Raw genomic sequence first — 115,343 nt, forward strand, 5'->3', positions numbered from 1 at the left:
CGCCGGTCTTTTTCCTTGGCGCTGGTTAGGCGAGGACCACGATGGTCACGCGGCGGTTCTGCGAACGGCCTTCCGGCGTGTCGTTCGAGGCCACCGGCTGCTCCTGACCATAGGAGATGGTCGCCATCCGGTTCAGGGCGACGCCCTGACGGTTCAGGAAGCGACGGACGGCCTCCGCCCGTTGCTCGCCCAGCTGGTCGTTATGTTCGGGCGTGCCGGTGGCGTCCGTATAGCCCTGGATTTCCAGATAGACGTTCTTGTTCTCGCCCTGCAGACGCTGGGCGAACTGGGCCAGGCGCTGCTCGGCTTCGGGTGACAGGGCCGCCGCGTCGGTGGGGAATTTCACGGAGTCGTCCGACAGGACGACCTGATAGAGGAACTTGCCTTCCGCCAGCTTGTGCGCGTCGTTGGCGCGTTGGAGGGCCTGGCCCGCCGTGCCTTCAACGCCGGTCACACGCGTATCCACCACCTCGACCTGATCACGCACGAAACGATGGCTGGCGCAGCCGCTGGCCGCGAAGCCGAGGGCGATAAGGGCGCCGCCTAGGACCGCCGTCCTGAGTTTCGATCTGCTCAAGTTCATGTCTCCTTCTTGCTGGGGGCGCCACGCCCAGTTCCATGCGCCAGATGAAACTGCGGTAGGAGGGAAGGCGGAGTAATGACGAGCTTTGGGCGGTAAAATGTCAGCTTAGCCGTTATATGAGCACCTGTTTCGCACAAATATTGCGGCAGATCGGAACCAGAGCGCGAGCCAGGACGTTGGCCCGCCAGTAGGCTTCGCCGTATGGCGGACACCACATTCTATTTGTGATCTTGAGCAGCGGCCGGTTGTATTCGGACTCATGCCACGTTCCTGACGCGACCAGATGTTTTCAACAGGCGGTCGTGATTTTTTACAGGGGTTCGTCGCGGATGACCATGCGAACGGCGTCTCACACCACATCACGGATAGGCGATTGAGCGCCGCAGCGACGCGACGACGGGCGCTGGCGATCGCGCCGGTGCTGGTCGGACACGCGGCCCTGGTGCTGATGATGACCGCCGTCCAGCCTAAGACGCCGACCCTGCCGACGCCGGAACCGGCGATCGTGGTCGAACTTGCCGCGCCCCCTCCACCGCCTCCGCCAGCGCGTGTCCCCGCACCCGCCCCTTCGCCCACGCCGGACGCCCCGGCCGCAGCGGAAGAGAGCCCCGCTCCGGCCAAGCCTGCCCCGCGACGCGCGCCGCCCGCCGTCGCGGCGGCGCGGCCACGCCTGGTGGTGGACCGGCTTCCGCCCGACGTGGAGCCCCTGCCCGCCGCCCCCGCGCCGCCGGGACCGCCCCTGCCCTTGCTGGGCGCGGCCCAGCTGGCGGGCGCAATGACGGTCGGCGCGGGACCAGGCGGCGGCGGCGGAAACGGGGTTGGCGGAAGCGGCGGCACCGGAGGAACGGGATCAGGCCCCGGTTCGGGCGGCGGGTCCTGCGACATGGTGCGCTGGGTTCAGGACGCGGTGCGCGACGACGCCGCCGTTCGCCGCGCCGTCATCTCCGCCAGCCACGAGATGAACGCCTCGGGCCGGGCCATGCTGGTCTGGGACGGCGACTGGCTGCAAAGCCGCAACCAGTCAGGCAAAGGCCTTGCCGGCGTGCGCCAGGCCATCGCCTTGGAAGTCGCCTTCGCTCCGGCCGAGTGCAAGAACCAGCGGATGACCGGCCTCGCCGTGCTGAAGCTGGAGGATGGCGCCGAAGGGGCGCGGATCGCCCTGGGCAAGGGGAGCTGGCGCTGGTCGGATCTGCTGGGGGCGGGGTGAGGCGCTTCCTGCTTTCGTCATTCCGGGCGAAGGGCCGCTTCGCCCGAAGACCCGGAACCCAGCGGCGCCGAAGGCGAAATCTATCCGCCGCTAGGTGTTGGAAGATCAGAGTCCGCGACAGGTTCGCGCTCCCGCGCGCCGCTGGGTTCCGGGTCTCCGCTTCGCTTCGCCCGGAATGACGAAAGAAGGGCTGGTCAGGCGCGCGGGCCAAACAGGATAATCCCCGCCCCGACCAGACAGACCAGCCCGCCGATCAGGTCCCAGCGGTCGGGCGTCGTCTTCTCGACCACCGCCATCCAGACCAGAGAGGCGCAGATATAGACCCCGCCATAGGCGGCGAAGGCCCGGCCGGCCGCGTCGCTGGGGACCAGGGTCAGCAGTCCGGCGAAGGCGATTAGGCAGACTACGCCCGGCGCCAGCCAGAACGGCGACCGGTCCAGCTTCAGCCAGGCCCAGAAGGCGAAACAGCCGCCGATCTCCGCCAGCGCCGCCAACGGATAGATCAGCAGGGACTTCACTCGGGTGTGTCCGTCTTCGACTTCGCCGCCCGTTCGGCCGCCAGCTTGGCCAGCACGCGCCCCCGGCCCTTGGCCAGGGCGTGGATGGCGCCGCGCATGGTGGCGACCTCCTGTTCGGAGAAGGCGGCGCGGCCCAGCATGACCCGCAGGTTCTGGCTCATCGAACGCTTCTTCTCGGGCGGATAGAAGAAGCCGCCGAGCTCCAGCTCCGCCTCCAGATGTTCGTACATGCCCACCAGCAGATCGTTCGACGCCGGCGGCTCGCTGTCGCGGAAGCGAGGCGGCGGGGCGTCCAGGATCAGGGTGCGCCACTCATAGGCGTTGATCGCCACCGCCTGGGCCAGGTTCAGCGAGTGGTGTTTCGGATCGATGGGAATGGTGACGATGCCGGCGCACAGGGCGATGTCGGTCGTCTCCAGCCCCGCCCGCTCGCCGCCGAACAACAGGCCGGTCTTCAGGCCCGAGGCGGTGTCGTCGTACAGGATGCGGCCGGCCTCGCGCGGGGTGCGAACCGGCTGGCGCGTCTCGCGTGGACGGGCGGTGGTGGCGAAGACGGTGTTCAGGTCGGCGACCGCCTCGGCGACGCTGTCGAACACCCGCACCCCCTCCAGCACCCAGTCAGCGCCCGAGGCCGTGGCCCAGGCCCGTTCCTGGGGCCAGCCGTCGCGCGGCGTGACCAGACGCAGGTCGGTCAGGCCGAAATTGGCCATCACCCGCGCCACGGCGCCGATGTTCTCGGCCATCTGAGACTTGTCGAGGATAACGGCGGGGGGCGTGAGATCGGCGGCGGCGAAATCGGGAGAAGCGGACATGGCCGCCTCCCTACCCGTCCAGACCGTAGCGGGCCAGACCATAGCGGTTTAGAGCTGCGCGCAGATCGTCCAGGTGCGGCGCATAGTTCTTCCACCGCCCTGACGCGCGAGCGTACAGAGGCTCACGCACCTGCCAGACGCTGGCGGTGCGGACCGGCCCTTGCCGCTGATGGAAATCCATCACCGACGGCTCCCAAGCCAGGCCGCAAGCCTGGACCAGATCGCGCACGGCCGGCTCGCCCCGCGCCACCAGGTCGTCGTAGTCGACCTCGTGCACGTCGTCCGGCCAGACCGACTTCCAGTGCGCCGCCAGCCGTCGTTCCTGGGCCGTCCAATGAGCGGCGTGCTCCAGGTCCAGCGCATAGGCCATGTCGTAGGACAGGTGCAGGAAAAAGACCGACAAGGCGTTGTCGATCGGATTGCGCACGGTGTGGATGATCCGGGCCTTGGGGAACAGGGTCTTGGCCAGGCCGATATAGAGGATGTTGTCCGGCCGCTTGTCCGTAACGACGCCGACGCCGGGCACGCGCTCGCGCACGGCGTTCAGATAGACGTCGCGGATCTTGCGCCGGCTGGCGTCGTCGAACACGCCCAGGGCTTCGGGGAAGGGATTGAAGACATTGGCGGCCAGGGTCGGCAGCAGGTCCAACTCTCCACCGGCGCGCACGCCGCTGTGTCCGCCCAGGATGCGCTCGACCAGGGTCGAACCCGAACGGAACATGCCGCAGATGAAGATCGGCGCCGCAGCGGGATCGTCGTCCTCCAGGGCCGCCACCGGGGCCGGCGTCGCCGCGATCAGCCGATCGACGAGGGCCTCGGCCTTGGCGGGATCGTAGACGACGCCCTTGGCCCGAGCCAGGGCGGCGCTGGCCTGGTTGGCGGCGGCATAGGCGTGGAAGGCCGCGTCATAGTCGCCCGCCGCGTCCAGAATCCGCCCCAGGGCGAAACCCAGATCCGCCTGTTCCAGCCCTTCCGGCGTGGCGGCCAGGGCGGACCGCAGCCGACCGATCAGGGGATCGTCCGGCGTCGCCGTCGCCTGCACCCCCGCGAGCCGCGCCAGGGCCGTCCCATGGCTCGGTTCGGCGGCGAGAACGGCCTCATAGGCCTGCCGCGCCTCGTCCCGTCGCCCGGCGTCCTCGTATAGATTGCCGAGGTTGAGCCGGGCGGGCGCATAGGCGGGCGACAGCGCGAGCGCAGTCTTCAGCTCGGTTTCAGCCGCATCGGGCCGGTTCAGATCCTCGGCGAAGATCACGGCGCGGTTCAGGTGGATTTCCTGCGGGTCGCGCGCGCCTTGGGCCAGGGCCTGATCATAGGCGGCCAGGGCGTCGTCTAGGCGACGCATGCGCCGCAGAAGCCGGCCCAGATCGTACCAGACATCGCCCAGTTCCGGGCGCTCGGCGACGACGGATTGATAGAGGACCACGGCCTCGGGGATGCGCCCTTGGCGCTCGAGGGTCGCGCCTTGAGCGAGGCGGACTTGGTGTGCGTCAGACATTAGTCTTCACCGACCATGGCGATCCAGGGATCGACGGTTCCAGCCTCAACCTCGGCGACCTTGACGGCGGGCCAGCCGATGGAGGCGCTGCCCGAGGCGGTCCAGGCGGCGGTGATGAAGTCCCGCAGCTCGGCCGCGCCCGCCGCCAGACGTTCGTTGACGAAGGCGGCGCCGCGCGGATCGCTGTCGCGGAAGCCCCCAGCCTTCTCCAGCCGGTAGAAGGGAATGACTGTGCCCACAGTCGTGGTCAGGTAGGCGACGGTGCGGGCCTTGACGTCGAACCCGTCCAAATTGGCGGCCGGCATGGGGGCCTCGACCGCGTCCAGACGAGCGACGCGGTTGGTGAACTCGCCCTCGAACAGGGCGTGGGTCTGGCGCGAACTGGTGAAGCCTTCGGGGTTCGGGAAGTCGCCCCAGCCGTTGTAGTGGATCGTCGTGTGGTGCGGCTGAGACCCGTCGCCGACATAGTGGCCCATGACCCCGATGTCGCGCAGGATCAGGGCCTCGCGACGCAGGCGGTCGGCCCGGTACCAGGCCTGGCGCTCCATATTGGTCTCGCGCTTCTCAGCGGCGTTCAACACGCGCCAGTAGGCGAAGTCGCGGCCCAGATTCTGCCAGGCGTCGATCATGGCGTAGGGCAGATAGCCGGCGTCATCGACGTCCAGCCCCGCCTTGGTCAGGGCCGCATCATACTCGGACTTCAGGCGCGGCAGTTCGGCCAGGGTCATGCCGCGCGGGTCGAAGACGTGGCCGTTGTCATCCAGGTCAATGAAGTGGGCAGTGTCGCGTTCGCGGTCGTGCGGCTGGCCGGCGCCCTTCCAGCGGTCGGGTTCGCGCGCCAGCTCGCCGACGTCGGCGATCGCGCCAGGCGTCTTCAAGAAGGCGGGCAGTGCGTCAGGCAGGGCCCGCATCGCCGCCACGCCAATGAGCCTGTGCCCGGTATTGCCCCAGGCATCGACAGTCACGGCGGGCGCGACGACGGCGATGAGCGCCAGGGCGGCGATGGCGAGACGTTTCATGAGACGGACCCGGAAGGAAAGCACTGCGCCTCTAAAAGCATGATCGGGGCGGGGCTGAATAGGGGGGCGCGAACAGGCGCCCTCGACCTCAGTCGCCGACGGTTTCTCGCGCGACCGGCGCAGGCGGTCCCGCCTCGTCTTCGTTCAGCAGTTTGCCCTCGCGGCGCGGCTTGACGTAGGGGGCGGGCTGCGGCGTCGGCATATTGCCGCGCATCAGCTGGCGGCCGGCCTTGATGCCGCCGGTCAATTGCAGGTCGAGACGCGCCTCGTCGCGGCGGCGGACGTCGCCGATCGTCTCGGCCGCCTGCCCCTCGTCCATGCCCAGCTCGATCAGGGCGCGCTTGCCGAACTTCAACGCCGACTCGAAGGTCTCGCGGATCTGATAATCGACCCCGGCCTGGATCAGCCGCATCGAATGGCCCCGGTCGAAGGCGCGGGCCATGATCTTGGTCGTCGGGAACTCGGACTTGACCAGTTCGACGATGCGGTCGGCGACCTCGGGCTTGTCGACGCAGACCAGGACGATCTCGGCCTCGTCCGCGCCGGAAGCGCGCAGCGTGTGCAGCTGGGCGCCGTCGCCGTAATAGACCTTGAAGCCGAACTGGGAGGCGGCCTGGATCATCTCGACGTCGTTTTCGATGATCGAGACATCGACGTCGCGAGCCAGCAGGGGCTGGGACACCACCTGGGCGAAGCGGCCGAAGCCGATGATCAGAACCTGGCCGCGCAGATCCTTAGCGAAGTCCACGCCTTCGGCGTCCTCGGCAGACACCCTCGGCTTTGGCAGCAGGCGCCGGGTCATCAGGCTGGTCAGGGGCGTCAAGGCCATGGACAGGATGACGATGGCCGAGAGCATGGCCCCGACCTGAGCGTCGAACAGACCGGCCGTCACCGCCGCACCGTAAAGGACGAAGGCGAACTCGCCGCCCTGGGCGAACAGGGCCGCCCGTTCCACCGCCTCGTGGTGCGAAGCCTTGAACAGGCGAGCCACGCCATAGATGCCCAGCGCCTTGACCGCCATGAAAGCGACCACGCCGCCGACGACCAGACGCCAGTCGGCGACCACGACCGACAGGTCCAGCGACATGCCGACGCTGAGGAAGAACAGGCCCAGAAGGATGGCGCGGAACGGCTCCACATCGGCTTCCAACTGATGACGGAAGGTCGATTCAGACAGCAGCACCCCGGCCAGGAAGGCGCCCATGGCCATCGACAGCCCGCCCAGCGACATGGCCCAGGCGGCGCCGACCACCACCAGCAGGGCGGCGGCCGTCATCACCTCGCGCCCGCCATACCGCGCCAACAGGCGAAAGATCGGATTGACCAGATATTTGCCGGCCAACAGCACGCCGCCGACCGCAGCAACCGCGAAGCCGATGGTCTGCCACAGCGGCGGCGCCTGCTCGTTGGCCACGCCCAGCACCGAGGCCAGAATCGCGACAATGGCCAGAAGCGGCACGATGGCCAGGTCTTCCAGCAGCAGGATCGAGACGGACCGCTGTCCGGGCCCGCCCGCGATCTCGCCCCGCTCTTCCAGCATCTGCATGATGACGGCGGTGGACGACAGGACGAAGCCCATGGCGCCGACGAAGGCGACCGGCGCCGAAAAGCCTGCGAGCATGGCGGTCAGGGTCAGGATCAGGCCGCAGAACAGGACCTGGGCCGCGCCCAGACCGAAGATCTCCTTCCGAAGACCCCAAAGGCGTTTGGGCCGCATCTCCAGCCCGATGATGAACAGGAAAATGACCACGCCGAACTCGGCGACATGCAGGATGGTCTCAGGCTCCTGAAACAGCTTCAGGCCGAACGGCCCTATGGCCAGCCCGGCCGCCAGATAACCGAGCACGGACCCCAGCCCGACCCGCTTGAACACCGGCACGGCGATGACGCCCGCCGCCAGCAGGGCCGCAGCCGCGCCCAGATCCAGTCCCGTCGCCGCCTCGGCCATCATGTCCCCTGATATGCGAACCACAATATTGGGGAAGCGGACGCGATAATGCGAGCCCTATCCGCCCACACCAACGCCGCGATCAACCAAAGACGACGCCGATTTTCGTCAGGCCGTCTCCGGCAGGGGACATGACCGACCAATCGGCGGCCAGTCCATCCGCCAGGCTTTTCAACCGCTCCAGAATGGCGCGCATCGGATAGGGGCCGGTGCTGATCCGACAAGCGCCCGCCGCGAACAGCGCCGTCGCCGGCGGCGCGTCCGGCCCCGCCATCAGGCTGATCGGCCCGCCGACCCCATCGGCCAGACGCTTCACGACGGCGGGATCGGTCACACCCGGCAGGAAGACGACATCCGCCCCCGCCTCCAACCAGGCGCGACCCCGTTCGATCGCCATTCCGACCCGCTCGACCTCGCTGTCGCCCAACCCCAACAAGAAGACGTCCGTGCGAGCGTTGATGACGATTTCAGGCACGGCGTCGCGCATCGCGGCGATGCGGGCTTGCTGATGGGACACCGATGTAAGAGCGCCGGGCGCAGCATAGTCCGCGTCCTCAAAGTTTACGCCGACGGCGCCGGCCGCCCAGGCCTGGCGCGCGGTCTCGGCCGCATCGGCCGCGGTGGGGCCGTAACCGGCCTCGACATCGGCGTTCAGCGGCAGATCGAGGGCGCGGGCGATGGTCGCGATCTCCCGCATCATCTCGGCGCGCGTCAGAGCCTCGCCGTCGCGAGCGCCGCGCGCCCAGGCGACGCCTGCGCTGGTGGTGGCCACGGCGGCGAACCCTGAGGTTTGGAACACTCGCGCGCTGGCGGCGTCCCAGGCGTTCGGCAGGATCAGACCGCGCTGGCGATGCAGGTCGCGGAAGACTTGGGCGCGGCGTGTTTGGTCGGTCATGCTGATCTCCTGTCTGGATGCGCCATCTGACATCAAATCCAGGCCCAAGGGCTGGCGATTTTCGGACGCGGGCAAAATGACAGCGTAACGGCCTCAGCTCGCCGCACTGCGGCGGGTCACAGCGGAACCCCGCTGCTTTCGACGGGTTTTACCGTCAAGCCTTCACGAGGAAATCCGATGAAAATCCGCGACGTCATGACCAGGGATGTCCACCTGGCCCACCCCGGCGATACGATCCAGGAGGTTGCGGCGCGGATGGCGAAGGGCGACTTCGGCTTTGTGCCCGTGGCGGACGGCGACCAACTGATCGGCGCCATCACCGATCGCGACATCGTCGTGCGCGCCCTCGCCGCCAGCGCCGCCCCCACGGCGCCTGTCGTCGAATATATCACCCGTGATCCGCACACTGTCTTGGACACTGACGACCTGAAGTCCGTTCTCGACCTGATGGGGTCGCGCCAAATCCGACGCGCGCCCGTGGTGGACAAACACGGCCGGATCGTCGGGGTAATCTCGCTGGGAGACCTGTCCACGCGGGTCAAGGAGAAGTACGCCGGCGAGACGCTGGAGAGTATTTCGCGTTAACCCAACCCTCACACCGGACGCTAACGCCCGTCATGCATCCTCGCGGAAATCGCTGGAGGGTGGGATGGCGCGCGCGCAGTTCCAGAAGGGTCAAAAAGTCTGGGTCGAATGCGTCGGCGCCTGGGCCACGATCGAAAAGGTTCAGCCCGTCTGGGCCAAGGGTTTCGACGAGCCGGTGCGCGTCACTTACGACGTGGGCCTTGGGCGTGAATTCGCCGCCACCGAACTGATGATGGCTGCAGAAGACGCCGCCGGCGCCGAAGTCGGTGACTGGCGCCTGCTGCGGGCGCGCAACAAATGGCAGGCGGAGGAAGACTGCCTGCATCATCCCCAGCCTGGAACCTACCCCGTCGTCGTCACCGACACCGCCGATTGGGGCGGCTGGCGGGTGCCGGGGGCGGAATATGACCGGGACCCTGAGAAAATCGAATTCCAAGCCCGGCTGATCGCCACCGCGCCGCGCCTGATGCAACTGGCCGAGAGCTTGATCGATTTGGTGGCTGAGGCGCCCGACGACGCTCCGCCCGCGCTTCTGGCGTTGGCGCGACAGGCTCGCGACACCCTACGGCCGGTCACCGAGATACTTGAATCGCCGCCGGCGCGGATTCCATCCCCGGCGGCGGCCGCCTGAGGTTCAGAAACCGTTAACCAAGCCTCGACAGGAATCCGCGACGCAGCCTAGATTCCCCCTGAAGCTGATTTGGTCGGGAGATCGCCTTGCGGGGCATGGAGCGGAGGCAGGAAGGACGGGGTCGACGCGCCACCGACCGCGCCTCCGGCGCTCCGGCCTGGATGCGGATCGGCGCCCTGGTTCTAGCCTTGGGCGCCACCGGCTACGGCCTTCTGCTGTCACGCGAGGCCGGCCGCCCCGTCCGTGAGGCGCTGCGCCTCAGCGAAGAGAATTTGACCCTCAATGCGCAATTGACGGCCCGCCGGACCGCGGACCTGATGCGCACTGCGCGCGACGGTTTGGACGCCGGCGAAGCCGCCCTGAGTGAGGACGCCGAACCCATCGCCGTCGTGGAGGCCGCGCGTCAGGCGGCGCCGGACATTGGCTTCACCGTCATCGGCGCCGATGGCGCCGTCCTGGCCAGCCAGGGCGAGGGCGAGATCGCAATGCCTGGATCCGACCTCTGGGAACGACGGCTGGAAGCGCGGATCACGCCGCCCCTTGAGAAGGACGCCGGCATACGGATCGTTTCCGCCGCGGGGATCGTCCTGGCCTCCCCAAACGCCGACGAGCAAGGCAAACCGGCCCAGGCCGTGCTGGGCGTCGCGGCGGGCGACCTGGCTTCGCTGGATCAGCCGCGCGAGATCAAGACCGGCAGTGTCGAGCGCACGGTCGTGGCCGTGCCGGTCACGCCAGGCGGTCCCTATGTGGTGGCGTCGGGCGAACCGTCGGCGCACGGGCTGGCCGCGCTGATCGACGACTCCTGGGTTCTGGGCGCGCCCATCGTTCTGGGGCTGGGCGTCGTAGGCCTGTTCCTTTGGCAAGGCGTGCGCCGGGCCCGCGCCAGCCGCGAATGGGCCTCGTCCGAGCGCCGGTTCCGCGTCGCCGTGGAAGCCGCCCGTTGCGGGGTGTGGGAATGGGACCTGGAGGCCGAGGAAGTCACACTGTCCGACTACATGGCGACCCTGTTGGGCTTCGAACGGGGCGGCGTGACGTCCAGCGATGCGGTGATGGCCCGCATCCATCCTCGTTTCCGCGACGAAGTGCGGCACGCCCTTCGCCAGGCCTCGGCCTATGGCGCCTTCGAGGTGACCTTCCCCGTCCCCGGCGAGGGCGGGCGCACCCGCTGGATCGATGCGCGGGGGCAGGCGCGCGGCGAACGCGGCGAGGCCGGTTTTTCGGTCATTCTGGGGGTGGCGCTGGACATCACCGAGGCACGCCGCGCCAAGGCGGCCGCCCAGTCGGCCGAAAGCCGGCTGCGAGACGGGGTGGAGAGCATTTCCGACGCCTTCGTCCTGTTCGACCGGCACGGCCGTCTGATCCTGTCGAACCAGGCCTTCGAGGACGCCTTCGGATTCGAGCGAGGCGTCGTGCGACGCGGTGCGGCCAAGGATGAGCTGAACCGGATCGCCGCCCTGGCCATCAAGGCCGAACATGCCCCGGCGCATGGGCGCGCAGGGCTGCGTGAGGTCGAGTTGCATGACGGGCGCTGGCTTCAGCTGTCCGAACGCTTCACCTCCGAAGGCGGATCGGTCGTCACCGCCGCCGACATCACCGCCATCAAGCGCGAGGAGGCCGAGCGCCGCCGCGCCGTCGAAGATCTGAGCCGGACCGTGGCCCAGCTGGAATCCAGCCAGCAGATGCTGTCGCAACTGGCGCGGAAATACGAGGTCGCCATGACCCGGGCCGAAGCCGCCAACCAGGCCAAGTCCGAATTCCTGGCCAATATGAGCCACGAATTGCGCACCCCGCTGAACGCCATCAACGGCTTCTCGGAGATCATGGCCGCCGAACTGTTCGGCCCCATAGGCGACAAGTACAAGGGTTATGCCGGCGACATCCTGAAGTCGGGCCAGCACCTGCTCAGCCTGATCAACGACATCCTGGACATGGCCAAGATCGAGGCCGGCAAGATGACCCTGCACTACGAGCCCGTATCGCTGCACGAGGTGTGCGACGACGCGGTCCGTCTGATGCGCGGCAAGGCGGAGGACGCAGGCCTGACCCTGACCGTCGAGGCCGGCGACCTGCCCGATATCGAGGCCGACCAGAGGGGCGTGAAACAGATCCTGCTGAACCTGATTTCCAACGCCGTGAAGTTCACGCCCGAGGGCGGCGCCGTCACCCTGTCGCTGACGCCGTTCAGGGGACCGGCCGGCGAGGATCGTATTCGGGTCGCCTGCGCCGACACGGGCATCGGGATTGCGCCTGAGGATCTGCTGCGTTTGGCTCGCCCGTTCGAACAGGTCGAGGGCCAGCATTCGAAGACCACCCAAGGCACCGGCCTGGGCCTGGCCCTGACCAAGTCGCTGATCGAGTTGCACGGCGGCCAGCTGGCGATGCAGAGCGAACCCGGCGTCGGCACCGTAGTCAGCTTCGACCTGCCGACCCGGCGGCCGACGTCTTCGGTCACGCCGATGAAGACCGCCTTGGCCGCCTGAGCCGGGGCGCCGATTGATCGACGCCCAAACGAAAACGCCCCGGAGCCTAAGCTCCGGGGCGTTTCGCCTAAGGACGCCGCCGGAGGCGGATCCCCACAGATCGTCAGAAGGCGTAACGGACCGAGGCCTGGATCGTCCGCGGCGCGCCTTGCGACGCATAGGGACGGGTAGACGCGCTGTAGCCGGGCTCTCCGGGCGTGACCGTCACGATCGTTCCGAGCGAACCATAATAGTCCTCGTCGAACAGGTTGATGACGTTCAGTTGCACATAGGTGCCGGCCATGCCGAAATAGCCCAGGTCGAAGCGGGCGTCGGCGTTGACGGTCGTATAGGCGTCGACCTTCAGATCGTTGACGTCGGTGACCCAACGCTCGCCGACGTATTTGACCTGAACGCCCGTCTGAAGCGGACCGGCTTCGTACTGGGCGCGCAGACCGAAGGTCCAGTCCGGAACCTCGACCAGGGTTTTGCCGGCCGTATTGTAGGTCGTGGTCGTGTTATAGACCACGTCGTCCTTGATCTCGCTGTCGTTGTAAGAGGCCGACAGATAGATCGACAGGGGCTCGATCGGCGAGAAACCGAGCTGGGCGTCGAAGCCCTTCAGGTCTACGTCGCCGACGTTGCGGTCGGCGTAGATTTCGGTCTCTTGATCATAGGTCGAGAGGATGCGGTTTTCGAACTTGCTGTACCAGACGCTGGCCGAGGCGATCAGGGTTCCGCTCTGATAGCGATAGCCGATGTCGAAGGTCTTGCTCTTCTCCGGATCGACGATCGGGCTGACCAGGTCGCCATCATCGTTGTAGATCACCGTGTACAGATTGTCCGTTCGCGGCAGGGTCAGGCTTTCCGCATAGGAGCCGTACACGCTGTGGGCGGAGTTGAAGCGCCAGGTGGCGTTCACGTTCGGCAGGATGTCGTCGAACGTCTTCTCGCGGCTGTAAGGGGCGATGTAGTCGGTCGTCGACGTGCCGAAGCGGTAGTAGGTATAGTTGGCCGTCGAGTTCGGCGAAACCGTCGCCGTCTGTGTGGTGCACAGCACCGAACTCGTGCCCTTCGCCGAGTAGCAGTACTGGTTCATCTCGCGCTTGAAGAAGGGCGCGCGGACGCCCAGGCTCAGACGCAGGTGGTCGTCGATGAACTTGCCGCGATATTCGACGGCGAACTGGTTCAGTTCGGCATAGGACAGGCGGTCACGCGAACGCAGGGCGTAGCCGTCCAGGTTGACGACCCGGTTGTCCTCTTCCTTCAAGCCGCCCCAGGTGTCGGCGAAGACCGGCGCGGAAGCGTTCGTATAGTCGACATAGCCGTACTGCCCCGTCTGACGGTGACGCGCCCGATCATAGGTATAGGCGAGGCGGAACGAGTGGTTCTCGCTCGGCGACCACAGCAGCGACGTGTTGATGCCATAGCGCTGGGTGTGGGTATTCGACGGCGTCATAACGCGAACGCTGTCCAGCGTGTCGCCGTCGCCGTTCAGGTCCACGCCGCCCGAGGTGTGCGAACCGCGCAGCTGGGCATCGGTCTCGCTCAGGCGGGTATTCTGCGATCCGCCATTGGCCAGGACATATTGGAACGAAGGGTCGAACGTGAAGATCAGGCCCTCAGTCAAGGTGAAGCGCGACTGTCCGCGGATATTGCCTGTGTCCGAGGGGTTGATGCGGAGACCCCAATAGGTAGATGCACCGCTACCGTTCTGATCGACGTCGGCCGAGCCGTTGACAAACGTCGGGGCCGTATAGGTCGGGGTGAAATCCACATCCCAGCCATAGGGGCTAACCTCAACGTCGGAACGCGAGTCCGTAGCCGACTGGATCAGATACGGGCCGTTGTAGGCGTTGTTGCGATTGCGGTTCCAGTGCGCGGCCAGCGAGACAAAGTCGCCGTTGTCGCGGATCGGCTGGTAGATCTTGGCGTTGTACTGGATCTTGTTCAGATCGCCCTGCCCCTTGAACTTGTCATAGGACTGGTCGGAATAGGCGAACCAGGCGCGCGTGCCCCAAGGGCCGACAGCGCCGGTGTTCAGCAGCATGGCGAAGCGCTGATAGTTGAAGTCGCCGAGCGAGCCCTGCACCCAGCCGCCGAAGTCTTCGGTCGGATTGATCGATGAGATGTTGATCGTGCCGCCGGTGGCCGAGGCGGTCGGGCTGTCGGCGTCGGTGGTGCCGGTGTTGACCGTCGCCTTGTCGATCAGATCGCTGTCGAGTTGCTGGTTTGTATAGAGAGAGTAGTTGCCCGAATCGTTCAGCGGCATGCCATCAAAGGTCTGGGCGATGCGGGGGCCGTCGAAGCCGTGCAGGCGGATATTGCCGCCCGACGAACCGTACGGGTCGTTGTTGGTGAAGTTCATGCCCGGAACCAGGTTCAGGACTTCGTTGATCGACTGGCCCGAGACCTGGGTCGAAATCAGCTCCTGATTGATGGTCGAGCGGCTCTTGCCGACCTGCTCGGCGGTGATCACGCCGTCGATGGTGCGCGGACCGCGCTGACCCGTGACAACGATTTCGTTCAATTCGGCGGCTTCGGTGCCCGTTGATTGGGCGGAGGCGGTTCCGGCGAGAGAGAGAACGCCGGCCAGGGCGGTTGTCGCCCAGATCAGCTGTTTGCGGCTTGTCATTTAATCGATCCCCGATTGATGCGTACGGGCGGCCGTATCGGCTCTCCCATCGCTCGCCCGGTAATCGGTTCAGCAGAACAATTCTCGAAAAAAATGTGAAGTATAAATGACAATCACAGTCTTTCGCCCCAATATTTCAATATTGAAAGATTACAACAAACTATATTTTCCTTGATGACGTCGTCAGGACATTTAAGACATTCAATATTTCCGATCTGAAATGTAAGAGCGCCCATGGGCAGCGGTCGCAAACGCAATATCTGACCAGATTCGTCAGTCCAAGCAGGACTTCAGGCTGTGCGAACAATCCCTGCGGTCGCAACCACCGGCCAGGGCGTCAGCCGCCCGCCTGCGCACGGACCGCCCGCGCACTCGCCCGTCAGCGGTTCGAACACCGCGCCGTGCCAGCCGCACAGGATCAGCGAGCCATCAGGCGTCAGATAGCGGTCCAGCTCCATGGCAATGGGGAAGCCGGCGTGCGGGCAGCGATCAATCCAGCCGGCGACCGCCCCGTTCTTGCGCACCAAGAAACCGTGGAAGAAGGCGTCGCCGATCTGGAGAACGAAACCGCGCGAGCCGGGATCGGCGATGTCGGCCTCGGCGCACAAAGTCACGCCGGGCGGCGTCTTCCAGACTCGCTTGCGCGCGGTCGCTTCGTCGGACACGGGGGTCAGACCCGCTCGGCCTTCAAGGGGCGCGACAACAGGCCGTCGATCAGGCCGTCCACAGTGATTTCACCCGCCAGCAGGGCGGCGATGCCCTCGGCAATGGGGGTCTCCACACCCAGACGGGCGGCCAGTTCGCGCACGGCCGGCGCGCTCTCATAGCCCTCGGCCACCGAGCGCTTGCCCGCCAAGGCCTGTTCCACCGTCTGGCCTTGGCCCAGAGCCAGACCCAGGCTCATGTTGCGCGACTGGGGACTGGAACAGGTCAGAACCAGGTCGCCCAGACCGCACAGGCCCGCAACCGTCTCGGCTTGGCCGCCCATGGCGACGGCGAGGCGGGTCATCTCCGCAAAGCCGCGCGTGATCAGGGCGGCGTGGGCGCTACGGCCCAGTTGACGCCCCTCGGACACGCCGCAGGCGATGGCGAGGACATTCTTCAGCGCCCCGCCCGCCTCGGCCCCGATCAGGTCGGTGGCCAGATAGGGACGGAAGCCCGGCGCCGACAAGGTGTTCAGCAGGGCCTGGCCCAGCACGGGATCGGCGCAGGCCAGGGTGACGGCGGTCGGAAGACCGCGCGCCACTTCGCCGGCGAAACTGGGGCCGGACAGAACCGCCGCCGGGGCGTCCGGCAGGGTCTCGGCCAGCACCTCGGTCATCAGCTTCATCGTGCCCCGCTCCACGCCCTTGGAGCAAAGCACGACCGGCACGCCGGCGCGGTGATAGGGTGCAAAAGCGGTCAGGGCGCCGCGCATATGCTGGGCCGGGGGCACGGCCAGGATCAGGTCGCAGTCGCGCAGATCAGCCAGGTCGGCGGTGAATTTGAGATCCTCAGCCAGGGTGACGCCCGGCAAATAAAGATCATTGGCCCGCGTGGCCGCCAAAGTCTCGACCAACTGGGGCTCGCGCGCCTGAAGCGTCGTGTCCAGCCCGGCGCGGACGCAGACCTGGGCCAGGGCCGTGCCCCAGGCGCCGGCGCCGATGACACCTGCGGTGCGGAATTCCATGGGCCCTCCCGGGGCGGTCTCGTTGGTCATGCTTTCGCGCCCTTGCGACCCGGCTTGTGCGAAGGATCGGCCAGAGCGCGCGCTTCGTCCAGCGGCCATCGCGGCCGGGCGACCACGTCGATCTCGCTGGTCAGGCCCAGCGCCAGCCGTTCCGCGCCCGCCAGGGCGATCATTGCCGCATTGTCGGTGCAATAGGCCATGGGCGGCGCCAGGAAGTCGAAACCGTGTTTCGCCGCCGTCGCCTGCAAGGTGGCGCGAATGGTCTTGTTGGCCGCGACGCCGCCAGCCACAACGAATAGCCGGTGCTCATGGGTCTCGGCATAGGCAGCCAGGGCCCGCTCGGACCGATCCGACAATTGTCGAGCGATGGCGGTCTGGACCGCATCGGCCAGATCAGCCTTGTCCTGCTCGGTCTCGCACGTCTGGGCGATACGGAAGGCCGCCGTCTTCAGGCCCGAGAAGGAAAAGTCGCAATCCTTGCGCCCCAGCAGGGCGCGCGGCAGGTCGATCTTCGAGCCGTCGCCCTGGGCCGCCAGCCGCTCCAGCGCGGGCCCGCCGGGATAACCCAGGCCCAGCGCCTTGGCGATCTTGTCGAACGCCTCCCCCGCCGCATCATCGATGGTGGCGCCGATGCGACTCATGTCGCCGACGCCGCGCACCTCAAGCAGTTGGCAATGGCCGCCGGACACCAGCAGCAGGAGGAAGGGATAGGCGACTTCCTCGCCCAACCGGGCCGAGACCGCATGTCCCTCCAAATGATTGACCGCCACCAGGGGCAGTCCGCGCGCCAGGGCCGCAGCCTTGCCGAAGCTCAGGCCCACCATAACGCCCCCGACCAGACCCGGCCCCGCCGTCGCAGCGATCCCGTCCAGACCGTCATAGCCCAGGCCGGATTCGGCCATGGCGCGGCGCGTGACCTCGGCGATCATCTCGACATGGCTGCGAGCGGCGATTTCTGGGACGACGCCGCCATAGGCCGCGTGGTCGTCGATCTGGCTATGGACGACCGAGGACAGGACCTCGGCCCGGCCGCCCCGCTCGGACGGATACAGGCGCACCACCGAGGCGGCGGTTTCGTCGCAGCTGGTCTCGAGACCCAGCACCGTCAGGGCTTCACCAGAAACGGGGGGGACATCCCGTCCAGTTGCCGCTGCGGCGCCGCTGCTATAGTCGGCGGAACTCTCCATCGGGTCGAGGTAGCGATCCGGCGTCCGGTAAGCAACGATCATGACCCTTCCTCTCCGCATCGGCACCCGGCGGTCGAAACTGGCCCTGGCCCAATCCGGCATGATGCAACGGGCGATCGGTCGCGCGCTGGGCGTGCCCGAAGACGAAATCGAGGCCGCCGTACCCCTGGTCGAGATCGTCACCACCGGCGACCGGATCCAGGACCGCCGCCTGATGGAACTGGGCGGCAAGGCCCTGTTTACCAAGGAAATCGAGGAGGCCCTGCTGGACGGCCGGATCGACATCGCCATCCATTCCATGAAGGACGTCCCCGCAGAACAGCCCGAGGGCCTGTGTATCGCCGCAGTCCCGGAACGCGAGGACGCCCGCGACGCCTTCATCAGCCGCGACTTCGCCAGTTTCGACCAACTGCCGTTCGGCGCCCGGTTGGGCACGGCCAGCCTGCGTCGTCAGGCCCAGGCCCTGGCCCTGCGGCCGGACCTGAAGATCGAAATGCTGCGCGGGAACATCGACACCCGTCTGCGGCGAGCGGCCGACGGGGATTTCGACGCCATACTGCTGGCTGTCTCGGGCATGACCCGGCTGGGCGTGACTGAACATATTCGCGAGAAGCTGTCGTTGGACGCCTTCCTGCCGGCGCCGGGCCAGGGCGCTCTGGCCATCCAGACCCGCGCCGCCGACATCGACGCCCCCCTGAACGCCCGCTGGGTCGCGGCCCTTAACCACCCTGAAACCGCCGTCGCCGTCGCCGCCGAACGGGGGGCCATGACGGCGTTGGAGGGGTCGTGCCGGACGGCGGTCGGCGCCCACGCCCTGATCGAGGGCGACACCTTGCGTCTGACCACCGAAATGCTCAGCCCCAACGGATCGGCGCGCTGGCGCCGCGCCGGCGAGCTGTTCCAACCCAACGAGGCCGACGCCCGCGCCCTAGGCCAGCGGCTCGGCGGCGAGGTCCACGCCTTCGCAGGCGATCAGGAGGTCGATCCCTCGACCCTGGACGGGTGACCGCCCCCCGCCCCGACAAGCCGGCGAAACCGCGCGTCTGGGTCACTCGCGCCGAGCCGGGCGCGTCGCGCACCGCAGCACGCCTGCGCGACATGGGGCTCGAGCCGCTCGTCCATCCGCTGCTGGCGGTCGAACATCTGAAGCCTGCCCTTCCAGACCTGGACCGATTCGCCGCCCTGGCCTTCACCAGCGCCAATGGCGTCGCAGCCTTCGCAGCCCTGACACCGCGTCGCGACCGTCCAGTCTTCGCGGTCGGCGAGACCACGGCCCAGGCCGCACGTCAGGCCGGATTCGTCGCCGTCCGATCCGCTGACGGCGACCTGACCGCCCTGGCGCGGTTGATCGCTGCTGAATTGAACGACGCGGTCCTGCTGGCGCCGCTGGCCGAGACACCCGCCGGCGACCTATCCGCTGCTCTGGAGGCCGCAGGCGCTCGCAACATCACCGTCGAGATCCTGAGCGCGTATCGCACGACCCACACACCGCTCATACCGCCCGTTTGCGACGCGGTGCTGATCCATTCCCCGCGCGCCGGAGAGGCGCTGGCGTCCTGCATGACCCAGCCCGCCGCTGTCATTTGCGCCTGTATCTCGGACGCAGCCGCTACGCCCCTGGTCGCCCTTGGCCTCACCCCGGCCGTGTCTGAACGGCCCGACGAGGCGACATTGTTGGCGACCTTGAAAGCGGCGCTTGGCAAGCGCGATACGCCCGTATAAAGAGCGCCTCTCGCGCGGGCTGCTTCGCCTTCGCAACCGGGCCGCTTTAGCTCAGCCGGTAGAGCACCTCATTCGTAATGAGGGGGTCGCGTGTTCGAGTCACGCAAGCGGCACCACCTTCCGGCCTTCGTTTTCGCAGGTCTGAAGCAAACACCGAGCTTGCCTTGGATCGTTTCAGAATTGAAACATAAGGCGGTACACCTGAGACTTAATATTGTAGCCTCAACACCTTAACCTTGATAATCGCTTCATGGTTGAGAAGAATGATAGTCTGAGTACGTAGCATTCCTCTAAAGTGCAGCTACGGCTTGACGCCTTCGATGATTTGGGGCCTGACGACGGCATTATCGTCCCCCCCCCGAAGGCCAAGATGAGCGACACTGTAGATCCCATCGACATCGCCATCGGCGCGCGCATCCGCAGCCGTCGCGAAGAACTCCGCATAACCCAGGCCCAACTCGCCGCCGGCGCCGGCGTGACCTTCCAGCAGATCCAGAAGTACGAGCGCGGTGTGAACCGTGTATCGGCCGCTCGACTGCTGCAGATCGCCGCCGTTCTGAAATCGACCGGCGCCGCCTTGTTGGGCGAACTGGAGACGGCAGAGGGCGACGAACTGGTTCTCGCCTCCCCAGGGGTGGCGGAATTGCTTTCCGCCTTCCGCAACATACACGACGCCGAAAAGCGCGACGCCCTGTTGGTCGTTGCAAAGGGCCTGCGCGGCTGAGATCAGGGGCGGGTTCGCAGCAGCCGTTCCATGGCTGGCCCAGCCTCCCCGCCAACCGCGAGGTCCGCCAGCCACGATTGGACGGCCTCCAGGGCCCGCGCATCGAGGCTGTCGGAACGGCCTGAGTCGGCGATGTTCTGACGGACGATTTCCAACATGCAGGCAGCCTCGAGGGCGCTGGATGGGGCGTGGTTCAGCAGCCGCGCCTCGGCCTCGACCATGGGACCCAGATCCAACTCGGCGAGAAGCAGGTTATCGCCGCTTGACGCGAGGCTGGAGACGCCGAGCTTTTCTGCGATATGGGCAGTTTCGAACCATGATCGGAACAGCGGCATGAAGTTCGCGAGAGATTTAGCAGTCACAGTTAATACCCTTAGCGTTTAAGATTAGCGCGATGTGGCGCGAACTGGTTTTTGATTGGCGTAGAGGGGCGACGTTCGCGTTCCAAATGCCGAAGAGGTCGCGAGCCATGATTGCCACCAGGCCACCACGCGCGTGCTGACGATGGACCAGGTCCGCCCCATCAGGGAAGAAGCATGGGCGCCGAGCGCCAGAACCTGAGCGCCGGCGGCGCCAGCGACGACGACCGCTAATCTTCTCCCGACGCCACGACGTGGAGCCGGCAGAAACCAGCCGGTCCAAAACGCCGGGCCGTCGTCCGGCTGACGCCGGTGCAACTGGCCCATGCACGCGGCAATCTCCGCATCCTCAAGGCCCAGCCCTGCCAGACGAACGCACTCTATCTCTCTCGACGACAGGTTGTCAGGCATTCACGCACTCCCCCACCCTTGTCATAGAGGAATTTGCAATGACAACCAGATACGACGTGTGCCCAATCGCCAAAGACCGGAAGATCACTTGAACATATAAGCATGTCTTTATATGTTTGTTGGGCTGACACAGACAGGAGCCTCTATTGGCCGCTCGTTCCTCCTTCCTCTTCACCTCGGAAAGCGTGTCCGAGGGTCACCCCGACAAGGTCGCCGACCGCATCTCCGACACCGTCGTCGACGCCTTCCTGTCGAAAGATCCCGAAGCCCGCGTGGCGTGCGAGACCTTGGTCACCACCCAGCGGATCGTGCTCGCCGGCGAAGTACGCGCCACCCAGCCGGGCAACACGAAGGAACAGAACGAAGCTTTTACTCAAGCCATCATCGACAGCCTGGAACCGCTGGTTCGGGCGGCGGTCAAGGACATCGGCTATGAGCAGGACGGCTTCCACTGGGAAACGGCCGAATACGCCTGCTACCTGCATGCCCAATCCGCCGACATCGCCGTCGGCGTCGACTCGACCAATGAGAAGGACGAGGGCGCAGGCGACCAGGGCATCATGTTCGGCTATGCCTCGAACGAGACGCCGGAGCTGATGCCGGCCACCCTGCAGTACAGCCACAACATCCTGAAGCGCCTAGCCGAGGTGCGTCATGCCGGCGGTTCGCAGCTTGAGCCGGACGCCAAGAGCCAGGTCACGATCGAGTATGAGGACGGCAAGCCCAAACGCGCCGCCTCAATCGTCCTGTCGACCCAGCACGCCAAGGGCCTGAGCTCCGAGCAGGTCGCGGAGATCGTCAAACCCTATATCTTGGAGGTTCTGCCCGAGGGCTTTACCGACGAGGACACCGTCTGGCACATCAATCCGACCGGCATCTTTGAAATCGGCGGCCCGGACGGCGACGCCGGCCTCACCGGGCGCAAGATCATCGTCGACACCTACGGCGGCGCGGCGCCCCACGGCGGCGGCGCCTTCTCGGGCAAGGATCCGACCAAGGTGGACCGTTCGGCGGCCTACGCCTGCCGCTACCTGGCCAAGAACGTCGTCGCGGCCGGCCTCGCTGACCGCTGCACCATCCAGATCTCCTATGCCATCGGCGTGGCCAAACCCCAGTCGATCCACGTCGATCTGCACGGCACCGGCAAGATCTCCGAAACCCTGCTGGAAGAGAAGCTGCTGGGCCTGATCGGCGGCGCCACGCCGCGCGCCATTCGTAGCCATCTGGGGCTGAACAAGCCGATCTACGCCCGCACCACCGCCTATGGGCATTTCGGTCGCGCGCCGGACGCCGAGGGCGGCTTCAGCTGGGAGAAGACCGACCTGGTCGATCAATTGAAGGCCTTGGCTTAAGGGCTTAGGCGGCCTGGTCGTCCAGGACTAGGCCGCAGACGCCCGTCAGATTGGCGTCCGTAAGGTCCAGTTGACGGGTCTGGGCGCCGTGCAGGATCGCCCGCCCCAGGTCCGCGCCCGTCATGACGGCGCGGCGCAGGTCGGCGCCCGAAAGGTCGGCGCCCCGCAGCACCGCCCCGCTCAGATCAGCGGAAAGCAGACGATCCGCACCGATCAACAAGGGGCCCAGTTGCGCCCCGCGCATGTCCGCCCCGTTCAGCTTGGCGTTCTTCAATCGGGCGCCCCTCAGATCGGCGCGGTAAAGCTTGGCTGAGCGCAGGTCGGCGTTTTCGAGGTGCGCGCCCTGAAGCTGCACCCCCTCCATGTCCAACCCATAGAAGACCGCCCCCTTTGCCGACAGGGCGGTAAGGTTCAGGCCCGTGATCGATTTCAGCGGGCGCAGATCGACCCCATCGAAGACGGACGGCTGGCCCTCGGCCCCGCCTGTCTCGCACCAGCGTGCATGGACACGCAGCATCTCGGCCGCCGGCATTCGGTCAACGGACTCGCCGACCGTGCTCTTGTCCGTCAGTGCGCCTTCCATATTGGCGCCGTCGGCGCACCACATGGTCATCTTGCAGCCCACCAGAATGGCGTCGCGCATGTCGGCGCCGGACAGGTTGGCGCCCGACAGATCCGCACCGGCCAAGTCGGCGCCCCGGAAGTCGGCCTGTTTGAGATTGGCGCGGATCATCTTGCAATCCTTCATAACCGCGCCCGAAAAATCGGCCTTGATCGCGATGACGCCCGACATCTTGGAGCGTTGAAGATTGGCGCCGGCCAGGCAGGCGCCGGTGGCCTCGGTCTCCTGGCGATGGCGGGGCTCGATAACCTTGAAGCCCAGTTTCGCGTCTGCGGCGGCGATGGTGCCCTCGCGTAGGTCGGCCTCAAACAGATCAGCGCCGGACAGGTCCGCGCCCCGCAGACAGGCGCCACGAAGATCGGCGCGGCGCAGGCTGGACTCGGCCAAAACCGCATCCTGCATGTCCGCGCCAAAGAAGTTGGCGTTGTCCAGCTTGGCGCCGGTCAGGTCGCAACCTTCCAGACAGGCGGCGGCGAAATCGGCATCCGCCAGGTTGCGGCCGGTCAGTTTCAGGCCGGAGATATCCATCCAGGCGAAGACCGCGCGGGCGCCGCCGGGGCGGGCCTGGAACAGTCGGTCGTGACGGGCGCAGATCACGTCCACTTCCGCCTGGGTCAGGCGTTTGCGCACAATGGGTTCAGCTGCCTGGGCCATTGAACCAGATTAACGCAGATCGACTTAAGAAAGCCTTGCGCAACAGGCGGTTGTCACTCGGTCAGCAGACCCTGTTCACGAAGCGCCTCCGCCAGCTCTCCCGGCGAGGTCCACAGACGCGTATAGCCAGCTTCGCCGAGCCGCTTCAGCTCGGTCACCAGATCCGCCTTGGGCGAAGCGGCGAACCGCCCGTCAAAACCGGCGCCGTCCTTGCTGACCCGCACCATCGGCCGTCCGGTCTCCAATCGATGTAGGAAACCCTCGCAAAGGGCCGCGCCCTCTTCGCACATCAGCCCGGTCTCGACCGTGAGGCCTTTGGCGCGCAGGCGTTCGGTGCCGCGGCCGGCGGCGAAGGGCGAGGGGTCTAGACAGGCCACGACGACACGCCCAACCTGGGCCTCGGTCAGAAAGTGGGCGCAGGACTGCCGACCCGATGACCGAGCGCCGCACGGCTCCAAGGTTACATAGACGGTTGCGCCCGCAACCTCCGCGCCGGCGGCGGGAACAGCCTGTTCTTCGGCATGGGGACGCCCGCCCGGCGCCGTGGCGGCCTGGGCGATGACCCGACCGTCTTTGACGATGACGCAGCCGACGGCGGGATTTGGCCAGGTCTCGCCCATACGGCCGGTCGCCAACTCTATGGCCTGAGCCATGAAGGCGCGATCGGCGTCGGTCCAGCTCATGCGACGGCCGGCAGCTCTTCGGCGCGGGCGGCGTCGAGATAGCGGGCGGCGGTCGGCTTCAGGTCGGCGTCGAGGTCGATCTCCAGCGGATTGCCGGTCGGGATCTCCACGCCGACAATCTTGTCGTCGGGCACCGCGAACAACAGTTTGACGATGGCGCGCAGCGAATTGCCATGGGCCGCGATCAGGACGTCTTCGCCGGCCTTCAGGCGCGGCGCAATCTCGGCGTCCCAATAGGGCTCGACCCGCTCGAGGGTGGTCTTCAGGCTTTCGGTGTCGGGAATAGCCTTGCCCGCATAGCGGGGATCAGCGTTGAAATCGAACTCTCCGCCGGGCGCCAACGGCGGGGGCGGCACGTCATAGCTGCGGCGCCAGACCTTGACCTGGTCCTCGCCGTGTTTCTGGGCCGTCTCGGCCTTGTTGAGGCCGGTCAGCCCGCCGTAGTGACGCTCATTCAGGCGCCAGTCCTCGACGACCGGCACATCCGTCAGGCCCGCAGATTGCAGCGCCAGGGCGCCGGTGCGCTTGGCGCGGGTCAGGACCGAGGTGAACATGACGGCGGGCGTGAACCCGGCCTCGGCGATCAGTTCGCCGCCGTGACGCGCCTGGGCCTCGCCCTCCGCCGTCAAATCGACATCGACCCAGCCGGTGAAACGATTTTCTAGATTCCACTGGCTCTGGCCATGGCGGAGCAGGATCAGGCGCGGCATTCGATCGGTCCTCGGCAAAACAGTCTGTCCGGGTAAGCCGCCGTCATGAGCCGGTCAAGGCTTGCGCGCGCCGCCGTGTTGCAGCGCACAGCCAAGGCAGAGCGAGCATGGCTTGTGACCGCTGGGGGCGACCGCTAGGCTGCCGCCATGTCCGACCGTCTGTTCTTTCCCCTAGCCTTGGCCGCTGTCGCCGTCCTGATCGCCCTGGCGGTGGTCTGGCCCTGATTGTTCGTCAAGCCGGCCGGAAGGCAAGACGGCGCGAGTCCGCCCTGACCTTTCCAATCAGTACAGGATCTTGCGCAGGTTGATCCGGAACACCCGCCCCTGCGGGTCCAGATAGTCACGCTGATAGTTGACCGGCGTCGCCCCGTCGCTGCTGGTTACGGAAATCCGGTCGTCAAAGATGTTCTGCACGCCCAAACCGATACGGGCGCCCTTCAGGAAGGGGAAACGCTCGACCCAGGCGGTGCGCTGGGTCAAGTCGGCGAAGGCGAACAGGTTGATCGTTGTCCGGTCGGAGAAGTCCAGATTGGCTGAACCCGCAGTATCGCCTTCGACGGTCGTGCCCGATTTCCAGTTTGCGTTGACGAAGGCGCCGAAGCCGTTCTTGAACATTCCGGTCTGCACCTGAACCTCGTGACGCGACTGGCCGCCCGAGCCGGAGATGGAATCCCCGTCCAGAAGGTCCAGCGGCGCCAGGCCGTCGCGGATCACCACCTCGTCCTGAACGCGCCACGTGTGGGTCAGCGAGAAGTTGAACATGCCCTGACCGGGCTGCATGCTGGGGGCGGTGGAGCCGCGCAACCGTCCGCCGCCGGGACCGCCCGGGCCGCCTGGGCCCCCTGGGCCGCCGCCCATACGCATCGCGCCGCCCGGAGGCGGACCGCCCGCCCCCCCTGGTCCGCCCGGCCTCTGACCTGCCAGGGCTGGATTGGCCTTGCCGAAGGGTTTGGAGAAGTTGAAGCCCCATTGGACGTCCTGCTGCTCTCGGCTGGCGAAGTTCAGCGGGCGGGCGTCGATCGACGTCAGCGTGCCGTCGTCGGCGCGGGTGAACCGCTCCGGAAGCGCCGCCTCCAAGTCAGGCGTGATGGCGGGGAAGCTGGAAATCTCGTCTTCGGCCTCAGTGCGGGTATAGGCCAGGTTCAGGCGCAGGTCGGTGGCCGAAAGCGGTTGCCAGTTGACGCCCAGCTTAAGGATTCGACGATTCTCGGCCTTCAGGTTCGGGTCGCCGCCGGTGATCTGGGTGACCTGAACGGTCTGGCCGGTCGAATAGTCGAAGACGGCGGTGTTCGGCGTCGAGATGGTCGGATCGTTAAGTTGCTGAATCGTCGGCGCCTTGTCCTCGTCGGAATAGTTGGCCGAGAGGGACAGCCGGGCGACCGGCGACCAGTTCAGGCCGCCGCCCAGCGCCGACACGCCGCCGAAATCCGACAGCTCTTGATAAGCCAGATTCATATTCGCAGACAGATCACCGATCTTCGGCAGGACGCCGCGATCCACGCTGGAGATCGGCAGGTCGAAATTGGCCTGCAGGCTGCCGAGGTCGCGCGACTGCGACCGATCGGTGGCCACGCCCGACCGGAGACTTTCAGAATCCAACGACTGATGCTCGCCCCCGACCTTGAAGGTGGTGGTGACGCCGCCGGCAGGCAGCTCCCAGGCCGTGCCGTTCAGCACGACTTCGCCCTCGAGCGACTGCGAAACCGAGTTGGCGGTGTCGCGGGCGGCCGTGACGGCCGCCCCGCTCAGATCCTCGTAAGGATTCAAGGTCGTGTCGCCTGCGTCTATAGCCGCCTGCAGGGCGTCCTCATCGACGCCGCGCCCGGTGGTGGTGTCCGTCTCGGTGCGGCTGTATTCGCCCGTGGCGGTCCAGCGCCATTCGCCCAGATAGCCGTCGAACACCGTGCCCAGCTCCGCAGCCCGCGTGTTGGTCTGGCGTTGCAGCGCGTCGGGCAGGCCGATGTAGCGGTACAGATCGACAGCCGCGCCGTCAGGCGACCAGGGATTGCCTTCAGGCAGACTCAGGCTGACGCCCGGCAAGCCCAGATAGCTGCGGCTGCTGCTGTCCTCCAAGCTTCCGCTCAAGGTCATTCCGACTTGATCGTTCAGGTCGTGCTTGTAGGTTCCAGCCACCGAGGCCTCGGCCGTGCGCGGCTGCAGGGTGCGATAGGCGTTCAGGTCGGTGTCGCCCACGGAATCGAGCTGCGCGGTCCCGCTTCGATCGATGTTCCTTTCGGACTCGTACAAGGCGTTGCTGCTGCTGCCGTTGATGTCCAGCGACCAGCGGTCCGCCCCGGCGATGTTGAGGATATTGTTCTCGCTCGCCGTCGTCGTCCTGCCGCCCTGATCAGACCGGCTGACATTGACCGAGGCGGTAAGTGAACGGAACTGGGCCTTGAGGATGATGTTCACGACGCGCTGGTTGGCGCTGTAGCCGTAAGACAGGGCCGTTTCCTCGGGCAGGACCTCGAAGCGTTCAATCGCCTCGGGCGGCACGCCACGAATTTCGCGAAAGCCCGAAATGCGGCGGCCGTTTACAAGAAAGACTGGAGAGCCGCCCCTCGCGCTGCGGGTCTGGGCCTCCAGCAAGGTCACCAGTTCCCCGATATTGGTGGCGCCGAAGGCCTGGATCTGAGTGGAGTCATAGGAGACAATTGGCTCCTGCCCGCCCAGAGCCACGCCGCGCTTGGTCGCAGTCACCTCGATATCCGGCAGGACGGTGGTCGCTTCCTCCTGCTGGGGCGACTGGATTTCAGTCCCTGCGGTGGGAGCGAGTGCGAGCAGCATGAGCGCGGTCGGGATCATGAGAACCGTGTTCCAGAGAAAGAAATCAGCCCCCTTGGGACGGGACAATCATGGCCGGAAAGCGGCTAAATTCATGAAGTTTCAGAAAGCGTTGCATGCCTTCAACACTGACAAAACTTCAGCGACGGAAACCGCTCTTACCCACGTTAAACAGGGTTTGAACGGAGTCTCATTTTCAAAGAAGAAGGGGCGGAACAAGCGCCCCGCCCCTCCATATTCTGTCAGAATTCTTCCCAGCCGTCAGAACCCGACCCCACTGGGATATGGCCTCCGTTCGCGACCTTGACGACGCGTTGCTCAACCCTCGGCGCCGGGCGCGAAGGGGGACCCGCCGGCCCACCTTGGGCAGACGAAGCCTTCCGGCCCGGCTTTCCACCGGACACCTGGAAGAAGGACACCTGAGCCGACAGTTCGGCCGTCTCCTGGCGCAGCGAATTGCTCGCCGCCGTCGCCTGTTCGACCATCGCAGCATTTTGCTGAGTGACCTGATCCATCTGGTTCACGGCGATATTGATCTCGTGCAGGCCGGTGGCCTGTTCCTTGGCGGAGGCCGCGATCTCGACCACCAGGGCGCTGATGTCGTTGACCTGGGAGGCGATGGCCTGCAGGGCGGACCCGGCCTCGCTGACCAGGCGGACGCCGTTCTCGACCTCGGAGCCGGAGCTGCTGATCAGGGTCTTGATCTCTTTGGCGGCCTCGGCCGAGCGCTGGGCCAGGGCCCGCACTTCGGAGGCGACCACGGCAAAGCCGCGGCCGGACTCGCCGGCCCGCGCCGCCTCGACCCCGGCGTTCAGGGCCAGCAGGTTGGTCTGGAAGGCGATCTCGTCGATCACGCCGACGATCTGGCTGATCTGGCGGGAGCCGTCCTCGATCTTCTGCATGGCTTGGACGGCGTTCATGACGACCGCGCCGGAGGCCTCTGCGCTTTGGCGCGCGCCGTTGGTCACAGTGGCGGCCTTGGTGGCGCCCTCCGCGGTCATGCGGACCGTGGCGGTGATTTCGTCCAAGGCGGCGGCGGTTTCTTCCAGGCTGGCGGCCTGTTGTTCGGTGCGGCGCGACAGGTCGTCGGACGCCTGACTGATCTCGCCGGCGCCGGAGTCGATGCCGTGGACCGAGCCGAGCACGCCGGTGACGGTCTCTTCAAGGCGGGCGATCGAGCGGTTGAAGTCGGTCTTCAGAATCTCGCTGCGCTCCGGGAAGGAGGCGTCGATGCGATAGACCAGGTCACCCTCGGCCAGGGCGGACAGGCCCTTGCCCAGGCTTTCGATAACGACGGCGTTTTCGGCCGCTTCCTGCTTCGCGGCGGCCTCGCGGCGGCGACGTTCGGCTTCGGACTCGTCACGCATCGACTCCGCTTCCTGCTCCAGCGCCTTGGCGCGAAGACCATTGTCTCGGAAGACCTGCATGGCCTGGGCCATGGCCCCGACCTCGTCCTTGCGGTCCGTATCAGGAATGGCGACGTCCAGCTTTCCCTGCGCCATGACCGACATGGCGCCGGTCATACGGCGGACCGGGGCGACCATCAGGATCGAAAGCTGCACGCCCAGGAAGACGGCGGCTGCGACCAGGATCAGCCCGCCGACGGCCAAGGCGATGAAGGAGGCGGTGATCGCCGACGCCTGTTCGGCGTCGCGAAGATTCATTCGCTCAACTTCGATGTCGCGGACCTGGGTGATGGCCTTGGTGATGTGGGTCACCCGAACCTTGTCGCCGGAGTCGATCACGACGCGCCGCGCGGCTTCGATACGCGCTGAATCAAGCGCGGCCTCGGTCAGCGGCGTCCCGAACTCGGTGCGCCACGCCGCCGCGTCCTGCTGAGCCTTGTCGACCAGCGCCTTCTCGTCGGCGGTGAGATTGGACGCCAGCAGAGCGGCGACGGATGCTTCGAACTGCTCCCAGCCGGTTTTATACACATCGAGATAATCAGCATTGCCGGTAAGCAGCACGCCGCGCATCTGCGAGTTCAGGCGAATGAAGCCTTTCTCGGCAACGTGGGTATGGTCGATGATCGCCTTGCTCTCTGCGTTCAGCTCGGCGGCTGTCTTCATGGCGGACAGCTGGAAGAACACGGCGCCGATCATTGCGGCGGCCACGGTCAGCAAAAGGGCGAAGGCGATCGCCAACTTCCGCTGCATCGGAATGTTCTTCGGATTCATTTTATCGTCTCGTTACGGCTCAATACTGTCTTGCGCGTTAGTTATGAAGAAACCCGAAACGGCGGGCCGTTCCGGGTTTATGTTTAGACTTAAAATGCGGTCTGGACGCGGACGGTGGCAGTATTGCCGCTGTCATCTCCAGCGAAGGTCCCTGTCGGGCTATCGACTGACCAAACACTCCAGTTCGCGGAAATGCGCGTGTTGTTCGTCGGGTACCAGTTGACCCCCAGCAGCCAGGTTTCGGCCTCGCCGCCGGCGGGGTTGTCGCTGTAGTCGGCGGTGTCGTAGCGTCCCACGACTTCCACTGCGCCGTAACCGTCAGCGCCCAGGGGATTCAGAACCTTGGGACGGGACCATGTGCCGGTGCGGGGCGAAAGCGGCGGCTTCTCACCGGTAATGAAGAAGCCGGCGGAGATGCTGTAGGCGTCCTGGTCATAGTCGCGAGCGGCGGTCTCAAGGACACGCTTACCGCCCTCAGCCATCAGCCAACCCGAACGATGCACGCCGCCCAGTTCCAGCCCCAGACCCTTGCTGCCCTTGGGATCGGCGTAAGCTCCCGACGAGAGACGTAGATTGTCGTTGCCGCGTGAGGTGACGACCAGGCTGCGCGCCGCCACCGAGCCGTTCGGCGTCAGATCTTCAACAAAGCCCCAACCGCCCAGATGCAGGAAGCCATTGTCGGTTTTGAGCGGGGACCAGTGGGTGCGGCCCATCAGGGTGACGCTGTCGTTGGTCGTGCCGCCGCTGATCGCGTCGCCGGTCAGCGAAAGCGAGGCATGCCAGACACTTCCGGTAAGCTTGGACGAAACGCCCACGCCGTATGCGCCGCGCTCTGGGCCGATGGTCGAGACCATCAAGCTGCGCTCCAGGAACGGGGTCAGATCTTCAGCCGCACCGCCTTCGACGCCGCGGTCGTTCAGGCGTTGGCCCATCGACAATTCCAGATCGCGGCCGCCCAGCTTGGTATTGTAGGCCATGAAGGCGTTAGCGATGCTTACGGCGTTGTCCGCCAGATCGGCTTCGATCCAGTAGGTAAAGCCGCCGGCGATCTTGCCCTGGCCGCCGATACGCAGGCCGCGCAGTTCGGTCGTAGTCAGGTTGCGGCTGTCGAAGTCGGAACCGAAGGTATTCGACAGATCTGCAGTGATCCGCATACGCGGCTTGAAGGTGAAGCTGCCGTCCGGGCTGCGCAGTTCAGGCAGACCCGTCGACCAGTCGACCGGCGAAGGCGCGCTGGCGGCCTGGACGGCCGGACGCGGAGCGGCTGCGGCGACGGGCGAAGGCGTTCCCGCCGCTGCGGACGCCGTGGCTTGCGTTGTGGCGTGGGCTTGAGCTTGAGCTTGAGCCTGAGACTGAGCCTCGAGTTGCTCGAGACGGGCCGACAGGGCCTGGACCTGGGCTCGAAGGGTGGAGATCTCATCCGCCGATTGAGCGAAGGCTGACGAGCTTAGCGCGGCGAAGCCGACACCTGCCAGCAGGGCGCGTTGAATCATCATGGGGCTGTACTCGTCAGTGAATGATCGTTGGCGCCAGACGTAAAGCCTGACTGTTAACGAAGGGCCAAACCTAGATAAGCAGAACTGCGTATCGCCGGTTGAACAGGTTCCGAATGCAGTACAGGCGCCGCGCTTTCGCAACGGCGCCTGTTTTCCGGGGAGGAATTCAGTCGGCGGTGACCAGATCCTTGTCACCCGGCCCGGCGGCGGGATCGGGCTGAGCCGCGATCGGTTGGGCCGGGCCGTTGAGCGCCGCGTTAAGGGCGTCCCGGTCCAGTTCGCCCTCCCATCGGGCGACGACGATGGTGGCCACCGCATTGCCGATGAAGTTGGTCAGGGCCCGGCACTCGCTCATGAAGCGGTCGATGCCGAGGATCAAAGCCATGCCCGCGACCGGGACCGTGGGGACCACCGACAGGGTCGCCGCCAGGGTGATGAAGCCGGCGCCGGTGATGCCGGCCGCGCCCTTGGACGACAGCATGGCGACCAGCAGCAGGAGAATCTGCTGTTCCAGCGTCAGGTCGATGTTCAGCGCCTGGGCGATGAACAGAGCCGCCATGGTCATATAGATATTGGTGCCGTCCAGATTGAACGAATAGCCGGTCGGCACGACCAGGCCGACCACCGACTTCGACGCGCCGGCGCGTTCCATCTTGTTCAGCAGCGAAGGCAGCGCCGCTTCAGAGGACGAAGTGCCCAGGACCAGCAGCAGTTCTTCCTTCAAATAGCGGATAAGCTTCAGGATGTTGAAGCCGTTCGCCCAGGCCACCAGACCCAGGATGCCGACCACGAAGACGATGGCGGTGATGTAAAAAGTGGCGACCAGAGCGGCCAGATTGGCGATCGAGCCGATGCCGTACTTGCCGATGGTGAAGGCGAAGGCCCCGAAGGCGCCGATGGGCGCGGCCTTCATCAGAATGGCCACCAGTTTGAAGAAGGCGTGGCTGATCGATTCCAGGAAGTTCAACACCGGCTTGCCGACGTCGCCGACCAAGGCCAGAGCCAGGCCGAACAGGACCGAGACGAAGAGGACCTGTAGAATATTGCCCTCGGAGAAGGCCGAAACCATCGTGTCCGGAATGATGCCCATCAGGAAGCCGGTGATGGTCGTCTCGTGCGCCTGCTCGGAATATTTGGCGACCGCGCCCACATCCAGGGTGGCGGGGTCGATGTTCAACCCGCGTCCCGGCTGGACGATGTTGGCGATGATCAGCCCGACGATCAGGGCCAGGGTCGAGAAGGTCAGGAAATAGGCGAAGGCCTTAGCCGCCACGCGGCCCACACGGCCGATGTCGCTCATGCCGGCAATGCCGGTGACGATGGTCAGGAAGATGACCGGCGCGATGATCATCTTCACCAGCTTGATGAAGGCGTCGCCCAACGGCTTGAGGCTTTCCCCGAAGGCAGGCCAGAAATGCCCGATGACGGCGCCCGCAACGATGGCCGTCAGCACTTGGAAATAGAGATGCCGATAGAAGGGTCGGCGAACGGCCGGCTCAGCGGCGGAAGGAATCGCGATCACGGGAGTCTCCTGTCGTTGCGGGACCAATCCCGCGGTTTCCTCGGCGGCCCCCGCTGCTGACGTCGAGGTGCACGGTCAAATGTCCCGCACGGCTTGAAACCATCCAAGCTCATTCGACAGATACTCTAAACTGTTGTTTTATAAAGATACTCATTCTTTATGGTAGCCTTGGGCGCACAAGAGCGTGCGAGATGCCGCACAATAGGCTCGCGGATTTGTGTGAAATGTCGCACAAATCCGGAATGGAACCATCCGCGCCCCATAGAATACTCGAAGGAACCTCGAGTTTTATCAGAAATCCCTGGACGGTCTTGGCCGCCGCTTGGCTGGCGGCGAGTCTTTTTCTGGGCGGCGTCGCCGGCGAGGCCGCGAGACGTAACGCGCTCGAAGAACTGGAGCGACAGGCGACCGCCGGCGCCGCCATGCATGCGGCGGTGTTGCGCAGCGAGTTGGAAAAGCAGCGCGCGGCGCCTGTCATCCTGGCAGAGGATCCCGATGTGGCGAGGCTTCTGGCGGCACCGGACGCCCGTACCGTGGATCGCGTCGATCGCAAGCTTGAGCGTCTGGCGATCCAGATGCGCGCAGCCGTCATCTATGTCCTGGACGCCAAAGGCTTGACCCTGGCGTCCAGCAATTGGCGGGCGCCGACCAGCTTCGTCGGCATACGCTACGACTTCAGACCCTATTTCACCAACGCCATGCGCGACGCGAAGGGCGAATTCTACGCGCTCGGCACACGCAGCGGACGACCCGGCCTGTATCTTTCTCGCCGCGTGGACTCGAGCGACGGAACGCCTTTGGGCGTCGTGGTGCTGAAGCTGGAATTCGACGCATTGGAGTCCGAATGGCGCAGTTCGGGCGAACCCGCCTGGGTCGCCGATCCGGGCGGCGTGGTGCTGGTGACCAGCGTGCCGGAATGGCGTTTCCGCGCCACGGGACCGATGGACGAAACCCGGCGTCGTCTCAGCCAGACCGATCTGACCCTGCGCCCCGACGCCCTCGCCCCCCTGCCCTTCCGGACGCCGGACGGCGACCGTCCGCGGCTGGTGCGCACAGCCGTCGGCGAGGGGCGCCCCCAAACCTGGATGCACTCTCAGACCGGAACGGCCATGCCGGGATGGACTCTGCATCTGCTGACGCCCGAGCGAGGCATGGTCGGGACCGCCGTGGCGGGCGGGCGCGGACTCGCCTTGCTGATCACCAGCCTGCTCGCTCTCGCTGCAGCCCTGCTGTTGCGTCGGCGTCATCAGGCCATCGCCCGCGCACGGGCCGAAGAGGAAGGCCGTCTGGAGCTTGAACGCCGCATCCGAGAACGCACCCATGAATTGCACGAAGCCAATCTGGCCCTGAACCGACAGATTGAGGAGCGTCGGCGCGCCGAAGCCGCCCGGGAGTTGCTGCGCGACGAACTGGTTCAGGCCAGCAAGCTGGCGGCTCTGGGTCAGATCGTGGCCAGCGTGGCTCATGAGATCAACCAGCCCGTCGCCGCCATCTGGACTCATGCGGACACTGCGGTCCTGTTGCTGGAGCGGGATCAGACGGACAAGGCGCGCGACGCGCTTCGGAAGATCGGCGATCTGACCCGCCGGATCGGCGCCATCACCCAGGATCTACGTCTCTTCTCGCGCAAGGCCGCGCCCAGCATCGACGAAATCCGGCTGGAAGACGCCATCCAGGGCGGCCTTCAGCTGACCCGTGGAAGGCTCGAGGAAGGCGGGATAAGTCTGGAACGGATCGGCGACGGCGACGTCAACATCCTCGCCGATCAATTCCGGCTGGAACAGGTCGTCGTCAATCTGATCAAGAACGCCGCCGAAGCCATGGAGGGCCAGGACGACGCCCGGCTGGTCCTGACGGTGGAACGCCAAGGCGAGCGGGTGCGGCTGATCTTCGCTGACAACGGCCCCGGCGTCGCGCCCGAGGTGGCCAGCCAGTTGTTCACCCCCTTCGTCACCACCCGAGCCAACGGCCTGGGCCTAGGCCTGGTCATCTGCCGCGACATAATCGCCAGTTTCGGAGGCGAGCTGGACCTGCTTCCCACGGCCCGGGGCGCAACCTTCATCGCCTCGCTAAAAGCCGCCTGATGCAGCCGTTTTCTTCGCAAACCGTCGCCCTGGTCGAGGACGACGCCGATTTCCGACAGGCGCTGGTGGAGCGTATGACGCTGGAGGGGCTGGAGGTGAAAGCCTTCGCCGCCGCCGAGCCTGCGCTGAAGGCTGTGACCGCTGATTTTTCCGGCGTTGTCGTCACCGACCTTCGTATGCCCGGCTTGGACGGACGCCAGCTTTTGACCAGGCTTCAGGTGCTAGACCCGACCCTTCCAGTCATCATGATCACAGGGCACGGCGACATCGCCGACGCGGTGGCCGCCATGCACGACGGGGCCTATGACTTTGTGGCGAAACCGTTCCCCTTCGAGCGTCTTCAGGACAGCTTGAACCGAGCGCTGGAGAAGCGCAGCCTGGTGCTGGAAAACCGACGCCTGGCCGCCCTGGCCGCCGGAGACGGCGGCCATGAACTGCCGCTGACCGGCTCATCGCGCGCCATCACGGCGCTGCGGGCCACCATCGCCCAGATCGCCGACGCCCGGATGGATGTGCTGATCGAAGGCGAGACGGGCGTCGGCAAGGAGGCGGTGGCGCGGGCCCTGCACAACGGCGGTCGCCGCCGGCTGGCGCCGTTCGTCGCCGTCAACTGCGGCGCCCTGCCCGACGGCTTGATCGAGAGCGAATTGTTCGGCCACGAACTGGGCGCCTTCGCTGGCGCCATGCGACGGCGGGTCGGGCATGTGGAGCGGGCGCACAATGGTTCGCTGTTTCTCGACGAGGTCGAGAGCATGCCGCTGGCGGTTCAGGTCAAAATGCTCCGAGTGCTCGAGGAGCGCGAAATTCACCCGATCGGCGCCAATGAACCGAGGGTGCTGGACCTGCGGATCCTGGCCTCGGCCAAGATTGATCTGGGCGAGGCGGCGCGGCGGGGAGATTTCCGCGAGGACCTCTTTTACCGGCTGAATGTCGTGCGGCTGCGGGTGCCGCCGCTACGTGAGCGTCGCGAGGATATTCCCCTGTTGTTCGCCCAATTCCTGCGCCGCGCCGCAGACCGCCACGGCGTCGAACCGCCGAGCGTGACCGACGGCGTCCGCCGGCGTCTTCTGGAAGAGGACTGGCCCGGCAATATTCGCGAACTGGCCCATTTCGCGGAACGGGTCGTCCTGGGCCTTGAGGACCGATCCGGCGTCGAGGACTCTGGCCTCAGTCTGCCCGACCGGCTGCACCGGTTCGAGGGCGAGCTGTTGCGGGGCGCCCTTCAGGTCCACCGCGGCGACATCGTTGCAGTGCTCGAAGAAATGCGAATCCCGCGCAAGACCCTATACGACAAGCTCCAGCGCCACGGGTTGAAGCCCGCCGACTTCCGCGCCTGAACATCAGGCGGCCACAGGCCTCTTCATCCGTTCCGCCGAGGCCAGCGCCGCCGCCACGCCGTCCAGCAGCCCTAGCAGGGTGATCGGCTTGGACAAATGGCCGTCGGCGCCGGCGGCCCGTCCGGCCTCGACATGATCCGGCAGGGCGTTCGCCGTCAGCATGATGATCGGCGTGCGGTCCAGACCATTCTCGGCCTCAAGCGCGCGAATGGCGGCGGTGGCGGTCAGGCCGTCCATCACCGGCATCTGCATATCCATTAGGATCAGGTCGAAACCACCCCGGCTGGCCGCTTCCAAAGCCTGCCGCCCGTCCTCGACAAGGATCAGTTCGGTCGGCATGCCCGCCAGCATGATCTCGATGACTTTGCGGTTCGCCGGATGGTCGTCGGCCAGAAGAATGCGCGCGGGGAAGGCGACGTCGTCGAAATCACCCGTGTCGCACTGGCTTTGCACGACGGCTGCGGCCGTTTCGGTCTGCGGTTGAGCCAAGGGAAGTTCGAACCAGAACTCCGCCCCTTGCCCTGGCCGCCCTTGGCAATCCAGAACGCCGCCCATCAACTCGACCAGCTCTCTCGAAATGGCCAACCCCAGCCCGGTTCCGCCAAACCGGCGTGTAATCGAGCCGTCAGCCTGCTGAAAACGGTTGAATATGCGCGACTTCTGCTCGTCATCGAACCCACAGCCGGTGTCGCTGATGGTGAACCGCACACGATCATCCCCGGCGGGCACAGCCGTGACGGTGACGGCCCCTGCCTCAGTGAATTTCAGCGCATTGGAAATCAGGTTCGACAGCACTTGGCGCAGCCGGACCACGTCGCCCTCCACCGCCCGCTCGCCAAGAGGATCGACCTGGACGCTCAGCGCGACGCCCTTTTCATCAGCCCTCGGCCTGTACAGGGCTGCAGCCCCGCGCACGGTGTCGCCCAGATCGAAGATCGACCTTTCCAGCGCAATCTGCCCCGCCTCGATCTTGGCGGAATCCAGGATGTCGGAAAGCAGCCGTTCCAGCGTTACGCCAGAGGATTGGATCACCTCCACCATCTCTCGCTCGCGCGGCTCCAGACGGGCGCGCGTCAAGGCGTCCGCCATGGCCACCACGCCGTTCAGAGGGGTGCGGATCTCGTGGCTCATATTGGCCAGGAACTCGGACTTGGACCGGCTGGCGTCTTCCGCACGTCGACGCGCGACGCGTAGATCCTTGGCCTGGCTCCACATCCACAACAGGGCGGCGCCCGCTGACAGGACGAAGATGACGCAGAAGGCGAGCAATATCCCCTGCAGCCGCGTGTTGGCCCGCGCTGTCTCCAGTTGGGCGCGACGCTCCATCAACTGCTGTTGCATGTCGCCGGTGACCTGACGGATGCCGCCGCTGAACCGACGAGCGTCTGCGACACGTTCCTGACGGGCGTGATCGCGGAGCTTGACGAAGGCCTCGGACGCCCGACCCTCGGCAAACAATATCTCGGCCTCCACATGGGTGATTTCCGACTGCCCCTCCTCCCGGAAGCGATCTACGGCGGCGCGGCGGCGGATTTGCTCCAGATCCCGGCGCGCGCCGGCGACCTGGCCGACCTTGGCGCGGGCTATGGCGCGGACCGGCAAGAGCTGCGCCGCCAGAAAGGACGCCTCCTCCAAGCCTTCTCCATAGGGCGCCAAACACTGGAGCACATCTTGCGGCGCATCGGCGGCCTCGGCCGCCATGGCGCATAGCCGGGCGTCATAGACAGCAAGACTGGGAATGCCCGCGCGCAAGGTCAGCCGATGATGGGCCTGATACAGACGCTCTGCCTGCTCAGCATCGCCCAACTGGGCCGAAAGCCGCGAGAGATTGTAGATGGCGTCGAAGTCGGGTCGTGGATAGTCCGGATTGGCGAGGTCGATCTCGAACTGACCGAAGGCGGCCGTGGCCCCGTCGATGTCGTTCAACTTCATCAAGCCCATGCCCGTCATTTCCCAAAGACCGGCCCGAGCGACCCGTGCATACGGAGCCTTGTCTGGAATGAGGGAGTCGGCGTCCGCCAGCAGCTTCAATCCCTCGCCGATCTGGTCGCGGTCCATTAGGGCCAAGGCCCAGATGCGGATCGCGTGGACGCGGGCGAACCAGTCCGGCTCCATCGCTGCCAGCCGTCGCATTTCATCGGCGGCGGCGGTTTCGCCTTCATCATAGCGCAGCGTCAGGCCATTCAACTGGGCGATCCGGACGTAGCGTTGGTCCCGCTGATGGCGCGCGGCGGCCGCCAGTCGGTCGTTCCACATCTCCGCCCTGTCGAACTCGCCCTGGTTCAGGAAAATCCAGGCCACATGATAGAGCCGCTGCAGACCTTCGCGGTCGTTGCGCCTCATCGCGTCGTGCCCGAAGGCTTCCAGCGCTGCGAAATTAGTGGCGCCGGCCCGTCGCTCGACCGCCTGGGCCAGCTCAAGAGGCGAGCGCGCCCCGCTGTTCTGCTGGGCGGACGCGTCATCGACGACGACAAGGCCCCAAAGGAAGCAAACGAGGGTTACAAGAACGGGTAATCTGAACATGCGGCTTCCGATTTGAACGGATATTGGCCGACATTTCGTTGAATAAGCTTTATCGGCCTCGTCCAAACGACGCTTGAGGGTGCGGAAATCAGAGTCCGCGTTGACCGCCTCCGGGCTTTCGGCTATAGGCCCGCCCTCTTGAGATTTCCGCGCCGTGGACGTGTGCTCCGCGGCGTTTTCCGTTCGAAGGTTTGAAATGGCTAACAACCCCGGCGCCCGCAAGGCGATCCGCAAGATCGAAGCGCGGACCGAAGTGAACAAGGCGCGTCGTTCGCGCGTCCGCACCTATCTGCGCAAGTTCCAGGAAGCCCTGGCCGGCGGCGACGCCGCCGTCGCCAAGACCGCCTTCGTGGAAGCCCAGTCCGAGCTGATGCGCGCCGTCTCCAAGGGCGTCGTTCACAAGAACACCGGGTCGCGCAAGGTCTCGCGTCTGGCCGCCCAGCTGAAGAAGCTGTCGGCCGCCTAAATCCCTTCAGGGATTCCCAGCGTACGGAGCGGCTGTCGTCGTTCCGTTACGACATTAGTTCGCGTTTTCAACGGCGAAGGAGCATCTGCTCCTTCGCCGTTTTGCGTTTGGCTATTAACTCTCTTTACGCACGAATACGGACTCCACACGCCCGAAACAGGGAATTTCCCAAGCAGGATTAGCGTTTGACGGAGTCAAACAATTTAACTGCGAATCGACCAACGAATCAGCGTTGACCGGACCGGCGTGCGGCGTAAGTTTTGGCCTCTAACGCACTTCCATCCCAACACGGATGAAGACGGCGCGGGACGATAGTTTCGCGTTGGCGGGAGATGTCTGTCCAGGAGCTCGGCCCCGCCCGAAAAGCATCGCTTTTCGGGGCAGGAGAAGTCGTCCCTGAACCGTCGCCCTGAGGTGCTGAAGGTCGGAACAGTTTTTTGAATCGGGTGGCGGAATTATGGTTGGGGGTGCGACGGCGGCAGTGAGCGGCGTGAACGGATCGAACATGACCGACCCGGATCGCATTTGGAACGAGGCCTCTGTGCGTCTGCGGGCCGAAATCGGCGACGGCCCCTTCTCGTCCTATATCGCGCCCTCCGCCGTGCGGATGGATTCCGCCGGACAGCTGATCCTGGTGACCCCGACCGCCTATGCCCGTGACTGGGTGCGCAAGAACGCCCTGCGCCGCATGAACGAACTGTGGCTGGGGCTGGACGGCCTGAACCGTCGCCTGGACGTTCGCTGCCGCGCGGAAGTGGGATCAGCGCCCCCAGCGTCGGCCGTAATCACCGGCAATGTCCTTGACGCCACACCGCGTCTGGCGGCCCTCGCCACGCCGACCGTCGCCCCTATCGCCGACGGGGCCCGCGCCGTCCGCGCCGCCGGTCTCCAGGACCGCCTGACCTTCGACAGCTTCGTCGAAGGCCAAGGCAACGCCTTCGCCCTGGCCATCGCCAAACAGGTCGCCAGCTGGGCCGACGGTCATTTCAACCCGGTCTTCTTCTGCGGCCCCTACGGCTACGGCAAGACCCATCTGCTGAACGCCATCGCCTGGGAGGCCCAGCGCCTGCGGCCCGAGGCCAAGGTCGTCTATCTGACCGCCGAACGCTTCCTGTCCACCTTCGTCAAGGCGATGCAGGACCGTTCGACCGCCGCCTTCAAGGAAAGCCTGCGCTCGGCCGACATGCTGCTGCTGGACGACGTCCAGTTCGTTGGCGGCAAGACCTCGACCCAGGAAGAACTGCTGTCGACCCTGACCGCCCTGATCGAGGACGGCAAACGGATCGTCTTCTCGGCCGACCGCGCGCCCATGGCCCTGACCGAGGTCGAGCCGCGTCTGCGCAGCCATCTGGCCGCCGGCCTGACCTGCCCGGTCGAGGCGGGCGACCGCGAGCTGAAAATCGCCGTGGCTCAGAACCGTCTGAAGGCCCTGTCGGCGCTCGGCGTCGTCCAGGGCGAGGCCAATCCCGAGGTTCTGGCCCAACTGGTCGATCGTACCCCCGGTTCGATGCGTGAACTGGAAGGCGCCGTGAACACCCTGGCCGCCGCCGCCGGATCGCGCCTGTCCACCGTCTCGGTCGATGAGGCCTCCAGCCTGCTGGGCGCGGCCCTGCGCGGCGGACCGGAACGTCGCATCACGGTCGATGAAATCCAGAAGACGGTCGCCGACCACTTCAACCTGAAACAGGCCGACCTGCTCAGCGAGCGCCGCACTCGTTCGGTGGCCCGCCCGCGCCAGATGGCCATGTATCTGTGCAAGCAGCACACCACCCGCTCCTATCCCGACATCGGCCGCCGCTTCGGCGGGCGCGATCACACCACCGTCCTGCACGGCGTGCGCAAGATCGAGGAGCTGATGGGCCAGGACGACCAGATCGCCCGCGACGTCGAGGCACTGACCCGCAAGCTGCGAGGCTGATGAATCTCCCTCCCCTTCATGGGGAGGGATGATCGCGTAGCGATCCGGGTGGGGCCGAAAGGGTGCGAACCCGAGCGATTGCACACTTCCCCACCCCGGCTTCGCTTTGCTTCGCCGCCCCTCCCCATGAAGGGGAGGGAGAAACAGAAATCTGTGAACGGCTTCCGTCGCCTTCCTTGCTCCTTGCGCCCAATCCGCTAGTGTCCAAGGCCCTCAATCGCGACGCTCCAGCCTGAGTCGCCGCATCCGGGCGAGACGACATGCAACTGACCATCGAACGATCCGCGCTCCTTAAGGCCCTGGGCCATGTGCAGAGCGTGGTCGAACGTCGAAACACCATCCCGATCCTGTCCAACGTCCTGCTCAGTGCGGGCCGGGACCGGCTGGCCTTCGCCGCCACCGACCTGGACATGGAGATGGTGGACGAGGCCGAGGCGACGGTGAACGTCGAGGGCCAGATCACCGCCCCGGCCCACACCCTGTACGAAATCGTGCGCAAGCTGCCGGAAGGCGCCGAGGTGTCGCTGCTCTACTCAGGCGACGATCCCCGTCTGGTGGTTTCGGCCGGCCGGTCGCGCTTCAACCTGCCGGTTCTGCCGGCCGGCGACTTCCCCGTCATGTCCACCGACAGCGCCGGCGCCTCCTACGTCATGCCCAAGGAAGACCTGGCGCGCCTGATCGACAAGACCCGGTTCGCCGTCTCGACCGAAGAGACCCGCTATTATCTCAACGGCCTGTACCTGCACACGGTCGCCGAGGCCGGCGTGCCCCTGCTGCGCGCCGTGGCCACCGACGGCCACCGCCTGGCCCTGGCCGAGACCCCTGCGCCCGAGGGCGCGGCCGGCGGTCCCGGCGTCATCGTGCCGCGCAAGACCATTGATCAGGTCCGCCGTCTGCTGGACGACGCCGGCGGCCCGGTCGAGATCACCGTCTCGGCCCAGAAGATCCGCTTCCAGATGGGCGAGGCGTCCCTGACGTCCAAGGTCATCGACGGCGCCTTCCCCGACTATCTGCGCGTCATTCCCAAGGGCAATGACAAACAGGCCGACATCGACAACGCCCTGTTCGCCAAGGCCGTCGACCGCGTCGCCACCATCTCGGCTGAAAAGAGCCGTTCGGTGAAACTGGCCTTCGACAACGACCGGGTGAAGCTGACCGTGCGCAACATGGAAGCCGGTCAGGCCGAGGAAGAGGTCGAGATCGGCTATTCCGACGAACCGTTCGAGATCGGCTTCAACGCCCGATACCTGCTGGACGTCGCCGGCCAGATCACCGGCGAAAACGCCGCCTTCCGCTTCGCCGACCCGGCTTCGCCGACGCTCGTGCTCGATCCGGGCGATCCGGGCGTTCAGTACGTGCTGATGCCTCTGCGGGTGTAGGCAAGAGATTTCCGCTCATCCCGGCGAAAGCCGGGACCCAGTTCTTCGTTCGTACCGGAGGCTGGCCTTGGCGTTCTTCACCTACATCATCGCCAGCCGCCGAAACGGAACAGTTTACACTGGATCGACCGACGATCTGATCAAGCGAGTGGTCGAACACCGCGACAAGCTGCGTCCCGGCTTCACGCGCAGATATGGCGTCGCGCTCCTGGTCTGGTACGAGGTTCACGAGACGCGTCATACGGCCTTCGTGCGGGAACGGCAGATCAAGGAATGGAAGCGGGTCTGGAAGCTGGAACTGATCGAGCGCAAGAACCCGGCATGGGCGGATCTGTTTCCAACATTGCTCGGTTAGATCGTGCCGAGCGAAAGGACTGGGTCCCGGCTTTCGCCGGGATGAGCGGATAGATTGAGCCTGATTTCCCTCACCCTCACCGACTTCCGCTCCTACGCGAGCGCACGGCTGGAGCTCGCCTCCGGCCCCGTAGTGCTTCACGGCCCAAACGGGGCGGGAAAGACCAATCTGCTGGAGGCCGTCAGCCTTCTGACCCCCGGCAAGGGGCTGCGGAGCGCGACCGCCGCCGAGATGGGTCGGCGCGAGCCCGGCGAGGCGGTAGGCCGCGCCTGGGCCGTCATGGTCGAACTGGACGACGAGACGCGGCTGGGCACCGGCGTCCAGACGGCGGGCGCGGCGCGGCGCATCGTCCGCATCGACGGCGAGACGGCCCAGCCGGGTCGGCTGCTGGACTATCTACGGCCCGTCTGGGCGACGCCCGAGCAGGACCGGCTGTTCTCCGACGCCCGGGCCGAGCGGCTGAAATTCTTCGACCGTCTGGTCTTCGCCGCCGATCCCGATCACGCCGCCGCCGTCTCCGCCTATGAGAAGGCCCTGCGCGAGCGGCTGCGATTGCTAAACGACGCACAGGACGGACGCGAGGCCGACCCCGTCTGGCTGGACGCCCTGGAGGCCCGGCTGGGCGAAGCCGGCGCCCGCGCCGCCCTGGCCCGCGTCGCGGCCCTGCACGCGCTCCAGGCCGCCATCGACGCCCGCAGCGACCGCCCCTTCCCCCAGGCCGACCTGGGTCTGGACGGTCCCGCCGAACAGATGGCCGAGGACGGCGCGGAAGAAGACGAGATCGCCGCCGCGATCCGCGAAGGCCTGGCCAAGGCGCGCGCCCGCGACGGCGCCGCCGGCCGCTCCCTGTTCGGCCCGCACCGCACCGACCTGACCGCCCTTCACCGCGAGAAGAACCGCCCGGCCGCAGAGGGGTCGTCCGGCGAGCAGAAGGCCCTGGTCCTGAACCTGATCCTGGCCCAGATCAGCCGCCTGTCGCACCATGACGCCGCCGGGGCCGCCCGCCCCGTCCTGCTGCTGGACGAGGCCCCCGCCCACCTGGACGAAGCCCGTCGCGCCGCCCTGTTCGACGAGATCGTCGCCCTGAACCTCCAGGCCTTCATGACCGGCACCGAACGCGGCCTGTTCGCCGGCCTGGACGGCCGCGCCCAGTTCGTCCGCGTCGCCGGCGGGGCGCTGGAGAGCGACTAGGATTCCACATCGGAATTCCTCGCTTTTTCGCCGCAAATTCCTATATGTTGCGGGCTTCGGCCCGGTGCGATCCCGGCGTCGATTCGAGCGCCAGACGCGGCGTTCAATCCCCGTCCCGGTCGGGACTTCAGAGCCACAGATTTCATGACCGATCCGATTGCCGACCAGCCCGAATACGGCGCCGATTCCATTAAGGTTCTCAAAGGCCTGGACGCCGTGCGCAAGCGCCCCGGCATGTATATCGGCGATACGGACGACGGCTCCGGCCTGCACCACATGGTCTATGAGGTGGTGGACAACGCCATCGACGAGGCCCTGGCCGGCCATGCCGACTTGGTCCAGGTCATCCTCAACGTCGACGGATCAGTCACCGTGACCGACAATGGTCGCGGCATCCCCACCGGAATTCACGAAGGCGAAGGCGTTTCGGCGGCCGAGGTCATCATGACCCAGCTGCACGCCGGCGGTAAGTTCGACCAGAACTCCTATAAGGTCTCGGGCGGTCTGCACGGCGTGGGCGTGTCTGTGGTGAACGCTCTGTCCGACTGGCTGGAGCTGAAAATCTATCGCGACGGCAAGGCGCACCAGATGCGGTTCGAGCGCGGCGACACGGTCAAGTCTCTGGTCATCACCGGCGACGCCCCGATCCGAGAGGACACTGGCAAGCCGCTGAGCGGCACCGAGGTCACTTTCTATCCGTCGGTCACCACCTTCAGCCACATCGACTTCGACCTGAAGACGCTGGAACACCGACTGCGGGAACTGGCCTTCCTGAACTCGGGCGTGGTCATCAAGCTGGCCGACCAGCGCCATGCCGAGCCGGTCGAGATGATCCTGCACTACGAGGGCGGGGTCGAGGCCTTCGTGCGTCACCTGGACAAGTCCAAAACGCCGATCCTGAAGGACGTCATCGTCATTCGCGGCAAGAAGGAAGGGATCGAGCTGGATCTGGCCCTGTGGTGGAACGACTCCTACCACGAGACCATGTTGTGCTTCACCAACAACATCCCCCAGCGGGATGGCGGCACCCACTTATCGGCCTTCCGCGCCAGCCTGACCCGCGTCATGGGCGGCTATATCGAGAGCTCGGGCGCCGGCAAGAAGGAGAAGGTCTCCGTCACCGGCGAAGACGCCCGCGAAGGCCTGACCTGCGTCCTGTCGGTCAAGGTGCCCGATCCGAAATTCTCCAGCCAGACCAAGGACAAGCTGGTCTCGTCCGAGGTGCGTCCCGCCGTTGAGGCTTTGTGCTCCGAGGGCTTGTCGACCTGGTTCGAGGAACATCCGGTCGAGGCCAAGCAGATCGTCGCCAAGATCATCGAAGCGGCGTCCGCCCGTGAAGCCGCGCGCAAGGCCCGGGACCTGACCCGACGCAAGTCGGCGCTGGAAATCAGCAGCCTGCCCGGCAAGCTGGCCGACTGCCAAGAGCGCGATCCCGCCAAGTCCGAACTGTTCATCGTCGAGGGCGATTCCGCCGGCGGTTCGGCCAAACAAGCGCGCAACCGCGAGAACCAGGCCGTCCTGCCCCTGCGCGGCAAGATCCTGAACGTCGAGCGCGCGCGCTTCGACCGGATGCTGTCGTCAGACCTGATCGGCACCCTGATCCTGGCCCTGGGCACCGGCATCGGCCGCGACGACTTCAACGCCGACAAGCTGCGCTATCACAAGATCATCCTGATGGCGGACGCCGACGTCGACGGCGCCCACATCCGCACCCTGCTGCTGACCTTCTTCTATCGGCAGATGCCCGAGCTGATCACGCGCGGCCACGTCTATATCGCCCAGCCGCCCCTCTATAAGGTCTCCAAGGGCAAGCAGTCTCGCTACCTGAAAGACCAGGCCGACATGGACGCCTACCTGATCGAGGAAGGCTCGTCCGAGGCCGAGCTGGACCTGTCGACCGGCGAACGCCGCCTGGGTCTGGACCTGCAATCCCTGGTGCGCGAGGCCAAGGCCTTCAAGGCGGGCGTTGATCGCCTCAGCCAGCGCGCCCCCGCCTTCGCCATCGAACAGGCGGCTCTGGCCGGCCTGTTCGCCGAAAACTCGGACATGGCGGCGGCCTCTGCCGCGGCCGCCGTCCGCCTGAACCTGTACGCCGAAGAGGGCGACGGCGACTGGACCGGGGCCCCGGGCGAACAGGGCGCGGTGGTCTTCACCCGCACGCGTCGTGCGGTGCAGGAAACCATCGTACTGGAAGAAACCCTGATCCGTTCACTGGACGCTCGCCGCCTGGCTGAGCGCGCCGCTGCCTTCGACGGCGTCTTCGCCGCCCCCGCCGTCTATCGCCGCAAGGAAAAGTCCACCACCATCCGTGGTCCGCTGGACCTGCTGAGCGCAGTGCTGGACGCCGGCAAGAAGGGCCTGGCCATCCAGCGCTACAAGGGTCTGGGCGAAATGAACCCCGAGCAACTGTGGGAGACCACCCTGGATTCCAACGCCCGCACCCTGTTGCAGGTCTCGGTCGAGCACGAGGAAGACGCCAACGACCTGTTCGCCAAGCTGATGGGCGACGTGGTCGAGCCGCGCCGTGAGTTCATCCAGGAAAACGCTCTGGACGCGGCGGTCGACGTCTAGACCCGAGATGGACAGGCGGCGAGGTCGACTGGCCTTCCTGCCGCCTGACGTCAACGCTCGAGTATAGACGGCATGCTTGCGTCGTAGTCTGATGACGACAAGCGACGGGGCGTCGCGGGGGGCTCGACGAGGATGAAGACCGACGAAGCGGCAGACGCCTCTGGAGTAAAAAAGCAAGTCTTCACCCTCTGGCCCATGCTGGAGAGCGCCGAGCCGAAACCGGGCGATGTCATTCCGGCTTGGGCTTTTCGGCGTCAGGAGCGACGGCCGTTCAATCCGAACGCGGCTGACCTGGCATTGATCATCGCGCTCATTTTAGCGTGTATCGGCGGCGCCCTATCGGCCTCCGTTTCCGGATTTCTGCTCTGGCTCGCGACCGGCGCAACGGTCGGACTGGCGCTGGCCTACTCATTGTGGCGACGTCGCAAGGAGGATGTAGAGACGGCGTGGCGCGAAACCCTGTTCGAACGTCCCGGCATTTCCCTGTGGCGTGAGGACTGGTCGGCCGTGGGTGAGAGCATCCTGAAGCTTAAGGGCGAGGGCGTACACGATATTGAGGCCTATTTCGCGGCACGCCCCGACGAAGCCAGAGAGCTTCGGCGGCGCGTGATTGTGAAGGACGTCAACGCCTTTACAGTTCAGACCATGGGGGCCAAATCCAAGGCGGACCTGGTCGGCCCCCTGGATCGTATCCTCCCGGACAGCGACCAGACCTTCAACCAATGGCTGATCGCCTTTGGTCGGGGCGACGCCTTCTACCGTTCGGAAACCCATATTGTGCGGCCGGACGGCACCCACCTGGATTGCCTGTTCACGGCGGCTCTGCCCACATCGCTCAGCGGCTTTCGCAACATCCTGGTCGCGGCCTTGGACGTGACGGACTACAAGGCCCTGCAGGCGCGGCTGGTCGCTGCACAGACAGAGGCGGCGCGGGCTTCGCGAATCTCGACCGTTGGCGCCCTGACCGCATCAATCACCCATGAGATCAACACGCCCCTGGCGGCCATTCTCGCCAATATTCAGGCTGCGCGGCGCTGGATGCACCGGGAGGATCCCAATTACCCCGAGGCCGAACGCGCGATCGAACGCGCGGTGGCGGATGTCAGCCGCACCCAAGAGGTCGTCGGCCGAACACGCGACTTCCTCAGCGCGTCACCGCCGAAACTGGCCCCCCTAGACATCGCCGAGACCGCGCGGATCGCGACGGTGCTGATCGATCGCGAGCTTCGTCTTCACGACGCATCCGTGCACCTGGACGCGGCCACCGACCTGCCCAGGGTGATGGCGGACTCAATTCAGATGCAGCAGGTGTTGGTGAATCTTCTCATCAATGGCGTCCAGGCGATGAAGTCTCAGCCCGCGCCCCGAGATGTCAGGGTAATGGTTCGCGCTGTCGAGGGCGATGTTGTGATCAGCGTTTCTGATCACGGCCCCGGCGTCGCGGCGGGGGTGCGATCTCGACTCTTCGAGCCCTTCACATCAGACAAGAAGGGCGGAATGGGCATGGGCCTGGCGATCTGCAAGACCTCGATAGAGGCGATCGGCGGGCGCATCTGGCTTGATGAGGACGCCAAGCTTGGCGCCACATTCCACGTCCGAGTTCCAGCGGCGTCCTGACGTCAGACGGCGGCGTCTTCTCGCGACATCCCATCGAGACGGTCAGCCAGACGAACCCAGTCCGCCAGGGTCCGGGCCTTCATCTTCTGCATTGCAGACTTGCGGTGAATCTTGATCGTGGCCTCGCTGAGGGACAGTTCCGCGGCCGCCTGCTTGTTCAGCCTGCCCGCCGTGACGAGGGCCATCACCTGACGTTCGCGCGGCGACAGGGTGGCGTAGCGCCGCTCCAGCTCAATCAAGTCCTCTTGGTCGGCCAAGCGTTCATGGTCGCGGCTGGTCGCCGCGACCACCGCGTCGAATAGGTCCTGGTCCCGCACCGGCTTGGTCAGAAAATCGACGGCGCCCGCCTTCATGGCCCGTACGCTCATCGCGATGTCGCCGTAACCGGTCATTATGATCACCGGATGGTGCACCCCATGGGCTGACATGCGAGCCTGCAGATCCAGGCCGTTGCCGTCAGGCAGTCGGACATCGACCAGCACGCAGCCGGGACGCCTGGGCTTGTCGGCCTTCAGGAACGTCTCGATGGAGGCGTGCTCCATCGTCTCGTAGTCCATCGAGCGTAGGAGCCCCCTCAAGGCTTCCCGAAGTCGGCAGTCGTCGTCGACGATATGAATCAGGGGCGGCATGAACGCGTTCGATTATGTTAAGTGAGACAATATGCCTCGTACGCACGCAGCAGTCTTTTCAACGATTGCTGTTTTCGCCGAACCACTCGATTGATCTGTCTGTCAAAAGACGTTCATATACCATTGTTGGGGAAAAGGTATGGACGGCCACGGCACCGCCAAATTTCAGGACGCCAGCCTGCTTGCGACCTCGGCGGATCGCCCGTGGAGCCTGATCGCCGCCGAGATCCGCAGTCACGGGGCGGGCGCCATCGGCGCCTTCACCCCTCAGAACGCCGAGATCACCCAGATTTTACGCGATGAGAACGCAGCGGTGTCCACCCGCGCGTCCGGCGGCGTTCGCCAGGAGGTCGCCGCCACGCCCGGAACGACCTGGCTGTGCCCGGCCGGCATCCGAGAAGAGGCGACACGGCTTTCGGCGGACATTCCCCGCGTGCTGCACGTCTATATTCCTCAGCACAGTTTTCTGTCCGGAGAGGTCGCTGACCTCGGGTTTCGGGCGCAGGATCTCCGTTATCAGGCAGAGGTCGAAAGTCCGCGCATCATGACCCTGCTGCGGACCATTCAGCTTGAGCTCGGCTGCGAGGGATCGGCGGGCGGACTGCGCATGGATGCGCTCGCCCTGGACCTGATCTCCGCCCTCGCCCAGGATCATGCCGAGGGTGGACGCCAAGCTAGCCCTCCGCGAGGTCGGGGTACCTTGGACCGGCGTCGGCTCGACCGGGTGCTGTCCTTCATCAACCAGAACCTTGAGCAGGACATCTCGCTTTCAGACTTGGCCGAGATCGCCTGCGTCAGCGTGTTCCACTTTGGCCGCGTCTTCCAGCAGACGCTGGGCGTGACACCCCACGCCTATCTGAGCGAACGACGGCTGGACGCGGCGCGGCAAAAGCTGGCGTATGGACGCGACAGCCTGGCGCAGATCGCCCAAGCCTGCCGTTTCTCAAGCCAGGCGAACTTCACCCGGGCCTTTACACGCGCCGCCGGCATGAGCCCGGGCCGCTACCGCCAGGCCACGCTGAGCCTTTGATGGGCGACGGCTTTCATCCTTTAGGATGAATGGATCACCCTGGTCGGACGTGTCACCTTCCCGGCGGGAGGATTCATGTCGTCCGAGCCTGTGATCCATATCGTCGATGACGATCAGTCGGTGCGCGAGGCGGTAAAGTCCTTGATGGAATCCGTTGGGCTGTCGGCCTGCGCCTACAGGTCGACGCAGGATTTCCTGGACGCGCGCCGTTGGTCCGAACCGGGATGCGTGCTGCTGGACGTGCGTCTGCCCGGGGGTAGCGGACTGGAGTTTCACGCCCGGATGGCCAGCCTCGGCGTTTTCCTGCCGGTGATCTTCATGACGGGACACGGCGACATCCCCATGTCCGTGCAAGGAATGAAGGGCGGAGCCGTAGATTTTCTGACCAAGCCTTTCCGGGACCAGGATTTGCTGGACGCCGTGGCGACTGCGCTGGACCGCGACCGCGCGCGACGCGCGTCAGAAATCAGCGTCGGCGATCTGCGAAGGCGTTACGAGACCCTGTCACAGCGGGAGCGAGAAGTGATGCGCCTCGTGGCCACCGGCAAGATGAACAAGCAGGTGGCCGGCGACCTTGAGATCAGCGAGGTCACGGTCAAAATTCACCGCGGCTCCGCCATGCGAAAAATGGGCGCCCGCACCCTGCCGGACCTCGTCCGCATGGCCGATCTGCTGGCTGGATCAACGGACTAACACCAGAGTATGATTTCGCTCCATGCCCACTGCCGCCATGTTGACACGCCCGTCCTGGCGCTTGTGAAAGACCCTCAGCTTGCCCCTCAACTCTTCCGTCTCGGTCGTCGAGGACGACGACTCGTTGAGGATGGCCATCGTCGGTCTGCTCGACTCGCTGGGATATCGCGTGAAGGCCTATGCGTCCGCCGAGAGCTTCCTGAGCGATCCGTCTGGGCCAGATGCAGACTGTATCATCACCGACATCCAGATGCCCGGGCTCAGCGGCATAGAACTGAAACACCATCTGGACGGCCTCGGGGTTACGACGCCGGTGATCATGGTCACAGCCCGAACCGAGTTGTCCTTGCACGCGCGCGCCAAGGCCAGCGGCGCAGCCTGCGTCCTGCTGAAGCCGTTCCAGGAGGCGGATCTGGTTCGTTGCATCGAGGGTGTCCTGACCCTGTGAATGGCGGGTCATGACGGCGTCCCCCGACCTGTTCGCATTCGTCCCCGACAGCGTCGTCATCTGGGATGACCGGGGGCGTGTGAAGGCCTGGAATCCGGCGGCCGTCGCCCTTTATGGTTGGACGGTCGAACAGGCGGTCGGCGCCAAGGTCGAGGATCTGCTGGGACTCAATCCGGCACATCAGACGGAGGCCGTGATCGAAAGACGAAACGCGGACGGACGGCCGCTTTTGATCCAGGCCATCTGGGCGCGGGGGGCGGGCGAAACCCTGGAGATCGGCCGCGACGTCACGGCTCAACGCGCGGTCGAGGACCAGCTCAAACGCTCGGAACTCCGGTACAGCAGCCTGTTCCAGGCCATGGCCGCCGCCTTCTGGGAACTGGATTTCGCGCCAGTGGGTGAGATGTTGCGCAAGCTGAAGGACCAGGGTGTCGACGATTTTCCGCGCCATTTCGACGACCATCCGGAGTTCGTTAGGGAGATGATGCGACGGACGAAGGTCGTCGACGTCAATGATACGACGCTCTCCATGTTCGGCATCGGCGGTCGTGAGCATCTCGCGTCCTCGGTCGAGCCTTACTGGCCCGAGAACAGCAGCGCGGTCTACGCCGCTTCCGTGAAGGCGGCGATCAGCCGGCAAAGCCATTACATGGCCGAGACCCGCCTCAGGCGGCGCGACGGAACGGAATTCGACGCCCTGTTCACCGCCGCATTTCCCCATGAAGGTCTGGCTCAAGGCGCCCTTCTGGTCGGCGTCATCGATATCTCGGATCGACTCTCGGCCCAGGCTGATCTGCGCCGCCTCCGAGACGAGTTCGCCCATGCCGCGCGGGTGTCGATGCTGGGCGAACTCGCGGCGTCAATCGCGCACGAGGTCAATCAGCCTTTGGCCGCCATCGCCACGAACGCCGCCGCCTGTTTGAGGTGGCTCTCGCGCGAAGAGCCCGACTTGGCGCGGGCCATCGGCCTCACGTCACGGATCGGCATGGATTCGCAACGAGCAGCCAACGTCATCGCGCGCGTTCGTAACATGGCCTCCAAACAGAGCGCGGCCTACGGCCCCCTTTCCATCCGCGACCTCGTCGACGAGACGCTGTTGTTCCTTCGCGATGAGCTTCAGGGCCGCCAGGCGCAGGTCGTAAAGACGGTAGAGAGGCTGAACGTGCATGGCGATCGCGTCCAACTGCAGCAGGTGCTGGTCAACCTCATCATGAACGCCATCCAGGCCGCAGCGCCCGGACACGCGCCCCGTCTGCGACTATCGGCCACCGACTGCGGTGACGAAGTGGAGATCGTCGTTGCAGACGACGGCCCGGGTCTTACGGCGTCGCCCGACAGTCTGTTCACCAGCTTCTATTCGACCAAGCCCGAAGGCATGGGACTGGGCCTGCCGATCTGTCGCTCCATCGTGGAATCGCACGGCGGCCGCATCGACGCCGCCAATCTTCCCGGCGCCGGAGCGGCGTTTACGGTTCGCCTACCGGTTAGCGGGGCCATACCAAGGTCTGAGGCCATGGACCTGACGTAGAATGGCGCGTCAGGGCCACGCGGTCGCATCCTCTCCCTAGACGAACCGGCTCCCCCCACGGTTCGTCCCTGATGAGGAGAGGCGTCGTGACGACCAGCGCATCCAGCCCCCCGATGTACCGCCCCGATCGCGCGGCGCTTCTCTTCATCGATCCCTACAACGACTTCCTGTCGGAAGGCGGCAAGCTCTGGCCCCAGTTGGCCCCTGTCGCGGAGAAGTACGACGTCATCGCCAATCTGCAGGCCGTCAGCCGCGCCGCAAGAAACGCTGGGTTGCGCATCTTCATCGTGCCGCATCACCGGGCCGAGCCCGACGACTTCGCAGGCTGGGACCATCCGACGCCCTACCAACTGGCGTCGTCCGAGATGCAGATCTTCGCGCGCGGCCAATGGGGGGGCGAGTGGCGGCCCGAGTTCGCGCCCCAGCCGGGCGATGTCGTCGTCAAGGAGCATATGAGCTCCAGCGGCTTCGCCAACACGGACCTCGATCTACAGCTGCGGCAACACGGGATCACCCATCTGATCCTGATTGGCATGATCGCCAATACCTGCGTCGAGACCACGGCCAAGTTCGCGGTCGAGCTCGGCTATCACGTGACCCTAGTGCGCGATGCGACCGCAGCCCTGTCCCTCGAAGCCATGCACGCGGCCCACGACATCAATGGGCCGACCTATGCCCACGTCATCCTGACGTCGGCCGAACTGCTGCCCGTCCTGCAGCCCCTCCAGAGGATCCAATCATGACCAAGACCATCGTGCTCATCCACGGCGCCTGGCTGAACAGCCGCAGTTGGGAAGCCTTCAAGGCCCGCTATGAGGCCAAGGGTTTCACGGTTGTAACGCCGGACTGGCCCCACGACGACCGGTCGCCCGCCGAGCTACGTCACGCCCCGGATCCTCAGCTTGCCCGGACTGGCCAAAAGGCGATCATCGACCACTTCGAGCGGATCATCCGAGCGTTGCCGGAAGCGCCGATCCTGATCGGCCATTCGTTGGGCGGCGTCTTCACCCAGCACCTGCTGGACCGCGGTTGCGGCGTCGCCGGCGTGGCCATCAATCCCGCTCCGACGCCCGGCGTGCCTCTGGGCCCACATGCGATCGTCTCGGCCCTCCCCATCTTCACCGATCTGTTCAGCTGGAGGAAGGCCAAGGTCATGTCGCGGCGCTTCTTCGAGACCCGCTTTGCCCAAACCGCGCCCAAGGACCGGGCGACCGAACTCTACGACCGCTACATCGTCCCGACCGCCGGCCGCGTCTACTGGGACGGCGTCACGGGGGCGTCAGGCCGCATCCAGTGGAACAATCCAGACCGCGCGCCACTGCTGTTGATCGGGGGCGACCTGGACCTGATCGCCGACGCCGACATGACGCGCGCCATCTATCGCAAACAGACCCGCGCGCCGTCCAAGACCGATTTGAAGATCTTCGAAGGACGGTCCCACTGGACCTGCATGGATGCGGGGTGGGAGGCCGTCGCCGACTACGCCCTGGACTGGGCGGTGGCGAACGCTCGTCCAGCGCGGGCATGACGGCCGACGGTAGGAGCAGGGTCATGTCCGCCGATCCCGTCGTCTTCGTTCACGGCCTCTGGGTGACCGCCGCCTCTTGGAGCCCCTTCGCGGAGCCTTGGCGCCAGGCGGGCTATCAGGTCCACACGCCGGAATGGCCGGTCATCGACCAACTGTCCGTCGCCCAGCTACGCGGCGATCCCCCAGACGCTTTGGGGTCGCTGTCTATCAAGGCGGTGGTGGACCGGATGGAGGCCCACATCCGGATGCTGGATCGACCGCCGCTTCTGGTCGGCCATTCATTCGGCGGCCTGTTCGTCCAACTGTTGCTCGATCGGGGTCTAGGCCGCGCGGGCATCGCCCTGAACCCAGCGCCGATCAGCGGCGTGGTTCCCGGTTGGTTGACACTCAGCGCGGCGGCGCCGGCGATCCTACGGCCCGCAGGTTGGCGCCGCCCCTACGCCCTGTCGCGGCGACTGTGGGCCGAGCGCTACGCCAACGCCGCACCGCCTGCGCTGCAAGCAGAAACTTGGGACCGATATGTCGTCCCGACATCGGGCCGAATAATTCATCAGGCCGCCTTCTGGCGGGGCACCCGGATCGATCCGCGGCGCCGCCGCCAGCCTCTGCTGATCACCGCCGGCGACCGGGATCGGTTGGTGACCCCCTACCTGTCGCGCGCCGCCTACCGCATCCAGCGCCGGTCGGCGGCGCCGACCGACTTCCTCGACTTTCCCGGCCGCTCCCACCTGCTGATCGCCGAACCAGGCTGGGAGACGGTCGCCCAGGCCTGCATCGCCTGGGACGCATCACACCGATCACGCCTGTCGGACATCGGCTTTATCAACGCCCCAGAAGGAGACTTCCTGTGACTACAGCTTCACTCGCCGCCGCCCGCTCCCTGCTGACGCCGACCGATCATGCGCTGATCCTTATCGACCACCAGTCGCAGATGGCCTTCCCCTTGAACTCCATCGAAGTGGGTGCGCTTCGGGCCAATACCGCCACCGTGGCCCGCGCCGCTGCGGCCTTCGCGGTACCGACCGTCCTGACCAGCGTTGCGGCCACCAGCTTTTCCGGCCCGGTCTTCCCCGAGATTCAGAAGGCCTTCCCTGGCGCGCCGATCATCGATCGCACCACGATGAACTGCTGGGAAGACGCGGCCGTGATCGCCGAGGTCAACCGGTTGGCGACAGATCGGATCGTGCTCGCGGGCTTGTGGACCTCGGTCTGTATCGCGGGACCAGCCCTGTCCGCCATCGAGCAGGGCTTCGAGGTCTATGTCATCGCGGACGCCTCTGGCGATGTTTCCAATGAGGCGCACGACCGGGCGATCCAACGGATGATCCAGGCGGGGGTCCGCCCCCTGACCTCGCTGCAATATCTGCTTGAACTGCAACGCGACTGGGCGCGGGGCGAGACCTATGACGCCACCACCGGCATCGCCATCGATCACTCCGGCGCCTACGGAATCGGCCTCCTCTACGCCAAGGCCATGCTTGGGGAGCACGCTCGCGAGGGCTGACAAGGTCGGACGTCGAGTGACGGCGATTTTAGAGGCGGACCACGGCCATGGCGGTGGCTTCTCCACCGCCGATGCACAGCGCCGCCATGCCCTTGGTTTTGCCCCGCGCCTTCAGGGCGGACAGCAGAGTTGTCAAAACGCGCGCGCCCGAGGCGCCCAGCGGATGCCCCAGGGCACAGGCGCCGCCGTTGACGTTGACCTTGTCATGCGGGATGCCCAGCTCTTGCATGGCGATCATGGGTACGATGGCGAAGGCCTCGTTGATCTCCCACAGATCGACGTCGTCCGCAGTCCAGCCCGCCTTGGCCAGCGCCTTTTGCAAGGCGAAAACGGGCGCGGTCGTGAACAGGCTAGGCTCGTGGGCGTGCGCAGCTTGGCTGACGACACGAGCGATCGGCGTCAGGCCCAGAGCCTCGGCAGTTGATTGGCGCATCATGACCAGAGCCGCCGCGCCGTCCGAGATCGAGGCGGCCGAGGCGGCGGTAATCGTGCCGTCCTTGCCGAAGGCCGGCTTCAGATTGGGGATCTTGGACGGGTCGGACTTGGTCGGTTGCTCGTCGCGGTCCACGACCACCATGCCCTTGCGGGTCTTGAGCTCAACCGGCGTGATCTCGGCGTCGAAGGCGCCGCTGTCCTGGGCGCGCTTGGCCCGGCCGGCGCTTTCGACGGCGTAGGCGTCCTGCTGTTCGCGGGTGAACTGATAGGCCTTGGCGGTGTCCTCGGCGAACTGGCCCATCAGCTTGCCGGGCTCGTAGGCGTCTTCCAGCCCGTCCAGATACATGCTGTCGGAAATGACGTCGTGGCCGATCCGGGCGCCGCCCCGGTGTTTCTGCATCAGATACGGCGCATTGGTCATCGACTCCATGCCGCCCGCCACGATCACCTCTGCGGATCCGGCCAGCAGGGCGTCACGCGCCATCATCGCGGCCTGCATGCCCGAGCCGCACATCTTGTTGATCGTCGTCGCCTCGGTCGAGATCGGCAGACCGGCACCCATCCCCGCCTGACGCGCCGGGGCCTGGCCCAAGCCGGCGGGCAGAACGCAGCCCATGATGATCTGTTCGACCTTGTTCGGATCCAGGCCCGCCCGGTCGAGCGCCGCCTTCACCGCCGTGGCGCCCAGGTCGGTGGACTTGGCGTCCGACAGCGCGCCCTGGAAACCGCCCATCGGCGTGCGGGCGTAGGAGACGATGACGACGGGATCGGCGGACATGGGCGGGCTTCCTCTTGCTTTGGCGTCTGAGATAGCGATCCGACCACCCGATGTGAACCGGCGGCCCGCTGCGGTCAGGCGAAATGAAGTCGACGGTAACGGCCACGGAAATAGAGCAGCGGGTCGCGGCGCGGTTCGAACCGGGCGCGCGTGACCCGGCCGATGAAGACCAGATGGTCCCCTGCCTCGACCACCTGATGGGTCGCGCATTCGAAACTGGCCAGCGACCCCGACAAGATGGGGGCGCCCGTGTCCCAGGTCTCCCAGGCCACGCCGTCGAACCGTTCGGCCGACGACCGGGCGAAGGCGCCCGACATCGGCTGCTGGCCGATGTGCAGGACATTGATGGCGAAATGCTCCGCGCGCTTGAACCGCTCCAGGTTGGACGAGCTTCGGGCCAGGCAGAACAGGATCAGCGGCGGGTCAAGCGACACAGAAGAAAAGGAGTTGGCGGTCAACCCCACCGGCTGGCCCGCCTCGTCCAGGGTGGTGACCACCGTCACGCCGGTGGCGAAACAGCCCAGGGCGTCGCGCAGGGTGCGGGGATCGGAGCCGGCCTGGTAGTAGAGGGCGTCGCGGGGCGCCTGCTGCTCCAGGAAGGCCAGAATGACGGCGTCGGCTGTCTCCGCCGGATCGGACAGCGTGTCGGGGTCCAGCGTCAGGATCGGCAAGCCGTCCAGGGGCGCTGTCGCCTCGACCGACGCCTGGCCCACGACGATCAGGCAACTGGCCAGGGGCGGCCCGGTGACGACCAGCGCCGACGCAACGCGCGCCAAGGTGTCGGCCGAACACAGGATAGCGGGCCGCGACGAGATGTCGGTCAGCAAGCCGCGCAGCGCAGTCGCCTCTTCGCCAGCGTCCAACGCGGGGGCCAGCAGCACATGCCGTCCGGCCTCGACCAGAGCCCGCACCCACTGGCGCCAGTCGGGCGAGACATGTTCGGCCGGGCCGATCAGAAGGACGACGGGATCTTCCGGATCGCCCCAACCCTGGACATCCAGGCCTCCGATCCGGGGCGGCGATGCGATCATGAGGCGTGGCGGTCCAGTGCGAGCGGTGAAAGGCGTCTAATAGGGCAGGTCCGGCCGCAAACGCCACGATTTACGCCTGCGCCTACGGATCGGATCACCCGGCGTCCAGATCAGCCAGCCGCCCGCGCAGCATCTGCAGCATGGCCGAGAAGTCGCGACCGCCGTGACCCAGGCCGTCGAACAGGGCGTACATCGCCTCGGCCTGGGCGCCCAGGGGCGTGGAGGCGCCCGACTTGGCGGCGGCGTCCTGGGCCAGTTTCAGGTCCTTAAGCATCATGGCCGTCGCGAAGCCGCCCTGATAGTCACGGTTCGACGGCGCCGTCGGCACCGGGCCGGGCCAGGGGTAATAGCTGGTCACGCTCCAGCACTGGCCCGAGGACTTGGACGCGATCTCGAAGAAGCGTTCGGGATCCAGGCCCAGCTTCTCGGCCAGGGCGATCGCCTCGCACGTGCCCAGCATGGAGATGCCCAGCAGCATGTTGTTGCAGATCTTGGCCGCCTGACCGGCGCCGTGATCGCCGGCGCGGATGGTGATCCGGCTCATGGGCTCAAGCGCCGCTTCGACACGCGCAAAGTCGCCTTCGTCGCAGCCGACCATGAAGGCCAGGGTCCCGGCGTCCGCCGCCGCCGTGCCGCCCGACACCGGCGCGTCGGCGAAGGCGTATCCCGCCTCCTTGGCCAGGCCCGCCACCTTGCGCGCCGTCTCGACGTCGATGGTCGAGCAATCCAGCAGCAGGGCGCTGGACGGCGCCGCGCCGATGATCTGTTCGGCGTAGACCTTCAGCACATGGGGGCCGGCGGGCAGCATGGTGATCACCACCTCGGCGTCACGCACGGCCTCGGCCACAGAAGCCGCAGGCGCGCAGCCTGCCGCCGAGGCCCGCTCCAGCGCCGCCGTGCTCAGGTCGAAGGCGGCGACCGCGTGGCCGGCCTTCGCCTGATTGGCGGCCATGCCGCCCCCCATATTGCCCAGGCCGATGAAGGCGATCTTGGTCATGGTCTCTCTCCCTGTGTCGGCGCCTCTATCTGTCTAGGGGCGTCCATTTTTCGTTGTCCGGCAGCGGCGCGAACAGCGCGTCCAGCGTCGCCTCCGTAACGCCCGACAAGTCCGCCGGGGACCATCGGGGCGTATTGTCCTTGTCCACGATCACGGCCCGCACCCCTTCCTGGAAGTCGTGGGTCCGCACCACCCGACCGCCTAGGGCGTACTCCATCGCCATGTTCTCGGCGAAGCTGGCGAGCGTCGCCCCGGTCCGGAGCTGGCGCAGAGTCACCTTCAGCGATTGCGGCGACTTGGTCTTCAGCGTCGTTAGTTGCGCCAGCGCCCACTCCGACCCGTCCGCCTCCAACTCCGCGAAAATCTCCTCGACCGTGTCGAAGGCGAACAGTCGGTCGATGGCCTCGCGGTGGGCGTTCAGCGGCGCCTCTTCCGGCTCGGTGGCGCAAACCCAACGGTTCGCCTCGTCCAGCGGGTCCGCCGGGTTCGCCAGCAACGCGTCTTTGAAGCCTTCGATATCGATCGCCGGAACGAAGTGGGTGTGGATCCCCAACGCCACCGTATCCGCCGCCTTCAGCCGCGCCCCCGTCAGAGCCAGCCAAACGCCGGTCTGGCCCGGCAGACGCGGCAGGAACCAGCCGCCGCCGACATCAGGAAACAGGCCGATCCCCGTCTCCGGCATGGCGTAGGTCGTCCGCTCGGTGGCGATGCGGATGTCCGCCGGCTCCGAAATCCCGACGCCGCCGCCCATGACGATCCCGTCCACGATCGCCGTGATCGGCTTGGGATAGTCGAACATCAAATGGTTCAGCCGGTATTCGGCCAGGAAGAAGGCCTTGGCCTCGGACGCATCCCCCGCCCCGCTCTCGGCGATCATGCGGATGTCGCCCCCGGCGCAGAAGCCGCGTTCGCCGGCATGGTCGATCAGCACCGACTGCACCGCCTCATCGTCGCGCCAGATCAGCAGGGCCTCGGTCATCGCCTCGCACATCGGACGGTTCAGCGCATGTATCGCCTTGGGCCGGTTGAGGATTATCCGGCCGACGCCGTTCTCGATGCGGGCGATGATTTCGGCGTCGCTCATCGCGCCATCTCCCGTGCAATGATCACCCGCATGATCTCGTTCGTCCCTTCCAGGATGCGGTGAACCCGCAGGTCGCGCACGATCCGCTCCAGCGGATAGTCCTTCAGATAGCCGTAGCCGCCGTGCAGTTGCAGGGCCTCGTCGGCGATCTGGAAACAGGCGTCGGTGGCCAGACGCTTGGCCATGGCGCACCATTTCGTCTTTTCCGGATGATCGGTGTCGATGGCCCAGGCGCCGCGCAGCACCATCAGCCGCGCCGTCTCCAGATCGGTGGCCATATCGGCCAGACGGAACTGCAGCGCCTGAAACTCACCCAGCGGTTTGCCGAACTGTTTGCGGGTGGCGACGTAGGCCTGCGCCGTCTCCAGCGCCAACCGCGCCCCGCCCAGAGAGCAGGCGGCGATGTTCAGTCGACCGCCGTCCAGCCCGGCCATGGCATAGCGGAAGCCCGCTCCCTCCTCGCCCAGCAGATTGGCGACGGGCACGCGGCAGTCGTCGAACTGGACGATGGCGGTGGGCTGGGCGTTCCAGCCCATCTTCTTCTCCTGCCCCCCGAACGACAGGCCTGGCGTGCCGGCCTCGACCACGACGGCGCTCACGCCCTTCGCGCCCTCGCCCCCCGTTCTGACCATGACCACATAGAGGTCGCTGGTCCCTGCTCCCGAAATAAAAGCCTTGGACCCGTTCAGCACATAGTGGTCGCCGTCGCGCACGGCCGTGGTCCGCATCGCCGCTGCATCCGACCCCGATCCCGGCTCGGTCAAGCAGTAGGAAGCGATCTTCTCCATGCCGACCAGATCCGGCACGAACCGCGCGCGCAGATCGTCCGACCCGAACCGGTCTATCATCCAGGTCGCCATATTGTGGATCGAGATGAAGGCCGCCGTCGCCACGTCTCCGTGCGACAGCTCCTCAAAGATCAGCGCCGCCTCGACCCGGCCCAGGGCCATGCCGCCGTGTTCTTCGCCGGTGTAGATGCCGCAAAACCCCATCTCGGCCGCCTGCTTCATCACGTCGACAGGGAAGTGTTTCTCTTCGTCCCAGCGGGCCGAATGCGGCGCCAGTTCAGCCTCGGCGAAAGTGCGCGCCGCGTCCTGAATGGCGCGCTGGTCGTCGTTAAGGGCGAAATCCATGATCTCTCAACCTGCTCCGTCATCCTCGGACTTGATCCGAGGATCAGACGCGGGGGCGAATTGTGAGTCCCCGTCGTCGCATTAGCGGCGGACAATCCGGCCCTCGGGTCAAGCCTGAGGGTGACGGCGTTTTAGGGTCAGCGCATCGTCGGAATGACGAACGAACTGTCCGAATGCTCCAGCGCCGAGTCCGGCCAGCGGGCCGTCACGGTCTTGGTCTTGGTCCAGAAGCGGACGCCCTCCATGCCGTGCTGGTTGATGTCGCCGAAGGCCGACCGTTTCCAGCCGCCGAAGGTGTGATAAGCGACCGGCACCGGGATCGGCACGTTAATGCCGACCATGCCGACGTTGACGCGGGCGGCGAAGTCGCGGGCGGCGCGGCCGTTCTGGGTGAAGATCGCCACGCCGTTGCCGTACTGGTGCTGCGACGGCAGAGCTAGGGCTTCCTCGAAGCTCTCGGCGCGGACGATCTGTAGCACCGGGCCGAAGATCTCCTCCTGATAGGCCGACATTTCCGGCTTCACATGGTCGAACAGCGACGGGCCGATGAAATAGCCTTTCTCGTGCCCCTGAAGGCTGAAGTCGCGGCCGTCGACGACCAGTTCGGCGCCTTCTTGAACCCCCTTTTCGATCCAGCCCAGCACGCGGTCCTTGTGAACCTGGGTGACGACCGGGCCGTAGTGGGCCTCGGCGTCGGTGGATATCCCGACCTTCAGGCTGGGGATCTCGGCGACCAGACGTTCACGCAGTTCGTCGGCCGTCTTCTTGCCCACAGGCACGACCACCGGCAGCGCCATGCACCGCTCGCCCGCCGAACCGAAGGCGGCGCCGGTCAAGTCCTTGACCACCTGGGCCATGTCGGCGTCGGGCAGGACAATGCCGTGGTTCTTCGCCCCGCCCATGGCCTGGACCCGCTTATGATTGGCGGCGCCCATCTGATAGACATAATGGGCGATGTCGGACGAACCGACGAAGCTGACGGCGTGCACCAGCGGGTGGGTCAGGATAGCGTCGACCGCCGTCTTGTCGCCGTGCACCACGTTCAGCACGCCATTGGGCGCCCCTGCTTCCAGCATCAGTTCGGCCAGGCGCGCCGGCAGGGACGGATCCCGCTCGGACGGTTTCAGCACGAAGGTGTTGCCGACCGCGATGGCCACGCCGAACATCCACATCGGGATCATGCCGGGGAAGTTGAACGGGGTGATGCCCGCCACCACGCCCAGCGGTTGGCGCATCGAATAGACGTCGATGCCGGGGCCGGCGCCCTGAGTGTATTCGCCCTTCAGCGCGTGGGGGATGCCGCAGGCGAACTCGATCACCTCCAGCCCGCGCTGGATGTCGCCCTTCGAGTCGGCGAGGACCTTGCCGTGCTCGCTGGACAGCAGCTCGGCCAGTTCGTCCATCCGCGCCTCGACCAGGCGTTTGAAGTCGAACATGACGCGGGCGCGGCGTTGCGGGTTGGTGCTGGCCCAGCCGTCGAAGGCGTTCTGCGCCGCCTGGACCGCACGATCGACCTCACCGACGCTGGCCAGCTGGACGCGGGCCTGGACCTCGCCGGTGTTGGGATTGAAGACGTCGCCGAAACGGCCGGACGCGCCTTCGAAGGCCGCGCCGTCGATGAAATGGCGAATGTCGCGCACCATACCTGAGATTCCCTATGACGTTATTGCTGTTGGCGCCGTCATAGCAGGCAGGATCATCCTCTTGCAGCCCCACCAAACGTAAAACGTCCCCCATCCCGCAAAGGCCTGTCCGCGCGAGGCTCAGAGATAACGACAGCAGTTCTCAACCAGACGACATTGTTACAGGCACCAGAATAAGGTCATTTACGTAGAAGAAAGACAGATAATATCGCTAATGATTATCATGAGTTACAGCTGTTACATCGCTGAAATAACTGTTCCCACTCCCCTCCGAGTTGATATAGAACCACCCTATACAACCGGCGACTTTAACTCTCCCGTCTAGTGGGGAGGCGTCGTTTGGGGCTGGGTGGGAGACCAGGACGTGGAGTCTTTTGCAGAGAGCATCCTCATGGATGCCCCTATGGCTATCATCGCGATCAACGGGTCCGGCACGGTTCGCTGCGCCAATGCGACCGCCGAGCGGTTTTTCGGGCGACCCTTGATCACGCCGGCGACCGATATTCGCGAGTTGCTCGAGGATTTCGACGTCGCGACGCTGAGTTCGCCATCGGTCGTCGAAGACATCAACGCCGCAAGCCGCAGCGCCGGAAAAGACCTTCATAGAAAGGCGCGGCGTGTCGATGGTCGGCAAGCCTTCGTAGACGTGCAGGCTGCGCGGTTCTCAAGGGCGGGAGAAGACTTGGTCACCCTGTTCATCCAGGACATGACGGCCTCTGTCGCGGCCGAGGCGGCGCTTCAAGACGTCAAGCTTCAGATCATTCACAACTGGCGGCTGAACTCACTCGGGGAAGTGGCGTCAATGCTGGCCCATGAACTCAATCAACCGCTTGGCGCCGCCGTCAATTATCTCGCGGCTGCCGACTCTGCCTTCGTCCGGTGTGAGAATGCGACCGAGGTGGCGGACATGATGAGAGGGGCCCGAGGTCAGGTCGAGCGCGCAACCGACATTATACGGCGCCTCCGGTCGCTCCTGACCCACGACAAGGGGTTCCAGACTCGAGAGAATGTCGCCGAAGTGATCAACGAGATCCTGCCGATCCTTCACGTTCATGCACGCGAAACAAAGGCCGAGATCACCGCCCGGATCGATCCGGGCGACTTCACGCGTTGTGACCGCGTCCAACTACAGCAAGTCGTGCTGAATCTGGCCAGGAACGCCATGGACGCGCCTGCGACGGGAGCGCCGCGCAAGGTTGAGATTTCAGGCCGATTGACGCCCGGAGGATATCTCATGGTGGTCAGCGACAACGGTCCGGGCGTGCCGTCGGAAATGGCCGACAAGCTGTTCGAACCGCTCGTGAGCAGCAAGCCGGGGGGAATGGGGCTTGGCCTCACGATCTGCCGAACCATCGTCGAAGCCCACGGCGGCGGCATTGATCTCGCACCCAGCCCGCTCGGCGGCGCCGCTTTCGCCTTCACCCTCAACGCCAATGTGCATGATCTTCATCTTCCCAACGGCGCTTCTGAACGGGACGTCGATCAAGACGAGTACAGGCAAGGCGCTGCGAAGACCGCAGGAGGCCGTTCATAATCAGGGTTACAGTCGGCAAGTCTCTGTTTTCATCGCCGATTATCGACGCCAGGTAGGTACTTGCCACTATTGAAAGCTGCAGAGACTGAATTAGAAGCGGTCTATGGGATCACGTGGAATCATTGCCGCCGGACTCCTGCCTGCTGATGACAAGGCGGCTGCGACGCTGGTCGCTTTTGACACCCTTATCCAACAACTGGATCAGCTTCTGGATCATCTGTTCATTGATGGCAGCCTGAACGAGTCGACAGTCCAGGCCTTGAATATCGTTGAAAAGGCCGGCCGGCGCGGGCTCAGGCAGTGCGCGCTGGTCGACGCCATGGACCTGCCCGCGGCGACCATCTCGCGAATGGTCGACGGGCTCGTCAAGAATGACCTGATCACCCGCAGCGCCCATCCGACGGACCGGCGCGTCACAATGCTTTCCCTGACGGCGGTGGGCGAGCAACGTCTCGCGCGTCGTCGCGCCGACTATCGCGGCTTTGCTGCGGCTCTGCCTCCTGAGGCGGTCGAGGCCATGCGCACCATGTCGCCGATGTTGGACGACTTCATCCAATCCCTCGCGATGACCGCACGGGAAGAAGCCGCTTAGGACGAAGGTTGCACACCGCAACCTTTTCACATCTCAACTCAGATTAACCCTGACTTAGGCGTAACCGCTCATCTTTTCCGAAGCATCGGAAAGGGCGAGCATGTCTGCAGATATGGAACTTCAGAAACGGCTGGATTTTCTGAAGTTGGACGCTCGCGCCAAGACGGCGCTTTCCAAGGCGCGGCCTGATATCGAGGCCGCGCTTGGGCAGAGCCTGGACGCATTTTATGATCAGGTCCGCGCCACCCCTGAAGTGTCGCACTTCTTCAATTCCGAAAGCCATATTGCGGGGGCGAAAAGCGCTCAATCCAAGCACTGGTCCCTTATCGCCTCTGGGGATTTCACACCTGAGTATGTCGAGGGCGTCCGTCGAATCGGACAGACCCATGCCCGGATCGGGCTTGAGCCGCGCTGGTACATCGGTGGTTATGGACTGATCCTCAACGGTCTGATCAAGGCCATCGTCAAGGCGCACTCCGGCAAGCGCGGCCCGTTCGGCCGCAAGGACGACGGAGACGCCTTGGGCGAGGCCATCGCCAGCGTGGTCAAGGCCGCCATGCTGGACATGGACATCGTCATTTCCCTTTATCTTGAGGCGGCCGAAACCGCTCGTCGCGAGGCGGACGAGAAGCGCGCCCAGGCCGAGGCCGAACAGAGCCGGGTCGTCGCCGCCACGGCGGACGCCCTGACCGCGCTGGCCCAGGGCGATTTGACGGCGCGGATCCACACCGACTTCCCCGGCAGCTACGCGCGGCTGAAAGAGGATTTCAACGCCGCCATGGCCCAACTGGACGCCGCCATGGCGGAAATTTCGGGCAACACCCAGGCCATGCAGGCCGGGGCGAGCGAAATCAGCGAGGCCGCCGACGACCTGTCGCGGCGGACCGAACAGCAGGCCGCGACGCTCGAAGAAACGGCCGCCGCCCTCGACGAGATCACCGCCACGGTGAAGAAGACCGCCGAGGGGGCCAACCAGGCCGCGACAGTCGTGGAGACGTCGCGCGTGGCGGCGGAGAAGTCACGGGAGATCGTGCATCGCGCGGTCGACGCCATGGGCGCGATCGAGTCGTCAGCCGACAAGATCGGCCTGATCATCGGCGTCATCGACGAAATCGCCTTCCAGACCAATCTGCTCGCCCTGAACGCCGGGGTCGAGGCGGCCCGCGCGGGCGAGGCCGGGCGCGGTTTCGCCGTCGTGGCCTCCGAGGTCCGCGCCCTGGCTCAGCGGTCAGCCGAAGCGGCGCGAGAAATCAAGTCGCTGATCACGGCCTCATCCGTTCAGGTGAAGTCGGGGGTCAGTCTAGTCGGGGAGACGGGCGAGGCCCTGTCGGCCATCGTCGCGCGCGTGATGGAAATCGATCAGTTGATGTCCGAGATCACCGCCTCGACGCAGGAACAATCCACGGCGCTGCACGAGGTCAATACGGCGGTGAACCAGATGGATCAGGTGACGCAGCAAAACGCCGCCATGGTCGAGGAATCCACCGCCGCCAGCCACAATCTGACGCAGGAAGGCGCGCGTCTGGCGTCGCTCCTGGCGCGCTTCCAGGTCACGAACCAAAACAGTGCGGGACAGGCTGGCAGGGCCGCCGCCAAGCCGTCGAACAACGCCCCACCGCCGCGCTCCCCACGACCGGTCGCCACTCCGGTCCTACGGCAGACAGGATCCGCGGCGCTCGCCGCCGCGCCAGAAGCGAACGAATGGGAAGAATTCTAACCGGGCGCGTCACCAGTCTATGGGTTTGCCGTCCCAGGCGAAGAAGCGACCGCTGTCCGACGGCTGAAGCCCATCGATAACCCGCAGGAGCGCCTGAGCCGATTCAGCCGGAGACAATCGGCCGGCGACCGGCGAACGCGCGGGAAAGGGCGCGCTGAGGCGGGTTTCGACCGTTCCCGGATGTAGCGCCGCACAAACCCCCAGGGGGTGGGTCCGTCGGTGTTCGACGGCAAGCGTGGCGATGAACATGTTGAGCGCGGCCTTGGACGCCCTGTAGCCGTACCATCCCCCCAGTCGATTGTCCGAAATGCTGCCCACGCGCGCCGACAGGGCCGCAAAGACACCGGGCCGGTCGCGGGGCGTCAAAGGCAGGAAATGCTTCGCCACCAAGGCCGGACCGATGGCGTTGACGAGAAACAACTGCTGGAGCGCAGCGGCGTCCAGAGCCCGCATGGTCTTCTCTGGCGCCACGCCCTGGCCTTGAAGCAGACCGGTCGCGACGATCACGCGCGACGGCACTCCCTGGAGAGCGACGGCCTCTGCAGCGCGGGCGATCTGCGCCTCGTCGGTGATGTCCGTCTCGATGAAGCGCCAACCCGCGTCGTCAGGCCAGTCCGACGGCCTAGTCCGCCCTAGGCCGATCAGGCCGTCATAGCGGTTCTGCGCCGCCAGTCCTTGCAGCAGGGCGGCCCCAATGCCGCCTCCGGCTCCGACCACGACGGCGAGATTTCCCGTCTCCGTCATCCGTCCCTCATTCCTCTGAAAGGATGGCGTCGATCCGCCGTGCAAGAACCTTCAGTTCGAAAGGCTTGGTCAGAATATGCATCCCCGGATCGAGGTGGCCGCCGCTCAAGACAGACGTCTCGGCATAACCCGTGATGAACAGGACCTTCAGTCCAGGCCGGCCGACCCGCGCAGCGTCCGCCAACTGTCTGCCGTTCATTCCGCCCGGCAGTCCCACATCGGTGATGAGAAGATCGATGGTTCGCCCCGAGTTCAGGATGGCCATGCCCTCACGACCGTCCCCGGCTTCCAACAGCTCATAACCGGCATCCGCCAGGCCCTCAGACAGCAGCATGCGTATCGTGGCTTCGTCATCAACGATCAGCACAGTTCGCTGTCCCTGGGAGTGCGTAGCCGCCGGCGCGTCTTCGATGGCTCCATCAAGGTCTAGCGCACCGAAATATCGGGGCAGATAAAGGCAGATCGCGGCGCCCTCGCCTGGTCGGGAACAGATCTGAACCTGCCCGCCCGACTGCTGGACGAAGCCATAAATCATCGACAGCCCGAGGCCGGTGCCCTGGCCGAGGGGCTTGGTGGTGAAGAAGGGATCAAAGGCGCGCGCGATCACGTCGTCCGTCATGCCGACCCCCGTGTCCGTCACGCAGATCCGCACATACTCGCCCGCTTCCAGATGAAAAGCCGCGTCCACGGACTTGTCCATCCAGCCGTTGGACATTTCGAGCGTCAATTGTCCGCCGTCGGGCATGGCGTCGCGGGCGTTGATGCAGAGGTTGAGAAGGGCGTTCTCAAGCTGGCCCGGATCGACCAACACAGGCCAGAGACCGGCTTGATAGCGGGTTTCGAACTGGATGGCCGGTCCGATGGTCTGACGGATCAGGTCCTCCATGCTGCGGGCCAAGGTTTCGACGTCCGTCCCCTTCGGCTCAAGCGTCTGGCGACGTGAGAAGGCGAGCAGACGATGCGTCAACGCGGTCGCCCGCTGGGCCGCCGCCTGCGCCGCAGAAATGAAGCGGCCCGCCTCCGCCACCCGCCCCTCGGCGATCCGCTTGGCCAACAGCTCCAGACTGCCCGATATCCCGGTGAGCAGATTGTTGAAGTCATGGGCGATGCCTCCGGTCAGCTGACCTACGGCTTCCATCTTTTGGGACTGACGCAGGGCGGCTTCGCTGGCCAAGAGTTCGGCGGTCCGCTCCTCGACCGTCCGCTCGAGGGACGCCGCCAGCTTGGCAAGATGCCGTTCGGCCCGTCGGCGTTCACGCGCCGCCAGGGTGCGCTCGCCGACGTCGCGAAGGAATCGAAGCTCGTCCTCTTGCCAGGCGCGCGGCGAGCCGTGGTTCAGATAGACCAAGGCCACCATCCCAGCCTGGTCCCGCAGAGGCATGTTCACGACAGCGCGCGCGTTGATAGCCTCAAGGGTTGGGGCGGTCGCCACAGTCCGCGGGTCTTCGCGGGCATCGGAAAAGGCGACGGTCTCGCCCCGCTTCAGGTCTTCGATATAGGAGCCGTAGTCGCGGAAGTTGAGCACCCCGGCCAGGGTCTCTACGCCCGCGGCATTCCAGTCGCGTGCGATCGTGATGGTTTCCTCATCGCGATCCACGATGCCGAATCCAGCGCGGCTGACCTCAAGCGTGTGTCCCAGTATCTCCGCTGCAGCATAAGTGATCTCCTCCGGGTCTTCGAGATCGCGCAAAACATCCGAGAGCTCCACCATGGCCGTTCGGAGCCGTTCGGCCCGCACACGCTCGGTGATATCCGTGGTCACGCCCGCAATGCGACGAGGTCGATCATCGGCGTCGAGCACCAGGATGCCTCTCGCCTCCATCCAGCGCACATCCCCCAACGGCGTGATGACCCGGTGGATGATGTGATAGTCAGCCCCGTCCCGAATGGTCGCCTCGCTCTGCGCGAGCACCGCATTCCGGTCGTCGGGATGGATCATCTTCTGACGATCATCGTAGGTGAAGCCCGTGTCGACCGGCCAGCCCATCAGGGTTTTGTAGGCGTCGGAGGCGACAAGCGTGCGGGTCTGAACATCGACGCTCCACGCGCCCAAACCCCCAGCCCGCATCGCCAGATCCAGCTCACGATCCCGGTCGCGATCCGCCCGCAGCCTGGTCGTCAACTCGGCTTCAAGTGCGGCCTTGTCGGTCTGCAAGCCGGCGAGGCGAGCGCGTTCGATTGTGACATCGACCTGGCTGGCGAAGAAGTAGGTCAGGGCTCCGTTCGCATCAAACACTGGGGCCATCAAAAGACGGTTCCAGAAGCCTTGCCCGTCCTTGCGATGATTGCGGATGTCGATCTCGATAGGTCGGACGGCGTCCACGGCTTCCCGTATCAGGCGTACGGTCTCGGGGTCGGTCTCAGGCCCCTGGAGGAAGCGGCAGTTACGCCCGACGATCTCCTCACGGGCGTAGCCTGTGAGCCGACAGAAGGAGTCGTTGGCAAACACCACGGGATTGTCGGCTTGCCGCGGATTCGTGATGATCATCGGCATGCGCGTCGCGCGAACCACCGAAACGAAGGGATCCGTGCCGCCGTCCAGGCCCAGAACCTCCGCCGCGATCCGCTCGGCTTCCTGCCTGACGTGGTCTGCGCTTTTCGGATCGTAGGGGTCGGACTCAGTCAATCGCCTTCACCTCGGCTACGTTGGTCAAACGAGCGCACGGGCATCAAAACACACGAAAAGCTCTACGGTTCATCGCGTCCGGCGGATGTCTGGAGCGGACGTTTAGCGTATTTGAAGAGGCCAAACCCTCCTTTGAACGATTCCGTACACAAAATGCCCGCCCTGTTCAGCTTAAACTACCGGAACCATTAAAGAAATAACGCTCACGGCGGAACCGAGTCCGCCCCCGGCCATTTCGTTCTGCGGCCCGGCTTGGCGGGTCGGAGCACACATCATGAAGATCGCGCAGGTCACACCGCTTTATGAGGCCGTTCCTCCGAAGCTTTACGGCGGAACCGAGCGCGTCGTGGCGCATCTGACTGACGCCCTGGTGGACCTGGGGCACGATGTCACCCTGTTCGCCAGCGCCGACGCCCAAACCCGAGCACGGCTGGTTCCGGTTCGCGATCAGGCCATTCGCCTTGACCCAGCGCCTCTGAAGTCCGACCTCGCCGCCCACCTGTCGATGCTGGGCGAAGTGCTGGACCGCGTCGATGAGTTCGACGTGATCCACTTCCACACAGACATGATCCACTTCCCCTTGTTCAGACCTTATGCGGATAAGACCGTGACCACCCTGCACGGTCGCCTGGACATGAAGGACCTGCCGGGGGTCTATGCGCGCTGGGATGAGTTCGGGCTCATTTCCATCTCAGACGACCAGCGCAGGCCGTTGCCGCTCGCCAACTGGAAGGCCACTGTCCATCACGGCATGCCGGGCGAGCAATATCTATTCTCGGCCCAGTCGCAGGGCTATCTGGCATTTCTGGGTCGGATTTCTCCTGAGAAAAGACCTGACCGAGCCATCGAGATCGCCACCAAACTGGGCAAACGCCTGAAGATCGCGGCCAAGGTCGACGCCGCCGACAAGATCTACTGGGAAGAGACGATCCGCCCCCTGGTCGAAGGCAATCCGCTGATCGAGTTCGTCGGCGAGATCGGCGACCATCAAAAGTCGGCCTTCTTGGGCGGCGCCGACGCCCTGCTGTTCCCCATCGATTGGCCTGAACCCTTCGGTCTGGTCATGATCGAGGCCATGGCCTGCGGTACGCCTGTCGTCGCCTTCCGTTGCGGGTCGACCCCCGAGATCATCGAGGACGGAGCCACCGGCTTCCTGGTCGACACGATGGAGCAGGCCGTCGCCGCCGCCGGTCGCGTCCATCTGCTGGACCGCGAGGCCGTGCGGGCCCGGTTCGATCTGCGCTTCTCGGCGACCGCGATGGCGCGCCGTTATCTGGACGTCTATGGCGATCTGCTGGCGCGTCGTCCGTTCGCCGGAGCAGTTTTGAAGGCAGAGGAAGTCCTGGACGACGTGGTCACGCCCCTCCGTCCCCTGGCCGAAGAACGCAGCTTCGCCGCCAGCGCATAAGCGCCGCCTTACCGGTTTCATGAAGAAAAACAGGCGGCGGAGGTGAACCCTCCGCCGCCTTCGCCATTTGATCACTCAAGCGGCTCCTGAAGGCCGCATTCGGGTGGGATAGGCTCGGGACTGGCCTCAAACGAAAGAGAGAGACCGCATGGACGACGCCTACAGCACGCAACTGACCGCAGGCGAATCCATCGAGGCCTCGGGTCTCGAACAGCTGATGGCGCTCAAGGAAGGGGACACCTTCCTGGTGGCTGACGGCTGGGGCGACATGACGGGCGGCGCCGACGGCCTTTTCGCCGGCGATACCCGCGTGCTGTCGCGCTGGACCATGACGGTCGGGCTGCTGAAGCCGTCGCGGCTGTCGTCGGGCGTCAGCCAGGACAATGTCTTCTTCTCCTGCCACACCACAAACCGGCCCCTGCCGCCGATGGGCGGGCGTTCCGCGCCGGCGGGGGTGCTGCACATCGAGCGGCGTCGCTTCCTGTGGGGTCGGCGGATGTTCGAACGGATCCAGATGGTCAACCACGGGGTCGAGGACATACTGCTGCCCCTGGCCTTCGACTTCGGCGCCGACTTCCATGACATATTCCAGGTCCGAGGCACGCACCGAGCCAAGCGCGGGACAATCCACGCCCCCACCACCGACGGCCGCCGCGTCACCTTCCGCTACACCGGCCTGGACAAGGTGGATCGCTCCAGCTGTTTGGCGTTTTCCGAGCCCCCCGCCCGCCTGACCCATCAGCGCGCCGAGTTCATGTTCAGCCTTCCCAAGGGCAGGCAGGTTGATCTGTTTATCGAATGCGGCGTCGATTCCTGTGAAGCCCCGGACGCCCGACGCTGGCGTGAAAACGCCGTCCAGGCCCGCCTGGCCATGCGCGCCAAACGTCGTCGCGGGGCCTCGGTGCGTGGGCCGCGCAGCCCGCGATTCAATGACTGGCTGGACCAGTCGCGGGCGGACATGGCCCTGTTGACGACCGACTTGCCCACCGGCCCCTACCCCTATGCCGGCACGCCCTGGTTCTCGACCCCATTTGGTCGCGACGGCATCATCGCCGCCTGGCAGATGCTGTGGCTGGACCCGTCGCTGGCCAAGGGCGTCCTGACCTATCTGGCCTCGCGCCAAGCGACCGAAACCTCGCTGTTCCAAGACAGTCAGCCGGGCAAGATTATGCACGAGACCCGCGGCGGCGAGATGAGCGCCCTGCACGAGGTGCCGTTCGGCCTCTACTACGGCGGGGTCGACACGACCTGCCTGTTCATCGCCCTGGCCGGCGCCTACGCCAGCCGCACCGGCGATCTGGACCTGATCCGCTCGCTCTGGCCCAATCTGATCGCAGCCGCCGACTGGATGCGCGACTATGGCGACTCCAACGGCGACGGCCTGATCGACTATCAGCGCGGCGCCGACACAGGCCTGTCCAACCAGGGCTGGAAGGACTCCGAGGACTCGATCTTCCACGCCGACGGCCGCTTCCCCAAGGGGCCGATAGCCCTGCTGGAGGTCCAGGGCTACGCCTTCGCCGCCTGGCGCGCGCTTGGCGATCTGGGCAAACGCCTCAATGACGACCGCGCACCCGAATGGCGTATGCGCGCCGACCAGGTCCGCGCCCTGGTCGAGGACAAATTCTGGATGGAGGACGAGGGCTTCTACGCCGTCGCTCTGGACGGCGACGGCCAGCAGTGCCGCGCCATCGCCTCCAACGCCGGCCACCTGCTGTTCACCGGCCTGCCCTCGGTGGAGCGCGCCCGGCGCGTCACCAAACGGCTTCTGTCGGCCGAGTTCCGCACGGGGTGGGGCATCCGCACCCTGGAGCTGGGTCAGGCCCGATTCAATCCGATGAGCTATCACAACGGCTCGGTCTGGCCGCATGATACGGCCATGGCGGCCGCCGGCATGGCCAACTACGGCGAGCGTCAAGCCGTCGCCGACATCCTGGCGGAGATTTACGCCGCCGCCGCCCATTTCCATCTGCGCCTGCCCGAACTGTTCTGCGGCTTCCCGCGCGAACCGGGCGAGCCTCCCATCGCCTATCCGGTCGCCTGTCTGCCCCAGGCCTGGGCGGCGGGGTCGGTCTTCCTGATGCTTCAGGCGGCGCTCGGCCTCTCCATCGACGCCTGGACCGGAACCATCGACATGGCGGACCCCGTGCTGCCCGCCGGACTGGAAAGATTGAAGATCACTGGGTTGAAGGTCGGCGACGCCGTGGTCGATCTTTCGATCCGGCACGTCGATGGCCGCGCCGTCGTCATACCGGATCATCGTCAAGGCAGGCTCGCAGTTCGGACCCTGCGTTGACCGCCTGATGAGCCTCGCCGCCTTCATCGATCCGCGTCTCGAGCGCAACTACCTCCGGGACCTCGGACGGGCGTTCGCCGGCGCTCTGGTCTTCAGCATCCCCCTGCTGATGACGATGGAGATGTGGGAGGCGGGGGTGGCGATGGCGCCCTGGCGGCTGCTGCTGTTCGTGGGGTCGGGCCTCCCGCTGCTTTACGGCCTGGCCTACTATGCCGGCTTCTCCAATCGACGGGGTCTTTTCAATGACCTGCTGGACACGGCGGTCGCCCTTGCGGTCGGCTTCATCACCGCCTCCATCCTTCTGATCCTGTTCGGCGTGGTGGACTGGAACGCATCGCCTCGCGAAGCCCTGGGCATGGTGGCGATCCAGGCCGTTCCAGGCGCCCTTGGCGCCCTCCTGGCCCGCAAACAGTTGAGCGGCGGCGACAAGGGCGACACCGACGAGGATCAGGCCTCCTATATGGGCGAACTGTTCCTGATGTCGGCCGGCGCGCTGTTCTTCGCGCTCAATATCGCGCCGACCGAAGAGATGATCCTGATCGCGTACAAGACCACCGCCGTCCATGCTCTGGGCCTGATCGCCCTGTCCGTCCTGCTGTTGCACCTGATCGTCTTCAAAGCGGGCTTTGCCGGACAGGAGGAAGCGGATCGTCCGCTCGAGGCCTTCCTGTATTTCACCCTGCCCGGCTACGCGATCGCTCTGGGGATCAGTCTATTCGTCCTGTTCGTTTTCGGGCGAACGGACGGGCATTCGATCGACGGGGTTCTGCACACCATGATCGTCCTGGGCTTTCCCTCCGCCATCGGCGCGGCCGCAGCCCGATTGCTGGTCTGAGCCATGAACGCGAAAAAGACCCCCGAGAAGCGACCCGTGCTGCAGTGGGTCATGGCCGCCCTGGGCGGAACTGTGACTTTGGCGGCCATTGGCGTCATGGTCTGGGAGGGTCTGCAACCCAGCTCGCCGCCCATCCTCATGGCCCGCATCGTCAAGGTCGAGGTTACGGCCGCAGGCCATATCGCCACGATCCAGGTGAAGAACGACGGAGACGACACCGCTGCAGCGGTGAATATTGAAGCCGCGCTGGGTGATCAGACCGCCAAAGCGACGCTGGACTATGTGCCCGGCCATGGGGAAGCCGAAGCCTATCTCCGGTTCGAAGCGGACCCTCGCACGGCCGCCGTAAGGGTCGAGGGCTGGTCCGCTCCTTAAAGCGGCCGGTCGAGCCGGCTTGCGGAAACGCCAGGGGCTCTGCGGCGTTAGGCCAACAAAGGAGACGACCATGGCCGTACGCCCCACCTGGCAGGGACATCTGAAACTGTCGCTGGTGACCTGCCCGGTCGCCCTCTACACCGCGACCTCGTCCACCGCCCACGTCAGTTTCCATCTGATCAATCCCGACACCAACAACCGGATCCGGATGGTGCCGACGGACCCGGACACCGGGCCGATCGAGCGCACGGATCTGGTCAAGGGCTATGAGGTGTCGAAGGACGAGTACGTCCTGTTCGATGACGATGACTTCGAAAAGGTGAAGCTGGAGACCACCCGGACCATCTGTATCGACAGCTTTGTCGACGAAGACGAGATCGATCGGCTGTACTGGAACGACCCCTTCTACGTCGTGCCGGAAAAGGGCGTCGGGGCCGAGGCCTTCGCCGTCATCCGCGACGCCATGAAAGCCGCCGGCAAGATCGCCATCGGCACCCTGGTGCTGCGCGGCCGCGAGCGTCAGTTGGCGCTGGAAGTGCGGAGCAAGGGCTTGGTCGCCTATTCGCTGCGCGCGCACGACGAGGTGCGCGAAGCCGACGACTATTTCGACGAGATTCCGTCGGTGAAGGCCGACAAGGACATGGTCGATATCGCCGCCAGGATCATCGCCCAGAAGCAGACCGACTTCGACCCCACGACCTTCAAGGACCGCTACGACGACGCCTTGCGCGAGATGATCACGGCCAAGCAGAAGGGCGGCAAGGACGTGATCGAGGCGCCCGAACCCGACGACACCAATGTGATCGACCTGATGGAAGCCCTGCGCAACAGCCTGAAGGGCGCGGCGACCGGCGCCAAGCCCGCAGCGAAGAAGAAGCCCGCCAAGGCGCCCGCGAAGAAGAAGACCGCCCCGCGCAAGACAGCGGCCTGACCAGCGAGGAATTGCACTGCACGACCGAAATGGGTGCAATGTGCAAAAGAGTGCAATTTCGAACCCTTACCGCCCCTGCTCCTTCATCGACTCGCATCGACCAGTATAAGGGCGTTTCGGAGAGCGGGCGGTGACTGCGGCATTTTCTGCGTCCACCGATTGAAAACGTTGGGTTTTTCTTTCAGGATTATGCGCGGAGGGCGTTCTGTCGCTATAGTCCCATGGCCTTCAGCACGGGGCGCAGACTGACTTCCCCCGCGCGAAAACCCTTCCATGGGTCGGCCTTCTTCAGCAGGGCGGGCGCGTCGTGCAGGGTGAAGGCCTTGGGATCGAGCCCGGCCTTGACCTGCCCCCAGGACAGGGGAAAGGCGATCCCCGCACCCGGCCGAGCACGCACCGACCAAGGCGCCACCGCCGTGGCCATGCGGCCGTTGCGCAGATAGTCGATGAAGATCTTCCCGCCCCGCGCCTTCTTGGCCAGGGTGGTGGTGAACCGTTCGGGATCGGCGCGCCGCACCTCCTCGGAGATCGCCTTGGCGAAGGCCTTGCACTGGTCCCATTCGATACGGCTGCGGCCGTCGGAACGGATCGGGACGACGACATGAAGCCCCTTGCCCCCGGTCGTCTTGACGAAGGGATGCAGACCCCGTTTTTCCAGCTCAGCCTTCACCGTCTTGGCCGCCGCAATTACCGCCGCGAAATCCAGGCCTTCGTCCGGGTCGAGGTCGAAGGTTACCTGCTCGGGCGTCTCGGGATCGCCCGGCCGACAGCCCCAGGGGTGAAGCTCCAGTCCGCCCGACTGAGCGACGGCGACCAGGCCGCCGACATCCGTGACGGCCACATAGGGATGGCGTTGATGGACGTCGATCAGCTTCAGGCGGGGGTTGGACCCCGGCATGGCGTGGCGCTGGAAGAAGGTCTCGCCCTCGATGCCGTCCGGCGCTCGGATGATCGAGACCGGCCGGTCGGCGACGTGGGGCAGAATCCGCTCCGCCGCCGCCTCGTAATAGCGCGCCAGATCAGCCTTGGTGATCGCCGCCCGGCCGCCGGCGGCGGGCCACAGTATCTTGTCGGGCTTGGACAGGGTGACCCCAGCGACGACGACCTTGCCAGGTGAGGAGGTTGAAGCGGTCTTGGTCTTCCGGACGGCGGGCTTGGCGGCCACAGGCGCCTGCGGATCGTCGTTCACGTCCTGGGCCGGCTTGTCCTCGCGCAGCCCCTTGAAGGCCGCGTGCCGCAACGACCCGCCCTCGGTCAGGCCGCCGTGTTCCAGCTCGGCGACGAGCACTGGCTTGACCCAATGGATGTCCTTGCCGCCACGCGGCGCGCCCTTGCCCACGAAAGGAGAGGCCTCGGCTGCCGCCTCCTTCAAGGCCGGCAACAAGGTCTTCAACAGTGGCGCGGCATAGCCCGTGCCGACCCGGCCGAGGTAGCGCAGCCCGTCTTCACCGGCCACGCCGACAAGCAACGACCGAAACCGCGTCCCGCCTTCGGACGACCAGCCGCCGATCACCACCTCGTCGCGGCCCCGACATTTGGACTTGACCCAGGTCGAGGACCGACCCGCCCGATAAGGGGCGTCCAGCGTCTTGGAGATCACGCCTTCCAGATCCATGCGGCAGGCGCTGTCCAGCACCGCCTGCCCGGTCGAGGCGAAGTGATCCACATACCGCAGCCGTTTGCGCGCCTTGGCCGGAACGCGGTCGACATGGGCCTGAAGCCGCGCCTTGCGGTGCGACAGGGGCAGGTCCCGCAGATCGTCCTCACCCTCGCGCAGCAGGTCGAAGGCGAAATAGACCAGTTCGCTCGTCTTCCCATCCGCGATGGCCGCCTGCAGGGCCGAGAAGTCGGGCGTGTGATCCTCGCTCATCGCGCACAGCTCGCCGTCCACCACCCCGTCGGGCCAGGCCGCCGCATCCGCCGCCAGTTCAGGAAAGCGATCGGTCCAGTCGTGGCCGCGTCGGGTGTAGAGTCGCGCCTGCCCGCCTCCGGTCGCCACCTGGATGCGGTAGCCGTCGAACTTGATCTCATGCACCCAGCCTGCGCCGCCGGGGGGATGATCGGCGACCTTGCACAGCTGGATGGGGACGAAGGCGGGCGGCTTCGCCAGGGTCGCCTCGCCCGATTTCGCCTTGGGCTTGGCCGGCCCCTTGCGCGCGACGGGGCGAGACGTGGTCCATTGCGTGTTGCCCTCGGCGATCTCAGCCAAACTGCGACCCGAGGCCACGGAGGCGTCGATCTCCATATTGGCGTCGCCCTCGCCCGGCACGGCCGCCTCGTCCTTTTCCTTAATCAGCAGCCAGTTGTTGCGCTTGGATGGCTTGCCCCGGTCGGACTTGAGCCGGACCAAGGCCCAGCCGCCGCTGAGACGTTCGCCGTGCAGGGTCATCTTCAGCGAGCCGCGCTTCAGGGCCGCCTCGATGTCCGGCTCCTGGGGCTCCCATTCGCCGCGATCCCACAACTGGACTGTGCCGGCGCCATAGTTGCCGGAGGGGATGGTCCCCTCGAACCCGCCATAGTCGAGCGGGTGATCCTCGACCTCCACCGCCAGACGTTTGACGGCGGGATCGCGCGAGGGGGCCTTGGTCACCGCCCACGACTTCAATACCCCATCGTGCTCAATGCGGAAGTCGTAGTGAAGCCGCGTCGCGGCATGGCGCTGGATCAAATAGGTCAGCCGGCCCTTGCGGGCCGATTTGGCCTTGCCCGCCGGTTCCGGCGTGCGGGTGAAGTCCCGCTTGGCCTTGTAGGCCTCAAGTCCGTTCGCCATGCCGCCTCGTCCAAACGCCTACTGACGCGGCGCGATCCGCCACACCGTGTTGGACAAGTCGTCGGCCACCAGCAGAATGCGGCGCTGGGCGTCGAAGGTCACGCCGACCGGGCGACCGCGCGCCTCGCCGTCCTTGATGAAGCCGGTCAGGAAATCGACCGGCGGACCGGCGGGACGACCGCCCGCGAAGGGCACCCAGGCGACCTTGTAGCCCGACAGGTCCTGACGGTTCCAACTGCCGTGTTCGCCGATGAAGGCGCCCTGGCTGAAGCCGCCGCCGAAGCCGCCGGCCGTGGCGAAGCTGAGGCCCAGGGCGGCAACGTGCGAACCGAGGGCATAGTCCGGCTTGACGGCCGTCTGCACCAGGTCGGGCTTTTGCGGATGGACGCGCGGATCGGTGTTCTGGCCCCAGTAGGAATAGGGCCAGCCGTAGAAGGCCCCTTCCCGCACCGAGGTCAGATAATCGGGGACCAGTTGCGGGCCCAGTTCGTCGCGCTCGTTGACCACAGCCCACAGGGCGCTGGTCGTCGGCTCGATGGCCAAGGCGGTCGGGTTGCGAATGCCTGTGACGAAGGTGCGGTGGGCGCCGGTCTGGCGGTCGATGGCCCAGACCACCGCCCGGTCCTGTTCGACATCCATGCCGCGCTCGCCGATATTGCTGTTCGAGCCGATGCCGACATACAGGGTCTGGCCGTCGGCGCTGGCGGTCAGGGACTTAGTCCAGTGGTGGTTGATCGCCGACGGCAGCTTGGTCAGTTCCTGACGCGGCGCGGTGATGCGGGTCTGGCCCGGCTGATAGTCGAAGCGCACCAGGGCGCCCTGTTCGGCGACGTAAAGAGCGCCGTCCACAAAGGCCATGCCGTAGGGGGCGTCCAGATTATCGATGAAGGTGGTGCGAACCTCGGGCTGTCCATCGCCATTGGCGTCGCGCAGCAGGGTGATGCGGTTGCCGCCCTTAACGGACGTCTTGCCCTTGGCCTTGATGACGCCGGCGATGAAGTCCTTTGGCCGCAGCTTGGGCGCGTGACCGCCTGAACCCTCGGCGATCAGGATATCGCCATTGGGAAGGACAAGAATCTGACGCGGAATCTTCAGGTCGGTCGCCATGGCCGTGACGACAAAACCGTCGGGCACGGTGGGAAGCTCGCCGTTCCAGCCGACCGGATTGGCGATCTTCATCGGCGGGACCAGGGTCTCGTTGAGGCCGGGAAGATCGGGGTTGGCGCCGGTCTGGTTCAGGTTCGGATCGCTGCGACTACAACCCGCCAGAGCCAGGACCGCCACGGTGGTGCAAAGGAGTTTCTTGATCATCACGCGATCTCCCGCACGGTCGTGTTGGAATAGACGATCCACCCGGCGACCAGCACCAGAACCGTCGACAGGATGGACAGGGTCAGGCCGAAGGCGCCGACCGAGCTCCAGGCGTCCTGGCTGTGCTTGAAGGCGTTGATCAGACCGACAATCCAGGCCAGGGCCAGGGCGACCACATGGATCACAGCGGCCCGGCGCGCAGGCGTGCGCCATGACAGGGCCAGATCGATGATGGCCCACACGCCGGCCACACCGCCGAACACCAGGGCGCCGACGATCAGCCAGGCCGAGAAGTTCGACCACTGCATCTGCGCGGACTTCAGATAGGCGATGTCGCTGATGACCGCGCAACTGAACAGGGCGATGGGAAAGGCCATCAGAATCCCGCGTAGCGGATTCAGCCTCTCACGGAAGGCGACGACAGCGGGCATGAGAGGGTTTTCCTGCGGCGTCGCCACGATACGGCGACGTCGAACCCAACACGCGGCCCGGTATTTGGTTCATCCGGTCGAGCGCGACCGAAGACAGCAGAACAGGCCGCCGAGCGAGACGCCGGCGGCCTGCCACAGGCTTAGAAGCGCTTGGTCAGTTGAACGCCGTAGGTCCGGGGTTCGTTGACGAAGGCGGTCAGGTTGTTGAAGTCGATGGCGCCGATGACGTTCTCTTCGTCGGTCAGGTTGCGAACATAGGCGGCCGCTTCCAGCCCCTTGTTCAGATCCCGCCAGCCGGCGCGTAGGCCGCCTTCGAAGTTGGTGTCCACCATGAACTCGACCGATTCATACAGGAACAGGTTGAAGTCCTTCTGCATGGCCCAGTCCGTCGAGGCGAAGAACTCGGTGTCGTCGCCCAGCGGCAGGACGTAGTTCAGCGTCAGGTTGGCGGTGTATTCCGGCGCCTGCGGGAAGGGGTTGCCGTCGACATTGGCCCGACGGGTCGCGCCCACAGTCACGATGGGGTCGGTGACGGTGCAGTTCGAGCCGCAGATGGCGACCAGCAGGTCGCCGTCCTTGATCTCGGTATGGTTCCACGCCGCGCCGGCCGACAGGCTGAAGCCCGCGCCCAGGTCGATGTCGCCGTCCAGCTCCAGGCCGTAGCCCTCGCCCTTGTCGGCGTTGATCAGACGGTTGGAGTTGTCCGCGCCGCCGATGGCGGTGAACTGCATATCGCTGACTTCATAGGCGTAAGCCGTCCCGTTCAGGCGAGCACGACCGTCCCACAGACGCGCCTTGAAACCCGTCTCATAGGACATGACGGTCTCAGAGTCGGCCGTGGTCAGGACCGGCAGATTGCGGCCCTGGATCGACGGACCGCGATAGCCCTTGGCCACGCGGGCGAACAGGTTGAGGCTGTCGTTGACCTCATACAGGGCGCTGACGTCCCAGCTGACCTGTTCGTCGCCCACCGAAACAGCGCCCGTGCCGCCCGCGCCCGTGCCGGTGACGATACGGCCTTGATAGTCGCGGTTGTCGTCCGTGTAACGCAGACCGGCCGTCACCTTCAGGGCCTCGGTCACCCGATAGCTGCCCTGACCGAATACCGACCAGGAGTCGGACTTCTGGGTGATGTCGGTGACTCGGGTCGGCTGAAGCCCGCCGACGCCGTTGAAGGTGCCCGAGACCAGATTGATGCGCTCGTCCCAATAGAAGGCGCCGATCTGCCAGCCGAGGCGGGCGTCGTCGTTTGAGGCCAGTCGCAGTTCGTAGGTGTTCTGCAGCAGGTCGCTGGACAGGGTGCCGGTCTCGGAGTTGAACGGCGTCTTGTAGGAGGCGGTCGTCGCGGCGCTGGCCACGCCGCCGTCGATGTCGCCGTCGCCCTGAGACCAGCCCTGGTACGAGCCGACGATGCCGGTCAGGGTGGCGGGGCCGAAATCATAGGCGACGCGCAACGACTGCGAGGTCGTCTGCTGCTTCTGGAAGTTGTTGCGGCCGCCGTCGTAATAGACGGTGTCGCGGTCGAAATTGCCGTTCAGTTCGTTGGAGCCCTTGGTCAGGGCGTTGGCGCGGTTCATCGTGCCCGTGCCGTCATAGTCGCGCGCCTGCAAGGTCAGCAGGGTCGACAGGCGGTCGGTCGGCGTCCAGGCGACGTGGACGCGGGCGGCCAGGTCGTCAAAGCCGCCCAGGTCGTCATCATTGGCGTCGGCGAAGGACGGGTTATAGGCGTTGTTGACCCAGTCGTCGCGGTGGTTCCACAGGATGGCGCCGCGCACCTGAAGCGTGTCCGACGCCGGCAGGGTGACGGCCGCCTCGGTCCGGGTCGAACCCAGGTTGCCGTAGGTCAGCGAGCCGAAGCCGGTGAAGGCGTCCGACGGCTTGACGGTGTCGATCTTGACCACGCCGGCCGGGGTGTTGCGGCCGAACAGGGTGCCCTGCGGTCCACGCAGAACTTCCAGCTGCTGCACGTCGAACAGGGGGAAGCCCTTCAGATAGACGCTTTCCAGAACGACGTCGTCCAGCACCACCGAGACCGGCTGCGAGGCGGTGAAGTCAAAGTCCACATTGCCGAGGCCGCGGATGTAGAAGCGCGGCGCATAACGACCGTTCGAGCTTTCCAGTTGAAGGCTGGGCACGCGCCCCGACAGCGACAGGATGTCGGCGCCGCCCGCCGAAATCTCTTGCAGCGTCTGGGTGTTCAGGGCGGTGACGGCGAACGGCACCTCGCGGATGTTCTCGCTGCGGCGCTGGGCGGTGACGACGATGTCGTCGACGCCGGCCGACTCAACATCGGTCTGGGCGAGGGCGGCGCCGGCGCTCAGCAGGGCGACGCCGCTGACGGTGGCGGCAAGCAGGGCTTGACGAAGCATGGGATTGTTTCCTTGGCGACATGGGAAGCTGTCGCGCGAGCCCGTAAGACTTCCCGAGACGAGTCGCCAGCCGAGACCACGTCGGAAATTTGAACCTTTGGAGACGCGGACACAGGGGCGCGACAATCGAGCAGACATCAACAGGCGCGACGTCGCGCGATATTGTGCCGCTTGATTTCAGATGCGAAAATGGAAGCTTGCGTGGCCTGGTTCCGCATCCCTCCCGACATCTTCAGGTTCGCGCATGTCCTTCGTCACGCCATCTCGCCGCCGGCTGCTTCAACTCGCCGGAGCGGCGGTCCTGACGCCCGGTCTGACGGCGGCTCGGCCAAACCCAGTGATCGGCCGCGTGCTCGCGGTCTCGGACATGCACTCGGCCTACGAAAGGACCGGCCGGCTTCTGGCGGCGTTCGAGCGCGAGGTGAAGTCTCAGGCCGTCCCCCATGTGATCGCGATCAACGGCGACATCTTCGAACACGGCAACGCCGTGTCCGTCCGCTCAGGCGGCGCCGTGGACTGGGCCTTCCTCGCCGAGGCGGCCCAGCTCGCGCCGACCGTGGTCAACCTGGGCAATCACGACAATGATCTGACGCCGGACCTGGCCGAGGTCGTGGCCCGGATGCGAAGCCTGGGCGTGCTGGTCGTGAGCAACATCGTCGACACGAGGACCGGGGCGACCTACGCCGCGTCAAGCACGACCGCCCCGTTCGGATCGCGGAGGCTGCGGATCGTCGGCCTGGCGACCAATGCCTTGAGCACCTATCCGCAGGCGTCGCGCCCGCAACTGTCCATCCCGGCGCCGGGCGAATGGGCGAGCGCCCATCTGGCCGATCTGACGCAGGGCGCCGATCCGGTCCTGGTCCTAAGCCACGCAGGCGTTGTGGCCGATCGCACCATCCTGCCCCTGCTGCCGGACGGAGCCCTTATGATCGGCGGCCATGACCACCTGCTGTTCCAGCATAGCCAGGGACGCAGCGCCTATGCGCACACCGGCTCCTGGACCAACGCCTATACAGTGGCGGACTTCCATGAAGACGGGTCGGTGACGGCTCAATCTCGAGCGGTCATGGCCGACGCCCCGTCGTGGCCGCCGCTACAGGGCCTGATCGACGCAACACTCGCAGCCCATATGACGGATGAGGACCGCGTTGTGCTGGGACGCCGGGCCGAGCCCCTGTCGCTCGGCGACACCGGCCGTCGCGTCGCCGCCGGCTTCGCCCAGGCGGCCGGCGCCGACGCCGGCTTCATCGGCCACACCACTCTGGGAACAGGCGCGCCGTCGGGACCGATCACGCGACACATGTTCAATTCCATCGTGCGGTTCGACGGCAGGCTGATGGGGGCCGATGTATCGTTCGCCCAGTTGGAAGGTTTCATGGCCCGCGCCAATCAGGACCGGCCGATTCCGCTGGACCAGCGCAGCGGCGACTTCCTCTATGGCGCGGAAGCGCGCCCGGAGACCGGCCGCTCAGGACGGGCAGGCGTTGCGCGCATCGTCACGACCGACTGGTGCGCCACAAACCAGGGCGAGTATTTTGGAACCACGATGCTCCCGTTTGCCGAAATAACGGATCGCCGCGTGAAGGCGGTCGCCGCCGCGGCGCTGTTCAAGGCCTGAGCAAGCCTTGGAAAAGGAGGGTGCTGTGCGGCTGTCGCGGGGCCCTCAGATCCTCAACGACCCCGCGCGGCTCGGGCAGGTAGCGCTGCACATAGATCTGGTCCGCCTTCAAAGTCAGCCCCTGCTCCATAAAAGCCCTACAGGCCCAATCAAGACGCTCTAGCGGGCACGGCATTGAGTGGGCTCGACATGGCCAGAATCTCCCGCACGATCCTGGCCATGATTGGTCGCATCGCATCGCGCTGTGCCTCGGCGGCTGTGGGCGTGTCGCGAACCACCTCCACCCCAGCTGCGAGAGCGAGCAAAAGCCGGGCGCGCTCTGTTGCTCCCTCCCCGCCCAAAGCCCGGGCAAGCGTGGGAATGAGGCGACGCTCGAATATATTGCAGATCAGAGCCCTCGCCGTCGGGTCAGACGCCGACCGCACCGCGACCAGGATAAGGTCATCGATACGCTCTTGTGCGACGACGCCATGCTCATCCAGTACTTCCGCCCCGTCTTCACGACCGACAGGCTGATCGAAGATCTGACTGAAAAGGTCCGTCTTGGATTCAAAATGCCGGTAGACCAAGGCATGGTCGATGTCCGCTTCCACCGCGATCTCGCGCAGGCTGGCTCCGAAACCGCGCTGGATAAACAGTTTGCGCCCAGCGCAAAGTATAGCGTCGCGCGTGACCGGCTGACCGCGTCTATGCCGGACGGAGCGTCGTCCCTGTTTTGGGGATTTGGAGCCATCCCCTTCGATGGCGCCGGGGACGTTTGGGCGTGTCATGAGATGCTCACGGCACGGACGACATCCCCGGCGCAGATCACCGCAGCCCTCCGCCGAGCGTGCGATACAGCTCCACCAGATTGGTTTCGCGGCTGAGGCGGGTGTTCAGCAGTTGCTGCTCAGCGCCGTACGCGGTTCGTTGCGCGTCCAGCGCCGTCAAGAAGGACGAGACTCCGACGCGATAGCGGGCCTCGGAAATCGTCGCCGCCGCCCGCGCAGACTCGGCTCGAGCCGTCTGGGCCGAGACCTGTTCAGTGATCGTGCCACGCTGGGCCAGGGCGTTGGCGACTTCGCTGAAGGCCGTCTGTATGGCCTTTTCATACGTCGCCACCGCCGCTTGGGCGTTCGCCTCAGCCAGGCGGACATTACCCAGCCGGCGGCCCGCGTCGAAGATCGGCAGGCTGACGCCGGGCGTCACGCTGTAGGCGTAGCTGCCGTCCGAAAAGAGGTCGGACAAGGCCGAACTGGCGCTGCCGTAGGAGGCTGTCAGAGAGATGGTCGGGAACAGGGCTGCGCGAGCCGCGCCAATGTCGGCGTTTTCCCCCCGCAACTGATGCTCGGCTTGCAGCACGTCCGGGCGCGCCAGCAGAACCTCCGACGAAACACCTGTCGGCAATTCCGCCAAGGTCGCGCCTGTGTCGCTCAGACCTTCCGGCAGAAGATCGGCGGCGACCGGCGCTCCGACGAGCAGTTCCAACGCATTGCGATCCTTGGCGACCGTGGTTTCCAGCACAGCGACGTCATTGCGCGCCGATTGATACTGGACATCCGCCTGACGGGCCTCCAGCTCGGACGCGGTGCCCAGCCGGAATTGCGCCTGGGTCAGGGATAGGGTCTCCGCATAACTGTCGAGGGTCTGGCGCGACAGTCGAAGTTGGTCCTGGTCCGCTGCGAGCGTCAGCCAAGCGGTCGCGATTTCCGCGATCAGGCTGATCCGGGTCGAGCGTTGGCCCTCCTCGGTCGCGAGATACTGCTGAAGCGCGGACTCGCTCAGATTACGGACCCGACCGAACAGATCGATCTCGAAGGCCGAGACGCCGAGATCGGCCGAATAGGACTCCACGTCCGATCCCGGCGCAGCCCCGGCGGCCGCGACCTGGGACGCATTGTCCGTATAGGTCGCCGATCCGCTGACAGAGGCGGTCGGAATCCGGTCGGCGCGGGTCACGCGGTACTGGGCGCGCGCGGCCAGGACATTGGCCGCCGCGACCCTGAGATCGCGATTGTTGTCCAGGCCCTGGGCTATGACCTGACGAAGACGGGCGTCGGTGAAGAAGTCCCTCCACCCCAGGTCAGCGACGGGCGCGGGGTTGCCCGCCGCGTCTGGATAGACCCCGCCTTGCGGCAGCGACGCCGGAACGACGCCCATTGGCTGAACGAAGGCGGGGGCGAGATTGCATCCCGACAGCAGCGCCGCCCCGGCCAACAGGATTGAGATCGGTTTGATCATGGTTTGACGCTCTCGGCGGCTGCGCCGCTCTGAAAGGTGGGACTGGGGGGCGAGGCCGGCTTGCGTGACTTGAACAGGTTGGTGACGACGACGAAGAACATCGGCACGAAGAAGATGGCCAGGATGGTGGCGCTGAGCATGCCCCCGATCACCGACTGTCCGATGGCGTTCTGTCCCCCTGCGCCGGCGCCGGTCGAGATCGCCAGCGGCAGGACGCCGAAGATGAAGGCCAGACTGGTCATCAGGATCGGCCGCAGCCGGAGCCGCGCCGCCTCGACGGCCGCCTCCATGGCGCCCATGCCTCGACGCACCCGCTCCTCGGCGAACTCGACGATCAGGATGGCGTTCTTGGCCGCCAGACCGATCGTGGTGATGATGCCGACCTGGAAATAGATGTCGTTCTGAAGCCCCGTCAGTTGCGCCGCCAGAACCGCCCCCAGAACCCCCAGCGGCACGACCAGCAACACCGCCACAGGCACGGTCCAGCTCTCATAGAGGGCCGCGAGGCACAGGAAGACGATCAAAAGCGACAGGGCGTACAGAGCCGGCGCCTGGCCGCTCGACATCTGCTCCTCATAGGACAGGCCGGTCCATTCCAGCCCGGTCCCTGGAGGCGTTTTGGCATGGATCGCCTCCATAGCGGCCATAGCCGCTCCAGAACTGACGCCTGCGGCCGGCCCGCCCTGGATCTGCATCGCGGGCTCGCCGTTGTAGCGAGTCAGTTGGACCGGGGCCTGCGCCCACGACTGGGTGGAGAAGGCCGTGAAGGGCGCCAATTCTCCCGAAGCGCCGCGAACGTAGAAGTCGCTCAGGGACTCGGGCTTCTGACGATAAGGCTGATCAGCCTGGACGTAGACCTTCTTGACCCGGCCGCGGTCGATGAAGTCGTTGATATAGGTTCCGCCCCAAACCGTGGAGACGGTGCTGTTCACAGTCGCCAGATCAAGTCCCAAGGCGGCGAGCCGGTCCTGGTCGATGTTGATCTTGAGCTGGGCGGCGTCGTCCAGCGACAGCGGACGCACCTGGGACAGGCTCGGATCCTGGGCCGCCATGCCCAGCATCATGTTCCGCGTCTGCAGCAGGCCTTCGTGGCCTGCGCCCGTGCGGTCGACCAGCCACATGTCGAAGCCGGTGGCGTTGCCGAGCTCGGACACGGCCGGCGGCACCAGGGCGAAGATCATGGCGTCACGGTATTGGGAAAAGGCGCCCATGGCCCGACCGGCGATCGCCTGGGCCGTGTTGGCGGTCCCCTTGCGCTCTTCCCAGTCCTTCAGCCGCACGAAGGCGAGGCCTGCGTTCTGACCCTGGCCGGCGAAGGAGAAGCCGCTGATCGTGAAAACGCCCTCGACATTGGCGGCCTCGGTCTTCAACAGGTGGTCGCGGACCACGTCCAAGGCCTTGTCGGTCCGGCTGAGCGTGGCGCCGGAAGGCCCCTGAACCATGGCCATCATCATGCCCTGGTCCTCTTCAGGCAAGAAGCCGCCCGGCAGGCGCATGAAGGCGAACGCCATCACGCCGCAGATCAGGAGATAGACCAGCCCCGAACGTTTCCAGCCGTTGGCCGTCTTGCGGACCCCGCCTTCGTAGCTGACGGTGGCCCGGTCGAAACTGTCATTGAACCAGGCAAAGAAGCGGCCCAGCGGTCCGGTCCCATGGCTCTGGGACGGATCGTGCGGTTTCAGAATGGTGGCGCACAGGGCCGGCGTCAGGATCATGGCGACCAGCACCGACAGGATCATGGCCGTAACGATGGTGATCGAGAACTGGCGATAGATGACGCCCGTCGATCCCCCGAAGAAGGCCATGGGCAGGAAGACCGCCGACAGGACCAGGGCGATGCCGACCAGGGCGCTGGTGATTTCGTCCATCGACTTGCGGGCGGCTTCCTTGGGGGAGAGCCCCTCGGTCTGGATCAGTCGCTCGACGTTCTCGACCACGACGATGGCGTCATCGACCAGCAAGCCAATGGCCAGGACCATGCCGAACAGGGTCAAGGTGTTGATGGAGTAGCCGAACAGACTCATCACCGCGAACGTACCCAGCAGCACGACCGGTACAGCGATGGTCGGAATAAGGGTGGCCCGCCAGTTCTGCAGGAACAGGAACATGACGATGAAGACGAGGACCACGGCTTCGATCAGGGTGTGAACCACCTGTTCAACGGAGAGCCGCACGAAAGGCGTGGTGTCATAGGGATAGGTGACCTTGACCCCGGCCGGCAGGGTCTGGGCGATGCGCGCGACTTCAGCCTGAACGGCCTCGACCGTATCCAGAGCATTGGCGCCGGGCGCCAGCTTGATCCCGAAACCGCTCGCGGGCTTGCCGTTGTACTGGCTACGGAATCCATAGGATTCCGCGCCCATTTCGACGCGGGCGACATCGCGCAGACGCACAATCGCGCCGTTGGTGTTGGTCTTGACGCGGATGGCGCCGAATTCTTCCGGGGTCTGAAGGCGCGACTGAACCGAGACGGTCGCGTTCAGCATCTGGTCTTCAGGCGCAGGCAGGGCGCCGATCTGGCCTGCAGAAACCTGCGCGTTCTGAGCCTCGACCGCGCTGGTGACATCGGCGACAGTCACTCCGTACCCCGACATCTTCAGCGGATCGAGCCAGATCCGCATGGCGTATTGGGAACCGAATACCTGGATCTCCCCCACGCCGTTGACCCGACTGATCGGGTCCTGGAACTTGGAGACGACGAGATCGGACAGATCGACTTGGGTCTGGGAGCCGGTGTCGGCATAGAGTCCGGTGATCAGCAGGAAGTTGCTCGACGACTTGGCGACGGTGACGCCAAGGCGTTGCACCTCCGTAGGCAGTTGCGAGGTGGCGGCCTGCAGTTTGTTCTGGACCTGCACCTGGGCGATGTCGGGGTCCGTTCCCTGCTCAAAGGTCAGGGTGATGGTCGCATTCCCGGCAGAAGACGAGGACGACGAGAAGTAGCGGAGGTTATCGATGCCCTTCAGCTGCTGCTCGATCACCTGGGTCGTCGTGCGCTCCAGGGTTTCGGCGTCAGCGCCGGGATAGTTGGCCGTGATGGTCACGGCCGGCGGGGCGATGGTCGGAAACTGCGCGATAGGCAGGCTGCGGATCGCCAGCACGCCGGCCAGCATCAAGCCGATCGCAAGGACCCATGCAAAGATGGGCCGATCAATAAAGAAACGGGCCATGGGCTAGTGCGCCTGCGCCGAGGTTTGAGCAGGCTTGCCCGACGGCGCACCAACGGCCTGATAGGGCGAGGCCTTGACCGGCGTACCCGGCATCAGGTTCTGGGCGCCTTCGACCACCACACGGTCTCCGGGCTGCAGGCCGGAAGTCACCATCCAGTCTTGCCCCACGGTCCGGTTGGTCGTGATGGGGCGAGGTTGCAGCTTGCCGTCAGCTCCGACCACCATCACCGAGGCGCCGCCCTTGGCGTCACGGCTCACAGCGCGTTGCGGCGCGAGGATGGCGTTTGAGGTCGAACCCTCCACCAGCACCGCACGAGCGAACATGCCCGGAAGCAGCAGCCCATCCGGGTTGTTGAAGATGGCCCGAATGTTCTGGCTGCCGGTATCGGCGTCCACGGTGACGTCAGCAAACTGAAGCGTTCCGTCCTGACCGTAGGTCGAACCGTCTTCCAGCACCAACTTGACCCGGGCGCCATTTGCATCGCGGGACAGAGCGCCGGACGCAATCTGCTGACGAAGCTTCAACAGGTCTGCGCTGGACTGCGGGATATCGACATAAACACGGTCGATCCGCTGGATCGTCGCCAGGGGCGATGCCTGGGATGCGGTCACCAAGGCGCCGACGGTGAAGCTGGAACGTCCGATCCGGCCCGAGATCGGCGCGCGGACAGTCGTCCGGGCCAGATCGATCTGAGCCGTGCGAAGCGCCGCGACCTGGGCCTGAACATCGGCTTCGGCCTGCTGCGCGCTCGTTTGGGCGTCTTCCAGCTCTTGCTGCGAAACGCCGTTGATCTTGACCAATTCCTGATAGCGGCGCGCCAACCCGGCGGTGGAAGCCACAGCCGCTCGCGCCCGAGCCAGACTCGCCTGAGCGCTGGCCACTTGCGCCTCATAAGGGGCGGCGTCGATGCGATAGAGCGCCTGGCCGGCACGGACGTAGTCGCCTTCCTCGAACAGGCGCGCCGTGACGAGGCCGTTCACCTGCGGACGAACCTCCGAAGTTTCGGCCGCGCTGATCCGACCCGGCAACTCCGTCGTCAGGGTGATGGGGCTGATCTTGATTGTAACGACCGAGACCTGCGGCGGACCAGCGGTCGGCTGCTGAGGCTGTGACGAACAGCTCGCGAGGAGCAACGCCAGACCCATCGCCGGAGCGACAACTTTCATCCTTAACCTCTCGCAAACCATATGTGAACGAACGCTCACTCACTGTTGCACAGGTGTTAGTCGTGGGCTATGGGCCCTGTCAAGTGAGGATGAGTACCAGATGGCTTCGGCGGCGAAGGCGAGAGAGCAACGAGCGCGTGATCGGCGCCAGACGTTGATCGACGCAGCGCGCGCGCTGTTCGTGAAACAGGGTTTTCACCAGACCGGGATGGCTGAACTCGCTACAGCCTCAGGTATAAAAATGGGCCAGATCTATCGGGATTTCGACAGCAAGGACGATATTATCGCCGCCATATGCGAGCAAGACATCTCTCTATTGTTGTCGGATGTCCGCTTGTTCGACGACTCCAGGATCGGCGGGCCTGAGGCTTTGAGAACTTGGATCGAGGACTATGTCGCTCATCAACCCGGGCTGGACCAATGCAGGATGATGACGGAAATTTCGGCAGAAGCCGGCAGAAACCCACGTGTCGCACACATTCTGATGGATTTAGAATCCCGACTGCTGACGAAGCTTGATTCTACCCTGAACGCCCTGACCAATGGTCGGATCGAGCCCATCGTTCGCTTGCGCATCGTCAAAATCATGTTCGCCCTGAACTTGGGTCTGATGATCCAAAGAGCGGCTCAGCCCGACTATGACACCACAGGCGCCCTGCGTCCGGCGATGGACCTGATCCTCGGCAAACTCGAACGCCTGATGCTCCCCAAATAGATCAACGCAAGCCACGAACCAGCTTGTGCCCCAGATAGAAGACACCCGACCCGCCAGCGAAGACAGCCGCCCCCAAGAGAAACCACAGTGGGCTTCCATCACTCTGAACGCCGGGGAGAAAGCTTGCGACAAAGCCAGCGAGACAAAGTGCGGCGCCCATTCCGCCGAGATCGCTACTCCACTTCAGCATCGTCCCCGCACCGGGCATAGGCCGAAGGCGCGTGGCTAGCTTCGATTTTGGGTCGTCGTAATCTGGTGCGGACATGGTGGCTCTGCTCACTAGAAAGTCACATCTCCCCGGAAGGTCCGCAACGGGTCGAGACCAGGAATCGAAGCCCGTCCGGAATGCAGACTTTGGACCGCGGTGCCCGACAGCAGACCTTTCGAACTTCAGAGAGGGGTGGGAAACGAACGTGTGTTCGTGATAATTGGCGAACATGGGTATTCCTGGCGTCATACTGGCCGAGTTGCGCCGAATCATCGGTACGGGTGATGGCCAGCTTGAATGGCTGGACCTCATTAGATGGTCTCACGCCCAAAACATCAGCATCCCGGAATTTTATAACGATATAGCGGAAGCTGTTGCTCGATCGTACCAAGGCCGAGAGATTTCATACATCGAAGCAGACGGTATTGTGAACAAACTGTACCTTAACTGGGTGCTACATGAGCAATGCAAAACGCCCATACCTCCTTGGCCAGACTTGTTTTTGGATATCTATCTGGCGTTTGATGGCGGCGAATATCGTCGAACCGACGCGAAGGAACATGACCCGATTGTGGATTGTACCGATCCCGCTGTGGAAGCCATTCTTTCACGGTTGGATAGCTGATCGGCGATAGGCGACAAGTGCGGGTCCGCTAAGGGTCGGAGTACGACTTCGGTGTCAGGCCGAAAGACGGACTCACGTGTCCCCTACGACGGCGGAATAGCGCTCGGGATCATCCACAGCGGCGGGGCATCTACGACAGGTCTAACAGGAGCCCTCTATGGTGCGATCATCTACGACCAGACCTGGCTCAAAGTCACCGTCAGCAGAGACTTTCTGGACATTACCTCATCAGAACGATGTCTTTCGCTACTACCGGTCTGATTCCGCCTCGGCGTTGGCATCCGGAGCGGACATCCGCACCGCCCTCGTCCGTTTCGGGATCGACGCCAGCCACGGCTATGAACGAATCCATGAAAGCGCCTTGGCGGACCTGACGCGCCTCCTGATCGCCTATGCCGACAGCGACGTTGAAATCGGCCGTGGCGCAGATCGGCTATCACCCCCTAGGCTTTCATAATGATCAAGGGACCAGAGGGGGCACGTCACTGCAGAGAATGGGATCGGATCACCGGCGTCATCGTTGATCACGAAAACGGAATGAGTTGTCAGGCGTGTATCTCGCACTCTCTCGACACGCAGAAGGTGAAGGCCGCTCCACCCAAGTCACTGTACGTCACGTCAAGAGATCCCCCGTGGCGTTCCACAATTGTTCGCGTAACGGATAGACCGAGCCCCATCCCAGACGTCTTCGTTGTCATGAGCGGTCTGAAGATCGTCTCAATCTGGTCAGGCGCCACGCCGGGACCGTTGTCCGAGACGCTGAGTTCAAAGATCGTGTCGGAGATCGCTCTTCCCACCACCCGGATTATGCCGTCGGTACGGCCAGTTAAGGCTTCGGCGGCGTTCCGCACCAAGTTGACCACCGCCTGTTGGAACTGGATGCGTTCAGCGCGGACGTGATCATTGGTCTCATCGATGATGATCTCCAGAGCGACGCCGGCGTCGCTCTGGATTAAGGAGAGGATCCCATTCAGATCACCCACCATTTCTGAGACACGCTCGACCTGAAGGTCGCGGCTCTCATGGGAAAGCAATTGCCGCATGCGACGTATGATCGATCCTGCGCGCAAGAGCTGCGCCTTCGCAAGGTCGAGGGTTTGGCTCGCGCTTGCGCTGATGGGATCGGCTCTCTGAAGGACGCGTTGGCAGGCGTGGATGTAAGTGGTGGCGGCCCCTAACGGCTGGTTCAGCTCGTGCGAGAGGGTCGCCGCCATCTCTCCGAGGGAGTTCAAACGCCAAACCTGATTGAGCTGAGCCTTAAGCTCCCTAGATCGCGCCTCCGCACGCTCGATATTCCGGGCCTGGGCCCTGCGAGCGGAGATGTCTCTGATATTGGCATGTATTCGAGGCCCTCCGCATTCATGAGTCACCGACATCCAAAGTTCGATGTCGAGATCAGAGCCGTCTCGCCGCTTGGCCGGCAGTTCAATTCGACGCCCCAAGCGCGCCGCCCCGCTCTCCTGCCACCGCCGTATTCCCTGCCGATGCGCTTCCTGCTGCTCCGGAGGAACGATGATCGTCACGTTAGCGCCGAGGGCCTCCTTTGCGGGGAAACCAAACAGGCGTTCTGCGCCCACCGACCAACCCACGATCCGGCCTGCGACGTCGCAGTCAATGAGGGCGTCTGCAGAAGCGGCCAACGCCTGACGCATCGCTGCGGTGCGGTGACGTTCCGTGAGTTCGGCTTCGCACGCTTCCGCCAGGAGCTTCAATCTGGAGACCAGACGTGGGTCACAGACTCTCGGTCGGGGATCAAGCACGCTGAGCGTGCCCACCGTTTGGCCGTTTACCGTCAGCGGAACCCCGGCGTAGAAGCGGATGTAGGGCTCCCCCGTCACGTAACGACTGTTGCGAAACTGCGGGTCCGCCAACGCATCGGACACCCACGACACGCTTGCTGGGTTCAACACCGCGTGGCTGCAAAAGCTATCGGCGGGATCTATGAAATCACTGTCGAACCCCGCTCCGCCCACGACATAGATGCATGAGCGTTCGACGAGGCTGACTAACCCCACGGCGGATTCGGAGATGTTGGCGGCTAGCGCGGCAAGAACCTGCAGGCTTGGATCACGCTGGCCTGGGACGAGCCCGAGGGACTGAAGCATCGCCAGACGCTGGCTCTCCGCTGTCAAACTCTCAGCCTCCATCAGGTGATCGTGGCACGGTGAAGCCTGTTTGCACAGCCCAACCGCGCGAGCCCAGATCAACAGATCGCCCACCGTACTGCTGAGCCCGGCCTCGCCATACACGCCCGGTCATCGATAGCGGCGCGGCCTCGATGAATGTGGAGCCGAGGGAATATTAGCTCATCGCCAGATGAGGGATCACGAGGCGAGAGGCGTTGAAGACGGCCTTGGTGAAGCTTGATCGTGCTGAAAGGGATCAGACGGAAGCCCTGCCGCATCGGCTTGTGGTTTCCGCTGGGGGAGAGGCGCTCCGCCAGGCGCAGAGCCACGGCCCCAGGCCAGCCGCTTCAGGCGGAGCCTGTGGCCCTCGTGCCCGGCCGAAACCGTCGCCAATCTAGGTTTATTCGCCCTCTCCTGCATCCGAACAGCATGGCCGGCGCCTCCTGACTGAGGAGGCCTGATGATCACAACTGTCGTTTCCGAAACCGGCCGCCATCGTCTGGTTCTGACCCATTATGCGCCGGACGAGGAATGCCGGGCGCACCGGCATAGCGTGTCTCAGATCTCCGTTCTGCTCGTGGGCGCCTATGAGGAGGTCAGCGCCGAGGGGCGTCGAGCGGTCGCCGGCCCGAGCCTGAGTTGCAAGCCGCAGGGCTTTGAGCATGAGAACCGGTTCGGTGAACACGGGGCTCTGATGCTGTCGTTACAGGGCGAGGACCCAGCCGGCCCGGCGACATCCTATTTCGTGACGCAGTTGGAAAATCGGCGCGCTGGGACGAAGGTGCTCGATGGGGCGGCTGGGACAGGGCCGTGGGCGCATGGCCTGCACGGGGGCAGGTCGATGGGCTTAGCAGCGCCCCCGGCGATCAATCCTGGGTTACAGAAGGCTCGTCGCCGGTTGCTGGCCGAGCCGGATCTGTCCATCGCGGGGCTGGCCCGCTCCCTGGATTTGCACCCCGTCCATGTCGCGCGGCTCTTTCGAAGCACGTTCGGCCGATCACCGGCCGAAATGCGCCGCGAGGCGCGGGCGGCGCGCGCCGTCGACCGCATCATCCGCTCCCCCGACGCACTAGCCGATATCGCCGTTTCGGAAGGCTTCTCCGACCAAGCCCATATGACCCGGTCGGTCGGCGAGGTCAGCGGCTGGAGTCCCGGCGCTTTGCGCCGGCTTCTGGCGACGTGAGGCGATGTTTCCTCCGTTCAAGACGGCTGGGGCGTTCCCGATGCACATCAAAACGGTCGTTCACTCAAAGGCCGTTGTCGTGACAGTCCTTCATACCCTCGCCGCCGGCCTCATGTCGGCCAGCCTGCTCATCGCCTCAACGGCCCAGGCCGATCCTTCGCGCGCCTCCGAAGCCGCCGACATAGACGCCTTCATTCACAAGGCGATGACCGTAGTTGAGGCCGTGCCCGGGCTGGCGATTGCGGTCGTCGATGGCGACGGCGTCGTCCTGACCGCCGGTTACGGCGTCGCCAATGTCGAGACGGAGACGCCCGTCGACGCCGACACCGAATTCTACATCGCCTCCGCGACCAAATCCTTCACCGCCTTGGCCATTGCAGCCATGGCCAGGCGCGGCGAGGTGTCTCTGGATGAACCGCTCTCCGCGTGGATCGGGAAGACGAGCTTGTCGCCCAGCCTGGCCGAATCCGTCTCTCTCGCCGACCTGCTCAGCCACAGGTCCGGTCTCGACAACACTCCCATGGCTTTCCGCGCCGCCTATTCCGGCGATCATTCGCCCGTCGTCATGCAGGCCCTGGCTGCGGCGACCGTCCAGCGAGACGACACGCCGCACGGCGTGTTCCGATATTCGAACGCCGGCTACAACTTGGCGACCACCCTGCTGGAAGCGCGCACGGGACGGGACTGGCGCGCCATGGTCCGAGACGAAGTGCTGGCGCCCGCCGGCATGGACCACACGACGGCCTGGATTTCGCAGGCGAGCGTCGATCATGTCCTGGCGGCGGGCCATTTCGGCGACGGCCTGACCCCGAGGGTCAGCCCCTTGCAAAAGGTCGACGCCACCATGCAGTCGGCGGGAGGCCTGGTCTCAACGGCTCACGATATGGCGCGCTGGCTCGAGTTGCAGATCAACGACGGCGCCATCGACGGACGCCAGGTCTTCCCCGTCGGACTGATCGCCTCGACCCATCGCCCCCTGGTGACGCAAGACACCGAATTCGGCGCCTATCACCGAAACGGCTACGCCCTTGGATGGCAGACGGGTCAGTACGGCCCCGATCGGCTCCTCCATCATTTCGGAAACTTCTCCGGATCGCGCGCCCACGTGTCCTTCATGCCCGACCGGCGTCTCGGCGTCGTGGTCCTGGTCAACGAGGACCTGGTCGCCGGTGAACTCGCCGATGTCGTGGCCAACTATGTCTATGATCGTTTCGCGGAAAGGCCGGAGCTGGACGCAGTCTATGCTGCGGAACTGGCGACCCTGGCCTCGCGTCGGGACCGCAGACGCGCCGGGTTGGCGGCGGCACGGGCGGACCGCGCCAAACGACCGTCCTCGCTATCCCGGCCCGTCAGCAGCTATGTCGGAACCTATGTGAGCCCGACCATGGGGACGCTGCACATCGACGAGGCCGGCGAACAACTGGTCATTCACATCGGCGTACTGTCCGCCGCAGCCGAACCCTACACCGATCCCGAGAGTGTCCGCATCGAACTGGTTCCTTTCCAAGGGGAGGTGCTGACCTTCGACGGACCGGACCGTCTGACGTTCGAGGGCGAGACCTTCTTGCGGACAGACAAGGGGTCCGTCGGCCATAAGGCGCCTCGCAGGCGGCTGGGCTTGGGGGCTGTGGAGCCGCCCATCGTCTGAAAAGACGCGGTGGAGCGCAGATCGTCGCGGCGTCGAAATTTACCTCTCATCTCGTCCCAATATCGCCTCGCCAAGCTCCGCCATATTGTATTCCGCATGTTGTCAGCCACCCGAATGCCCACCTGTCGCCAGCGAAGGCGCCCACCTCACGCCAACGAACTTGCACACTGTCAGAGGGAGCGAGGGCCACGGCGGCGCAGCTTTCATATCGCGCAGCCGTCGTGGCCCTCGCGGGCACACGACGGCTTTGAGAGAAGGACTATTGCTCTATCGACCGACGCCAGGCCATTTGCCGGCGGCGAGTCTCTTCGGCGTCGCCACACGCGCTTTGGTCGTTGACCCCATCGCCGGCCAAGAAAGCGACGCACCGCTCAACAGCCTGCCACTGCGCATCAGAGACTGCCTGGACCGGAACATTGATGATGTTCACGCGAGACGGCGATCCGTTGAAGGCGGCGGTATACTGGGTGATGGGCATAAAGCGGCGGTTTGATCGCGCCTGTTGACGCCAGCGGCTCGCGGCGGCGGCATCGAGCCTGCGACCGCCCAGGCCATAGGTTGAGACGATCACCATGGCGAACTGCGCTTGACCATCGCCGCTGTGGGCTTGCGCCTCGAGGACGTCAGGCGCTGCGGACAGAGCAAGGTCCAGCGGCGCGAGTTGCTGGGACAACGGAACCGTCGTCACCAGGCTCTGGCAGGCGGCGAGCCCGGCCGCCGCCAGAGCCAGCCCCGCGCCGGCCGCCAGCCTAGTTGAGCGTCGAGATGTCGGGAGCTTCATAGACCTTCACCACGCGTTGACCGTCGGGCGTCGCCGTATGGAAGCTGAACGGCTTGCCGCCGAAGACGGAGTTGGACAGATCGGCCAGGATCTCGTCCTGACCGCCGAAGGGGGCGACCAGTTCGATCAGCCAGGGCCGATCCCCACCCTGCCATTCGTCGGCCCGCAGCTTGTGAGCACCGTCCTTCAGCCGGGCTTCCGTCTCTTCGGAGACCATGGCCCACAGGGCCACGGCCGCCGGGCTGTTGGGCCCATAGAAGATGCGGAACTGCTCGACCAGGATGGCCGGCATGGCGAACCATTCCAGATCTCCGATGAACAGCTGCTTGTGGATCGGCGATTGGGTCATCAGCCAGGTGATCTCGCCCAGCATCTGGGCGACGGTCTTCGGGGCGGGATTGGTGTCGGTCATGCGGTCACTCGAACAAAAGCCTAGGCGTGGATACGCGACGCTCCGGCGAACCGCCAGCGGCCGGCCTCAGAAGACGCCCCTGCCAGTTGGCCGTCTTCGATCTCGCCCGATCGTTTCCAGATAGCCGAGCTTCCGCTGCCCGCCTTCGGCCCGAACGCCGCAAGGGCTTGCACCAGCTGCTGGTGCTGGGACGCAACTGCGCCCTGGGCGTTGGCTTCAATCGCGCTCGACAGATCGAACGTCCCGACCGGCGCCGCGACCGACAGATCATCGGGCGAGAGAACCTCGGACCGCCACCATTGCCGACCCACGCCGCTGGAGGCGCGGCTGAACTCAGCCGGCGCCCAGACATCGCTTTCGTCCGTAACGGCGCTCAACAGGCTAGCGGCCTGATCGATCTCAGGCATCGGGGAGGAGCCGTCCGCACGGAGACCCAAATCGCTCTCGAGAACGCGTTCCGGCCGCCCGATCTGACTATCGACCAAGGAAAGCGGCGCGCGGCCGGCGGAATCGGACAACTCCGTCCCCATGGCAGCGTCCGAGACGCCATCGTCGATGTCAGGACGACCGAAGGCATGACCGAAGGCGCCGCGCATGCCGTCCCCGTCGAACAGACTGCCCAGAACCCCCTCGTCGGTACGGACATAGTCATCCCCGCGTAGAGCCGCCTCAAGCTTCTCGCGCAGCCGCTGTTCGTCCTCGGTGTAGGTGTTGTCGTGGTCCGAGAAATCGAACTGAGCGTTCGCCAGGATCGTCTCAAGGGTGATCAGGGAAGACGCGTCGGGGACGACGACATCGAGGTCGATATCTTCGAGCATGGGTTCGGCGGACAGGATGTCGGCTCTCGTCATCCCTTTCTGCACGAGAGCCGAAGGCCGGCGCAGCGTCGTTTCGCCGAGCGTCGCCGCCAACAGGGCTTGGGCCGCCGGATCGTTGAGCAGACGACCGAGTTCGCCGTCCGCGCCCAGGGCTCCCCAGGCCGCGACGACCTGCTCGCGTGTCAGCCCCTTCTCCTGAAGCAGCTTGCGCGCCAGGTTCACGTCATAGGCCGTGCCCTGGCGTCCGTCGGACCAGGTGAAACTCAGGGTGTTGTGCACGAAGTTGTCGCGGGTCATGGCGGCGGTCATGCCTGTGCCCTGGCCGGTCAGGTCGATGGCCGTGATTCCCGCCTGTTCCAGGCTGCGCAGCTCGCCATCGGTCGAGCGGCCGTTCTGGTTCCGATCAACCCAGACCTTCAGCTTCGACCAGCCTTCGTCCAGGATCGTGATCTTGCCGTCGCCGTTCGTATCCCAGGCGCGCAGACCTTCGAGATCGGTCTTGGCGCCTTCCTTGTCCTGGGTGAACGAGATTTCCGAAAGGTGATTGATCTGACCGTCGCCGTCGCGATCCACGGCCAGCATGCCGTCGGTCGCGCCGACCCACCCGGTCCGCGCCACCTGGCCGCTTTCAAGACGAGACACGATCTGGGACTGATCAACACCGACCAGATCCAGCCCGTCATCTCCCAGATCGAGGACGATCGGCGCCCAGCCGCCGCCGTAGTAATCTTGGTTGAGCCAGTTGATATCCAGCTTGCGGATATCGATCCAGGTTCCCCCGGCGTTGATGAACTCGACGGTGTTCCAGGTTGTCACACCCGTGCTGATGTCGTTCAGGCGCGTGCCTCCCCCGGACACGGTGACATAGTCTCCGTTGCCGCCGTAGAAGATGCGCAGGTCGCCGTTGACGACTTCGGTGCGCACCGAATCCGCCGTCACAGTCGCGCCGAACACCAGGGTGTCGTCGCCGCCAGTGTCGTAGATGACGTCCTGGCCGTCGCCGACGTCGAAGGCGTACTGATCGTCACCCGTTGAGGCGTTGAACTGATCATTGCCGGACCCGCCGATGAAGACGTTGCCCTGCGACTCCCAGCCGTTGCTCGGCGCGCCGTAGAGGATGTCGTTGCCGCCATAGCCGGCGATCAGGTCGGACTGTCCATTGGGTTCGCCATAGACGACGTCATTACCGTTCCCGCCGACCTTCATCCGCGTCAGCTGCGACACGTCCAGCTGCCCGGCGCCGTTGAAGTCGATCACCTTCAGCTTGTTGTTGCCGACGGCGACGACATTGCCGTTGATCTGGATGTGGTCGCTGGTGCCTTGGATGTAGATGTCGAACACGCCCGTGGAGTGGCTTTGCCAGCCGAAGCCCAGGTCGCCGACCTTGACGTCCCCCGAGAAGGACAGGGTGTTGGAGCCGGAGTTGTCCTCGACCAGTTGGTCGAAGCCGTCTCCGCGATTGAAGTAATAGGTGTCCGATCCGCCGCCGCCCGCCAAGGTGTCGTTGCCCTTGCCGCCGGTGATGTAGTCGTCGCTGCCCGTCATGCCGATGTAGTCGTCGCCAGACGTGCCGATGACGTGCTCGACCCCGATCAGACTATGCGTGCCGGCCGTCCCATCGACCGCCCGCCAGTCGGCGATCCCGCCATTGACCTGCAGGCCGGCGCGGTAGCCGGTCTGAGTCTCGTAATGACCTTCGCCCGTGGAGATCCAGACGTCCTGTTGGAGCCACTGATCGTATTCCCAGTAACCGCCCTCTACCCAAACTTGGTAGTTCGCGTTGCCTGACGCGAAGCCGGTCGAATAATCGACCGTGTCGAGGCCGTCGCCGCCTTCGTAGACATCGGACCCGACCGTCGCGACGATCCAGTCATCGCCGTCCAGACCCTTAATCCGGTTCGAGCCCACATCGCCCTTCAACTCGTCGGCGAAGCGGGAGCCAGTCAGATGGTCCATGGCGTGCCAACGGTCGCCGGTCGCATGGCCGCCGAACGCCTCACCCGTAGTCATGTCGATGAAGACGCCAGCGCTCGAACCTTCGTAGGACAGCGTGCCCTCGCCAGGTCCGACCATATAGTCCGCGCCAGCGCCGCCCTCCAGAATGTCGTTGCCGAGATGGCCGTCGAGGAAGTCGTCGCCGTCGCCGCCCTTGAGGATGTTGTCGCCCGCGTCGCCCCACAAATAGTCATTGAACCGGCTCCCGGTGACGTTCTCGACGCCCTTGATCCAGTCCCCCATGATGTACTTGGCATCGGCCCAATAGGCGTCCCCGTTGGTCCAACTGGTCGGGTGGTTCCACAAAGCCACCCGAACACCATTGATGCCGCCGGCGGGCATGAGGGTCGCATTGCCCGCATGAGGCCAGAAGTTCGCATCCAGAGGCGCGGTGATCGGCACGGTGAACCGCTCGTACGAGACAGTGTCCGAGCCTGCACCGGCGTCGACATAGTCCATGATGTTGCCATCATAATTTCCGGACGCCTCCAGTCCCAGAGTATAGCCATCCTGCTCCATCAGGAAGACGTCGTCGCCATTCTCGCCGAAACCGCCGTCGGTGCCGCCGTTGAAGACGATGGTGTCGTTCCCTTCTCCCCCGAACATGCCTGCGCTGACGCCATTCCAGGGATTGTCGTCGCCGGCCCCGCTGACGAGATAGTCGTCTCCCGCTCCACCGACGAGGCGATCCCTTCCCTGGCCGCCCAACAGCACGTCATTGCCATCGCCGCCCTCGATGGTGTCGTCGCCGTCGCCGCCGTCCAGCCAATCCCATCCCGCCGCGCCCGCCAGATAGTCGCCGTAACGGCTGCCGACCACGATGTCGTCGCCGCCGGTATGGGTGACCGTGACCTCTTGCTGATATTCGTAGCCGTATTGGTCGGAGTAGGTTTCGTACTCTGTCGTCTGGCTCCAATCGCTCCAGCCGACCGCCGCAGTGCGTTGCGCGAAGTCAAGGTAGTCCTTGCCCGACGTATTGCCCTCGGTCAGCTTGACGTAGCCGATCTTGGCCAGGTCATCGATGCGGATGGCGTTGCCGTCCGCCTCCCAGTCGATGGCGGGCGATCCCGCCCTCTTAATGGTTGGCTGCGTGAAGAACGCGTACGGATCGGCTTCGCCGGTGGCGAGGATCCTGAGCACCATTCGAGCATGAGTGGCTCCAGCCGGAACAGTCATCGTGTCCGCCAGGAGGTTGAAATTGGCTAGATCGCCGTGCCATCCGCCGTAATCGCGAGGAGATCCGGCGACAGAACCCACGGCTACCTGAAGACCATTGGCGTCGAGGAACTCGACGTACATGCCGCCAACCCCGCGGTGCTGAGCAGCCATGACGCTGAATTGATAAGCGACTCCAGCATCGACCGCCACCAGTTCCGATCGGACATCCGCGATAGCCCCGCTGACGGGCGTTCCAGTCATACGCGCCCAGAAGACGTCATTCCCACTGCCAGACCAATCAGCATTCAAATTGACGCCGTATTCGGCGGCAGAGGTTTGCCAAGTCGCCATCCACCAACCGGCCGCGCCCTGCGAAAAGTGCGGGTTCAGCAGATCATTGCCCAGCGGCTTGTCCAGCGCCTGGGGCAGGATGGAGAAGACGCCGTCCTGGACTGTCGGGCCCTTCACCGACAGGGTCATGCCGCCCAGAAGGTCCGTGACCCGCACGTTCTCCATATAGGCGCCGTAGCTTTCCAGACCCATGCTGGTCAGGAAGCCCTGAAGACCGCCGAAGAAGTCTGTGCTGTTCCACTGGTCCAGCTTCAGTTCGTTGATGCGCTGGAGGGTGATGATCCAGGGGTTGGCGATGGCCTGGTCTTCCAGGGCCGAGATGATCTTGTCGATCGTCGCCTTATTGCCGTTGTAGAAGGCAAGCTCATTCCCATCCAGAGCGCTGACGCCCTGGGTGTGCGCCTTGTCGATCGTGGCCTTGTGGGCGGCGTAATAGTCCTTCTCGCCCTGGTTCAGGCTGTTGTAGGCGCCGGTGATGTAGCCGTTGATGAGCTCGCGGTTCTCCGCATAGAAGCGGTAGTCGGACGCGATCTGCAGGTCGCCCAGCAGGGCCGTCAGATCCGTCGCGACCGAGTTGGCCAGCGCCCGCTTGGCGAAGATGTCGCCGCCGATGATCTGGGTCTGTTTGATCGACCACATCACCCCCTTGGACACGGCGTCATCGGCCGAGGCCACGTTCTGCTGCGTCGCATTGGGGTTGCCCAGCTTCACCCACAGCTGACCGCCGGTGTGGCCGTAGAAGCTCTGAAGACCGGCGTCCGAGGCGATGTATTTGCCGTTCCGCCACAGACCGTTGCCCCAGCTCGTCGCTTCATAGGGCATGTCGCCGGCGAGGACGGTCAAGAAACCGTTCAGCGTATCCCGAGCAGTCTCCGCCATGTTGCGGACGAGCTGGAGATTGCCGCCGTTCGACGCAGAGGACGCGCCAAGCTGGAACTGGTCGCTGGTGTAGTCGAGATAGACTTCGGCGTTGGCAGTCGGGGTCTTCGGCTTCTTGCGGCCGAACAGATTGCCGATCAGAGCGCCGAGGACGAAGCCGACGAAGGCACCTATGCCGGGAACAACCAAGTTCCCTAGCATAGTCAGTTTATATGCACCGCCGACTACAGCCATCTTCACGGCAACAAAGGCTCCAGCCGCACTCCCAACAGACGAGAGCACGTTTCCGGCTTGAGTCTGGGGGGCAACGACCATGGCTCCTAGCTTGGCGCCAAGGAAAGATCCTACAGCATTTAATGCTAAAGCTCCGGCACCGCCGGTAGAGAATCCGCCTTCTCCAAATCCATTTCCAATATTTTCTAAGTTGAAACCTGTAAATGGACCTGACGAAGATGTCAGAACATTACTGAATGCTTTACTGATAACAGATGAACCGACCGTGTTAAACAACTCCGCACCAAACCCCTTTAGCCCCAGAGCTTCGCCTAGCTCCATAGCCAAAAGAGAGCTTACTGTCCCGATCGCAGCTTGCTGCATCCTAGAAGCGACATCGGATGAAAAGCCACGCTCAGAAGCGGTTGCTGAAACCGCCTGACCGGTCGTTTGGTCGATATTTATTTCTAAGGTAGCCTTCAGATTTCCATTTGCGATAGCGACGGCTAATCTTTCACCTATTTCCCCCAAGAAGGAGGAATAAACGATGCCCTTAATCATGTTTCGGCCAGCGAGAGCGCTTCCTAACGAGGAGCCAATCACACTTCCGAATTCACCGGCAGTAACAGTTCCCGGAGCCATAACATCGAAAGAGTCGGTGTACTGTCGTTTGAATCCTGAAATCACTAGGTCGCTCGGCGCTGACGAGCTAATCTTTTCGGCCCATTTCATGGCCTTTATAACAATCTGAGCCGCCCTATCAGAATAAGCTTCCCAGCTCAGATTAGAGCTAACCTCATAAGCGCTGCCGCCGGGCTCCCCGCCCGACTTCATATATGCATCGAATATAGACTGCCCGGTTAGCCACGAATCTCGAATGGCTTGATAGTAAGTCTTATCCGCCAGAACCATAGCCGTTGTGAGGGTACTAGCGGGCGCCAATCTAAGGCTGGCATGCCCGCCAGCCCTCCTCACATAGTCACCAGAAACAACATTTGAATGTTCCCAGGGCGAATTAAACTCGTGGGATATTCTGTTAATTAGATTAGCCAATACACTCGATGCATCACCATTAAATAGTGATGGACCAAAAAATATTTGGCCTTCTGGAGTAAGGGGGCTGGGAATTATTGTGAACGCACCAAAAACCGGATTTGGGTCGTCAATAAAATCCTGAACACTCATGCGCCAATTGGCACCGGCGGAACCACCGCCGTCAGTCCTGTAATTTAATCTCATATCCCACCCATTCTGGGCGTACATATCGAGATCCATAACGACGTTTACGCGCGATGATGGGGTGTCGTGCCAGTATAAGACTTCCAATGCATTGACTATGCTCCTCACATCGGCAGTCGAAAAGGACGTCGAAAATGTAAGTTTTGGAAGATTAATGCCGGCGTTAGCTGCCGTCGGCGGGACGACAATCGTTCGGACACCATTGACCGTAGCCACCTCGAAAACTGGGCGCTGCGCTCGCTTCGGAGAATTGGGCATAGACATATTCCCTTTATGATCGACAGGCTAAAGCAGCTAAGGTTGACCCTTGGTCGCGCGCCTCGCGACAAAGTTGAAGGAACTCGCTTCGGTCGCGCCTGCAACCGGCCAGACCGTCGCGATGGCAAATAGATAACCAATATTTGGCTTCCGGCAGTCCAGTTCGGCACCCAAAGAATTCTCTACCTTCCGCCGGAACGCCACTGCAAACCGACTGGCGCGCAGCTATAGAAAGCCAATAAATTGCCTCTTTGTTTCGATCTATTACGTCAAGCGAAAGATCATCTAATGATGATATTTCTGATATTGACAGAGCTATGAGATAAGATGAGAAACCGCTTCCTTTTTTTGACCAACACTTCAGCGCCTCTACTGAGTACATATCAATAGTCGCGTTTGGGTCTAGTGAGCGAAGTTCCCCATCAAACGACTGACCAATGTCCTCATTCGCCTTTTCGTTCAGGTCGTTTGCTCTTTCGTTTTCCCAGTAATATTCCTCTGGAGACTCCCCAGTACAGTCAATATTCTCATTGAATGTTCGATTTTCTATTAGAGCGGTCGATTTGCATGACTGCAAAGTGAAAGAAGCGATCATGATCGCAGCAATGACCGCTAAGGATAAAGATGTCCGACACGGAATTATGACAAGTTTTCTTGATTTTCGACTGCTCATCGCTCCCTCCCCGCCGTCCCAACCGCCCGCGCAATGGGCGAGAGCACATAGTCGATCACCCGCCGACGCCCGGTGACGATCTCCACGGTCGCGGCCATGCCCGGCTGCATCACGGCTTGTTCCCCCGTCCCGGTGCGCAGTTGCGACGCAACCAGTCGTATGCGTGCAGGGAACACCAGTCCGCGCGTTTCGTCTACCGTGGCGTCGGGCGACACATGCTCGACCACGCCCGTCAGACTGCCGTGGCGGGTGAAGGGATAGGCCTCCAGCTTGACGATGGTGCGCATGCCCGGCCGCACGAAGCCGACGTCGCGGTTCAGGATCAGGGCCTCGACGATCAGGGCCTCGCCATCCGGCACCAGGGTGACCAGGGCCTGGCCCGCCTCGGCCACCTCACCCAGGGTTGTCACCGAGACCTCGTTGATCGTGCCGGACACCGGCGCCTTCAGCCGCTGTAGGGATTGCCGCTGGTCGGCCTTGGTCAGGCTTTCGGTGCGGGTGGCGACGACAGCTTCGGCCTCGGCCTTTTCCTGCGCCGCCTGACCGCGGAACTGCTCCAGGGCCTGGGCGCGTTCGCGGTCGATCATCCGGGCCTGGGCGCGGGCCTCGGCTTCGCGGTGGCGTTCGGCCGCGAGTTCGCGGCTGACGGAGATATAGCGTTCCTCCTGCTCCAGCACCCGCAACCGGGCGCCGTAGCCTCTGCGCTCCAGATCCTGGCGGGCGGTCAGTTGCTGGCGCGCCAGGGGCTGAACCTCCTCGTAGCGGGCGATGTTCTCGGCCGAAGTCATGGCCGCCGAGACCGCGCCTGAGCGACGCGCAGTCAGGGCCGCCAGATTGGCCTGGTGCTCGCGGATGCGGGCCTCGACCACCTGGCGCTCGGCGGCGACGGCGGCAGGCTCGGCCCCTTGCGGCGCGACGAACTGGATGCGGCCTGTGGCCAGATAGCCCAGGATGGCGTCGGCGCGAGCGCGGGTGAGGCGGGCCGAGGCCAGTTCCGCCCGCGCCGTGTCCACATCGGCGTCGGCCAGGGTGGGGTCCAGTTCGATCAGGGGCTGACCCGCCGTGACGTGCTGGCCTTCGCGCACGTCGATGGCGCGGATGACACCGGCCTCAGCCGCTTCGACGCTGCGCAATCGTCCGGTGGGGACCAGCCGGCCTTCGCCCACCGCCACCACGTCCACGAAGCTGAAGATGGACCACAGCAGGGCGGCGACGGCGGCGGCGATGATGGTCCAAAGGATGGCCCGGCCGATCGGCGACGGCGGCGTCTCCGAGATCTCCAGCGCAGCGGGCAGGAACTCCTTCTCGCGCCAGTCCTTCACCCCGGCACGGCGGCGCGCGTTCTCTTCCTTCCAGGCGTCCTTGAGGACCGATAGGTGGCGTCTCAGGCTCATGCCCCGGCCTCCACGACGTCGCCGTGCATCTGGGTGCGCCACAGCTGAGCGTAGCGACCGCCGGCGGCCATCAGACTGTCGTGCGTGCCCATCTCGGTGATGGCGCCGTTCTCCATGGTGATGATCCGGTCGGCCATGCGGATCGCCGACAGCCGGTGGGCGATGATCATCACCGTGCGGCCCTTGGCTATGGCGCGCATGTTTCGGTGGATGATGGCCTCAGATTCGGCGTCCAGGGCGGAGGTCGCCTCGTCCAGGATCAGGATGCGGGGATTGGTGACCAGGGCGCGGGCGATGGCGACCCGCTGGCGCTGACCGCCGGACAGGTTGGAGCCGCGCTCCTCGATCTGGGTGTCATAGGCCTCGGGCAGTTCGAGGATGAACTCATGAGCGCCGGCCAGGGTGGCGGCGGCGATCACCCGCTCGGTCGCCATGCCGGGGTCGGCCAGGGCGATGTTGTCGCGGACCGAGCGGTTGAACAGCAGGTTCTCTTGCAGCACCACCCCGACCTGACGCCGCAGCCAGGCCGGATCGACCAGGGACAGATCCGTGCCGTCCACCATGACCCGCCCGCTCTCGGGCACATAGAGGCGCTGGACCAGCTTGGTCAGGGTCGACTTACCCGAACCGGACGGGCCGACGATGCCGAGCACCTCGCCCGGCTTCACATCCAGCGACACGCGCCGCAGCACCTCGCGTCCGCCCGGACGATAGCGGAAGGTGACGTCGTCGAAGGCCACCGCCCCCTTCACCGGCGGCAGGGCGGCGCGCGAGGCGGAGAACTGGGATTCCGTCGGGGCGTTCAGCACGTCGCCCAGACGATCCACGCCGACGCGGGCCTCCTGGAACTGCTGCCACAGGCCCGCCAGGCGCAGCACCGGTTCGGCGACCCGTCCGGCCAGCATGTTGAACGCCACCAGTTCGCCGACGGACAGGTTGCCGCCTATGACCAGGCGCGCCCCGACATAAAGAATCAGGGCGGTGGAGACCTTGTTGACCAGCTGGATGGCCTGACCGCCCCAGATGTTCAGCTGGGCGGCCTTGAAGCCGGCCTTGACGTAGGCGGCCAGCAGCTTCTCCCAGCGGCTCTGCATCTGCGGTTCGACCGCCGCAGCCTTCAGGGTCTGAACGCCGGTGACGCTCTCGACCAGAAAGGCCTGGCTCTCGGCGCCGCGCTGGAACCGCTCCTCGATCCGGCGACGCAGCGGCGGCGTGATGACGAAACAGATGATGGCGTAGAGGACGATGGTCCCCACCACGATCGCCAGCAGGAAGGGCGAATAGAACCACATCACCACCAGGAAGATGACGGTGAACAGCAGGTCCACGAACAGGGTCACGGACGAGGAGGTCAGGAACTCCCGGATCGTCTCCAACTCACGCACCCGGGCGATGGTGTCGCCGACCCGCCTGGATTCGAAATAGGCCAGCGGCAGGTTGAGCAGGTGGCGATAGAGCTTGGCGCCCAGCTCGACATCGACCCGGCTGGTGGTGTGTGAAAACACATAGGCGCGCAGTCCGCCCAGGAAGCTCTCGAACACCACGACCGTGATCAGGCCGATGGCCAGGACATCCAGCGTGGTCAGCCCCTGGTGGACCAGCACCTTGTCGATGACGACCTGGAAGATCATCGGCGTGGCCAGGGCGAATAACTGCAACGCCAGCGAGGCCGCCAGCACGTCGCCCAGCATCCAGCGATATTTGACCAGGGCCGGAATGAACCAGGTCACGTCGAACTTGGCCGACGCCGCGCCGGCGACGCGCGTCGTGATGAAGACGGCCCTGCCGGACCACAGCTGCTGGAACGCTTCCAAGGTCAGGGCGGCCGGCGCCTCGGCCGGTCGCTGGATCAGGACCTGTCCCTCTCGGAAGGCGCCGACGAGGAGATACAGACCCTGCCGATCTCGAACGATCGCCGGCAGGGGCGAATTCTCAAGGGCCGCCACATCCAAGGTGGCGGTCTTGGCCTTGGCCCCGACGCGTTTGGCAAGACGGACGAGATCGGCGTCATCGGCCGGCGCGGCGTGCCCGAGGTCATGCCGCAGCTGGCTCTGATCCGCCGGAATCTGGTGGAACCCGAGCAACAGGGTCAGGCAGGACAGACCCGTATCCTGCGCGACCGGCGCTTCAGCCCCCAACTCACCCAACGCCACTCAAAGCCCCCGCTTCACTCGCGCGAGAGGTGTATTGCGGCCATGAAACAAACGAAAGCGAATTTATCGCGACGTGGCGTGCGCCTTTTGTCGATCCGCGATGCGCATGAACACCAGAGCCAGAACCATCAGGCCAAAGCTCAAGATGGATGGCGCCACCTCGGCCTGGCCCGACCACCCTTGGCTCACGATTAGGCCGTAGCTGCCGCCGAAACCGCAAAGAAGCGACGCTCGCCGCCATCGACCTTCGCGATGAAACGGGGGAGGCGCGAAGTCGTCAGCCAGGACGTCGTTCAACAATGCCCGTGCCTGTTCGCGCACATCGACAAGATCCGGCCTAACCGGCCTCTCTTTTGTTTTAAAAGGCAGGCGAATGAGGTTGTCGTCCTTCATCATCAAGCGGCCAGCCCCAGCGCTTGATTGACGAACTCGTCGTCAGACCCGCCCTGCGCGGCGAAGTGTCGATAGATCAGCAGGATCAAATCCGCCTTCTTGGTTGGCGTCAGCGTCTTGCGGGACTTGGCGAGCTTCGCCTCCACCTCTTCGATTGCGATCCTCATCAGGGCTAGATCCAGCCCGTTACGCCGGAACTCCGGGGCCTCTTCTTGGCCGTCCAGGACCCAGACGGGATCGGCATCGAACAGGCGATGAAGATCACGAACAGAGGATGCGGCGATCTCTCGCTCACCCCGCTCGTAGTTTTGATAGGTACGCGGCGCGACATTCAAAGCCTGAGCCATCTCGATCTGGGTCTTGCCCAGACGCGTGCGAAGGGACGCGAGGCGCTGACCGAGGCGCCGGTTGTCTAGGCGGGTTGCCAATGTCACCATTCTTGCTAACCTGAGACTCATTATTGCTAGTTCCGGATATAGCCATGATGATCGCCGAACGGCAACACCAACGTATCAAGGGGGCGCTGAAACTGCGGGGATCCTCGCTCTCTGCGGTCGCACGATCGCTGGACGTGGCTCCGACGACCGTGACGATCGTCAGCAAGGGCATTCGGCGCTCTCGACCTATCGAGGCTGCGATCGCCAGCGCGCTCGGCATGACGCCGGATGCACTTTGGCCGGATCGCTACAACGATTCCAAATCCGTGGAGGTGCGATGATCTGATCCGCAGAAACCATGCATCCAAGGAAAAGGGGCCCGCGTCGCCAAACGCAGAGCCCCTGAGATCAATGTCGTTTCTACCCGACCACTGATCTTCCCTTCGGACAGGCAAAAAGTCAACGCGCTCCTAGAGGCGCGCGATGAATCACGCCTGCGTCGGGCTCCGGCCGATGCCTTCGAACTCCATACCGCCGCAGTCGCGGCCATACGCATCCAAGGCCTTTCAAATGATTGATCTCGTGCGCGACCTGTCGCGCCTCATCCTCACGACCGAGTTCGGCAACCGCCAGATCTCCCGCATTCTCAAATGCGCACCCAACACAGTTCGCCGTTATCGACACCGGCTCGAAGAACTCCAGATGTCGTGGGACCAAGTCCAAATCATTAGTGACGCGGCGCTTTTGTCCCTGATCAACGACGGCCGGACAGGCCTCGCCAAGCCGTTCGTGATTCCGGATTGGTCTTTGGTTGAGCGAGAGCTCCGCCGTCCCGGCGTCACCGTCACACTGCTGTTTCAGGAATACCGTTCGACCTTGCCGCCGGAGGGGCAAGTCATGCTGTCCGAACGCGAGTTCGGGCGTCGCCTTCACGCGTTTCGAAACACCCTCTCCGCCTCCATGCGACAGGCCCACAAGGCGGGGGAGAAGCTCTTTGTGGACTTCAGCGGAAAGAGGATCGGCTACCGAACCGATGAGGGACGGAAAGTCCTCTGCGAAGTCTTCGTCGCCACACTGGGCGCCTCCGGCTACACCTATGTCGAAGCCGTGCGCAGTCAGACCCTGCCGGATTGGACCATGGCCCATGTCCGAGCGCTGGAGTTCTTCGGCGGCGCCCCGAAGATTTTCGTTCCCGACTGCCTGAAGTCCGGAGTCACGAGTTGGCGGCGGGGCGAGGTCGAGATCAATCCGACCTATGCCGAGGTGGCGGCGCATTACGGCGCCGTCGTCATTCCGGCACGACCGCGCAAACCCAAGGATAAAGCCCAGGTCGAACGCGCCGTTCTACTGGCTCAACGCTGGATTCTGGCGGCGCTGCGCAATCGCACCTTCTATTCGGTGGACGAGGTGAACGCCGCCATTCGACCGTTGCTTCAGGCCTACAATGATCGCCGCTTCACGCGTCGTAAGGATCAGAGCCGGCGTCTGCTGTTCGACAGCGTCGAACGTGCGGAACTGCGCTCCCTGCCTCTAAATCGGTTTGAGTTCGGCGCTTGGTCGAGCATGAAGACGCCGCGCGACTACCATGTCCTGGCCGATGGCCGGGCCTATTCCGTCCCTCACACTCTGATCGGGAAGTCCGTCAGAATCAGGCTCGGCGACCGGCTGGTTCGGATCTATCATCAGGGGCAGGAGGTCGCTGTTCATCCCCGCCGGACAGAAGGTTACGAGCCCACGACCCTGGCGACCCATCGTCCTCCCAACCATCGCGCCTGGGCGGAGCGTGATCCCGACGACGCCATTGTCTGGGCGACCGGCGTCGGACCGGGCGTAAAATCCATGGTCGAATCCTATCTCGAAGAGAACGCTAATCCCCTGATCCGGCAGCAGAAGCTGGGCGCGCTCAGAGCCCTTGCGCGTGAACATGGGCCTGAGCGGCTGGACAAGGCTTGCCGACGCGGGCTGCTGATCGGGGCACGGGCCGTCAGTTCGATCCGATCCATGCTCAAGACCCATATGGAGGACGCACCGATACATGAAGCCCCGCCGCAGCCCTCTGCCGTCAGTCCACATCGGAATGTGCGCGGCGCCGTCTATTTCGGCGGTGAAGCATGACCAGCCAGAACACCGACCGCCTGCACCAACTGGGTCTGAGCGGCATGGCCACCGCCTTGGACCGGCAGCGTGGGCTTCCCGCCTTCATGGGCTTGGGGTTCGACGAGCGTCTGGCGACTTTGATCGACGCCGAAAGCTCAGCCCGCGAGGATCGTCGCCTAAAACGCATCCTCAAACTGGCGAAACTCAAGACCCAGGCCATGCCGGAGGACATCGACTTCCGCAACGGTCGGGGTCTGGACCGTGCAATGGTGGCGGACCTATTGACCTGCGACTGGATCGAGCGCGGTCGCAACGGCATCATCACCGGTCCCTGCGGCGCCGGAAAGACCTGGCTCACTTGCGCCCTCGGGATGCAGGCGGCGCGTAATGGCTTCCCGGTCCTCTACCATCGCGTCAGTCTGTTGCTCGAAGCCATGGCGTTGGCGCATCAGGACGGGTCGATCTCCAAACTCCGCGCGACCTTGGCCAAGGCCAGATTGCTCATCCTGGACGACTTCGGGCTGGCCCGGTTCTCACCCCGAGGCAAGCAGGATCTCCTCGAGATCCTCGACGCCCGTGTCGGCGCCCAGTCCACCATCATCGCCGGCCAACTGCCGTTCCAGGACTGGCATGATCACATCGACGAACCTGCCCTCGCCGACGCCATACTGGATCGTATCATGCACACCTCCTTCCGGCTGGAACTGACCGGGGAGAGCATGCGCCGGCTGAAGTCGGGCGACTGAACAGTTGGGCCGGTCGAGCCGCGCTCACCGGCCCAATCTTCCATCAAAAGTGGGCATGGCTCTGGCACGGGGTGGTCATCTCGGCCGGCAGCCCCTGGGCAGCGATCTTGACGCCAGGTGGGCAAGTTCGTGGCTGACTACATTCCGCAGCCTGAGTAGGGGCTGAAGCGTCTCCGAGGACAGCCATGACGTTCCGGTTTATCCGCCACCCTGCCGGCTTGGCTGCGGCCGTACTGTCGCTGCTGTCCGGAAGCAGCGCAGCCGCACAGTCGCGGCTGGATCCCAAATCGGCCTCGATGGCGTTCGACCACGCCGGGTCCTTATGCGAAGCGGACCAAGGCCGCGCGTGGGGCGTCAGCCTGTGTGGCCCGATGCTTGTCGCCGACCCCGCGACGCGAGATTTCATCGCCGATATGGACGGTGCGGACACGACGCTTGAACGGGACGGAGAGGTCTTCAAGGGACATCTTCCCGATAGCGTGCCCATCGCCAATACGGCCGTGCGTTGGAACTGTCGCGTCTGGACCATGTTGCTCTCTCCCCTGCCGCTATGCCCGCTTCCCCGAGGCGCAGGCCGCTGAGGACGCCATGGAGCGGCACGAGGGGCTCGCCGAATACACCGGACGGATTCTGTCGCGTGACGACGAGATGATCCGCCATCTGACGGCTCTTCTGTCAGCCGACTGGTCGAGGCTGTCCGTCGAACACACCCGCGCGGTTCACACAGAAGACGGCTTTAAAGGCAGGGGGTGGACGCTTAAGCTTACGCCCGGCTGGGCGCTGACGCCGGGGCCGCGTGGTGGCGACTGGACCATTGAGCGACGACCTTGAGATCGACGGCCCGGTCTGAAATCTACAGATCGAGGTCAAGCTCCGGGCAGGCCCTCAGGAACGCAGGAAACGCGTGGGCGAAGGCCGTGGGGCAGGCGACGCGCGCTCAACATCGCGCCTGGATCGAGTTTTCGTCCGCGACCCTGTGCATTCGGAACGCGCAGCGGAATGAAATCCTGAAATGCTCGCCCCGCCAATCCGCGGGGAGGACGGACTCAAGCCGCCGAGCGTCCATGAAGGCCCTCCGCCTGATTATCGCGGAACGCGAATCTGCAGTTCGCCGCGCGGAAAATCGAGCGCATAAGCCTCTAGGCCATTCAGCAAATCGGCGCCGAGGATCAAATTCGGGCCGCCGTCAGCGCCCGCCTCGGCCGTCTCGTCTGCGGCGAAAATCAAGGGCACGTCGCGGAAGTTGACCGGGCCCAGTTTGATGCGGCCAACAGTCCCTCTCAGAACAGTCGTTCCGTGCTGAGTCGCACCGCGAATCTGTCCGGCCGGCGTGAGACGCGGATCGGTTTGCGCCCACCCCAAGGCGCTAAGAGCTCCTCCAGAAGCCACGGAGACGGCGGCGCCGGTATCGACCAGGGCCGTGAAGGCCACGCCGTCGATTTCAACCGGCACGGTCAGAAGTCCCTGATCATCCAGCCGTCCGGCTACGGCGGTAAAACCTTCTCGCGCGCCAGACGGTGCGATGCTTATGCGATTGGCGGACAGGTCGAACAAGACGCTGCTGTTGGAGAACATTTCCATGCCGATTATGCCGCGCGCCTCGGTGACGCTGGCATTGGGCAGGACAAGCATCCCGATGTCCTCGACCTCGAACAGAGCCGTTCTGAAGCGATCAACACCGTACAGTCCGGCCTGCTGTCGTCCCGCGACACCGCCGAGATTCATCTCGCCAACCTTGGGGAGCGCCAGTTCGTCAACCAGAAGCGGCGTCACAAGACTGGTCTGAGCGGCGGTGTCGACCACCAGACGAAATGGCCCCTTGCCGTTGATCTCGGCGTCGATGGTGGGCCGACCGCGTGTGTCACGGGTCAAGACCGCACCCGCCTGTCCGGACGAGCGCGCCTCGCCGGCTGGGGGCTGTCGCTGCGGTTCGTCGGCCGCGAGCGGCGTGTCAGCCAAAGCCAGGCTGGCGATCAGGATCAGCAGGTGCATGATGGGGCTCCGGGGCAGATGGAGCTTCTGTAGC

92 protein-coding genes and 1 tRNA gene are annotated in these 115,343 nt (G+C 64.9%); 45 read left to right on the top strand and 48 right to left on the bottom strand.

The features are described from left to right. Positions 1–25: 25 nt before the first annotated feature. Entirely contained in the window at positions 26–583 is a 558-nt protein-coding gene (locus tag PKE72_RS06050) for an OmpA family protein (RefSeq protein WP_373878070.1), read from the bottom strand. A 373-nt stretch (positions 584–956) separates the two neighbouring features. On the opposite strand from PKE72_RS06050, the gene PKE72_RS06055 reads away from it, so the two are divergent. Then, the gene (locus PKE72_RS06055; RefSeq protein ID WP_271164468.1) at positions 957–1,790 is read left to right on the top strand and encodes a hypothetical protein; all 834 of its coding nucleotides are present in this window, start codon (positions 957–959) and stop codon (positions 1,788–1,790) included. A 194-nt stretch (positions 1,791–1,984) separates the two neighbouring features. Here the strand turns inward: PKE72_RS06055 and PKE72_RS06060 are convergent, their stop codons facing one another. The 6 genes from PKE72_RS06060 to PKE72_RS06085 all read right to left on the bottom strand — a co-directional run bounded on the left by PKE72_RS06060 (position 1,985) and on the right by PKE72_RS06085 (position 8,477). Next, the gene (locus PKE72_RS06060) at positions 1,985–2,308 is read right to left on the bottom strand and encodes a YnfA family protein (RefSeq protein WP_271164469.1); all 324 of its coding nucleotides are present in this window, start codon (positions 2,306–2,308) and stop codon (positions 1,985–1,987) included. Further along, positions 2,305–3,120 (bottom strand): RNA methyltransferase, encoded by an 816-nt coding sequence (locus PKE72_RS06065; protein ID WP_271164470.1) that lies wholly within the window; start codon positions 3,118–3,120, stop codon positions 2,305–2,307. Before PKE72_RS06065 ends, PKE72_RS06060 begins: the two co-directional genes overlap by 4 nt. 10 nt (positions 3,121–3,130) lie before the next feature. Continuing rightward, a complete protein-coding gene (locus PKE72_RS06070; RefSeq protein WP_271164471.1) occupies positions 3,131–4,615 on the bottom strand; it encodes a tetratricopeptide repeat-containing sulfotransferase family protein in 1,485 nt (494 codons plus the stop codon). Continuing rightward, positions 4,615–5,634: a phospholipase C/P1 nuclease family protein gene (locus tag PKE72_RS06075; protein ID WP_271164472.1), complete on the bottom strand. Its 1,020-nt coding sequence runs from the start codon at positions 5,632–5,634 to the stop codon at positions 4,615–4,617. Before PKE72_RS06075 ends, PKE72_RS06070 begins: the two co-directional genes overlap by 1 nt. Positions 5,635–5,722: 88 nt before the next feature. Beyond that, a complete protein-coding gene (locus tag PKE72_RS06080; RefSeq protein WP_271164473.1) occupies positions 5,723–7,585 on the bottom strand; it encodes a monovalent cation:proton antiporter-2 (CPA2) family protein in 1,863 nt (620 codons plus the stop codon). 79 nt (positions 7,586–7,664) lie between these two features. Next, a complete protein-coding gene (locus tag PKE72_RS06085; RefSeq protein WP_271164474.1) occupies positions 7,665–8,477 on the bottom strand; it encodes an isocitrate lyase/PEP mutase family protein in 813 nt (270 codons plus the stop codon). A 177-nt stretch (positions 8,478–8,654) separates the two neighbouring features. Here PKE72_RS06085 and PKE72_RS06090 point away from each other — a divergent pair, with 177 nt between their 5' ends. The 3 genes from PKE72_RS06090 to PKE72_RS06100 all read left to right on the top strand — a co-directional run bounded on the left by PKE72_RS06090 (position 8,655) and on the right by PKE72_RS06100 (position 12,173). After that, positions 8,655–9,062 (top strand): CBS domain-containing protein, encoded by a 408-nt coding sequence (locus tag PKE72_RS06090; protein ID WP_271164475.1) that lies wholly within the window; start codon positions 8,655–8,657, stop codon positions 9,060–9,062. 64 nt (positions 9,063–9,126) lie between these two features. After that, a complete protein-coding gene (locus PKE72_RS06095; RefSeq protein ID WP_271164476.1) occupies positions 9,127–9,693 on the top strand; it encodes a hypothetical protein in 567 nt (188 codons plus the stop codon). 95 nt (positions 9,694–9,788) lie between these two features. Beyond that, entirely contained in the window at positions 9,789–12,173 is a 2,385-nt protein-coding gene (locus PKE72_RS06100) for a PAS domain-containing sensor histidine kinase (RefSeq protein ID WP_271164477.1), read from the top strand. Positions 12,174–12,276: 103 nt separating this feature from the next. On the opposite strand, the gene PKE72_RS06105 is transcribed toward PKE72_RS06100, so the two are convergent. From PKE72_RS06105 to tsaD, 4 genes are all read right to left on the bottom strand, one after another. After that, a complete protein-coding gene (locus PKE72_RS06105; protein ID WP_271164478.1) occupies positions 12,277–14,787 on the bottom strand; it encodes a TonB-dependent receptor in 2,511 nt (836 codons plus the stop codon). 290 nt (positions 14,788–15,077) lie between these two features. Beyond that, entirely contained in the window at positions 15,078–15,452 is a 375-nt protein-coding gene (locus tag PKE72_RS06110) for a Rieske (2Fe-2S) protein (protein WP_271164479.1), read from the bottom strand. A gap of 5 nt (positions 15,453–15,457) precedes the next feature. Continuing rightward, the gene (locus PKE72_RS06115; RefSeq protein WP_271164693.1) at positions 15,458–16,456 is read right to left on the bottom strand and encodes an NAD(P)H-dependent glycerol-3-phosphate dehydrogenase; all 999 of its coding nucleotides are present in this window, start codon (positions 16,454–16,456) and stop codon (positions 15,458–15,460) included. A 26-nt stretch (positions 16,457–16,482) separates the two neighbouring features. Beyond that, positions 16,483–17,685 (bottom strand): tRNA (adenosine(37)-N6)-threonylcarbamoyltransferase complex transferase subunit TsaD, encoded by a 1,203-nt coding sequence (tsaD, locus tag PKE72_RS06120; RefSeq protein WP_271164480.1) that lies wholly within the window; start codon positions 17,683–17,685, stop codon positions 16,483–16,485. Between tsaD and hemC the strand changes: the two genes are divergently transcribed. From hemC to PKE72_RS06140, 4 genes are all read left to right on the top strand, one after another. Beyond that, positions 17,684–18,649, top strand: a complete 966-nt coding sequence (hemC, locus tag PKE72_RS06125; protein ID WP_271164481.1) for a hydroxymethylbilane synthase — start codon at positions 17,684–17,686, stop codon at positions 18,647–18,649. The two genes, tsaD and hemC, sit on opposite strands and share 2 nt — an antisense overlap. After that, on the top strand, positions 18,646–19,365 hold the full coding sequence (locus PKE72_RS06130; protein WP_271164482.1) for a uroporphyrinogen-III synthase: 720 nt from the start codon (positions 18,646–18,648) through the stop codon (positions 19,363–19,365). Before hemC ends, PKE72_RS06130 begins: the two co-directional genes overlap by 4 nt. A gap of 40 nt (positions 19,366–19,405) precedes the next feature. Continuing rightward, positions 19,406–19,481 (top strand) — tRNA-Thr (locus PKE72_RS06135). 254 nt (positions 19,482–19,735) lie between these two features. Beyond that, positions 19,736–20,089, top strand: a complete 354-nt coding sequence (locus PKE72_RS06140; protein WP_271164483.1) for a helix-turn-helix domain-containing protein — start codon at positions 19,736–19,738, stop codon at positions 20,087–20,089. 2 nt (positions 20,090–20,091) lie between these two features. Here PKE72_RS06140 and PKE72_RS06145 read toward each other — a convergent pair whose 3' ends face one another. Both PKE72_RS06145 and PKE72_RS06150 read right to left on the bottom strand, forming a co-directional pair. Then, positions 20,092–20,451, bottom strand: a complete 360-nt coding sequence (locus PKE72_RS06145) for a hypothetical protein (RefSeq protein ID WP_271164484.1) — start codon at positions 20,449–20,451, stop codon at positions 20,092–20,094. A 24-nt stretch (positions 20,452–20,475) separates the two neighbouring features. Next, entirely contained in the window at positions 20,476–20,859 is a 384-nt protein-coding gene (locus PKE72_RS06150) for a hypothetical protein (RefSeq protein ID WP_271164485.1), read from the bottom strand. A gap of 146 nt (positions 20,860–21,005) precedes the next feature. Here PKE72_RS06150 and metK point away from each other — a divergent pair, with 146 nt between their 5' ends. Continuing rightward, positions 21,006–22,211, top strand: a complete 1,206-nt coding sequence (gene metK, locus PKE72_RS06155; protein WP_271164486.1) for a methionine adenosyltransferase — start codon at positions 21,006–21,008, stop codon at positions 22,209–22,211. A 4-nt stretch (positions 22,212–22,215) separates the two neighbouring features. Here metK and PKE72_RS06160 read toward each other — a convergent pair whose 3' ends face one another. The 7 genes from PKE72_RS06160 to PKE72_RS06190 form a co-directional block, all read right to left on the bottom strand. After that, on the bottom strand, positions 22,216–23,487 hold the full coding sequence (locus tag PKE72_RS06160) for a pentapeptide repeat-containing protein (protein WP_271164487.1): 1,272 nt from the start codon (positions 23,485–23,487) through the stop codon (positions 22,216–22,218). A gap of 53 nt (positions 23,488–23,540) precedes the next feature. Next, positions 23,541–24,170, bottom strand: a complete 630-nt coding sequence (locus tag PKE72_RS06165) for a bifunctional diaminohydroxyphosphoribosylaminopyrimidine deaminase/5-amino-6-(5-phosphoribosylamino)uracil reductase RibD (RefSeq protein WP_271164488.1) — start codon at positions 24,168–24,170, stop codon at positions 23,541–23,543. Beyond that, on the bottom strand, positions 24,167–24,880 hold the full coding sequence (gpmA, locus tag PKE72_RS06170) for a 2,3-diphosphoglycerate-dependent phosphoglycerate mutase (protein WP_271164489.1): 714 nt from the start codon (positions 24,878–24,880) through the stop codon (positions 24,167–24,169). The genes PKE72_RS06165 and gpmA overlap by 4 nt, the downstream gene beginning before the upstream one ends. Positions 24,881–25,162: 282 nt before the next feature. After that, positions 25,163–27,685: a TonB-dependent receptor plug domain-containing protein gene (locus tag PKE72_RS06175; RefSeq protein ID WP_271164490.1), complete on the bottom strand. Its 2,523-nt coding sequence runs from the start codon at positions 27,683–27,685 to the stop codon at positions 25,163–25,165. 221 nt (positions 27,686–27,906) lie between these two features. Then, on the bottom strand, positions 27,907–29,841 hold the full coding sequence (locus tag PKE72_RS06180) for a methyl-accepting chemotaxis protein (protein ID WP_271164491.1): 1,935 nt from the start codon (positions 29,839–29,841) through the stop codon (positions 27,907–27,909). An 89-nt stretch (positions 29,842–29,930) separates the two neighbouring features. Then, complete coding sequence (locus tag PKE72_RS06185; protein WP_271164492.1) at positions 29,931–31,337, bottom strand: OprO/OprP family phosphate-selective porin; 1,407 nt, start codon at positions 31,335–31,337, stop codon at positions 29,931–29,933. Between the two features lie 166 nt (positions 31,338–31,503). Beyond that, positions 31,504–32,859: a dicarboxylate/amino acid:cation symporter gene (locus tag PKE72_RS06190; RefSeq protein WP_271164493.1), complete on the bottom strand. Its 1,356-nt coding sequence runs from the start codon at positions 32,857–32,859 to the stop codon at positions 31,504–31,506. A 311-nt stretch (positions 32,860–33,170) separates the two neighbouring features. Between PKE72_RS06190 and PKE72_RS06195 the strand changes: the two genes are divergently transcribed. Together PKE72_RS06195 and PKE72_RS06200 are read left to right on the top strand one after the other, a co-directional pair. Beyond that, entirely contained in the window at positions 33,171–34,943 is a 1,773-nt protein-coding gene (locus PKE72_RS06195; RefSeq protein WP_271164494.1) for a sensor histidine kinase, read from the top strand. Continuing rightward, complete coding sequence (locus PKE72_RS06200; protein WP_271164495.1) at positions 34,943–36,280, top strand: sigma-54-dependent transcriptional regulator; 1,338 nt, start codon at positions 34,943–34,945, stop codon at positions 36,278–36,280. Before PKE72_RS06195 ends, PKE72_RS06200 begins: the two co-directional genes overlap by 1 nt. A 3-nt stretch (positions 36,281–36,283) precedes the next feature. On the opposite strand, the gene PKE72_RS06205 is transcribed toward PKE72_RS06200, so the two are convergent. Continuing rightward, positions 36,284–38,803: a tetratricopeptide repeat-containing hybrid sensor histidine kinase/response regulator gene (locus PKE72_RS06205; protein ID WP_271164496.1), complete on the bottom strand. Its 2,520-nt coding sequence runs from the start codon at positions 38,801–38,803 to the stop codon at positions 36,284–36,286. Positions 38,804–38,999: 196 nt separating this feature from the next. Here PKE72_RS06205 and rpsT point away from each other — a divergent pair, with 196 nt between their 5' ends. The 7 genes from rpsT to PKE72_RS06240 all read left to right on the top strand — a co-directional run bounded on the left by rpsT (position 39,000) and on the right by PKE72_RS06240 (position 48,300). After that, the gene (gene rpsT / locus PKE72_RS06210) at positions 39,000–39,269 is read left to right on the top strand and encodes a 30S ribosomal protein S20 (RefSeq protein WP_135194610.1); all 270 of its coding nucleotides are present in this window, start codon (positions 39,000–39,002) and stop codon (positions 39,267–39,269) included. Positions 39,270–39,774: 505 nt separating this feature from the next. Continuing rightward, positions 39,775–41,187, top strand: coding sequence for a chromosomal replication initiator protein DnaA (gene dnaA, locus PKE72_RS06215; RefSeq protein ID WP_271164497.1), 1,413 nt, complete (start codon positions 39,775–39,777; stop codon positions 41,185–41,187). A 260-nt stretch (positions 41,188–41,447) separates the two neighbouring features. Next, positions 41,448–42,566, top strand: coding sequence for a DNA polymerase III subunit beta (dnaN, locus tag PKE72_RS06220; protein WP_271164498.1), 1,119 nt, complete (start codon positions 41,448–41,450; stop codon positions 42,564–42,566). A gap of 67 nt (positions 42,567–42,633) precedes the next feature. Next, on the top strand, positions 42,634–42,921 hold the full coding sequence (locus PKE72_RS06225; protein ID WP_271164499.1) for a GIY-YIG nuclease family protein: 288 nt from the start codon (positions 42,634–42,636) through the stop codon (positions 42,919–42,921). A gap of 54 nt (positions 42,922–42,975) precedes the next feature. Next, a complete protein-coding gene (gene recF, locus PKE72_RS06230) occupies positions 42,976–44,112 on the top strand; it encodes a DNA replication/repair protein RecF (RefSeq protein WP_271164500.1) in 1,137 nt (378 codons plus the stop codon). 144 nt (positions 44,113–44,256) lie between these two features. Beyond that, a complete protein-coding gene (gene gyrB / locus PKE72_RS06235; RefSeq protein WP_271164501.1) occupies positions 44,257–46,683 on the top strand; it encodes a DNA topoisomerase (ATP-hydrolyzing) subunit B in 2,427 nt (808 codons plus the stop codon). Between the two features lie 132 nt (positions 46,684–46,815). Further along, a complete protein-coding gene (locus PKE72_RS06240; protein WP_271164502.1) occupies positions 46,816–48,300 on the top strand; it encodes a sensor histidine kinase in 1,485 nt (494 codons plus the stop codon). A 2-nt stretch (positions 48,301–48,302) separates the two neighbouring features. Here PKE72_RS06240 and PKE72_RS06245 read toward each other — a convergent pair whose 3' ends face one another. Further along, positions 48,303–48,929 (bottom strand): response regulator transcription factor, encoded by a 627-nt coding sequence (locus tag PKE72_RS06245; protein ID WP_271164503.1) that lies wholly within the window; start codon positions 48,927–48,929, stop codon positions 48,303–48,305. Positions 48,930–49,068: 139 nt separating this feature from the next. Here PKE72_RS06245 and PKE72_RS06250 point away from each other — a divergent pair, with 139 nt between their 5' ends. The 8 genes from PKE72_RS06250 to PKE72_RS06285 all read left to right on the top strand — a co-directional run bounded on the left by PKE72_RS06250 (position 49,069) and on the right by PKE72_RS06285 (position 55,660). Continuing rightward, positions 49,069–49,959, top strand: coding sequence for a helix-turn-helix domain-containing protein (locus tag PKE72_RS06250; RefSeq protein WP_271164504.1), 891 nt, complete (start codon positions 49,069–49,071; stop codon positions 49,957–49,959). A 75-nt stretch (positions 49,960–50,034) separates the two neighbouring features. Then, positions 50,035–50,652 (top strand): response regulator transcription factor, encoded by a 618-nt coding sequence (locus tag PKE72_RS06255; protein WP_271164505.1) that lies wholly within the window; start codon positions 50,035–50,037, stop codon positions 50,650–50,652. Between the two features lie 79 nt (positions 50,653–50,731). Next, complete coding sequence (locus PKE72_RS06260; RefSeq protein ID WP_271164506.1) at positions 50,732–51,100, top strand: response regulator transcription factor; 369 nt, start codon at positions 50,732–50,734, stop codon at positions 51,098–51,100. Positions 51,101–51,110: 10 nt separating this feature from the next. Beyond that, entirely contained in the window at positions 51,111–52,628 is a 1,518-nt protein-coding gene (locus tag PKE72_RS06265; RefSeq protein WP_271164507.1) for a PAS domain-containing sensor histidine kinase, read from the top strand. 86 nt (positions 52,629–52,714) lie between these two features. After that, positions 52,715–53,371, top strand: coding sequence for a cysteine hydrolase family protein (locus PKE72_RS06270; RefSeq protein WP_271164508.1), 657 nt, complete (start codon positions 52,715–52,717; stop codon positions 53,369–53,371). Further along, positions 53,368–54,156, top strand: coding sequence for an alpha/beta hydrolase (locus PKE72_RS06275; protein WP_271164509.1), 789 nt, complete (start codon positions 53,368–53,370; stop codon positions 54,154–54,156). The genes PKE72_RS06270 and PKE72_RS06275 overlap by 4 nt, the downstream gene beginning before the upstream one ends. Before the next feature lie 23 nt (positions 54,157–54,179). Beyond that, entirely contained in the window at positions 54,180–55,007 is an 828-nt protein-coding gene (locus PKE72_RS06280) for an alpha/beta hydrolase (protein ID WP_271164510.1), read from the top strand. Continuing rightward, the gene (locus PKE72_RS06285; RefSeq protein ID WP_271164511.1) at positions 55,004–55,660 is read left to right on the top strand and encodes an isochorismatase family protein; all 657 of its coding nucleotides are present in this window, start codon (positions 55,004–55,006) and stop codon (positions 55,658–55,660) included. The genes PKE72_RS06280 and PKE72_RS06285 overlap by 4 nt, the downstream gene beginning before the upstream one ends. Positions 55,661–55,688: 28 nt before the next feature. On the opposite strand, the gene PKE72_RS06290 is transcribed toward PKE72_RS06285, so the two are convergent. From PKE72_RS06290 to PKE72_RS06315, 6 genes are all read right to left on the bottom strand, one after another. Then, complete coding sequence (locus PKE72_RS06290; protein WP_271164512.1) at positions 55,689–56,873, bottom strand: acetyl-CoA C-acyltransferase; 1,185 nt, start codon at positions 56,871–56,873, stop codon at positions 55,689–55,691. A 74-nt stretch (positions 56,874–56,947) separates the two neighbouring features. Beyond that, positions 56,948–57,904 (bottom strand): flavin reductase family protein, encoded by a 957-nt coding sequence (locus PKE72_RS06295; protein ID WP_271164513.1) that lies wholly within the window; start codon positions 57,902–57,904, stop codon positions 56,948–56,950. A gap of 94 nt (positions 57,905–57,998) precedes the next feature. Beyond that, the gene (mmsB, locus tag PKE72_RS06300) at positions 57,999–58,901 is read right to left on the bottom strand and encodes a 3-hydroxyisobutyrate dehydrogenase (RefSeq protein ID WP_271164514.1); all 903 of its coding nucleotides are present in this window, start codon (positions 58,899–58,901) and stop codon (positions 57,999–58,001) included. A gap of 25 nt (positions 58,902–58,926) precedes the next feature. Beyond that, positions 58,927–59,985: an enoyl-CoA hydratase/isomerase family protein gene (locus tag PKE72_RS06305; RefSeq protein ID WP_271164515.1), complete on the bottom strand. Its 1,059-nt coding sequence runs from the start codon at positions 59,983–59,985 to the stop codon at positions 58,927–58,929. After that, positions 59,982–61,118: an isobutyryl-CoA dehydrogenase gene (locus tag PKE72_RS06310; protein WP_271164516.1), complete on the bottom strand. Its 1,137-nt coding sequence runs from the start codon at positions 61,116–61,118 to the stop codon at positions 59,982–59,984. The genes PKE72_RS06305 and PKE72_RS06310 overlap by 4 nt, the downstream gene beginning before the upstream one ends. Before the next feature lie 137 nt (positions 61,119–61,255). Beyond that, a complete protein-coding gene (locus tag PKE72_RS06315; protein ID WP_271164694.1) occupies positions 61,256–62,758 on the bottom strand; it encodes a CoA-acylating methylmalonate-semialdehyde dehydrogenase in 1,503 nt (500 codons plus the stop codon). A 406-nt stretch (positions 62,759–63,164) separates the two neighbouring features. On the opposite strand from PKE72_RS06315, the gene PKE72_RS06320 reads away from it, so the two are divergent. The 3 genes from PKE72_RS06320 (at position 63,165) to PKE72_RS06330 (ending at position 66,604) form a co-directional block, all read left to right on the top strand. Further along, positions 63,165–64,295 (top strand): sensor histidine kinase, encoded by a 1,131-nt coding sequence (locus tag PKE72_RS06320; protein WP_271164517.1) that lies wholly within the window; start codon positions 63,165–63,167, stop codon positions 64,293–64,295. A gap of 103 nt (positions 64,296–64,398) precedes the next feature. Further along, a complete protein-coding gene (locus PKE72_RS06325; protein WP_271164518.1) occupies positions 64,399–64,887 on the top strand; it encodes a MarR family winged helix-turn-helix transcriptional regulator in 489 nt (162 codons plus the stop codon). 100 nt (positions 64,888–64,987) lie between these two features. Beyond that, a complete protein-coding gene (locus PKE72_RS06330; protein ID WP_271164519.1) occupies positions 64,988–66,604 on the top strand; it encodes a globin-coupled sensor protein in 1,617 nt (538 codons plus the stop codon). Between the two features lie 9 nt (positions 66,605–66,613). Here PKE72_RS06330 and PKE72_RS06335 read toward each other — a convergent pair whose 3' ends face one another. Next, a complete protein-coding gene (locus PKE72_RS06335) occupies positions 66,614–67,348 on the bottom strand; it encodes an SDR family NAD(P)-dependent oxidoreductase (protein ID WP_271164520.1) in 735 nt (244 codons plus the stop codon). Between the two features lie 7 nt (positions 67,349–67,355). Further along, the gene (locus PKE72_RS06340; RefSeq protein ID WP_271164521.1) at positions 67,356–69,974 is read right to left on the bottom strand and encodes a PAS domain-containing protein; all 2,619 of its coding nucleotides are present in this window, start codon (positions 69,972–69,974) and stop codon (positions 67,356–67,358) included. A gap of 274 nt (positions 69,975–70,248) precedes the next feature. Here PKE72_RS06340 and PKE72_RS06345 point away from each other — a divergent pair, with 274 nt between their 5' ends. The 5 genes from PKE72_RS06345 (at position 70,249) to ku (ending at position 75,819) form a co-directional block, all read left to right on the top strand. Further along, positions 70,249–71,382, top strand: coding sequence for a glycosyltransferase family 4 protein (locus tag PKE72_RS06345; protein ID WP_271164522.1), 1,134 nt, complete (start codon positions 70,249–70,251; stop codon positions 71,380–71,382). 148 nt (positions 71,383–71,530) lie between these two features. Next, complete coding sequence (locus PKE72_RS06350) at positions 71,531–73,678, top strand: amylo-alpha-1,6-glucosidase (RefSeq protein WP_271164523.1); 2,148 nt, start codon at positions 71,531–71,533, stop codon at positions 73,676–73,678. Positions 73,679–73,685: 7 nt separating this feature from the next. After that, positions 73,686–74,513, top strand: coding sequence for a TIGR02587 family membrane protein (locus PKE72_RS06355; RefSeq protein WP_271164524.1), 828 nt, complete (start codon positions 73,686–73,688; stop codon positions 74,511–74,513). 3 nt (positions 74,514–74,516) lie between these two features. Continuing rightward, on the top strand, positions 74,517–74,888 hold the full coding sequence (locus PKE72_RS06360) for a hypothetical protein (RefSeq protein WP_271164525.1): 372 nt from the start codon (positions 74,517–74,519) through the stop codon (positions 74,886–74,888). A 70-nt stretch (positions 74,889–74,958) separates the two neighbouring features. After that, the gene (gene ku / locus PKE72_RS06365) at positions 74,959–75,819 is read left to right on the top strand and encodes a non-homologous end joining protein Ku (RefSeq protein ID WP_271164526.1); all 861 of its coding nucleotides are present in this window, start codon (positions 74,959–74,961) and stop codon (positions 75,817–75,819) included. Between the two features lie 211 nt (positions 75,820–76,030). On the opposite strand, the gene ligD is transcribed toward ku, so the two are convergent. From ligD to PKE72_RS06385, 4 genes are all read right to left on the bottom strand, one after another. Beyond that, a complete protein-coding gene (gene ligD, locus PKE72_RS06370) occupies positions 76,031–78,589 on the bottom strand; it encodes a DNA ligase D (RefSeq protein WP_271164527.1) in 2,559 nt (852 codons plus the stop codon). Positions 78,590–78,607: 18 nt separating this feature from the next. Further along, positions 78,608–79,900: a PQQ-dependent sugar dehydrogenase gene (locus tag PKE72_RS06375; protein WP_271164528.1), complete on the bottom strand. Its 1,293-nt coding sequence runs from the start codon at positions 79,898–79,900 to the stop codon at positions 78,608–78,610. Next, positions 79,900–80,331: a DUF2231 domain-containing protein gene (locus tag PKE72_RS06380; protein ID WP_271164529.1), complete on the bottom strand. Its 432-nt coding sequence runs from the start codon at positions 80,329–80,331 to the stop codon at positions 79,900–79,902. The genes PKE72_RS06375 and PKE72_RS06380 overlap by 1 nt, the downstream gene beginning before the upstream one ends. A 140-nt stretch (positions 80,332–80,471) precedes the next feature. Then, entirely contained in the window at positions 80,472–82,700 is a 2,229-nt protein-coding gene (locus tag PKE72_RS06385; protein WP_271164530.1) for a TonB-dependent receptor, read from the bottom strand. 244 nt (positions 82,701–82,944) lie between these two features. Between PKE72_RS06385 and PKE72_RS06390 the strand changes: the two genes are divergently transcribed. Continuing rightward, positions 82,945–84,318, top strand: a complete 1,374-nt coding sequence (locus PKE72_RS06390) for a metallophosphoesterase (protein WP_271164531.1) — start codon at positions 82,945–82,947, stop codon at positions 84,316–84,318. Between the two features lie 149 nt (positions 84,319–84,467). On the opposite strand, the gene PKE72_RS06395 is transcribed toward PKE72_RS06390, so the two are convergent. Genes PKE72_RS06395 through PKE72_RS06410 form a run of 4 tightly spaced genes read right to left on the bottom strand, consistent with a single transcriptional unit; the run spans position 84,468 to position 90,875 of the window. Beyond that, positions 84,468–85,088 (bottom strand): TetR/AcrR family transcriptional regulator, encoded by a 621-nt coding sequence (locus PKE72_RS06395; protein WP_271164532.1) that lies wholly within the window; start codon positions 85,086–85,088, stop codon positions 84,468–84,470. 37 nt (positions 85,089–85,125) lie between these two features. After that, positions 85,126–86,538: an efflux transporter outer membrane subunit gene (locus PKE72_RS06400; RefSeq protein WP_271164533.1), complete on the bottom strand. Its 1,413-nt coding sequence runs from the start codon at positions 86,536–86,538 to the stop codon at positions 85,126–85,128. Continuing rightward, positions 86,535–89,708, bottom strand: a complete 3,174-nt coding sequence (locus PKE72_RS06405) for an efflux RND transporter permease subunit (protein WP_271164534.1) — start codon at positions 89,706–89,708, stop codon at positions 86,535–86,537. Before PKE72_RS06405 ends, PKE72_RS06400 begins: the two co-directional genes overlap by 4 nt. Positions 89,709–89,711: 3 nt before the next feature. Continuing rightward, positions 89,712–90,875 carry an efflux RND transporter periplasmic adaptor subunit gene (locus tag PKE72_RS06410; RefSeq protein ID WP_271164535.1) on the bottom strand — a complete coding sequence of 388 codons (1,164 nt, stop codon included), beginning with the start codon at positions 90,873–90,875 and terminating at the stop codon, positions 89,712–89,714. Between the two features lie 100 nt (positions 90,876–90,975). On the opposite strand from PKE72_RS06410, the gene PKE72_RS06415 reads away from it, so the two are divergent. From PKE72_RS06415 to PKE72_RS17510, 3 genes are all read left to right on the top strand, one after another. After that, entirely contained in the window at positions 90,976–91,590 is a 615-nt protein-coding gene (locus tag PKE72_RS06415; protein WP_271164536.1) for a TetR/AcrR family transcriptional regulator, read from the top strand. 437 nt (positions 91,591–92,027) lie between these two features. Then, entirely contained in the window at positions 92,028–92,423 is a 396-nt protein-coding gene (locus PKE72_RS06420; protein WP_271164537.1) for a hypothetical protein, read from the top strand. Positions 92,424–92,580: 157 nt separating this feature from the next. Continuing rightward, a complete protein-coding gene (locus tag PKE72_RS17510; RefSeq protein ID WP_373878071.1) occupies positions 92,581–92,880 on the top strand; it encodes a hypothetical protein in 300 nt (99 codons plus the stop codon). An 88-nt stretch (positions 92,881–92,968) separates the two neighbouring features. Here the strand turns inward: PKE72_RS17510 and PKE72_RS06425 are convergent, their stop codons facing one another. Further along, on the bottom strand, positions 92,969–94,570 hold the full coding sequence (locus tag PKE72_RS06425; protein WP_271164538.1) for a GAF domain-containing sensor histidine kinase: 1,602 nt from the start codon (positions 94,568–94,570) through the stop codon (positions 92,969–92,971). Between the two features lie 439 nt (positions 94,571–95,009). Here PKE72_RS06425 and PKE72_RS06430 point away from each other — a divergent pair, with 439 nt between their 5' ends. Together PKE72_RS06430 and PKE72_RS06435 are read left to right on the top strand one after the other, a co-directional pair. Continuing rightward, positions 95,010–95,732: a helix-turn-helix domain-containing protein gene (locus PKE72_RS06430; RefSeq protein WP_271164539.1), complete on the top strand. Its 723-nt coding sequence runs from the start codon at positions 95,010–95,012 to the stop codon at positions 95,730–95,732. Positions 95,733–95,811: 79 nt separating this feature from the next. Then, positions 95,812–97,380, top strand: a complete 1,569-nt coding sequence (locus tag PKE72_RS06435) for a serine hydrolase domain-containing protein (protein ID WP_271164540.1) — start codon at positions 95,812–95,814, stop codon at positions 97,378–97,380. Positions 97,381–97,639: 259 nt separating this feature from the next. On the opposite strand, the gene PKE72_RS06440 is transcribed toward PKE72_RS06435, so the two are convergent. The 8 genes from PKE72_RS06440 to PKE72_RS06475 all read right to left on the bottom strand — a co-directional run bounded on the left by PKE72_RS06440 (position 97,640) and on the right by PKE72_RS06475 (position 110,534). Then, positions 97,640–98,068: a hypothetical protein gene (locus PKE72_RS06440; protein ID WP_271164541.1), complete on the bottom strand. Its 429-nt coding sequence runs from the start codon at positions 98,066–98,068 to the stop codon at positions 97,640–97,642. A gap of 61 nt (positions 98,069–98,129) precedes the next feature. Continuing rightward, positions 98,130–98,573 (bottom strand): toxin-activating lysine-acyltransferase, encoded by a 444-nt coding sequence (locus tag PKE72_RS06445; protein ID WP_271164542.1) that lies wholly within the window; start codon positions 98,571–98,573, stop codon positions 98,130–98,132. A 20-nt stretch (positions 98,574–98,593) separates the two neighbouring features. Next, positions 98,594–103,963 (bottom strand): calcium-binding protein, encoded by a 5,370-nt coding sequence (locus PKE72_RS06450; protein ID WP_271164543.1) that lies wholly within the window; start codon positions 103,961–103,963, stop codon positions 98,594–98,596. A gap of 1,534 nt (positions 103,964–105,497) precedes the next feature. After that, positions 105,498–106,157 (bottom strand): SEL1-like repeat protein, encoded by a 660-nt coding sequence (locus PKE72_RS06455; protein WP_271164544.1) that lies wholly within the window; start codon positions 106,155–106,157, stop codon positions 105,498–105,500. Further along, positions 106,154–107,551: an HlyD family type I secretion periplasmic adaptor subunit gene (locus tag PKE72_RS06460; protein WP_271164545.1), complete on the bottom strand. Its 1,398-nt coding sequence runs from the start codon at positions 107,549–107,551 to the stop codon at positions 106,154–106,156. The genes PKE72_RS06455 and PKE72_RS06460 overlap by 4 nt, the downstream gene beginning before the upstream one ends. Beyond that, positions 107,548–109,704, bottom strand: coding sequence for a type I secretion system permease/ATPase (locus tag PKE72_RS06465; RefSeq protein WP_271164546.1), 2,157 nt, complete (start codon positions 109,702–109,704; stop codon positions 107,548–107,550). Before PKE72_RS06465 ends, PKE72_RS06460 begins: the two co-directional genes overlap by 4 nt. Positions 109,705–109,767: 63 nt before the next feature. Further along, on the bottom strand, positions 109,768–110,100 hold the full coding sequence (locus tag PKE72_RS06470; RefSeq protein WP_271164547.1) for a hypothetical protein: 333 nt from the start codon (positions 110,098–110,100) through the stop codon (positions 109,768–109,770). Next, positions 110,100–110,534 (bottom strand): helix-turn-helix domain-containing protein, encoded by a 435-nt coding sequence (locus tag PKE72_RS06475; protein ID WP_271164548.1) that lies wholly within the window; start codon positions 110,532–110,534, stop codon positions 110,100–110,102. Before PKE72_RS06475 ends, PKE72_RS06470 begins: the two co-directional genes overlap by 1 nt. 44 nt (positions 110,535–110,578) lie before the next feature. Between PKE72_RS06475 and PKE72_RS06480 the strand changes: the two genes are divergently transcribed. From PKE72_RS06480 to PKE72_RS06500, 5 genes are all read left to right on the top strand, one after another. Further along, the gene (locus PKE72_RS06480) at positions 110,579–110,815 is read left to right on the top strand and encodes a helix-turn-helix domain-containing protein (protein ID WP_271164549.1); all 237 of its coding nucleotides are present in this window, start codon (positions 110,579–110,581) and stop codon (positions 110,813–110,815) included. Positions 110,816–111,044: 229 nt separating this feature from the next. Further along, positions 111,045–112,589: an IS21 family transposase gene (gene istA / locus PKE72_RS06485; RefSeq protein WP_271164550.1), complete on the top strand. Its 1,545-nt coding sequence runs from the start codon at positions 111,045–111,047 to the stop codon at positions 112,587–112,589. After that, positions 112,586–113,317, top strand: a complete 732-nt coding sequence (gene istB / locus PKE72_RS06490; RefSeq protein ID WP_271164551.1) for an IS21-like element helper ATPase IstB — start codon at positions 112,586–112,588, stop codon at positions 113,315–113,317. Before istA ends, istB begins: the two co-directional genes overlap by 4 nt. A 185-nt stretch (positions 113,318–113,502) precedes the next feature. Continuing rightward, on the top strand, positions 113,503–113,898 hold the full coding sequence (locus tag PKE72_RS06495) for a hypothetical protein (RefSeq protein WP_271164552.1): 396 nt from the start codon (positions 113,503–113,505) through the stop codon (positions 113,896–113,898). 7 nt (positions 113,899–113,905) lie between these two features. Further along, positions 113,906–114,148, top strand: a complete 243-nt coding sequence (locus PKE72_RS06500) for a hypothetical protein (RefSeq protein ID WP_271164553.1) — start codon at positions 113,906–113,908, stop codon at positions 114,146–114,148. Positions 114,149–114,400: 252 nt separating this feature from the next. Here the strand turns inward: PKE72_RS06500 and PKE72_RS06505 are convergent, their stop codons facing one another. Next, positions 114,401–115,309, bottom strand: a complete 909-nt coding sequence (locus tag PKE72_RS06505) for an aspartyl protease family protein (protein WP_271164554.1) — start codon at positions 115,307–115,309, stop codon at positions 114,401–114,403. Between the last annotated feature and the right edge of the window lie 34 nt (positions 115,310–115,343).

This window comes from Brevundimonas intermedia (assembly GCF_027922165.1).
GTDB lineage: Bacteria > Pseudomonadota > Alphaproteobacteria > Caulobacterales > Caulobacteraceae > Brevundimonas > Brevundimonas intermedia.

Bases quoted from the DNA above. Each gene is read 5' to 3' on its own strand.
- PKE72_RS06480 (WP_271164549.1), top strand. From the start codon at position 110,579: ATGATGATCGCCGAACGGCAACACCAACGTATCAAGGGGGCGCTGAAA.
- PKE72_RS06310 (WP_271164516.1), bottom strand. From the start codon at position 61,118: ATGGATTTCGCCCTTAACGACGACCAGCGCGCCATTCAGGACGCGGCG.
- PKE72_RS06420 (WP_271164537.1), top strand. From the start codon at position 92,028: ATGGGTATTCCTGGCGTCATACTGGCCGAGTTGCGCCGAATCATCGGT.
- dnaN (WP_271164498.1), top strand. From the start codon at position 41,448: ATGCAACTGACCATCGAACGATCCGCGCTCCTTAAGGCCCTGGGCCAT.
- PKE72_RS06280 (WP_271164510.1), top strand. From the start codon at position 54,180: ATGTCCGCCGATCCCGTCGTCTTCGTTCACGGCCTCTGGGTGACCGCC.
- PKE72_RS06080 (WP_271164473.1), bottom strand. From the start codon at position 7,585: ATGATGGCCGAGGCGGCGACGGGACTGGATCTGGGCGCGGCTGCGGCC.
- PKE72_RS06385 (WP_271164530.1), bottom strand. From the start codon at position 82,700: ATGCTTCGTCAAGCCCTGCTTGCCGCCACCGTCAGCGGCGTCGCCCTG.
- PKE72_RS06255 (WP_271164505.1), top strand. From the start codon at position 50,035: ATGTCGTCCGAGCCTGTGATCCATATCGTCGATGACGATCAGTCGGTG.
- PKE72_RS06475 (WP_271164548.1), bottom strand. From the start codon at position 110,534: ATGGTGACATTGGCAACCCGCCTAGACAACCGGCGCCTCGGTCAGCGC.
- PKE72_RS06295 (WP_271164513.1), bottom strand. From the start codon at position 57,904: ATGATCGCATCGCCGCCCCGGATCGGAGGCCTGGATGTCCAGGGTTGG.
- PKE72_RS06140 (WP_271164483.1), top strand. From the start codon at position 19,736: ATGAGCGACACTGTAGATCCCATCGACATCGCCATCGGCGCGCGCATC.
- PKE72_RS06415 (WP_271164536.1), top strand. From the start codon at position 90,976: ATGGCTTCGGCGGCGAAGGCGAGAGAGCAACGAGCGCGTGATCGGCGC.
- PKE72_RS06200 (WP_271164495.1), top strand. From the start codon at position 34,943: ATGCAGCCGTTTTCTTCGCAAACCGTCGCCCTGGTCGAGGACGACGCC.
- PKE72_RS06305 (WP_271164515.1), bottom strand. From the start codon at position 59,985: ATGAGCGACGCCGAAATCATCGCCCGCATCGAGAACGGCGTCGGCCGG.
- PKE72_RS06425 (WP_271164538.1), bottom strand. From the start codon at position 94,570: ATGGAGGCTGAGAGTTTGACAGCGGAGAGCCAGCGTCTGGCGATGCTT.
- PKE72_RS06410 (WP_271164535.1), bottom strand. From the start codon at position 90,875: ATGAAAGTTGTCGCTCCGGCGATGGGTCTGGCGTTGCTCCTCGCGAGC.
- PKE72_RS06405 (WP_271164534.1), bottom strand. From the start codon at position 89,708: ATGGCCCGTTTCTTTATTGATCGGCCCATCTTTGCATGGGTCCTTGCG.
- PKE72_RS06455 (WP_271164544.1), bottom strand. From the start codon at position 106,157: ATGAGCAGTCGAAAATCAAGAAAACTTGTCATAATTCCGTGTCGGACA.
- PKE72_RS06265 (WP_271164507.1), top strand. From the start codon at position 51,111: ATGACGGCGTCCCCCGACCTGTTCGCATTCGTCCCCGACAGCGTCGTC.
- ku (WP_271164526.1), top strand. From the start codon at position 74,959: ATGGCCGTACGCCCCACCTGGCAGGGACATCTGAAACTGTCGCTGGTG.
- gyrB (WP_271164501.1), top strand. From the start codon at position 44,257: ATGACCGATCCGATTGCCGACCAGCCCGAATACGGCGCCGATTCCATT.
- tsaD (WP_271164480.1), bottom strand. From the start codon at position 17,685: ATGATCGTTGCTTACCGGACGCCGGATCGCTACCTCGACCCGATGGAG.
- PKE72_RS06150 (WP_271164485.1), bottom strand. From the start codon at position 20,859: ATGCCTGACAACCTGTCGTCGAGAGAGATAGAGTGCGTTCGTCTGGCA.
- PKE72_RS17510 (WP_373878071.1), top strand. From the start codon at position 92,581: ATGGTGCGATCATCTACGACCAGACCTGGCTCAAAGTCACCGTCAGCA.
- PKE72_RS06330 (WP_271164519.1), top strand. From the start codon at position 64,988: ATGTCTGCAGATATGGAACTTCAGAAACGGCTGGATTTTCTGAAGTTG.
- PKE72_RS06115 (WP_271164693.1), bottom strand. From the start codon at position 16,456: ATGGAATTCCGCACCGCAGGTGTCATCGGCGCCGGCGCCTGGGGCACG.
- PKE72_RS06095 (WP_271164476.1), top strand. From the start codon at position 9,127: ATGGCGCGCGCGCAGTTCCAGAAGGGTCAAAAAGTCTGGGTCGAATGC.
- PKE72_RS06160 (WP_271164487.1), bottom strand. From the start codon at position 23,487: ATGGCCCAGGCAGCTGAACCCATTGTGCGCAAACGCCTGACCCAGGCG.
- PKE72_RS06070 (WP_271164471.1), bottom strand. From the start codon at position 4,615: ATGTCTGACGCACACCAAGTCCGCCTCGCTCAAGGCGCGACCCTCGAG.
- hemC (WP_271164481.1), top strand. From the start codon at position 17,684: ATGACCCTTCCTCTCCGCATCGGCACCCGGCGGTCGAAACTGGCCCTG.
- PKE72_RS06375 (WP_271164528.1), bottom strand. From the start codon at position 79,900: ATGATCAAGAAACTCCTTTGCACCACCGTGGCGGTCCTGGCTCTGGCG.
- PKE72_RS06430 (WP_271164539.1), top strand. From the start codon at position 95,010: ATGATCACAACTGTCGTTTCCGAAACCGGCCGCCATCGTCTGGTTCTG.
- PKE72_RS06395 (WP_271164532.1), bottom strand. From the start codon at position 85,088: ATGACACGCCCAAACGTCCCCGGCGCCATCGAAGGGGATGGCTCCAAA.
- PKE72_RS06290 (WP_271164512.1), bottom strand. From the start codon at position 56,873: ATGTCCGCCGATCCCGTCGTCATCGTCTCCTACGCCCGCACGCCGATG.
- mmsB (WP_271164514.1), bottom strand. From the start codon at position 58,901: ATGACCAAGATCGCCTTCATCGGCCTGGGCAATATGGGGGGCGGCATG.
- PKE72_RS06275 (WP_271164509.1), top strand. From the start codon at position 53,368: ATGACCAAGACCATCGTGCTCATCCACGGCGCCTGGCTGAACAGCCGC.
- PKE72_RS06470 (WP_271164547.1), bottom strand. From the start codon at position 110,100: ATGATGAAGGACGACAACCTCATTCGCCTGCCTTTTAAAACAAAAGAG.
- PKE72_RS06360 (WP_271164525.1), top strand. From the start codon at position 74,517: ATGAACGCGAAAAAGACCCCCGAGAAGCGACCCGTGCTGCAGTGGGTC.
- PKE72_RS06175 (WP_271164490.1), bottom strand. From the start codon at position 27,685: ATGATCCCGACCGCGCTCATGCTGCTCGCACTCGCTCCCACCGCAGGG.
- PKE72_RS06245 (WP_271164503.1), bottom strand. From the start codon at position 48,929: ATGCCGCCCCTGATTCATATCGTCGACGACGACTGCCGACTTCGGGAA.
- gpmA (WP_271164489.1), bottom strand. From the start codon at position 24,880: ATGCCGCGCCTGATCCTGCTCCGCCATGGCCAGAGCCAGTGGAATCTA.
- PKE72_RS06495 (WP_271164552.1), top strand. From the start codon at position 113,503: ATGACGTTCCGGTTTATCCGCCACCCTGCCGGCTTGGCTGCGGCCGTA.
- PKE72_RS06320 (WP_271164517.1), top strand. From the start codon at position 63,165: ATGGCTATCATCGCGATCAACGGGTCCGGCACGGTTCGCTGCGCCAAT.
- PKE72_RS06390 (WP_271164531.1), top strand. From the start codon at position 82,945: ATGTCCTTCGTCACGCCATCTCGCCGCCGGCTGCTTCAACTCGCCGGA.
- PKE72_RS06460 (WP_271164545.1), bottom strand. From the start codon at position 107,551: ATGAGCCTGAGACGCCACCTATCGGTCCTCAAGGACGCCTGGAAGGAA.
- PKE72_RS06345 (WP_271164522.1), top strand. From the start codon at position 70,249: ATGAAGATCGCGCAGGTCACACCGCTTTATGAGGCCGTTCCTCCGAAG.
- PKE72_RS06505 (WP_271164554.1), bottom strand. From the start codon at position 115,309: ATGCACCTGCTGATCCTGATCGCCAGCCTGGCTTTGGCTGACACGCCG.
- PKE72_RS06180 (WP_271164491.1), bottom strand. From the start codon at position 29,841: ATGAATCCGAAGAACATTCCGATGCAGCGGAAGTTGGCGATCGCCTTC.
- PKE72_RS06325 (WP_271164518.1), top strand. From the start codon at position 64,399: ATGGGATCACGTGGAATCATTGCCGCCGGACTCCTGCCTGCTGATGAC.
- istB (WP_271164551.1), top strand. From the start codon at position 112,586: ATGACCAGCCAGAACACCGACCGCCTGCACCAACTGGGTCTGAGCGGC.
- PKE72_RS06065 (WP_271164470.1), bottom strand. From the start codon at position 3,120: ATGTCCGCTTCTCCCGATTTCGCCGCCGCCGATCTCACGCCCCCCGCC.
- PKE72_RS06085 (WP_271164474.1), bottom strand. From the start codon at position 8,477: ATGACCGACCAAACACGCCGCGCCCAAGTCTTCCGCGACCTGCATCGC.
- PKE72_RS06165 (WP_271164488.1), bottom strand. From the start codon at position 24,170: ATGAGCTGGACCGACGCCGATCGCGCCTTCATGGCTCAGGCCATAGAG.
- PKE72_RS06350 (WP_271164523.1), top strand. From the start codon at position 71,531: ATGGACGACGCCTACAGCACGCAACTGACCGCAGGCGAATCCATCGAG.
- PKE72_RS06400 (WP_271164533.1), bottom strand. From the start codon at position 86,538: ATGATCAAACCGATCTCAATCCTGTTGGCCGGGGCGGCGCTGCTGTCG.
- PKE72_RS06250 (WP_271164504.1), top strand. From the start codon at position 49,069: ATGGACGGCCACGGCACCGCCAAATTTCAGGACGCCAGCCTGCTTGCG.
- PKE72_RS06185 (WP_271164492.1), bottom strand. From the start codon at position 31,337: ATGATGATTCAACGCGCCCTGCTGGCAGGTGTCGGCTTCGCCGCGCTA.
- PKE72_RS06075 (WP_271164472.1), bottom strand. From the start codon at position 5,634: ATGAAACGTCTCGCCATCGCCGCCCTGGCGCTCATCGCCGTCGTCGCG.
- PKE72_RS06105 (WP_271164478.1), bottom strand. From the start codon at position 14,787: ATGACAAGCCGCAAACAGCTGATCTGGGCGACAACCGCCCTGGCCGGC.
- rpsT (WP_135194610.1), top strand. From the start codon at position 39,000: ATGGCTAACAACCCCGGCGCCCGCAAGGCGATCCGCAAGATCGAAGCG.
- PKE72_RS06240 (WP_271164502.1), top strand. From the start codon at position 46,816: ATGAAGACCGACGAAGCGGCAGACGCCTCTGGAGTAAAAAAGCAAGTC.
- ligD (WP_271164527.1), bottom strand. From the start codon at position 78,589: ATGGCGAACGGACTTGAGGCCTACAAGGCCAAGCGGGACTTCACCCGC.
- PKE72_RS06100 (WP_271164477.1), top strand. From the start codon at position 9,789: ATGGAGCGGAGGCAGGAAGGACGGGGTCGACGCGCCACCGACCGCGCC.
- PKE72_RS06445 (WP_271164542.1), bottom strand. From the start codon at position 98,573: ATGACCGACACCAATCCCGCCCCGAAGACCGTCGCCCAGATGCTGGGC.
- PKE72_RS06090 (WP_271164475.1), top strand. From the start codon at position 8,655: ATGAAAATCCGCGACGTCATGACCAGGGATGTCCACCTGGCCCACCCC.
- PKE72_RS06355 (WP_271164524.1), top strand. From the start codon at position 73,686: ATGAGCCTCGCCGCCTTCATCGATCCGCGTCTCGAGCGCAACTACCTC.
- PKE72_RS06500 (WP_271164553.1), top strand. From the start codon at position 113,906: ATGGAGCGGCACGAGGGGCTCGCCGAATACACCGGACGGATTCTGTCG.
- PKE72_RS06205 (WP_271164496.1), bottom strand. From the start codon at position 38,803: ATGTTCAGATTACCCGTTCTTGTAACCCTCGTTTGCTTCCTTTGGGGC.
- PKE72_RS06380 (WP_271164529.1), bottom strand. From the start codon at position 80,331: ATGCCCGCTGTCGTCGCCTTCCGTGAGAGGCTGAATCCGCTACGCGGG.
- istA (WP_271164550.1), top strand. From the start codon at position 111,045: ATGATTGATCTCGTGCGCGACCTGTCGCGCCTCATCCTCACGACCGAG.
- PKE72_RS06050 (WP_373878070.1), bottom strand. From the start codon at position 583: ATGAACTTGAGCAGATCGAAACTCAGGACGGCGGTCCTAGGCGGCGCC.
- dnaA (WP_271164497.1), top strand. From the start codon at position 39,775: ATGACCGACCCGGATCGCATTTGGAACGAGGCCTCTGTGCGTCTGCGG.
- PKE72_RS06335 (WP_271164520.1), bottom strand. From the start codon at position 67,348: ATGACGGAGACGGGAAATCTCGCCGTCGTGGTCGGAGCCGGAGGCGGC.